This is a genomic window from Bradyrhizobium sp. AT1 (assembly GCF_001590795.1).
Lineage (GTDB): Bacteria > Pseudomonadota > Alphaproteobacteria > Rhizobiales > Xanthobacteraceae > Bradyrhizobium.
The window spans coordinates 2,280,561-2,393,107 of the sequence record NZ_JXDL01000001.1 but is presented as its reverse complement, the minus strand read 5'-3'; the positions used below and the strand labels follow the sequence as shown (position 1 = coordinate 2,393,107).

At 64.1% G+C, this 112,547-nt stretch carries 109 protein-coding genes and 1 pseudogene; 81 read left to right on the top strand and 29 right to left on the bottom strand.

Going from position 1 to position 112,547, the window contains the following annotated elements; translation table 11 throughout:
* Positions 1-29 precede the first annotated feature (29 nt).
* The 3 genes from SE92_RS11555 to SE92_RS11545 all read left to right on the top strand — a co-directional run bounded on the left by SE92_RS11555 (position 30) and on the right by SE92_RS11545 (position 3,600).
* On the top strand, positions 30-1,553 hold the full coding sequence (locus SE92_RS11555; RefSeq protein WP_063195813.1) for a sugar ABC transporter ATP-binding protein: 1,524 nt from the start codon (positions 30-32) through the stop codon (positions 1,551-1,553).
* A complete protein-coding gene (locus tag SE92_RS11550) occupies positions 1,546-2,589 on the top strand; it encodes an ABC transporter permease subunit (RefSeq protein WP_063195812.1) in 1,044 nt (347 codons plus the stop codon). Before SE92_RS11555 ends, SE92_RS11550 begins: the two co-directional genes overlap by 8 nt.
* 63 nt (positions 2,590-2,652) lie before the next feature.
* A complete protein-coding gene (locus SE92_RS11545) occupies positions 2,653-3,600 on the top strand; it encodes an ABC transporter substrate-binding protein (protein WP_063195811.1) in 948 nt (315 codons plus the stop codon).
* A 101-nt stretch (positions 3,601-3,701) separates the two neighbouring features.
* On the opposite strand, the gene SE92_RS11540 is transcribed toward SE92_RS11545, so the two are convergent.
* The 3 genes from SE92_RS11540 to SE92_RS11530 form a co-directional block, all read right to left on the bottom strand.
* On the bottom strand, positions 3,702-5,234 hold the full coding sequence (locus SE92_RS11540) for a glucosamine inositolphosphorylceramide transferase family protein (RefSeq protein ID WP_063195810.1): 1,533 nt from the start codon (positions 5,232-5,234) through the stop codon (positions 3,702-3,704).
* 29 nt (positions 5,235-5,263) lie between these two features.
* Positions 5,264-6,439 carry a glycosyltransferase family 4 protein gene (locus SE92_RS11535; RefSeq protein WP_063195809.1) on the bottom strand — a complete coding sequence of 392 codons (1,176 nt, stop codon included), beginning with the start codon at positions 6,437-6,439 and terminating at the stop codon, positions 5,264-5,266.
* Between the two features lie 203 nt (positions 6,440-6,642).
* Positions 6,643-7,989, bottom strand: coding sequence for a lipopolysaccharide biosynthesis protein (locus SE92_RS11530; protein ID WP_063195808.1), 1,347 nt, complete (start codon positions 7,987-7,989; stop codon positions 6,643-6,645).
* 83 nt (positions 7,990-8,072) lie between these two features.
* Here SE92_RS11530 and SE92_RS37360 point away from each other — a divergent pair, with 83 nt between their 5' ends.
* Both SE92_RS37360 and SE92_RS11525 read left to right on the top strand, forming a co-directional pair.
* Complete coding sequence (locus tag SE92_RS37360; RefSeq protein ID WP_283806766.1) at positions 8,073-8,201, top strand: hypothetical protein; 129 nt, start codon at positions 8,073-8,075, stop codon at positions 8,199-8,201.
* 245 nt (positions 8,202-8,446) lie between these two features.
* Positions 8,447-9,670, top strand: a complete 1,224-nt coding sequence (locus tag SE92_RS11525; RefSeq protein ID WP_063203471.1) for an FAD-dependent oxidoreductase — start codon at positions 8,447-8,449, stop codon at positions 9,668-9,670.
* A 27-nt stretch (positions 9,671-9,697) separates the two neighbouring features.
* Here SE92_RS11525 and SE92_RS11520 read toward each other — a convergent pair whose 3' ends face one another.
* Positions 9,698-10,834 (bottom strand): GNAT family N-acetyltransferase, encoded by a 1,137-nt coding sequence (locus SE92_RS11520; RefSeq protein WP_063195807.1) that lies wholly within the window; start codon positions 10,832-10,834, stop codon positions 9,698-9,700.
* Between the two features lie 193 nt (positions 10,835-11,027).
* On the opposite strand from SE92_RS11520, the gene SE92_RS11515 reads away from it, so the two are divergent.
* On the top strand, positions 11,028-12,023 hold the full coding sequence (locus SE92_RS11515) for a Bug family tripartite tricarboxylate transporter substrate binding protein (RefSeq protein ID WP_063203470.1): 996 nt from the start codon (positions 11,028-11,030) through the stop codon (positions 12,021-12,023).
* A 27-nt stretch (positions 12,024-12,050) separates the two neighbouring features.
* Here SE92_RS11515 and SE92_RS11510 read toward each other — a convergent pair whose 3' ends face one another.
* From SE92_RS11510 to SE92_RS11500, 3 genes are read right to left on the bottom strand one after another with little or no spacing between them, the layout of a single operon-like run.
* Positions 12,051-12,350 carry a hypothetical protein gene (locus SE92_RS11510; protein WP_063195806.1) on the bottom strand — a complete coding sequence of 100 codons (300 nt, stop codon included), beginning with the start codon at positions 12,348-12,350 and terminating at the stop codon, positions 12,051-12,053.
* Complete coding sequence (locus tag SE92_RS11505) at positions 12,347-12,877, bottom strand: flavin reductase family protein (protein ID WP_063195805.1); 531 nt, start codon at positions 12,875-12,877, stop codon at positions 12,347-12,349. Before SE92_RS11505 ends, SE92_RS11510 begins: the two co-directional genes overlap by 4 nt.
* A 53-nt stretch (positions 12,878-12,930) precedes the next feature.
* Positions 12,931-14,022, bottom strand: a complete 1,092-nt coding sequence (locus tag SE92_RS11500) for an LLM class flavin-dependent oxidoreductase (RefSeq protein WP_063195804.1) — start codon at positions 14,020-14,022, stop codon at positions 12,931-12,933.
* Positions 14,023-14,145: 123 nt separating this feature from the next.
* Here SE92_RS11500 and SE92_RS11495 point away from each other — a divergent pair, with 123 nt between their 5' ends.
* On the top strand, positions 14,146-15,063 hold the full coding sequence (locus SE92_RS11495; RefSeq protein WP_063195803.1) for a LysR family transcriptional regulator: 918 nt from the start codon (positions 14,146-14,148) through the stop codon (positions 15,061-15,063).
* A gap of 12 nt (positions 15,064-15,075) precedes the next feature.
* Here SE92_RS11495 and SE92_RS11490 read toward each other — a convergent pair whose 3' ends face one another.
* Positions 15,076-15,960, bottom strand: a complete 885-nt coding sequence (locus SE92_RS11490; protein ID WP_063195802.1) for an SMP-30/gluconolactonase/LRE family protein — start codon at positions 15,958-15,960, stop codon at positions 15,076-15,078.
* Between the two features lie 110 nt (positions 15,961-16,070).
* Between SE92_RS11490 and SE92_RS11485 the strand changes: the two genes are divergently transcribed.
* Positions 16,071-16,745, top strand: a complete 675-nt coding sequence (locus SE92_RS11485; RefSeq protein WP_157095330.1) for a TetR/AcrR family transcriptional regulator — start codon at positions 16,071-16,073, stop codon at positions 16,743-16,745.
* A gap of 21 nt (positions 16,746-16,766) precedes the next feature.
* On the opposite strand, the gene SE92_RS11480 is transcribed toward SE92_RS11485, so the two are convergent.
* Positions 16,767-17,747, bottom strand: a complete 981-nt coding sequence (locus tag SE92_RS11480) for a tripartite tricarboxylate transporter substrate binding protein (protein WP_063195801.1) — start codon at positions 17,745-17,747, stop codon at positions 16,767-16,769.
* Between the two features lie 193 nt (positions 17,748-17,940).
* Between SE92_RS11480 and SE92_RS11475 the strand changes: the two genes are divergently transcribed.
* The 13 genes from SE92_RS11475 (at position 17,941) to SE92_RS11415 (ending at position 35,311) form a co-directional block, all read left to right on the top strand.
* On the top strand, positions 17,941-18,711 hold the full coding sequence (locus SE92_RS11475; protein WP_063195800.1) for an enoyl-CoA hydratase/isomerase family protein: 771 nt from the start codon (positions 17,941-17,943) through the stop codon (positions 18,709-18,711).
* A gap of 1 nt (position 18,712) precedes the next feature.
* A complete protein-coding gene (locus SE92_RS11470; protein WP_063195799.1) occupies positions 18,713-20,845 on the top strand; it encodes an acetate--CoA ligase family protein in 2,133 nt (710 codons plus the stop codon).
* 69 nt (positions 20,846-20,914) lie between these two features.
* Positions 20,915-22,132, top strand: coding sequence for an ABC transporter substrate-binding protein (locus tag SE92_RS11465; protein WP_157095328.1), 1,218 nt, complete (start codon positions 20,915-20,917; stop codon positions 22,130-22,132).
* A gap of 57 nt (positions 22,133-22,189) precedes the next feature.
* Positions 22,190-23,401 carry an acyl-CoA dehydrogenase gene (locus SE92_RS11460; RefSeq protein WP_063195797.1) on the top strand — a complete coding sequence of 404 codons (1,212 nt, stop codon included), beginning with the start codon at positions 22,190-22,192 and terminating at the stop codon, positions 23,399-23,401.
* Positions 23,401-24,426 (top strand): acyl-CoA dehydrogenase family protein, encoded by a 1,026-nt coding sequence (locus tag SE92_RS11455; RefSeq protein ID WP_245324552.1) that lies wholly within the window; start codon positions 23,401-23,403, stop codon positions 24,424-24,426. Before SE92_RS11460 ends, SE92_RS11455 begins: the two co-directional genes overlap by 1 nt.
* Before the next feature lie 11 nt (positions 24,427-24,437).
* Positions 24,438-25,211, top strand: a complete 774-nt coding sequence (locus SE92_RS11450; protein WP_063195795.1) for an SDR family NAD(P)-dependent oxidoreductase — start codon at positions 24,438-24,440, stop codon at positions 25,209-25,211.
* A 13-nt stretch (positions 25,212-25,224) separates the two neighbouring features.
* Entirely contained in the window at positions 25,225-26,037 is an 813-nt protein-coding gene (locus tag SE92_RS11445; RefSeq protein WP_063195794.1) for a carboxymuconolactone decarboxylase family protein, read from the top strand.
* Positions 26,034-26,501: a tripartite tricarboxylate transporter TctB family protein gene (locus SE92_RS11440; protein WP_084251796.1), complete on the top strand. Its 468-nt coding sequence runs from the start codon at positions 26,034-26,036 to the stop codon at positions 26,499-26,501. Before SE92_RS11445 ends, SE92_RS11440 begins: the two co-directional genes overlap by 4 nt.
* A 12-nt stretch (positions 26,502-26,513) precedes the next feature.
* Positions 26,514-28,013 (top strand): tripartite tricarboxylate transporter permease, encoded by a 1,500-nt coding sequence (locus tag SE92_RS11435; protein WP_063195793.1) that lies wholly within the window; start codon positions 26,514-26,516, stop codon positions 28,011-28,013.
* A gap of 22 nt (positions 28,014-28,035) precedes the next feature.
* Positions 28,036-29,187, top strand: coding sequence for an acyl-CoA dehydrogenase family protein (locus SE92_RS11430; RefSeq protein WP_063195792.1), 1,152 nt, complete (start codon positions 28,036-28,038; stop codon positions 29,185-29,187).
* 215 nt (positions 29,188-29,402) lie between these two features.
* Positions 29,403-31,682, top strand: a complete 2,280-nt coding sequence (locus SE92_RS11425) for a TonB-dependent siderophore receptor (RefSeq protein ID WP_198172611.1) — start codon at positions 29,403-29,405, stop codon at positions 31,680-31,682.
* 256 nt (positions 31,683-31,938) lie between these two features.
* Positions 31,939-33,018, top strand: a complete 1,080-nt coding sequence (locus tag SE92_RS11420) for a HoxN/HupN/NixA family nickel/cobalt transporter (RefSeq protein WP_063195790.1) — start codon at positions 31,939-31,941, stop codon at positions 33,016-33,018.
* Positions 32,999-35,311 carry a TonB-dependent receptor gene (locus SE92_RS11415; RefSeq protein WP_063195789.1) on the top strand — a complete coding sequence of 771 codons (2,313 nt, stop codon included), beginning with the start codon at positions 32,999-33,001 and terminating at the stop codon, positions 35,309-35,311. Before SE92_RS11420 ends, SE92_RS11415 begins: the two co-directional genes overlap by 20 nt.
* A gap of 26 nt (positions 35,312-35,337) precedes the next feature.
* Here the strand turns inward: SE92_RS11415 and SE92_RS11410 are convergent, their stop codons facing one another.
* The 3 genes from SE92_RS11410 to SE92_RS11400 all read right to left on the bottom strand — a co-directional run bounded on the left by SE92_RS11410 (position 35,338) and on the right by SE92_RS11400 (position 37,250).
* Positions 35,338-36,417 carry a YeeE/YedE family protein gene (locus tag SE92_RS11410; protein ID WP_063195788.1) on the bottom strand — a complete coding sequence of 360 codons (1,080 nt, stop codon included), beginning with the start codon at positions 36,415-36,417 and terminating at the stop codon, positions 35,338-35,340.
* Positions 36,418-36,492: 75 nt separating this feature from the next.
* Positions 36,493-36,843: an ArsR/SmtB family transcription factor gene (locus tag SE92_RS11405; protein ID WP_028137430.1), complete on the bottom strand. Its 351-nt coding sequence runs from the start codon at positions 36,841-36,843 to the stop codon at positions 36,493-36,495.
* 35 nt (positions 36,844-36,878) lie between these two features.
* Positions 36,879-37,250, bottom strand: a complete 372-nt coding sequence (locus SE92_RS11400) for a thioredoxin domain-containing protein (protein ID WP_063195787.1) — start codon at positions 37,248-37,250, stop codon at positions 36,879-36,881.
* Positions 37,251-37,353: 103 nt separating this feature from the next.
* Between SE92_RS11400 and SE92_RS11395 the strand changes: the two genes are divergently transcribed.
* Complete coding sequence (locus SE92_RS11395; RefSeq protein ID WP_063195786.1) at positions 37,354-38,085, top strand: cytochrome c biogenesis CcdA family protein; 732 nt, start codon at positions 37,354-37,356, stop codon at positions 38,083-38,085.
* A gap of 2 nt (positions 38,086-38,087) precedes the next feature.
* Here the strand turns inward: SE92_RS11395 and SE92_RS11390 are convergent, their stop codons facing one another.
* The gene (locus SE92_RS11390; RefSeq protein ID WP_063195785.1) at positions 38,088-38,801 is read right to left on the bottom strand and encodes a hypothetical protein; all 714 of its coding nucleotides are present in this window, start codon (positions 38,799-38,801) and stop codon (positions 38,088-38,090) included.
* Positions 38,802-38,887: 86 nt separating this feature from the next.
* On the opposite strand from SE92_RS11390, the gene SE92_RS11385 reads away from it, so the two are divergent.
* The 14 genes from SE92_RS11385 to SE92_RS11320 all read left to right on the top strand — a co-directional run bounded on the left by SE92_RS11385 (position 38,888) and on the right by SE92_RS11320 (position 49,612).
* Positions 38,888-39,466 (top strand): SoxW family protein, encoded by a 579-nt coding sequence (locus tag SE92_RS11385; protein WP_157095326.1) that lies wholly within the window; start codon positions 38,888-38,890, stop codon positions 39,464-39,466.
* Positions 39,467-39,594: 128 nt separating this feature from the next.
* A complete protein-coding gene (gene soxX / locus SE92_RS11380; RefSeq protein WP_063195784.1) occupies positions 39,595-40,050 on the top strand; it encodes a sulfur oxidation c-type cytochrome SoxX in 456 nt (151 codons plus the stop codon).
* An 18-nt stretch (positions 40,051-40,068) separates the two neighbouring features.
* A complete protein-coding gene (gene soxY / locus SE92_RS11375; RefSeq protein ID WP_063195783.1) occupies positions 40,069-40,521 on the top strand; it encodes a thiosulfate oxidation carrier protein SoxY in 453 nt (150 codons plus the stop codon).
* A gap of 19 nt (positions 40,522-40,540) precedes the next feature.
* Positions 40,541-40,867 carry a thiosulfate oxidation carrier complex protein SoxZ gene (soxZ, locus tag SE92_RS11370; protein WP_063195782.1) on the top strand — a complete coding sequence of 109 codons (327 nt, stop codon included), beginning with the start codon at positions 40,541-40,543 and terminating at the stop codon, positions 40,865-40,867.
* A gap of 28 nt (positions 40,868-40,895) precedes the next feature.
* Positions 40,896-41,717 carry a sulfur oxidation c-type cytochrome SoxA gene (gene soxA / locus SE92_RS11365; protein WP_063195781.1) on the top strand — a complete coding sequence of 274 codons (822 nt, stop codon included), beginning with the start codon at positions 40,896-40,898 and terminating at the stop codon, positions 41,715-41,717.
* Positions 41,718-41,744: 27 nt separating this feature from the next.
* Complete coding sequence (soxB, locus tag SE92_RS11360; protein ID WP_063195780.1) at positions 41,745-43,436, top strand: thiosulfohydrolase SoxB; 1,692 nt, start codon at positions 41,745-41,747, stop codon at positions 43,434-43,436.
* 6 nt (positions 43,437-43,442) lie between these two features.
* Positions 43,443-44,717, top strand: coding sequence for a sulfite dehydrogenase (gene soxC, locus SE92_RS11355; protein WP_063195779.1), 1,275 nt, complete (start codon positions 43,443-43,445; stop codon positions 44,715-44,717).
* The gene (locus tag SE92_RS11350; protein ID WP_084251794.1) at positions 44,656-45,390 is read left to right on the top strand and encodes a c-type cytochrome; all 735 of its coding nucleotides are present in this window, start codon (positions 44,656-44,658) and stop codon (positions 45,388-45,390) included. Before soxC ends, SE92_RS11350 begins: the two co-directional genes overlap by 62 nt.
* Entirely contained in the window at positions 45,387-45,845 is a 459-nt protein-coding gene (locus SE92_RS11345) for a DsrE family protein (RefSeq protein WP_157095322.1), read from the top strand. The genes SE92_RS11350 and SE92_RS11345 overlap by 4 nt, the downstream gene beginning before the upstream one ends.
* Positions 45,846-45,860: 15 nt before the next feature.
* Positions 45,861-46,766 carry an alpha/beta hydrolase gene (locus SE92_RS11340; protein ID WP_063195777.1) on the top strand — a complete coding sequence of 302 codons (906 nt, stop codon included), beginning with the start codon at positions 45,861-45,863 and terminating at the stop codon, positions 46,764-46,766.
* A 10-nt stretch (positions 46,767-46,776) separates the two neighbouring features.
* On the top strand, positions 46,777-47,220 hold the full coding sequence (locus SE92_RS11335) for a DsrE family protein (protein ID WP_063195776.1): 444 nt from the start codon (positions 46,777-46,779) through the stop codon (positions 47,218-47,220).
* 107 nt (positions 47,221-47,327) lie between these two features.
* Positions 47,328-48,413, top strand: a complete 1,086-nt coding sequence (locus SE92_RS11330; protein ID WP_063195775.1) for a YeeE/YedE family protein — start codon at positions 47,328-47,330, stop codon at positions 48,411-48,413.
* Positions 48,414-48,496: 83 nt separating this feature from the next.
* On the top strand, positions 48,497-49,048 hold the full coding sequence (locus tag SE92_RS11325; RefSeq protein WP_157095319.1) for a YeeE/YedE thiosulfate transporter family protein: 552 nt from the start codon (positions 48,497-48,499) through the stop codon (positions 49,046-49,048).
* Positions 49,049-49,060: 12 nt separating this feature from the next.
* Positions 49,061-49,612, top strand: coding sequence for a YeeE/YedE thiosulfate transporter family protein (locus tag SE92_RS11320; RefSeq protein WP_063203464.1), 552 nt, complete (start codon positions 49,061-49,063; stop codon positions 49,610-49,612).
* A 34-nt stretch (positions 49,613-49,646) separates the two neighbouring features.
* On the opposite strand, the gene SE92_RS11315 is transcribed toward SE92_RS11320, so the two are convergent.
* On the bottom strand, positions 49,647-49,964 hold the full coding sequence (locus SE92_RS11315; protein WP_063195774.1) for an ArsR/SmtB family transcription factor: 318 nt from the start codon (positions 49,962-49,964) through the stop codon (positions 49,647-49,649).
* 251 nt (positions 49,965-50,215) lie between these two features.
* Here SE92_RS11315 and SE92_RS34950 point away from each other — a divergent pair.
* A pseudogene (locus SE92_RS34950) lies at positions 50,216-50,500 on the top strand (YeeE/YedE thiosulfate transporter family protein); the annotation flags it as partial.
* A 945-nt stretch (positions 50,501-51,445) separates the two neighbouring features.
* On the opposite strand, the gene SE92_RS11305 reads toward SE92_RS34950, so the two are convergent.
* The gene (locus tag SE92_RS11305) at positions 51,446-52,342 is read right to left on the bottom strand and encodes a LysR substrate-binding domain-containing protein (protein ID WP_063195772.1); all 897 of its coding nucleotides are present in this window, start codon (positions 52,340-52,342) and stop codon (positions 51,446-51,448) included.
* A gap of 194 nt (positions 52,343-52,536) precedes the next feature.
* Between SE92_RS11305 and dctA the strand changes: the two genes are divergently transcribed.
* The 3 genes from dctA to SE92_RS11290 are packed head-to-tail and all read left to right on the top strand — an operon-like array spanning position 52,537 to position 55,257.
* A complete protein-coding gene (gene dctA, locus SE92_RS11300) occupies positions 52,537-53,871 on the top strand; it encodes a C4-dicarboxylate transporter DctA (RefSeq protein ID WP_063195771.1) in 1,335 nt (444 codons plus the stop codon).
* A gap of 24 nt (positions 53,872-53,895) precedes the next feature.
* Positions 53,896-54,402: an ureidoglycolate lyase gene (locus SE92_RS11295; RefSeq protein WP_063195770.1), complete on the top strand. Its 507-nt coding sequence runs from the start codon at positions 53,896-53,898 to the stop codon at positions 54,400-54,402.
* Between the two features lie 15 nt (positions 54,403-54,417).
* Positions 54,418-55,257, top strand: coding sequence for a bifunctional allantoicase/(S)-ureidoglycine aminohydrolase (locus tag SE92_RS11290; protein ID WP_063195769.1), 840 nt, complete (start codon positions 54,418-54,420; stop codon positions 55,255-55,257).
* 75 nt (positions 55,258-55,332) lie between these two features.
* On the opposite strand, the gene SE92_RS11285 is transcribed toward SE92_RS11290, so the two are convergent.
* Together SE92_RS11285 and SE92_RS11280 are read right to left on the bottom strand one after the other, a co-directional pair.
* A complete protein-coding gene (locus SE92_RS11285) occupies positions 55,333-56,067 on the bottom strand; it encodes an SDR family NAD(P)-dependent oxidoreductase (protein ID WP_063195768.1) in 735 nt (244 codons plus the stop codon).
* Between the two features lie 9 nt (positions 56,068-56,076).
* Positions 56,077-57,117: a LacI family DNA-binding transcriptional regulator gene (locus SE92_RS11280; protein WP_063195767.1), complete on the bottom strand. Its 1,041-nt coding sequence runs from the start codon at positions 57,115-57,117 to the stop codon at positions 56,077-56,079.
* A gap of 194 nt (positions 57,118-57,311) precedes the next feature.
* Here SE92_RS11280 and SE92_RS11275 point away from each other — a divergent pair, with 194 nt between their 5' ends.
* The 13 genes from SE92_RS11275 (at position 57,312) to fabI (ending at position 72,100) form a co-directional block, all read left to right on the top strand.
* A complete protein-coding gene (locus SE92_RS11275; protein ID WP_063195766.1) occupies positions 57,312-58,613 on the top strand; it encodes an ABC transporter substrate-binding protein in 1,302 nt (433 codons plus the stop codon).
* Between the two features lie 60 nt (positions 58,614-58,673).
* A complete protein-coding gene (locus SE92_RS11270) occupies positions 58,674-59,561 on the top strand; it encodes a carbohydrate ABC transporter permease (protein WP_063195765.1) in 888 nt (295 codons plus the stop codon).
* Between the two features lie 4 nt (positions 59,562-59,565).
* Positions 59,566-60,393 (top strand): carbohydrate ABC transporter permease, encoded by an 828-nt coding sequence (locus tag SE92_RS11265; protein WP_063195764.1) that lies wholly within the window; start codon positions 59,566-59,568, stop codon positions 60,391-60,393.
* A gap of 4 nt (positions 60,394-60,397) precedes the next feature.
* The gene (locus SE92_RS11260) at positions 60,398-61,402 is read left to right on the top strand and encodes a zinc-dependent alcohol dehydrogenase family protein (protein WP_063195763.1); all 1,005 of its coding nucleotides are present in this window, start codon (positions 60,398-60,400) and stop codon (positions 61,400-61,402) included.
* Between the two features lie 6 nt (positions 61,403-61,408).
* A complete protein-coding gene (locus SE92_RS11255) occupies positions 61,409-62,482 on the top strand; it encodes an ABC transporter ATP-binding protein (protein WP_063195762.1) in 1,074 nt (357 codons plus the stop codon).
* Positions 62,483-62,544: 62 nt separating this feature from the next.
* Entirely contained in the window at positions 62,545-63,438 is an 894-nt protein-coding gene (locus tag SE92_RS11250) for a sugar kinase (RefSeq protein ID WP_245324549.1), read from the top strand.
* A complete protein-coding gene (locus tag SE92_RS11245; RefSeq protein ID WP_063195760.1) occupies positions 63,435-64,472 on the top strand; it encodes a tagatose 1,6-diphosphate aldolase in 1,038 nt (345 codons plus the stop codon). Before SE92_RS11250 ends, SE92_RS11245 begins: the two co-directional genes overlap by 4 nt.
* 47 nt (positions 64,473-64,519) lie before the next feature.
* Positions 64,520-65,644: a mandelate racemase/muconate lactonizing enzyme family protein gene (locus tag SE92_RS11240; RefSeq protein WP_063195759.1), complete on the top strand. Its 1,125-nt coding sequence runs from the start codon at positions 64,520-64,522 to the stop codon at positions 65,642-65,644.
* Positions 65,645-65,728: 84 nt separating this feature from the next.
* Positions 65,729-66,874, top strand: a complete 1,146-nt coding sequence (locus SE92_RS11235) for an AI-2E family transporter (RefSeq protein WP_084251792.1) — start codon at positions 65,729-65,731, stop codon at positions 66,872-66,874.
* Positions 66,875-66,883: 9 nt separating this feature from the next.
* Positions 66,884-69,103, top strand: a complete 2,220-nt coding sequence (locus tag SE92_RS11230; RefSeq protein ID WP_063195758.1) for a DUF3141 domain-containing protein — start codon at positions 66,884-66,886, stop codon at positions 69,101-69,103.
* A gap of 29 nt (positions 69,104-69,132) precedes the next feature.
* The gene (locus tag SE92_RS11225) at positions 69,133-70,095 is read left to right on the top strand and encodes a phosphate acetyltransferase (RefSeq protein ID WP_063203462.1); all 963 of its coding nucleotides are present in this window, start codon (positions 69,133-69,135) and stop codon (positions 70,093-70,095) included.
* Between the two features lie 5 nt (positions 70,096-70,100).
* Positions 70,101-71,315: an acetate/propionate family kinase gene (locus SE92_RS11220; protein WP_063195757.1), complete on the top strand. Its 1,215-nt coding sequence runs from the start codon at positions 70,101-70,103 to the stop codon at positions 71,313-71,315.
* On the top strand, positions 71,312-72,100 hold the full coding sequence (gene fabI / locus SE92_RS11215) for an enoyl-ACP reductase FabI (protein ID WP_063195756.1): 789 nt from the start codon (positions 71,312-71,314) through the stop codon (positions 72,098-72,100). Before SE92_RS11220 ends, fabI begins: the two co-directional genes overlap by 4 nt.
* Positions 72,101-72,106: 6 nt before the next feature.
* Here fabI and SE92_RS11210 read toward each other — a convergent pair whose 3' ends face one another.
* The 5 genes from SE92_RS11210 to SE92_RS11190 all read right to left on the bottom strand — a co-directional run bounded on the left by SE92_RS11210 (position 72,107) and on the right by SE92_RS11190 (position 75,503).
* The gene (locus tag SE92_RS11210) at positions 72,107-72,565 is read right to left on the bottom strand and encodes a MaoC family dehydratase (RefSeq protein WP_063195755.1); all 459 of its coding nucleotides are present in this window, start codon (positions 72,563-72,565) and stop codon (positions 72,107-72,109) included.
* A 13-nt stretch (positions 72,566-72,578) separates the two neighbouring features.
* Complete coding sequence (locus SE92_RS11205; RefSeq protein ID WP_063195754.1) at positions 72,579-73,229, bottom strand: 3-oxoacid CoA-transferase subunit B; 651 nt, start codon at positions 73,227-73,229, stop codon at positions 72,579-72,581.
* Between the two features lie 4 nt (positions 73,230-73,233).
* Positions 73,234-73,881 carry a CoA transferase subunit A gene (locus SE92_RS11200; protein WP_063195753.1) on the bottom strand — a complete coding sequence of 216 codons (648 nt, stop codon included), beginning with the start codon at positions 73,879-73,881 and terminating at the stop codon, positions 73,234-73,236.
* Positions 73,882-73,977: 96 nt separating this feature from the next.
* Entirely contained in the window at positions 73,978-74,466 is a 489-nt protein-coding gene (locus SE92_RS11195) for a hypothetical protein (protein ID WP_349510034.1), read from the bottom strand.
* Between the two features lie 110 nt (positions 74,467-74,576).
* Entirely contained in the window at positions 74,577-75,503 is a 927-nt protein-coding gene (locus tag SE92_RS11190) for an alpha/beta fold hydrolase (RefSeq protein ID WP_063195751.1), read from the bottom strand.
* Positions 75,504-75,635: 132 nt separating this feature from the next.
* Between SE92_RS11190 and SE92_RS11185 the strand changes: the two genes are divergently transcribed.
* Genes SE92_RS11185 through SE92_RS11175 form a run of 3 tightly spaced genes read left to right on the top strand, consistent with a single transcriptional unit; the run spans position 75,636 to position 79,511 of the window.
* Positions 75,636-78,143, top strand: a complete 2,508-nt coding sequence (locus SE92_RS11185; protein ID WP_063203461.1) for an alpha/beta hydrolase — start codon at positions 75,636-75,638, stop codon at positions 78,141-78,143.
* Between the two features lie 9 nt (positions 78,144-78,152).
* A complete protein-coding gene (locus tag SE92_RS11180) occupies positions 78,153-79,016 on the top strand; it encodes an alpha/beta fold hydrolase (protein WP_063195750.1) in 864 nt (287 codons plus the stop codon).
* A 51-nt stretch (positions 79,017-79,067) separates the two neighbouring features.
* Positions 79,068-79,511 (top strand): potassium channel family protein, encoded by a 444-nt coding sequence (locus SE92_RS11175; protein WP_063195749.1) that lies wholly within the window; start codon positions 79,068-79,070, stop codon positions 79,509-79,511.
* Positions 79,512-79,525: 14 nt separating this feature from the next.
* Here the strand turns inward: SE92_RS11175 and SE92_RS11170 are convergent, their stop codons facing one another.
* Positions 79,526-80,209 (bottom strand): helix-turn-helix domain-containing protein, encoded by a 684-nt coding sequence (locus SE92_RS11170; RefSeq protein ID WP_063195748.1) that lies wholly within the window; start codon positions 80,207-80,209, stop codon positions 79,526-79,528.
* Positions 80,210-80,551: 342 nt separating this feature from the next.
* Here SE92_RS11170 and SE92_RS11165 point away from each other — a divergent pair, with 342 nt between their 5' ends.
* Both SE92_RS11165 and SE92_RS11160 read left to right on the top strand, forming a co-directional pair.
* On the top strand, positions 80,552-81,184 hold the full coding sequence (locus SE92_RS11165; RefSeq protein ID WP_063203460.1) for a response regulator transcription factor: 633 nt from the start codon (positions 80,552-80,554) through the stop codon (positions 81,182-81,184).
* A gap of 197 nt (positions 81,185-81,381) precedes the next feature.
* Positions 81,382-81,756, top strand: a complete 375-nt coding sequence (locus SE92_RS11160) for a response regulator transcription factor (protein WP_063195747.1) — start codon at positions 81,382-81,384, stop codon at positions 81,754-81,756.
* Between the two features lie 14 nt (positions 81,757-81,770).
* On the opposite strand, the gene SE92_RS35790 is transcribed toward SE92_RS11160, so the two are convergent.
* Genes SE92_RS35790 through SE92_RS11145 form a run of 3 tightly spaced genes read right to left on the bottom strand, consistent with a single transcriptional unit; the run spans position 81,771 to position 84,961 of the window.
* Positions 81,771-82,355, bottom strand: a complete 585-nt coding sequence (locus tag SE92_RS35790; protein WP_063195746.1) for an invasion associated locus B family protein — start codon at positions 82,353-82,355, stop codon at positions 81,771-81,773.
* Positions 82,356-82,373: 18 nt separating this feature from the next.
* On the bottom strand, positions 82,374-83,261 hold the full coding sequence (locus tag SE92_RS35785; protein ID WP_063195745.1) for an alpha/beta hydrolase family protein: 888 nt from the start codon (positions 83,259-83,261) through the stop codon (positions 82,374-82,376).
* Between the two features lie 11 nt (positions 83,262-83,272).
* Positions 83,273-84,961 carry an aspartate:alanine exchanger family transporter gene (locus SE92_RS11145; RefSeq protein ID WP_063195744.1) on the bottom strand — a complete coding sequence of 563 codons (1,689 nt, stop codon included), beginning with the start codon at positions 84,959-84,961 and terminating at the stop codon, positions 83,273-83,275.
* A gap of 133 nt (positions 84,962-85,094) precedes the next feature.
* Between SE92_RS11145 and SE92_RS11140 the strand changes: the two genes are divergently transcribed.
* The 4 genes from SE92_RS11140 (at position 85,095) to SE92_RS11125 (ending at position 90,850) form a co-directional block, all read left to right on the top strand.
* Entirely contained in the window at positions 85,095-85,775 is a 681-nt protein-coding gene (locus tag SE92_RS11140; RefSeq protein ID WP_063195743.1) for a YoaK family protein, read from the top strand.
* A gap of 147 nt (positions 85,776-85,922) precedes the next feature.
* Positions 85,923-88,676 (top strand): decarboxylase, encoded by a 2,754-nt coding sequence (locus SE92_RS11135; RefSeq protein WP_063195742.1) that lies wholly within the window; start codon positions 85,923-85,925, stop codon positions 88,674-88,676.
* A gap of 19 nt (positions 88,677-88,695) precedes the next feature.
* Complete coding sequence (locus tag SE92_RS11130; protein WP_063195741.1) at positions 88,696-90,396, top strand: aspartate:alanine exchanger family transporter; 1,701 nt, start codon at positions 88,696-88,698, stop codon at positions 90,394-90,396.
* Positions 90,397-90,415: 19 nt separating this feature from the next.
* Positions 90,416-90,850 carry a hypothetical protein gene (locus SE92_RS11125; RefSeq protein ID WP_063195740.1) on the top strand — a complete coding sequence of 145 codons (435 nt, stop codon included), beginning with the start codon at positions 90,416-90,418 and terminating at the stop codon, positions 90,848-90,850.
* A gap of 69 nt (positions 90,851-90,919) precedes the next feature.
* On the opposite strand, the gene ppk2 is transcribed toward SE92_RS11125, so the two are convergent.
* Positions 90,920-91,720, bottom strand: a complete 801-nt coding sequence (gene ppk2, locus SE92_RS11120) for a polyphosphate kinase 2 (RefSeq protein ID WP_063195739.1) — start codon at positions 91,718-91,720, stop codon at positions 90,920-90,922.
* Between the two features lie 26 nt (positions 91,721-91,746).
* Complete coding sequence (locus SE92_RS11115) at positions 91,747-92,202, bottom strand: hypothetical protein (RefSeq protein ID WP_063195738.1); 456 nt, start codon at positions 92,200-92,202, stop codon at positions 91,747-91,749.
* A gap of 165 nt (positions 92,203-92,367) precedes the next feature.
* Here SE92_RS11115 and SE92_RS11110 point away from each other — a divergent pair, with 165 nt between their 5' ends.
* The 3 genes from SE92_RS11110 to SE92_RS11100 all read left to right on the top strand — a co-directional run bounded on the left by SE92_RS11110 (position 92,368) and on the right by SE92_RS11100 (position 96,006).
* On the top strand, positions 92,368-92,793 hold the full coding sequence (locus SE92_RS11110; protein WP_063195737.1) for a hypothetical protein: 426 nt from the start codon (positions 92,368-92,370) through the stop codon (positions 92,791-92,793).
* Positions 92,786-94,018 (top strand): HlyD family secretion protein, encoded by a 1,233-nt coding sequence (locus tag SE92_RS11105; RefSeq protein WP_063195736.1) that lies wholly within the window; start codon positions 92,786-92,788, stop codon positions 94,016-94,018. Before SE92_RS11110 ends, SE92_RS11105 begins: the two co-directional genes overlap by 8 nt.
* A gap of 86 nt (positions 94,019-94,104) precedes the next feature.
* Positions 94,105-96,006, top strand: a complete 1,902-nt coding sequence (locus SE92_RS11100) for a sensor histidine kinase (protein WP_063195735.1) — start codon at positions 94,105-94,107, stop codon at positions 96,004-96,006.
* Here SE92_RS11100 and SE92_RS37530 read toward each other — a convergent pair.
* Complete coding sequence (locus SE92_RS37530; protein ID WP_502686757.1) at positions 95,931-96,440, bottom strand: hypothetical protein; 510 nt, start codon at positions 96,438-96,440, stop codon at positions 95,931-95,933. The two genes, SE92_RS11100 and SE92_RS37530, sit on opposite strands and share 76 nt — an antisense overlap.
* On the opposite strand from SE92_RS37530, the gene SE92_RS11095 reads away from it, so the two are divergent.
* The 16 genes from SE92_RS11095 to hybE all read left to right on the top strand — a co-directional run bounded on the left by SE92_RS11095 (position 96,400) and on the right by hybE (position 112,374).
* Complete coding sequence (locus SE92_RS11095; protein WP_063195734.1) at positions 96,400-98,085, top strand: DUF3300 domain-containing protein; 1,686 nt, start codon at positions 96,400-96,402, stop codon at positions 98,083-98,085. The two genes, SE92_RS37530 and SE92_RS11095, sit on opposite strands and share 41 nt — an antisense overlap.
* Positions 98,082-98,999 (top strand): DUF2950 domain-containing protein, encoded by a 918-nt coding sequence (locus tag SE92_RS11090; RefSeq protein WP_063195733.1) that lies wholly within the window; start codon positions 98,082-98,084, stop codon positions 98,997-98,999. Before SE92_RS11095 ends, SE92_RS11090 begins: the two co-directional genes overlap by 4 nt.
* Before the next feature lie 43 nt (positions 99,000-99,042).
* Entirely contained in the window at positions 99,043-99,450 is a 408-nt protein-coding gene (locus SE92_RS11085) for a hypothetical protein (protein ID WP_502686795.1), read from the top strand.
* A gap of 55 nt (positions 99,451-99,505) precedes the next feature.
* On the top strand, positions 99,506-101,107 hold the full coding sequence (locus SE92_RS11080) for a sensor histidine kinase (RefSeq protein WP_063195731.1): 1,602 nt from the start codon (positions 99,506-99,508) through the stop codon (positions 101,105-101,107).
* Positions 101,108-101,474: 367 nt separating this feature from the next.
* Complete coding sequence (locus tag SE92_RS11075; RefSeq protein WP_063195730.1) at positions 101,475-102,794, top strand: DUF3422 domain-containing protein; 1,320 nt, start codon at positions 101,475-101,477, stop codon at positions 102,792-102,794.
* Between the two features lie 67 nt (positions 102,795-102,861).
* Positions 102,862-103,878, top strand: a complete 1,017-nt coding sequence (locus tag SE92_RS11070; RefSeq protein WP_063195729.1) for an NADH-quinone oxidoreductase subunit B family protein — start codon at positions 102,862-102,864, stop codon at positions 103,876-103,878.
* Entirely contained in the window at positions 103,875-105,314 is a 1,440-nt protein-coding gene (locus tag SE92_RS11065; protein WP_063195728.1) for a nickel-dependent hydrogenase large subunit, read from the top strand. The genes SE92_RS11070 and SE92_RS11065 overlap by 4 nt, the downstream gene beginning before the upstream one ends.
* 197 nt (positions 105,315-105,511) lie before the next feature.
* Positions 105,512-106,603 carry a hydrogenase small subunit gene (locus tag SE92_RS11060; RefSeq protein ID WP_063195727.1) on the top strand — a complete coding sequence of 364 codons (1,092 nt, stop codon included), beginning with the start codon at positions 105,512-105,514 and terminating at the stop codon, positions 106,601-106,603.
* Between the two features lie 29 nt (positions 106,604-106,632).
* Entirely contained in the window at positions 106,633-108,423 is a 1,791-nt protein-coding gene (locus SE92_RS11055) for a nickel-dependent hydrogenase large subunit (protein WP_063195726.1), read from the top strand.
* A gap of 9 nt (positions 108,424-108,432) precedes the next feature.
* Complete coding sequence (cybH, locus tag SE92_RS11050; protein ID WP_063195725.1) at positions 108,433-109,176, top strand: Ni/Fe-hydrogenase, b-type cytochrome subunit; 744 nt, start codon at positions 108,433-108,435, stop codon at positions 109,174-109,176.
* Between the two features lie 17 nt (positions 109,177-109,193).
* Entirely contained in the window at positions 109,194-109,769 is a 576-nt protein-coding gene (locus tag SE92_RS11045) for a HyaD/HybD family hydrogenase maturation endopeptidase (protein ID WP_063195724.1), read from the top strand.
* A gap of 26 nt (positions 109,770-109,795) precedes the next feature.
* Positions 109,796-110,092, top strand: coding sequence for a HypC/HybG/HupF family hydrogenase formation chaperone (locus tag SE92_RS11040; protein ID WP_063195723.1), 297 nt, complete (start codon positions 109,796-109,798; stop codon positions 110,090-110,092).
* Between the two features lie 266 nt (positions 110,093-110,358).
* Positions 110,359-110,805 carry a thioredoxin domain-containing protein gene (locus SE92_RS11035; RefSeq protein WP_063195722.1) on the top strand — a complete coding sequence of 149 codons (447 nt, stop codon included), beginning with the start codon at positions 110,359-110,361 and terminating at the stop codon, positions 110,803-110,805.
* Positions 110,802-111,665: a hydrogenase expression/formation protein gene (locus SE92_RS11030; RefSeq protein ID WP_063195721.1), complete on the top strand. Its 864-nt coding sequence runs from the start codon at positions 110,802-110,804 to the stop codon at positions 111,663-111,665. The genes SE92_RS11035 and SE92_RS11030 overlap by 4 nt, the downstream gene beginning before the upstream one ends.
* Complete coding sequence (locus SE92_RS11025; protein ID WP_063195720.1) at positions 111,662-111,871, top strand: rubredoxin; 210 nt, start codon at positions 111,662-111,664, stop codon at positions 111,869-111,871. The genes SE92_RS11030 and SE92_RS11025 overlap by 4 nt, the downstream gene beginning before the upstream one ends.
* Positions 111,868-112,374 (top strand): [NiFe]-hydrogenase assembly chaperone HybE, encoded by a 507-nt coding sequence (gene hybE / locus SE92_RS11020; protein ID WP_063195719.1) that lies wholly within the window; start codon positions 111,868-111,870, stop codon positions 112,372-112,374. Before SE92_RS11025 ends, hybE begins: the two co-directional genes overlap by 4 nt.
* The last annotated feature ends 173 nt before the right edge of the window (positions 112,375-112,547 follow it).

Sequence of the window (112,547 nt, the reverse complement as noted above, 5' to 3'; positions counted from 1 at the left end):
GGGAAACGCATTGTGCGCCGGGAGGCACGATGAACGATCCGATCCTCGAGATGCGTGGGGTCTCAAAGTCCTTCTTTGGCATCAAGGCGCTGCGTGCCGTCGATCTCACCGTCTATGCCGGCGAGGTCCACGCCCTGATGGGCGAGAACGGCGCGGGCAAGTCGACGCTGATGAAGATCCTGTCCGGCGCCTACAGGCCTGATCCCGGCGGAGAGATCCGTATCGAAGGACACCCGGTCCGGATCGAAGGTCCGCTCGGCGGCCGCAACGCGGGCATCTCCATCATCTATCAGGAGCTGTCGCTCGCCCCCAATCTCCGTGTTGCCGAGAATATCTATCTCGGGCGCGAGATCTCGCATTCCGGGATGCTGGCGCGCGGCGAGATGCGCGACGGCGTCGGTCCGATTCTGAAGCGGCTGGGCGCGGACTTCCTGCCATCGACGCTGGTGGCGCATCTATCCATGGGCCAGCGGCAGCTGGTCGAGATCGCGCGTGCGCTGCATGCGAGATCCAAGATTCTGATCATGGACGAGCCGACGACCGCGTTGTCGGCGGGCGAGAGCGCGCGCCTGTTCGCGCTGATCCGCCAGCTTCGCGCCGAGGGCCTCGCGATCATTTACATCTCGCATCGCATGGACGAGGTCTACGCGCTCGGCGACCGCGTGACCGTGCTGCGCGACGGCCGCCTGGTGGGCTCGCTCGACAAGCCCGAAATCCGCGCCGACACCATCGTGCGGCTGATGGTCGGGCGCGACGTTTCCTCGTTCTACAAGAAGGACCACGATCCCGACGCGGGGCGGGGACATCCCGTGCTCGCGGCGATCGATATGGCCGACGGCCACCGCGTCAAGGGTTGCTCGCTCACGGTGCATGCAAGCGAGGTGGTCGGGCTTGCCGGCCTGATCGGCGCCGGCCGCACCGAGCTTGCGCATCTCATCATCGGCGCAGCGCCAAAAACCTCCGGGCGGCTCGAGCTGGAAGGACAGCCGGTCGAGATCCGCAGCCCTGGTGAGGCGCTCGAGGCCGGGATCGCCTATCTGACCGAAGACCGCAAGGCGCTCGGCCTGTTCCTGGACATGTCGTGTCTGGACAACATCAACCTCGCGGTGCTCGGCCGCGATGCCAAGCTCGGCTGGTTCCTGGATCGCGACAAGGCGCGTGAGCGCGCCGACAGGGCCTTCGCTGGCCTCAGCATCCGCGCCGCCAATGTCGGCGTCCCCGCGGGCGGCCTGTCCGGCGGCAATCAGCAGAAGCTGCTGCTGTCGCGGCTTCTGGCGATCGCGCCAAGGGTGCTGATCCTCGACGAGCCGACGCGTGGCGTCGACGTCGGTGCCAAGTCAGAGATCTATTCGATCATCGACAATCTGGCCAAGGCCGGCACCGCGATCCTGGTCATCTCGTCCGATCTGCCTGAAATCATCGGCATCTGCGACCGCGTCGTGGTCATGCGTGCCGGGCGCATTGCCGGCGAGGTGACGCGCGGTGCCAATTCGCCGCTGACACAGGAAGACATCATGGCGCTTGCCACGGGGATGGAGCATCTCGATGCCTGACAATGGCGCTTCGCAGGCCCAGCCCGCCGCGACCGCGACGACCAACGGCGCCGCCGCAGAGACCAGGCGCCAGCGGGTGAGGGTGCTGATCAGCGCGCTCGGCATGCTGCCGGTGCTGCTGATCCTCTGCATCGGCTTTCATTTTCTGTCCGAGGGACGCTTCTTCACCGGACAAAATCTCGGAATCGTGTTGCAACAGGCCGCGGTGAACACCGTGCTTGCGGCGGGGATGACGTTCGTCATCCTCACCGGCGGCATCGACCTCTCGGTCGGCTCGATCCTGGCGGCCTCCGCGATGGCCGGGCTGACGCTCTCCAAGCTGCCGGAGCTCGGGATGCTGTGGCTGCCGGCCTCGCTTCTCACGGGCCTTGGCTTCGGCATCGTCAACGGCGCGCTGATCGCGCTGCTGCGCCTGCCGCCCTTCATCGTCACGCTCGGCTCGCTCACCGCGGTGCGTGGCCTCGCGCGACTGCTCGGCGCCGATACCACCGTGTTCAATCCCTCCATTCCCTACGCCTTCATCGGCAACGGCTCGCTGACGCTCGTGCCCGGCGTCGCATCGATCCCGTGGCTGTCGGTGATTGCCTTGCTCGTCATCCTGGTCTCGTGGCTGGTGTTGCGCCGGACCGTGCTCGGCGTGCACATCTATGCGGTGGGCGGCAATGAGAGCGCGGCGCGGCTTGCGGGCATCAAGGTCTGGGCCGTGCTGATCTTCGTCTACGGCATCTCAGGGCTTTTCGCCGGGCTCGGCGGCGCCATGCAGGCGGCGCGGCTCTATGCCGCCAACGGCTTGCAACTCGGCCAGTCCTATGAGCTCGACGCGATCACCGCCGTGATCCTCGGCGGCACGTCGTTCGTCGGCGGCATCGGCTCGATCTGGGGCACGCTGGTCGGCGCGCTGATCATCGCCGTGCTGTCGAACGGCCTCATTCTCGTCGGTGTCTCCGACATCTGGCAGTACGTGATCAAGGGCCTCGTCATCATCGGCGCCGTGGCGCTGGATCGCTACCGGCTGCAGGGGTCTGCCAGGACATGAAAGCTTCCGCTGCGGCAACTGGTCTGCCGCGCCGGGGACGAAGACAGACCAGGGAGGAAGTCCATGTTGAAGACGATCATGCTCGCCGGCGCCGCGACGGCGCTTGTTCTTAGCACCGTGCCGTCCTCGGCGAAGGAGCTCAAGTCGATCGGCGTCTCGCTGGGGTCGATGGGCAACCCGTTCTTTGTCGCGCTGGCGAAGGGTGCCGAGTTCGAGGCCAAGAAGACCAATCCCAATGTGAAGATCACGGCGGTCGGCTTCGAATACGATCTCGGCAAGCAGGTCACCCAGATCGACAATTTCATCGCCGCCGGCGTCGACCTGATCCTGCTCAACCCCGGCGATCCCAAGGCGATCGGGCCGGCGATCAAGAAGGCGCAAGCCGCGGGCATCGTCGTCGTCGCGGTCGATACCGCGGCCGAAGGCGCCGACGCCACCGTCACTACGAACAACATCCAGGCCGGCGAGATCTCCTGCCAGTACATCGTCGACAAGCTGGGCGGCAAGGGCGAGGTCATCATCGAGAACGGGCCGCAAGTCTCCGCCGTGATCGACCGCGTCGCCGGCTGCAAGAACGTGTTCTCGAAGAATCCCGGCATCAAGGTGTTGTCCAACGACCAGGATGGCAAGGGCTCGCGCGAAGGCGGTCTCACGGTCGCGCAGGGCTATCTGACCCGCTTTCCCAAGATCGACGCCATCTTCGCCATCAACGATCCCCAGGCGATCGGCACCGACCTTGCGGCGCGCCAGCAGAACCGCACCGGCATCGTCATCACCGCCGTCGACGGTGCGCCCGATATCGAGGCCGCGCTGAAGGATCCGCAGTCGCCGCAGATCCAGGCCTCGGCCTCGCAAGACCCGTTCTTCATGGCGCGGCGGGCCGTGCAGGTCGGTGTCGGCATTCTCAACGGTCAGAAGCCGGCCTCGACGGTCGAGCTGCTGCCGTCCAAGCTCGTGACCCGGGACAACGTCGCCGAGTACAAGGGCTGGACCTCGGATCGCTCGCAGTAGGGCGTACGTCTCGAGGCCGGACCACGAGATAGTCGCGATATCATCGCCGCTGTGCTGGCAAGGCGCAGCGACGATCTCGGCAGAGGCAAAGCGCCTATCGCTCAGGCGGTGTGCGGACTCGTTCGCGCAGACAAGGCGCTCGACGGAAATCGGCTCGTGAAGGCGCGGGTCTTGGGCTGGACGCGCGATCCGTCGATCACCTCGAGCCGGCCGCAGCGGTTCAAGGTGTGGAGCTTCCTGCCGGGCCATAGCGGTCCGGGTTTCAGAGAATGGCGCACGACCTGCTTGAAGGCGGTCGGCGACAGTTCGACCACTTCCGCCAGCGCGAGCCCTGCGCCGTATCCGTCGGTGCAGTTCTGAATCGGGCGCCACAGTCTGCCATTGAGCGTGACGAAATTACCGGCCGGCCGCGTGCTGGCGCGGTCGATCAGGACCGGATTGCTGGCGTGCGGCAGCCAGGGCCCGTGGAAGTGCTCGGCGTAGTAGATCGCCAGCGCATCCGAATAGCCGCCCGTTCCGTCGCGCCAGGCTCCGAACAGATAATGCAGGCCGTTGTGCCGCGTGATCGTGACGTCGGCGAGCTCGAGGCCTGACAGCAGCGTCGCGTGTCGCTCCCATCTGTCCGGAAACCGGACGCATTTGTAGAGGGCGACGTCCCCGTTGGTCGAACTCTCCGGGATCATCCACAACGCGTCGCCGTCCTCGATCAGAAACGGATAGGAGAGGTGCCACGGCTCTTCCAGCACCGGCATGACTTCGCCGACCGGTCCATTGTCGCCGAACTCGATCGCCGAAATGATGCCTTTGCCGACGCGGTGATCGAGGTCCTCGAAGAAGACGAATGTTCGCCCCTGCCATGTGACCGGAAAGGGATCGGCGTAAAAGCGATGGCCGGGATCAGCAAGAATGTTCCATTCCGGTCCGGACAGATCTCCGGTCTGCCAGACGCCTGCACCCTCATTGAAGCGCCATCCGACATGCCAATGCGGAGCGTAGCAGCAGAGGCGATAAATCTCCTTGGCGATCGAGACGGCGAGGCCGCGCGTGACGTAGCCGACGGGGCCACGGCGCGGGGCATCTCCGGCCGGCCGCGCCAGTTGCGGCAGAATTCGCGGTCGCCCCGACAGGATCGCCGCCACCATCGTGAGCGTCCGCGCCATGACGGTCTCGAGCGCGCCGCTGAGGCCTGCGGCAATTTCTCCGGAGGGATGGCCGCGATCGAGGAGGGAGCCGTCGACCTCGTTGACGATGTCGATCACCGGCAGGTCGCCGGCGAGAATGGCGGCAAGGGCGGCATTTTCGCCGGCAACGCCGTTGAACAGCGGACGGAGATAGAGCGATGCGGCGCTGTTCGGATCGCGCGCGCCGCCGGTGAAGTCGACGATCACGTCGGCCGTCTGGTCGTGAGCCTGCGTCTGTTCCGGGATAATGTTGAGCTTGTTGGCGCCGCTGGGCTTGCCCTTGTGCAACACCATGCGCTCGAGCTCGAACAGGGCGTCGAGACCTGCAGGCCGTGGCTCGGCCGCTATCGCCCACGCGATTTGAACCGGAACATCCCGGCCGTCGATCATCAGCGTCTCGCGCCTCATCCAGCGCCGCGCGTACTCTCGTTCACAGCGAAACTCGATGATCATGTCGAGCCCATCACTTCCAACGTATCAGATCAGGTGACCTGGCCGAGAATTCGAACGTATTCCTCCACCATGGCATCTACCGAATAGCGCAACCTCAGGCCTTTGGCATTTTGTCGCAGTTCATCGCTCAGATGCTGGTCCGTCAGCAACCTGGAGACGGCTGCCGCGAGCTTGATATGATCGGAGGCGTCGACGAAGAGTGCGGTCGGTTTTCCTTCGTACGACAACACTTCGCGCAGGACGGGAAGATCGGTGACGACGGAGGGAACTCCGGCGTTGGCAGCTTCGACCGCAGCAAGACCGAAGGTTTCCGCCTGCGTCGGGAATACAAATACGTCCAGACAAGCGAGAAAATCCGCCATTCGACTGGGGGGAATCTCGCCGAGCAAATGCAGCCTGTCCGACACCTTCAAGTCGCTGGCCAACTGCCGCAGCCGGGCCTCGTCGGCGCCCTGGCCGGCGAGCGCGAGGTGCCAGGACGGTTGATCCGGCAACAGACGTATCGCCATGTCGAGCCGCTTGTGCGGATGCAGCCTTGCCGCGCAGCCGAGCAGGACACGATCCGGCGGCAGGCTGAACTTCTGTCGCGCGGCCTCCTTCGACAGGGTGAGCGCCTTGTCGTCGAAACCGTGCGGCACATGCACCATGCGCGAACGATAAGCCGCAGGGTAGCGCGAATACTCGCGTTCCATGTCCTTCGAATTGAGCGTGATGCGGTCGAAGAATCCGACGCTGCCCATGACGATGTCGGCGGTGCGCACCGGCCGGCTCATCGCCAGCGCCGACGAAACCTGGTTGGCGACGACAGGTGCGCGGCTGACGAGGCGCGTCACGCCGGCGCCGATGACGTTACCGAAATGCTGGAACGTCAGCACGGCGTCGGGCCTGGTCGTCCTGATGTGACGGCCGAGCGTCCACAACATCCGAAGCAGCGCCACCGGATTGCCCGGCCGGCTCGACGCGCAGTAGAGCGTGTCGGGCGGCTCGTCGAAGGACTCCGACTTGCGGAAGAAGAACAGATTGGTGACGCGGTAACCGCGCGCGGTCAGCCCGGCGCCGAGTAGCCTGGTGATCTCCTGTGCACCGGCGTTCTCGGCCTGGGTTTGCGCGAGGAGCACGTGCAACTTCGGTCCGCTGCCGTCTGGCTGCGCGGGTGCCGTCGCGGTCATCCCGCCCAGTTCCTTGTTCGGCTGATAGTGCAGCACGGATCCCGACCCGCTAGAGAAACGAAATCTTCACCTTCTTAGCTCCGTACCTACCATGCGGGTATCGCGCGGACACCGACTAGCAACAAACGGAGTTAATGCGAGGCCCGTCTGCCGACATTCTTCGCGCGATCATTTCGCTGGTTCCCATAGGGCACGCAAAACGCGCGTTAACCAATCGATCTCGCGCCGACGCGTGATGCCTAGTCGCCGGACTCGGCACCGCGGACTGCATAGTTGCGGCGTTTCACGGCGTTGAAGCGCAAGAGCACGAGGATTGAAGGATCCACCCCCGTGCGCCGGCGGCAGAGCACGTTCAGGGCAATGGTCGCGAGCGCCAGCGACACCGTGGCCGAGACCGCCGCGCCCAGCAGGCCGAACCAGGGGATGAGAATGAGAAATCCCGCCAGACGCAGCGCGACGTTGGCCGCCACGACCGGAACATAGATCCGCTCATGGCCGGTCAATTGGAGGATCGCGGCGGACGGGCCACCCGCGGCCTGGATGGCGGTTCCGATTGCAAGCACGATCAGGACCAAATGCTGCTCAGTGAAATGAGGCCCGAACAGGCTGAGCAGGTAGGGCCCCCCGATCCAGACCGTGGCGAGGCCCGCGGCCACGCAAAGCGCAGTCACTTCCGCCATCAACCGCAGAGTTCGCTCGAACTCCGGTTGGTTCTTGCTGAAATACAGCGACGGAAGCCTGCGCGCGCCGAACGTGTACAGCGCGGCGGACACCATGGCGAAGATGTTGGCGAGGCGCGAGGCGGCGAAATAGATGCCGGCCGTGACCGGATCCAGCATCCAGTAGACCAGGATGACGTCGAAATACTGGTTTGCGACCTCGAGGATGGATGCAAGCCAGAAGTGAAGGGCGCTCGACCGCCAGCGCGATGTTTCGGAGCTTGCCGCCGTGCCGCGCAGATTCGGCAGCACGCGCGCGATCGAGATGATCTGCGTGGCCAGGCTGACCGACATGGCAATGGTCATCACCGCGAACAATTCGGCGGGATCGAGTTGCCGGTGGGTCAGCAGCATGCCGATCAGGAACAGAACGACGATGACCCGCCAGAAGAATTCGCGATTTCCTTCGCCCATCAGGATGCTGACCAGCGAGCGTGCCACCTGGCTGCCGAGCATCACGCCGGCGTTCACGGCCGTATAGGCCGAGACCGCAAGGATCAGCAGCCACCAGTCGCCGCGCATGTTCGCCGCGATGGCGATGCCCGCGATCACGATCAGCATCGCGATCGAGGCGATCTTCAGGCTCGACAGCAGGACACCCTTGGTCAGGTCCGGCCTGTCGCCGACCTGGTACTCGTTCAGGAAGCGCACCAGCAGGGATTCCTGGCCGACCAGCCCCACGACGGCGGCGATCTGGGCAACCGAAAGCCAGGTCGCGAAGATGCCGAAGCCATCGGGCGACATCGTTCGCGCCGCCAGCGAGAACAACGCGAACGCAAGCGCGCCGCTACCAACCTTGAGCAGGATGGTCCCGACGACACCGCGCGTGACGTCACGCCGCAGGAACTGGAGGATGGATCTGATCATGGAAGTTTAGGGAGCTGCTCTCTCCTGAAGAGACATGTTCCGATATCGCGGCAACCTAGCATGCCGAAAAATCGCGAGTGTTAATGAGCGCCGTGCTGGAACTTGCCGGCGGCGGCGACATTGCGCGCATGCCGGTTGCTTCACTGTGGAACATCGTCGTCCTCATTGTCTCAAATCAAGCAAGGCCCGGCTCCGCCCGCATGAAGGCATAGCGCCGCAGCGACAGGCGAGATCAGCCGTTTGAATGCAGGTCTGCTCACCGGATCACCGGCCGAGCAGCCCAAAATCGGAATTTCGCGGTGAATCCAGAGCAAGAGCCGTGCCGGCTATCGTCATGACGACCGGCCCTTCGCCCCGTTAACCTCGATATCGAGAAATGATCGCGTTCGATCCGGCGATGCGACATCAGGCCGGAGAATTGCACGTGCGACTTTAGTTGACCGTGGGAGCCCAGATCATGACGGCGGATAGAACTGTGACCGAGCCGATCGCCACAGCTGGTATTTCGGAAACCGCTGTGGACATCGCGATCGTCGGCGGCGGCCTCGCCGGATCGCTTGCGGCGGCCGTGCTGGCGCGGGCAGGGCACCGCATCGCCCTGATCGACAAGCGGGCGGTCCATCCGGACGAGTTCCGGGTCGAGAAGATCGGCGGGCATCAGCTGGCGATGCTCCGCAAGCTCGGCTTCCTCAGCGCGCTCGAGACGATCGCCTGTCGATATGATCAGGTGCTCAATATCCGGGAGGGCAAGGTGGTCGATGTCAGCGTCGGCCAGGCTTACGGATTTTCTTATGCCGATCTCGTCGCGATGGCGCGCAGCCAGCTTCCCGATCCGTCCGACCTGATCGTCGACGAGGTCGCTGCGATCAGCTGCAGCGACGACATCCAACATCTCGAATTGGCCTCCGGGCGGCGCGTGAGTGCGCGCCTCGTGGTTCTGGCCACGGGCATGGCGGCAGCTCTTGCTTACAAGCTTGGCATCAAGCGGCGCGTGCTGGCCGAGCGCCACTCGGTCTCATTCGGCTTCACGATTGCCCGCCACGACGGCAGCTCGTTCGATTTCGAGGCGCTGACCTGCTATGGCGAGCGCACCGCGGACGGCATCGATTATCTCAGCCTGTTCCCCGTCCATGCCGGCATGCGGGCCAATCTCTTCATGTTCCGCGACCCGACCGATCCGATCATGCGCGAGCTGCGCCGCGAACCGGAAGCGACACTCTTGCGTCTGCTGCCGGGACTGCGGCCCTATCTCGGCGATTTCCGCGTCACCGACCGGGTCCAGAACTGGGTGATGGATCTGACCGTCGTCGAGGGGCATCTCCAGCCCGGCATCGTGCTCATCGGCGATGCGTTCCAGACCAATTGCCCCGCCGCCGGCACGGGCGTTGCGCGCCTGCTGGTGGACGTCGATCGTCTTTGCACCGAATATGCGCCGCGATGGCTCACGACATCAGGCATGAACCAGGAGAAGATTGCGCAATTCTATTTCGATCGCGACAAGATCGCGGCGGACCAGCAGTCCCTGAAGATGGCGCGCTTCCGCCAGGCCCTGACGTCCCGCAACGATATCGGCTGGGATGTCCGGCGCCGCTTGCACTTCCTGCGGCGCAGCCTGGCACACCGGGTCGATCAAATGCATCCGGGCTGGCTTGGACGTGTTCGCGGCGCGCTGCGCGCCTGAGCCCAGTGCCTCCTTGCCTGACGTCCGTCAGCGCGTCGGCGTCGGAGTGCGGGCGGGCAGCAGCCGCAGATCCGAGAGCCGCTTGGCCGCCAGCTTGAGCCAGGGCGCCTGCTTCAGCGCGAACAGGGCGATGGCGCCTGCGGTGCTGCCGGCTTTCGTGACTGCCCACATTGGCGAAGGCTGTCCGCCGAACAGTTTCTTGTAGGGTTCGTCACCAATGGTGAAATCGAGCATCTGGTCTCCGCGCCCGATACAGTCCCGTGCGACCTGCTCGAACATCAGCGCGCCCAGAGACTGGCTCTTGTATCCGGCAATGTCGAAGGCGCTCATGATGATGAGGAAGCTGTCCCGATGGCACAGCCCGAGCACGGCGGCGATCACTTCGCCGTCCATCTTCATGGCATAGAGACGCACGAAGCTGCCGAGGCCGCGAAGAGCCACGTCGGAATAAAAGCCGAAATATTCGGGGCGCTGGAGCAGGTCGCCGTCGCCTTGTGCCTGGAAGCGCGGACCGCGAAATTTCTTCATCACCTCCATCGCTTCGAGCACGGAGGCGCTGTCGCTGCAGCATGAAAAGCTCAGCGCGCCCTTCTTCTGGAGCTGGCGATATTTCTTTGCGAGCTCCTTTTGATAGGAGCGGTCGATCGCGCTGGCCCGCCATTGCTCGAACGGCGCGACGAGAACCGTGGCATAGGCATTGGTGTCCATCGAGACGCGTCGGGACGTAGCCAGGAGATTTTCGACCGGAAGCCGCCCGTCGGGCAGCTTGGTCATGCGCAACAGATCGAAAGGACGGATGAGTCGCTGAATCTCCGCGCAGGCCGCGGCGTCGTCGAGCAGTTGCGAAAACAATTCCGGGCTGCAGACCGGCGCCAGATAGTCGGAGACGCGCAAATCGGCGAACTCGACGGTTCGGATCGGGCCGCGCCGGATCCGGAGCAGGGGCAGCACCATCACAAGCGCCGCGGTCCCGCGGTGGCGAACCACGACGACCAGAGGTGTTGCACCGGCATTCGCGGCAAGCCGGGTGTAGAGGCTGTGCAGCCAGATCGGATGCTGGAATGCGGTCGCGGCCGAGCGACCGAACAACTCGGCATATTCCGAAGACAGAAAGTCGAACGACTGCTCGATGCCGATGTCGAAATTGTTGCTGGACTTGTTCATGCGCAATCTGAGAAACCGGACAATTCGCGAAGATCGATCGAGCCGTAGCTGCGCTTTATAGCAGGGTCGTTACGGGCTAGACACCGGCGGCGTGCGATTTGCATTAATGTGTTCAACCGCGATCATATCGTTACCAAACTCTTAAGATCCTCATTCTTGTAACATGGCCAGCATGGTCTCGAGTGCGCAGAAGATGTCTCTCGTCTCACGGCGAAAACTGCTCGATATGGCGGCGGGACTCTCGGCGCTGGCTGCCTGGCCCGGCGGCGCGGCCGCTGACGATTACCCCGCCCGGCCCATCAGGCTGGTCATTCCCTATACCGCCGGTGCCGCTGGCGATCAGATCGGCCGTCCCTGGGCCGACAGGGTGGCCTCGCTGCTGGGGCCGATCTATGTCGAGAACATCGGCGGGGCGGGCGGTGCGATCGGCTCCGCCGCGGTGGCGCAGAGCGCGCCTGACGGCTATTCGCTTCTGCTCGGCAATGGCAGCACCCAGGTGATGATTCCGCTATCCTCGGCGCAGCCGGCCTATGACGGGGTTCGCGATTTCCGCGCCGTCTATCGGCTGATCACCAGCACGCTGGCATTCGCGGTTCATCCGTCCTTGCCGGTCAAGGACCTGCGGGAGCTGATCGCTTTTGCCAGGGCCAATCCGGGCAAGCTTTCCTACGGCACTCCGGGCGTCGGGACCGGCAATCATCTCGTCGGCGAGATGTTCAGACAGCAATCGGGCCTTGCAGCGGATGTTGTTCACGTCCCCTATCGCGGCATGGGGCCCGCGACCAACGACCTCGTCAGCGGGCAGATCTCCTCGGTCATTGCCGTGGTCTCGAGCCAGATCCTGCAACTGCACCATGCGGGCAAGCTGCGGCTGATCGCCGTGACGAGCGATCGGCGGTTGAGCGGCGCGCCGGACATTCCGACAGTCACCGAATCCGGCATGCCTGGCCTCGGCTATGCCGGCTGGTTCGGCTTGTTTGCGCCGAGAGCGACACCGGATGCGATCGTGGAGCGGATCGCCGCCGCGACCCGTACGGCGATGGCTGATCCGCAGTTGCAGGAAAGCTATCGTTCGCAAGGTCTGGAGCCTGACGTCGATTCAGGTCCGGACAAGTTCCAGCGTCTGGTCGAGGACGAGCTGGCTCGCCTCGCTCCCATCGTCAAGTCGATCGGGCTCAAGCGCGACTGAGACGTTGCCGGCGTCATCGTGATGGCGCTAGGGCGCTCGCTCGACATGAGCTCGGATCGCCTGTTGCTCGGTGTCGATCCAGCCATGCTGGCGGGCCTTGGCCACCATCTCCGCATAGCGCTGATCCCAGCCTGCATCATCCGGGCGGCCGGCCAAGGTGGGGACCAGATCGATGGCGACGAGCGCATCACGATCGTCGAGAAGCGTGATCCCTTTCCAGCCCTGCATTGCAGCTCCGGCATCGGCATGCAGCAACAGCTTGAATTTGCCGAATTCGAACGGCTCGGTGAGACGGACGATGCCGCCGTCGAAGCATTCGATGATCACGGTTTGCTCCTGCCTATCGGCGATGATTCCGGCGGCGCCTGCGGCAAGGCGCGCAGCTCGCCCTGGAAATTGACGAGTGGATCGCCATTCCCGCCGTGCGTCGCCACGATCCTGCCGATGAAGAGACCGTGCGTGCCGACCAATTGGTGATGATGCAGCACGCACTCCAATACGCCGAGCGCCGGCTCGAGCAGCGGCACGTCGAGGACGCCTTGCTGCCATGGCGCCGTTGCGAAGCGGTCGATGCCCTTGGCGCCGCCGGCGAAGCGCAGCGCCAGATCTTCCTGACCTCTGCTGAGCAGGCTCACTCCGAAACGGCCGCTGGCGAGAATTGCGGCATGCGTTTCGGAGCTCGAGTTGACGCCGACGAGCAGGCAGGGCGGATCCATGCACAGCGAGGTGACGGAGCTGACCGTCAATCCACGCCGCGCAGTTCCGGCTCCCGTCGCCACGATCGCGACGCCGCCCGCGAGATTGCGCATCGCCAGGCGGAATTCGGCGGCTTCGACAGAGCGGAAACCGGTCATTTGAGCGATTTGACATCCCATGACGTACCTCCGGGCTTGCGCTGGTGCGACGGCTATGCGGAGACCGCCTCGCCCGCCGACTTGCCGCGCGCGGCATGGCCCGACTTCAGCTCCTTGCGGATCGCGGGGATGATCCTGCTGCCCCACAATTCGATCTGGCGCAGCATCGTGCGCTGATCGAAATCGCCGAGCTGGGTCTGGAGCGCGATGTGGGTCGGTTTGAGGATGCTGATCTCCTCGAGCATGCGGTCGATCACCTGATTGACGCTGCCGACCGGCAGGTTGGCCCGCATCGTCTCCAGGCTCATGTCGTTCGGCCCGGCTTCTTCCTTGATCAGATAGCCGTCATCGCTCTGGGCGCGGCGGAACTTCAGGCTTTCGGAGAGGCGCCGCTGGAAGCGCGCATTGTCGAGGTAGGAAGTGATCTCGCTGTCGTTGTCGCTGGCATAGGCGCAGCGCAGGAAGCCGAAATGTGTGTCGTCGATTGAGCGGCCTTCCTTGGCAGCGATGCCTTCGAGGCGTTCGCGCAGCGCCTTGATGGCGTCGAGGCCGTTCAGCAGCGCGGTGACGAATAGATTGTGGTTGTCGCGGATCGCGCGGCCGAGCGTCTCGCCGTGGCCTGAGGTGACCCAGATCGGCGGCATCGGCTTCTGCACCGTGCGCACGGCGATCGCGGTCGGCGGCATCTTCAGGTGCTCGCCCGAATAGGAGAAGATGTGCTCCCGCATGCCGGCCTGGAGCACGTCGTAGAATTCGGCGAACAGCGCATGCGAATGATCGAGCTCGACGCCAAAGCGGTCGAACTCGAACTTCTGGTATCCCGAGCCGATGCCAAGATCGAGGCGGCCGTTCGAGACCGTGTCGGCAAAGCCGATCTCGCCGAGCAGGCGCGCCGGATGATACAGCGGCAGCACGCAAACGGCCGTGCCGAGCCGGATGCGCCTGGTCAGGCCGGCGCAATGGGCGACCATCATCAGCGGCGACGGACACAGGCTGTAATTGTTGAAATGGTGCTCGGCGTACCAGGCCGTATCGAAGCCGGCCTGCTCGGCGGCGACGGTCTGCTCGACCGCGTTGTTGATGACCTGCTGCGAACTCTGATGATAGCCGCGCTGCTGCGCCAGAATGAATACGCCGAACTCCATCGGTTGCTTCCTTCCCGTTTGATCGCTCGCTCTTGCGACGCGTTCTCATGAAGTTAGGGCCTTGAGCTTTTTCGAACAATTGACGTAATCTGAGCATGTCCTTTGCAGAATCTGAAAAGATCGATGAATCGCCTCCAGGCCATGGAATTGTTCGTCAGCGCGGTCCGGGAGGGCAGCTTTTCGGCCGCCGGGCGCCGCGTCGGGCTCTCGCCGGCGTCGGTGTCGCGCTATATCGGCGAGCTCGAGGCGCAGCTCGGCGTGCAGCTTTTGAACCGCAGCACGCGCCATCTCGGATTGACCGACGCCGGCAAGATCTTCTTCCAGCGCACCGAGCAGGTGCTGCACGGCATCGAGGATGCCGAAGCGGCGGCGCTCTCGCTCCAGACCGCGCCGCGCGGAACGCTGCGGGTGCATTCGCGGACGCTGTTCGGCATCAAGGTGCTCTCGCTGCTGATCCCGGGCTTTCAGAAGCTCTATCCGGAGCTCAAGGTGGAGTTGCGCCTGTCCGAGCGGCACGCCCTGCTTCGGGAGGATGAGTTCGACGTCGATTTCCAGATCCAGGCGCCGAAGGATCCCGGCTTGATGCAGCGAAGGCTGCTGCGGAGCGAGCGGATTCTGGTGGCCTCACCGGACTATGTCCGGCGCATGCCGAAACTGCGCGAGCCCGAGGACATCACTCGCCACAACTGCCTGACCTATTGGATGGGGCCCGACGACGTAGTCTGGAAGTTCATGCGCAGGAACAGGCTGCGCGAGATCGTCGTGCCGTCATCCTTCAGCAGCAACAACGGCGTGGTGCTGAGCGATCTCGCCGCCGCCGGGCACGGCATCGCGCTGCTCGACGACTACACCGTGGCGGAGGAGGTGAAGAGCGGACGCCTGATACGTCTGTTGCCGGGCTTCCGGGTGACGAATTCCAGCTTCGACGAAGGGATCTATGCGGCGTTTCTCCAGAGCAGCTATCTGCCGGAGAAGATCAGGGTCTTCTTGGACTACATGGCGGAGAACGTGCCGAAGCAGATCAAGCGATCGGCGCAATAGCGCGGCGGTCGGTCAATCCGCGCCAAACCTGTGCGCCGGCAGTCCGCGAACGCCAAGGCCCTCGACGGCGAACAGGCCGCCGGCATCGGGATGATCGTCCCTGAGAGCATGGCTGCGCGAGATCGATGTCACGAAGAGAACATCCAGACCAGAGCCTCCGAATGTCACGCTGGTGGGATGACGGATCGGCATGTCGATCATGCCCGCGATCGTCCCATCGGGCGCGAACCGCGCGATCTTGCCGATGCGCACGAGGACGGACCAAAGGTAACCTTCCGAATCGACGGTCGCGCCGTCGCAGCCGGACCCCTGCGCGTCCGTGCCAACGAAGACACGCTTGTTCGCGAGCGGGGCGTTCGGCCTGTAATCATAGGCCCAGATGACGCGCCTCGCGCTGTCCGCGAGATAGAACGTCCGGCCGTCCGGACTGAAGCACGGTCCGTTGCTCACGGCGAGATCCGTCTCGAGCAGCTCCAGCGCGCCTGTTGCGTCCAGGCGATAGAGACCGCCGACCGGCGTCTCATCCTGAGCGCGGTCGCCATGCATCGTGCCTGCCAGGAAGCACCCGTAGGGATCGGCCTTGCCGTCGTTCAGCCGCACCCTGGGATGATCGAGCCCTATCGACGGGCCCGCCGTCAGCAGGCGCTTGTCAAAATCGTAGTGCGCAAATTCATGGCGGAGCGCCAGCACCGCACCGCTGTCGTGCTGCAATGCCATCGAGCCGATCGGCGCCGGCACGCTGAACTGCTCCACTGTGCCGGTGAAGGGATCGAACGTGCGGATCAATCCGGCCAGCGCGTCGATCCAATGGAGGCGCTGCCGGCGTTCGTCCCACACCGGACTCTCGCCGAGCTGGTCCTTTGTCGCGCCGATGCGCGTGATCCGGGCCGCGCTCATGGCTGTTCGCGCCGGGATCGCCGGGCTTGACCGATCGGTCGGTGAAAATCTAGGTTCATTCTAAAGGCCCTGGGGTTGGTGCTCAACCGGCGGATGGAATTGCGGACTTAATGACTGAATTGTCGACGATGAAGGATGGCGTTGCGAACCAGGCCGAGGCCTCGGACCGGGTGCTTCAGATCCTCGCCGAGGCCGGACGGCTGTTCGCCAGCAAGGGATTCGAGGGCACCTCGATGCGCGACATCGCGCTCGCCTGCGGCATCTCCAAATCGCTGCTCTACCATCATTTCTCCAACAAGGACGAGATCTACGCCCGCGTGGCCGTCGGCTCGACGCTCGAGCTCTATCTGTTCGTCCGAGACCGCATCCCCGACGGGCCGCCGTCGCAGAAGATCCGCGCCTTCATGGTCGCCACGGCGGAATATTTCCGGCGTTACCGCTGGGCCTGGATCGCCTCGACCACTGCGTTCTGGAACGATCCCGACCGAAGCAGGCACAAGGAGCGGCTGACGCGCCGCGACCGCTTCGAGAATTTTCTGCGGGGCCTGATCCAGGAGGCCATCGATGCCGGTGAAATCCGCAAGGTCGACGTTCCCATGACGGGGCGGCTGATCCTGTCCTCGCTCAACTGGATGCATCGCTGGTACAATCCCAACAAATCCGCAACGCCCGAGCAGATCGCGGAGATCTTCTTCGACATGATCTTCAACGGGCTGCGCAGCGGCGAGCTCGTCGAGCTTCCCGGCGCGGAGCCGCCCAAGGCCGGCCGGCGCAAGCCGCGCTGACCCGCGCACGGCAAGCCGCGCTCATTCCAGAACGATGTTCTGCGCCTTGATCACCGGTCCCCAGAGCGCGGCGTCCTTGGTCAGCTGGGCGTCGAGCCGCTCCGGCGCGCCGGTATCGGCCATCAGGCCGTCGATCTCGAGTTGCTTGGCGATCTCGGGCTTCTGCATCGCGGCGTTGGCCGCCGCATTCAGCCGCGCGATGGCCTCGCGTGGCGTGCCCGCGGGCGCGTGCAGCGCGGTCCAGAACGAAGCTGTCAGCTCGGGATAGCCGGATTCGGCCAGCGTCGGGATGTCGGGGAAGCTCGCCATGCGCTTGTCCGAGGAGACCGCGAGAATGCGAAGCTGGCCGCCGCGCGCGTGCTCGATGACGGCGGCGGGCGTTGCGAAGTTGAGATCGCATTCGCCCGACAGCGTCTCCATGATCGAGGCCGGATTGTTGCGATAGGCGACCTCGGTGACGGCAAATCCCATCGACTTGCCCATCATGATGCCGAACAGATGCGTGACGCTGCCCGGGCCGAGCGTGGCGTAGAACAGCGGCTTGTCGCGGCCCTTGGCGTAGGTGACGAAGCTCTTCACGTCGGCCGCCGGCGTCTTCGCGTTGACGGTCAGCGACAGCGGCCCGTTGCAGAGCATGGCGACGGAGGCGAAGTCCTCGAGCTTGTAAGGCAGGGCCTTGCGCAACAGGACGTTCAGCGAGATCGGGCCGGTGCCGCCGGCGAGCAGGACCGATCCATCCTTGGGCGCGCGCGCCACGTACTGAGATCCGACGATGCCGTTGGCGCCGGGCTTGTTGTCGACCAGGACCGGCTGGTCGAGGGTTTCCGCCATCGCCTTCGCGATCGAGCGCATCAGGCTGTCGATCGAGCCGCCCGGCGCATAGGGCACGATGATGAAGACGGTCTGCGATGAGCGTGCGCTCACGATGGCGGGCGCGCCAAGCGGAGCGGCGAGGGCGCCGGCGATCAGACTTGTCGCTTGGCGTCGGCTGATCCTGGGCATGCGAGTTCCTCCTCAAGGTCGCTTCTTTGATTGGCGACAAATCTATCGACTGACCGATCGGTCGGTCAAGAGATGATAAGCAGGATATTGCAAGCGATCCAACTCGGTGGTATCAGAACTCAAAGCTGACCGATCGGTCAGGGGCAAGCAAAGCCAACACAAGCAAGACGAACAGAAGTCCAGGAGGAAGCCAATGTCCGCAGATATCGTCACCCTCGAAGTATCGGATCACATCGCGCTGGTGACGCTGAACCGTCCTCCCGTGAACGCGCTCGACCGCGCCATGCGCGACCGCATCGTCGCCGTGTTCGACGAGATTTCCGAGCGCAGCGACGTGAGGGTCGCGATCCTGACCGGCGCCGGAAAGGTGTTCTGCAGCGGTGCTGACCTGAAGGATCGTCCGGATCCCGCGAAAATCGGCGCGTTCCACAGTCACAACCGGATCACGCGCGAGACCGGCAATTGCATCCGCGAATGTTCGAAACCGGTCATCGCGGCGATCAACGGCGTCGCGCTCGGCGCCGGCGTCGGCCTGATGGCGTCCTGCGACATCTTCTACGCCTGCGAGGAGGCCGTGTTCGGCATGCCCGAGATCAATGTCGGGCTCGCCGGTGGTGCAGCGATGCTGAACACGTTGTTCGGCCGTTCGCTGATGCGCCGCATGTTCTTCACCGGCTATCGCGTGCCGGCCGCCGAGCTCTATCGCCTCGGCATCATCGAGGCCTGCACGACCAAGGAAAACCTGATTCCCGAAGCGATGAAGATCGCCAGGGAAATCGCGTCGAAGAGCCCGATCGCGATGGAATACGCCAAGAACGCGGCGAACATGGTCGAGCTGATGCCGCCACGCGATGCCTATCGCTTCGAGCAGAACATCACCATGGCACTGTCCAAGACCGAGGACGCCAAGGAGGCGCGGATGGCGTTCCTGGAGAAGCGCGCGCCGGTGTTCAAGGGGCGCTGAGATGCGGCCGGGAGAAGGTCTCGACGCGCTGATGTCGCCGCGCTCGATCGCGATCATCGGCGCTTCGCAGGAGGCGACCAAGATCGGCGGCCGACCGGTCGACCTGCTGCGCCGGCACGGCTATGCGGGCCGCATCTATCCGGTCAACCCGAAGGCGACGACGGTGCAAGGGCTGCAGGCCTACGCGTCCGTCGCCGACGTGCCGGAAGCGCCGGATCTCGCCATCATTGCCGTTGACGCCGAACGTGCGGGGGAGGCGGTGGAGCAGTGCGCCGCCCGCGGCGTCCGCAGCGTCGTCGTGTTCTCGTCGGGCTTTGCCGAGCTCGGCGAGCAGGGGCGCGCCATGCAGGAACGGCTGCGCGTTGCCGCGCGTAACGGCGGCATGCGCCTGCTCGGGCCGAACTGCCTCGGCGCCGTCAGCATCGCCGAGAAGAGCATCGCGACGTTCTCGATCGTGCTCGAGCACAGCATGCCGGCGGCCGGCTCGCTCGGCATCGTGTCGCAGAGCGGCAATCTCGGCAGCTACACCATGCGCCTCGCCAGCGAGCGCGGCGTCGGTGTCAGTCGCTTCATCACCACGGGCAACGAGTGCGACGTCGATATCGCCGACGGGATCGCCTGGATGGCACGCGATCCCGTCACGAAGGTCATCTTGTGCTGCCTCGAAGCCTGCCGCGACGCAGGGCGCTTGATCGCAGCGCTCGAAGAGGCACGCGATGCCGGCAAGCCCGTCATTGCCATGAAGATCGGGACATCGGCGGCTGGCCAGACCGCCGCAGCCTCGCACACCGGCGCCATGGCGGGATCGGACGCCGTGTTCGACGCGCTGTTTGACCGCTGCGGCGCTGTGCGCGTGCGCAGCATCGACGAGCTGATCGATCTCGGTCACGCGGCATCGATCCTGCTGCCGGACCGGCTGCCGAAGGGACCAGGTGTGGCCATCCTGACTGCGTCGGGCGGCTTCGGTGTGCTGCTTGCGGATGCTGCGCAATCGGTCGGATTGACGCTGCCGGAGCTCGGGCAGGAGACGCAACGCCAGATTCTGGATCTGGTACCCTTCGCGTCGGCCCGCAACCCGGTCGACGCGACGGCGCAGATGTCGAGTCGCCCCGATTTGTTGGCGAAGATCATGTCCGCTGTCGTCGCGGACGAGCGTGCCGATACGGTGATCCTGCCGCTGCCGTTCTCATTGCATCTGCCGCGCCTGCGCTCGATCTACATGGACACCCTGCGCAACATCCGGGCGCAATTCCCCCATCGTCCGATCATCCTGTGCGTCGACGGTCCGGAGGACGCGCTGGCCGAGCTGCACGCGCTGGGCTTTCCCACTGTGGAGCGCTTCGACGGGTGTTGCGCCACCATCGCTGCATTGGTGCGGTTGCGGGCAGCATCGACGGGTCCGCAGGACAGGCCTGCGACAGTTGAGCGAGCGCAGCCGCCGGCAGCCGAAGCCTTCCGCCACGAGCTCGGGGCCAAGCGCGCGCTTGCCGACGCCGGCGTTCCGGTCCTGGCCGAACGTCTCGTGCAGGATGCCGACGCGGCGGCGCGTGCCGCCACCGAGATCGGCTTTCCCGTGGTGCTGAAGATCGCCTCGCCCGATCTGCCGCACAAGACGGAGGCGGGCGGCGTGGTCGTGGGCGTCGGCTCGGAAGCCGAGGTTCGGCGCGCCTATGCCCAGATGCGCGATCGCGTCGCCACCAGGGCGCCGAATGCTGCGATCGACGGCGTGATCGTGGCTCCGATGGCCAAGGGCGTCGCCGAGCTCATCCTCGGCAGCCGCATCGACCCGGTGTTCGGACCGGTGGTGATGGTCGGCCTCGGCGGCATCTTCGCGGAGATCCTCCAGGACTCCGCCGTGCAGATGGCGCCGGTCAGCGAGACGCAAGCCATGGCGATGCTGAAATCGCTCAAGGCGTTTGCGGTGCTCGACGGTGCGCGCGGCCGGCCGCGGGCCGATCTCGCCGCCGCGGCGCGGGCCGTCGCGGCGCTGTCGCGCTTTGCCGCCGCGCATGCCGATACGGTCGCGGAGATCGACGTCAACCCGCTTCTGCTGCGTGCGGAGGGGGAGGGCGCCGTGGCGCTCGACGCGTTGCTGATCCCGCATGGCAAATCTCCCATCCAGGGGCATCACTGAATTCAAATCACAAGAGGCCGCAGAAAGCCGGCCCAGAGGAAACGCGAAAAGCAAAAGCAGGAGGAAACGGTGAAGAGATCGACGATTGCTACGCTCAGCATGATTGCCGTGCTGCTGACGAATGCGCCGCTGTCCGCGCAGGGCATCTCCGGCGACGTCGTCAGGATCGGCATCATGAACGACCAGAACGGCCCCTATGCCGACAATTGCGGCCTCGGCTCGGTCGCGGCTGCCAAGCTTGCGGTCGCCGATCTCGGCGGAACGGTTGCCGGCAAGAAGATCGAGCTTGTGATCGCCGACGACCAGAACAAGCCCGATGTCGGCGTCGCCATCGCACTCCGCTGGGTCGACAATGAGGGCGTCGACGCCATCGTCGGCTGCTCGGCCTCGTCGATCGCGCTCGCGGTGCAGGACATCATGAAGAACCGTAAGAAGCCGTACATGCTGGCCGGCACCGCGGGCTCGTTCTTCACCAACGACAAATGCTCGCCGATGACGACACAATGGGTGGTCGACACCTATGCCCAGCCGAAAGCCACGGTGAAGGCGCTGCTCGCCCAGGGCATCGACAGCTGGTTCTTCCTCACGGTCGACTACGCCTTCGGCAAGGCCTGGCAGGCGGATGCGACGAAGTTCATCGAGGCGGGCGGCGGCAAAGTGGTAGGCTCGGTGCTGCATCCGCTCAATTCGTCGGATCTCTCCTCGTTCCTGCTGACCGCACAGGCCAGCGGCGCCAAGGCGATTGCGCTCGCCAATTCCGGCGCGGATTTCGCCAACGCGATCAAACAGGCGCAGGAGTTCGGGCTGACCAAGAAGCAATTGCTCGTCCCGCTCGGCCTCATGATCAGCCAGACGCATGGCATCGGCCTCAAGGATCTCCAGAACGTGCGTTTGACCACGCCGTTCTACTGGGACATGACGCCGGAGAGCCGGGCCTTCGCCAAACGCTATGCCGAGGCGACGAATGGCCAGCTTCTCAACGAGGGCAAGGCGGCCACCTACAGTGCCCTCGCGCATTATCTGAAGGCGGTTGCCGCCACCGGCTCCGACGATGGCGCTGCCGTGATGCGGCAAATGAAGAACACGCCGATCGACGATTTCGAGATGAAGAAGGTCAGCATCCGGGCCGATGGCCAGGTCATGCGGCCGCTCTATGTCGCGCGGATCAAGACGCCGGCGGAATCCAAATACGCCTACGACTATTACGACATCACCGGGACGATCGCGCCCGAGGATGCGTGGCGGCCGGCATCGGAGAGCGCCTGCGACCTTCTCAAGTCGCAGTAGGGAACAGGAAGCCGGGCCAGCCATGCTGGCCCGCACGGCGAAGACGGGAAACGGGCGATGAGTGTGGTTGAAGCTGTGTCGACGCAAGCCCTCGCGGGTGAGAACCTGACGGGCGGTGCCTATCGCGATGCGATGCATCGCTGGCTGCATGCCAATCTGCCTGCCGGCTTTCGCAGCGACAGCGCCGCATTCGCGCCGCCGACGCTGCAGCAGTCCGTGGCTTGGGAGGCGGCGATGTACCACGCCGGTCTGACGGGTATCACCTGGCCGCAGGCCTATGGCGGGCATGGCCGCTCCTTGCGCGAACATCTCATCGCCAATCAGGAGATCGGTCGGCTTGCCATGCCGGAGAGCGTCAACTCGATCGGCAAGGAGCTCGCCGGTCCGATCATTCTGGCGGTCGGCACCGAGGAGCAGAAGCGGCGCTTCCTGCCGGCGATCCTCGAGATGCGCAACATCTGGTGCCAGGGATTTTCCGAGCCTGAAGCCGGCTCCGATCTTGCGGGTCTCCGCACGCGCGCGACGCGCAGCGGTGACGGTTGGCGGATCACCGGCCAGAAGATATGGACCAGCGGCGCATATCGCTCGCAGCGCTGCCTGGTGCTCGCCCGTACCGGACCGCTGGAGGACCGCCATCGCGGCCTTGCCATGTTCGCGGTGCCGCTCGATGCGAAGGGCGTGCGCGTGCGCACGATCAAGTCGATCGACGGCCGCGAGAGTTTTTGCGAGGTGTTCTTCGACGAGGTCGAGGTCGTGCAGGCGGATGCGATCGGTGCGCCCGACGAGGGCTGGGCCGCGGCGATCCGCGTGCTGGAGATCGAGCGAGCGACCAACCGCATGTACCGCGCCTGGCGGTTCGAGAACGAGCTGCGCCATCTGATCTCGGCCTGCAAGGCCGATCCGGCGCTGTCGCAGATGGTGGGGGATCGCCACTACGCGGTCAGGCTCGGCGAGGTCGCGGTCGAGATCGAGGTGCTCAAGGCCCATGTCGAGACGGCCGTCGAGGCGCTCGTCAATGGCGACAAGATCGGTGCGCGCGGCAGCCTCGCAAAACTCTATTGGAGCGAGTCCCATCAGCGCTTTGCCGCGCTTGCCCTCGAGCTGCTCCAGCAGGCTTCCCTGCCGCAGCTTGCGGCGATCAAGGTGGCGCGCCGCCGCTTCGAGGCGATCTATCTGCAGGCGCGCGCCGAGACGATCTACGCCGGCACGACCGAGATCCAGCTCGGCATCATCGCCGATCGGATCCTCCAGCTCTCGCGAGGCAAGTGATGACCATGGCCGAAGCACTCCAGCCCGCCGAATTCGCGGCAACCGCGGCACGCGCAGTGACGGCATGCGCGGATCTGGACGTGCGCGAACAGGCGCGACATCTCGCCGGTGACGGTCTGCTCGGCGTCATCGCGAACGAAGAGGTTGGGGGACTTGCCCTGCCGCTGGGTTTCGCGGTGCCGGTGATCGCGGCCGCTCACGCGGGATTGCTCGGATTTCCGCTGCTGGAGACCGTTCTCGCCGGCCGCCTGCTCCAGGCTTCGCTGACGCGTCTGGCGGGCGCGATCGTTTCCGGCGAAACGCTGGCAACGATCGCATGGCAGGGCGAAGCGGCCGCCGAGCGGGATGGCGGAGCCCTGGTGCTGAGCGGCACCGTGGCGCGTGCGCCATGCGCTGCGAAGGTCGATTACGTCGTGGTGCGGATGGACGCGGGTGCGGCGGCATTGATCCCCACCGATGCCGAAGGCGTCGTGGTGGAGGAAGCTGCAGGGCTCGACCTGACGGTGCCGGAGCACGTGGTGCGACTGGAGAAGGTCGAAATTCCAGTCGGCTCGATGTTGCCGGCGGGCACATGGGATATGCTCAGCTCGGACGCCAACGTGCTTCGCGCCGCCGCGATCCTGGGATCTGCCGAAGCATGCCTGGCGCTGGCGCAGGAGCACGCCTCGACACGTCGCCAGTTCGGCCACGCGCTGTCCTACAACCAGGCCATCCGTCACGCCTTGGCGCGGCAGAAGCTGGGGCTCGAGAGCATTCGCCATGCGATCACGCGGAGCCTGACCGGCGATGGCGGTCCGCTGCAGCGCGATGCCGCGTTCCTGGCCGCCGCGACCTATGGCAGCTCGATCAGTGAAGGAGCGCTGCAGATCCATGGCGGCATGGGTTTTACCTGGGACGTCCCGGTACATCGCCATCTGCGTCGTATCCGCACGCTGCAGGCGCAGGGTGATGCCAGCGGCCTGATCAGCGCGTTCGGCCGCCGTTACGTATCGGAAGTTGCTCCGTTCGCAGAGACGGGAGCGTGAGGGAGATAGCCATGACCGAGACCAGGGATCAGACGCTCGCAGGCCGCGTCGCACTCGTCACCGGCGCCGGGAACGGCATCGGGCGCGCAACGGCGCTCAAGCTCGCCGCCCGTGGGGCGATTGTCGGCGTCAATGATCTGAAGCCGGAATTCGTCGACGGCACGGTGGCGGCGATCAAGGCGTCGGGCGGCGAGGCGCATGCCGTCGCGCAGGACGTGTCCAGCCGCGACGGCATGCGGCACGCAGTGCTTGGATTGGCCGAGCGCCAGGGGCGCTTCGACATTCTCGTCAACAACGCGGCCTGGGTCCGCTATCAGTCGGTCGCCGACATTGCGCCGGAAACGGTCGAGCGCATGCTCAACATCGGCTTCAAGGCGGTGATGTGGGGCATCCAGGCCGCCGCGGAGGTCATGGATGCAGAGCGTGGCGGCGCCATCGTCAATGTCGCCTCGGTGGCCGGGCTGCTTTCGGCCAAGAACAGCATGGTCTACAGCGGCATCAAGGCCGGCGTCATGGGCATCACACGCGCGGCCGCGGCAGAGCTCGGCGCGCGCAACATCCGTGTCAACGCGGTGGCGCCCTCGGCGATTCCGACCGAAGGAACCATGCGCAACCGCAACGCCGAGCTCGATGCGCGCCGGATCGCGCGCACGCCGCTGGGGCGTCTCGGCACCGTCGACGATATCGCCAAGGCGATCTGCTTCCTCGCCGGCGACGAGGCCGGCTTCATCTCGGCGCAGGTGCTCACCGTCGACGGCGGCATCACCCTGACCAACATTGCGTGAAGGTGCACGCGCGATGTCCGATCTGACGCGGGAGCAACAGACGCTGAAAGAGGCCTATGTCAAGGCGCGCGGCTATTGGCGGCCCTGGACGGAAGGCCTGCTGCGGCTCGATCCCGGGTTTCTCCAGACCTATGGCAAATATGCGGGCTATGCCGCGGAGAACGGACCGTTGTCTCGCAAGATGTGCGAGCTGATCTACGTCGCCCTCGACGGCTCGGCGACGCATCTGTTCCGCTCCGGCCTCGCCCTGCATCTGCGGCTTGCGCTCGACGCGGGGGCCACGGCGCGTGAGATCGTCGACGTCTTCCGTCTCGCGACGACGCAGGGGCTGGAGGGCTGTCATGTCGGCATCGGCATCCTCGCCGAGGAATTGGCAGAGGCTGGCCTTCAGGTCGATCATTCCGAATTGACGAAAGAGCAGCAGAAATTGCGCGATGCCTACATCGCGCAATTCGCCGATTGGCCCGACTTCTGCGAGCTGTGGCTGCGCCGCGATCCCGGCTATTTCGCAGCCTTGCTGGATCTCCTCGCAGGCGGACGGGGCGGGGACGGGCTCGACGGGCGCTCGCAATGCCTGATCTCGATCGCACTGAACGCCTGCTTCACGGCGCTCAACCCGCAGGGGCTGCGGATGTACATCAAGCGGGCCCTGCGGCTCGGCATCGACCAGCGCGAGATCCTTCAGGTTCTGCAGATGACCGCCCATCTCGGCGTCCATGCCTGCGCTGTCGGCGTGCCGGTCCTGATGGAGGCGCTCGATGAGCGCGCCGCAAACGCCAAGGCCGCTGCAGAGAGCATGGGATCCGGCGAGGGAGGACGGCAATGAAGGGATTGGCGATCCGCAATCAGAGGGCGTTCGCCGCGGGCGTCCTGTTCCTCGCCTTTGCGGTCTTCTTCTTCGTGACGGCGCTGAACTATCCGGCGGGCACGGCCGCGCGAATGGGACCGGGCTATTTCCCGCGCCTGCTCGCGATCGTGCTCGCCGTCATCGGTCTCGTCGTGACGCTCGGTGCCATGACATCGACCGCGGAGCGGCAGGTGCTGCGAAGATGGGATTTCAAGGGGCTCGCCTGGATCACCGGATCCGTGGTCCTGTTCGGCGCCTTGCTGTTTCCGCTCGGCCTCGTCGGCGCGCTGTTCGTTCTGATCATGGTGTCGAGCCGGGCCAGCCACGAGTTCACCTGGAGCGGCGCACTGGCGAATGCAGCGGTGCTCATCGCGTTGTGCCTCGCCGTCTTCGTCTACGGCCTCGGACTGCAGCTGCCGGTCTGGCCGTCGCTTCTCAACTGAACGGGCCGATCGATGGATCTCTTTCACAATCTGGCGATTGGCTTTGCCACCGCAGTCCAACCCGCCAATCTCCTTTACGCCTTCTTCGGTTGTCTGCTCGGGACCCTGATCGGTGTGCTTCCCGGCCTCGGCCCGCTCGCAACCATCGCGATGCTGCTGCCGATCACCTATGCGCTGCCGCCGGATGCTGCGCTGATCATGCTCGCCGGGATCTATTACGGTGCGCAATATGGCGGCTCGACCACGGCCATCGTCGTCAACCTGCCGGGCGAGTCCTCGTCCGTCGTGACCACGATCGACGGCTACCAGATGGCCAAGCAAGGCCGCGCCGGCGTCGCGCTCGCAACCGCCGCCATCGGCTCGTTCTTCGCCGGATGCGTGGCGACGCTGGCGCTGGCCGCCCTTGCCGGCCCGCTGACGGCGACGGCCTTGCTGTTCGGCCCCAAGGAATTCTTCGCGCTGATGATCCTCGGCCTGATCCTGGCCTCGGTGCTGTCGAGCGGTCCATTCATCGAAGGCATCGGCATGGTCGTGCTCGGCATGCTCCTGAGCCTCGTCGGCACCGATTTGAACAGCGGCAGCCAGCGTTTTGCCTTCGGCGTTCCCCAGCTGTTCGACGGCCTCGATTTCGTGCCGCTGGCGATGGGTATTTTCGGCTTCGCCGAGATCGTTCGGAATCTCGAGCAGGACGACAAGCTGTCGCTGGTCACGCAGAAGATCACCAATCTGTTTCCGACCCGCGACGACTTCCGTCGCATGGTGCCGGCGATGCTGCGCGGCACGGCGCTCGGCACGCTGCTGGGCGTTCTGCCCGGCGGTGGTGCGGTGCTGTCGTCCTTTGCGTCCTATACGCTGGAGAAGAAGCTGTCTCGGCATCCAGAACAGTTCGGCAAGGGCGCCATCGAGGGCGTTGCCGGTCCGGAATCGGCGAACAACGCCGGCGCCCAGACCTCGTTCATCCCGTTGCTGACGTTAGGGGTTCCCTCCAACGTCGTGATGGCGCTGATGGTCGGCGCCATGAACATCCACAACATCCACCCGGGACCGGAGGTGATGACGAAGAATCCGACCCTGTTCTGGGGCCTGATCGCTTCGATGTGGGTCGGCAATCTGATGCTGCTGATCCTCAATCTTCCGCTGGTCGGGCTGTGGGTGAAGCTGCTCACCATTCCCTATCGCTATCTGTTCCCGGCGATCATGGTGTTCTGCTCGATCGGCGTCTACTCCATCAACAGCGGGACGTTCGAGGTCTACGAGGCCGCAATATTCTGCGTGTTCGGCTACGTCCTGATCAAGCTGCAACTGCCGGCGGCGCCGCTGTTGCTGGGTCTGGTTCTAGGCCCGGCCATCGAGGAGAACTTCCGCCGCGCCATGGTGCTGTCGCGCGGCGACGCCACCGTGCTGCTGACCTCGCCGCTCTCGGCGGGCCTGCTCGCCGCAGCCGCCATCGCGATCCTCCTGATCATGCTGCCGACGATTCGCGCGCGTCGGGAGGAAGCGCTCCAGGAATGAGCCGCACCGGAAGGCCAATGTCATGATCCGCGACCCCGCTGCTTTCGAAGCGCTGCTCGACCGTGTCCGCCGCTTTGTCCGCGACGTCGCCATTGCCGCCGAGGCGCGCGTCGAGGAGGCCGACGAGATCCCGGCGGAGATCGTCGCCACCATGCGCGAAGAGGGCTTCTTCGGCTGGAGCATTCCGGAGGCCTATGGCGGCGCCGGCCTCACCACGGAGGAGCTCGTGCTGGCGGCGTTCGAGCTGTCGCAATGCTCGGTCGCCTTTCGCGCTCGCGTCGGCACCAACACCGGCATCGGCTCGGAGGGGATCGTCGCCGACGGTACCGAGCAGCAGAAGCAGGCCTATCTGCCGCGCCTAGCCAGCGGCGAGTGGACCGGCTGCCTCGCCGTGACCGAGCCCGACGCCGGCTCGGAAGCCTCGAACGTGATGACCACCGCCCGCCGCGACGGCGATCAGTACATTCTCGACGGCGAGAAGTGCTTCATCACCAACGCGCCACTTGCGGACGTCTTCACCGTCACGGCGCGCACCGATCCGCATTCGAAGGGCGCGGCGGGCGTCTCGGCCTTCATCGTCGAGCGCGGCAGCGCCGGCCTCTCGACCGGCACGCCGTATCGCAAGATGGGACAGGCGGGCTCGCCCGTCAGCGCGGTCTATTTCAACCAGTGCCGGGTGCCCGCGGTCAATCTGATCGGCGGCCGCGAAGGCGCGGGCTTCAAGACCATCATGAAGGTGCTGAACAAGCAGCGCATTCATCTGGCCGCGCTGTCGACCGGACCGGCGATGCGGATGCTCGACATGGCGATCCGCCACACCAAGAGCCGCGTTCAGTTCGGCGAGCCGGTTGCGAGCTACCAGCTGGTTCAGGCGATGATCGCCGACTGCCGCACGGAGATCTTCGCGGCACAATCGATGATCCTCGAAACAGCCCGCAAGCGCGACCGAGGCGAAGACATCGCGCTCGAAGCGTCGATGTGCAAATATTTCGCGACGGAGATGTGCGGCCGCGTGGCCGATCGCTGCGTGCAGATGTTCGGCGGCGCCGGCTACATCGCCGATCACTCCTCGATCGAGCGTTGGTACAGAGACGTGCGGCTGTTCCGCCTCTATGAGGGCACCAGCCAGATTCACCAGCTCAACATCGCTCGTCTCGCGACGAGAGATACGTAACATCGATCGCTTCGCATTTTGCAAGTGACGTGCTGTCGCAGATCCAGCCGCGTTACGTCATTTCTGAGCGAACCCACGGCCGCCTTGAATCGTTCCAGATGTTCTTCCACTGCACGCGTCGATGATCGAGACATTCTAAACCGCGGCGGTCGCATTTTCGTTGCCGTCATCATGACGCCTTTCTAGAGAGGGCCATCGATGAGGGCGTTCTGGAAATGCGACGTACGGGTGGAGTTGAGACGGTGGCGCGCTTTGGCGCGACGCTGCTGAGCGGAGTGGCATTGCTCGCGTGGTTTGAATCACCTGCTCGATCGCAAACGGTACAAGGCAGCAGTTCCATTCCCCCCGTGACCGTCGAGGCTCCGCCGCAACAAGCGGCGCGCCGCGCACCGGCTCAGCGAAAAGATGTCCGGGCCCGATCGAGTTCGCGGCGCGCGCCCGTGCGTGGCGCTCCGCAAGTCGAAACCGTCGCAGCGCGAGCGCAATCGGGCGTGGCTCCCGCCTTTGCAGGCGGCGAGGTCGCGCAAGGCGCGCGGCTGGGATTGCTCGGCAATACCAGCACGATGAAGTCACCGTTCAACGTGACGAGCTACACGGATAAATTCATCCGGGATCGGCAGGCGGCAACGGGTGCGGATGCGCTGATTCTCGATCCGTCCGTGCGAAGCTCCCACCCGACGGGCGGTATCGTGGATTCCTTCACCATTCGCGGATTCCCGATCAACGAAGGCAACAACGGTGAATTCGCCTTCGAGGGACTTTACGGAATCGCGCCGACCTATCGCATCTTCACCGACTACGTCGAGCGCCTCGAAGTGCTCAAAGGCCCCTCGGCCGCGCTCTCCGGCATGGTGCCCAATGGCGGCGTCGGCGGCGTCATCAATGTCGTGCCCAAGCGCGCGGAAGAGGATTTGACCCGGCTGACCGCAAGCTACGGCTCGGCCGCGCGCTTCGGCGGTCACTGGGATGTCGCGCGGCGTTACGGCAACGGCAAGGAGTGGGGCGTCCGCGCCAGCGGGAGCCTCCGCGACGGCGACACGCCGATCGATCGCCAATCCGAAACGACCGGCGTCGGATCGCTGGCGCTCGACTATCAAGGCGAGCGATTCAGGTCCTGGCTCTACCTCATCGCGCAAACCGATCGGTTCGATGCTCCGTCGCGTCCGTTTCTCATGGCTCCCGGCCTGCAGGTGCCAAAGGCGCCGGACGGCCGGTTGAACGTGACCCAGCCCTGGGAATGGTCGCACATCACCGACAAATCGGCGTTGCTGCGCACCGAATACGATCTCAGCGACCAGGTCACGCTGTTCGCGGACGTCGGCGGCTCCAAGACCAATGTCGAGCGCTTCTTCGGTCTTCCGACCATCGTCAACACGAATGGCGACACGACCTCGACGCCGCAGTTCTTCGGGCTGACCATTGACCGAACCACATATGACGGCGGCCTCCGCGCCCGCTTCGATACCGGCTTCGTCCACCATGCCCTTGCCTTCCAGGCCTCGGTCTATCATGACGCGCTGTACCGGCGGCTCACCAATGGAAGTCCGGTCGCCTCGAACATCTACAATCCATCCATCGCGCCAACCCAGTTCGCCAACGAGATCAGCGATCGGCCCCGGCTCTCGGACAGTCAGCTCACCGGGCTTTCGATTGCCGACACCATGTCCGTGCTCGACGAGCGGGTCCTGCTGACCCTGGGTGTCCGGCACCAGGGCATCGAGGCGAACAACTATGCCTCCAATGTTGGCACGCTGACGACGTCCTATGACAAGACCGCCGTCACGCCGGTGGTCGGCCTCGTGGTCCGCCCCCTGGAGCATGTCTCGCTGTACGCGAACTATGTCGAAGGTCTAAGCAAGGGCGATATCGCGCCGACGCAGCCGGGTGTTTCCAATCCCGGCGAAATACTTGCTCCCTACGTTGCGAAACAGTACGAGGCCGGTGTCAAGGTGGAGTTCGGTCGGATCGCAACCACCTTCAGCGCCTTCGAGATATCGAAGGCGAGCGGCGAGCTGTCCGTCGGGCGCTTCGCGGCGACCGCCGAGCAACGAGTCCGCGGGCTCGAGTTCAACGTCTACGGCGAGCTCATGCCGGATGTTCGTCTCCTCGGAGGCATCTCGCTGCTGGATGGCACTCTGACCAAGACCGCCGTCGCGGCCAATGTGGGCAACACGCCGATCGGCGTTCCGAACATCCAGGCCAATATCGGGGCGGAGTGGGATCTGCCGTGGATGAGAGATCTCACCTTGAATGCGGCCGTCATCTACACCGGAAAGCAGTTCGTCGACTCCGCGAACAAGCAGCCGATTCCGGAGTGGACCCGGCTGGACCTCGGCGCCCGCTACACCACGGCGATCAACGGCAGGAAGACGGTTTTCCGCGCGAACATCCAGAACGTGACCGGCAAGAGCTACTGGTCCAGCGTGGCCTCGTTCGGAACGTTCTTCCTGGGAGCGCCACGTACCTATCTGCTGTCGATGAGCGTGGACATGTAATCGCGGCCCTTGCGGCCTGCAGGTCCAAAACCGGCCCGCGCGGACCGGTCAAATGGTCGTCGAAGTGGATAGTTGCTTGCCAATCGAAGCCGCGCATTCCACCCCGGCGCCGTGCGAGGGCCTCAAAAAATCGTCCATTGAATCAATGAGGTGGCTTCCGTTTCGGGCTGCCTTTCGGCCCTGAGGCGAAACTGGCGCGGCTCTTGCTCTTGCCAGTATGAGGGTTCTTGATAAACCTCATACTGCGGATTGAGTGATGGAGCTGGCGGTGAGGCGGACATTAGGAGCGATCGAGCCCGGAACGATGATGCTGTTCGGGGGGCTCATCGCCGCCAATATCGCCGCATGGACCTGGGCCTTCGCGCTGTTCGGCGACCGGCCGACGGTGCTGGCGACCGCGCTGCTGGCGTGGGTGTTCGGCCTGCGCCACGCCGTCGATGCCGACCACATCGCCGCCATCGACAACGTCGTGCGCAAGCTGATGCAGACGGGCGGCGCGCCGCACAGCGTCGGCCTCTATTTTGCGCTCGGCCATTCCACCGTCGTCATGGTCGCGACCATCTTGCTCGCGCTCGGCGTGGTCAGCCTTGGCGGTGACAGCCTGCTCAAGGAGATCGGCGGCCTCATCGGCACGTCGGTGTCGGCGCTGTTCCTGCTGGTGATCGCGGCCATCAACCTCGTCATCTTCGTCGGCCTGTGGCGGACGTTTCGTACCGCCCGGGAGCAGGGCGTTCACGACGCCGAGGGCCTCGAGAGGTTGCTCGCCAATCGCGGCGTGCTCGCGCGACTGCTCGGGCCGCTGTTTCGTCTGGTCACGAAGCCCTGGCACATGTATCCGCTCGGCTTCCTGTTCGGGCTCGGCTTCGACACGGCAACCGAGATCGGCCTGCTCAGCATCTCCGCAACCGAAGCCGCGCGCGGCGCGTCGGTGGCCGATATCCTGGTTTTCCCAGCGCTGTTCGCCGCCGGCATGGCGCTGGTCGACACCGCCGATTCCGCGCTGATGGTGAGCGCCTATCGATGGGCGTTCGTCGATCCCCTGCGAAAGCTCTGGTACAACCTCACGATCACCGGCGCCTCAGTGGCCGTCGCGTTGTTGATCGGCGGCATCGAGGCGCTCGGCTTGGCCGCCGACCGGCTCGGCCTGTCCGGCGGCGTGTGGACGCTGGTCGACGGTCTCAACGAGTCGCTCGCCAATGTCGGGTTCGCCGTGATCGGGCTGTTCGCGATCGCCTGGCTCGCCTCGGTCGTGCTTTATCGCCGCATGTTCCAAGGTGATCGGCGGCGGGCTACGTCGAAAGCTCTGGAATGCGTCGATGCGACCGAGGCGGCGTGAGCCTTGCCGTGGCGGCGGCGCGCTGACGGCACTGTCGGTTCTGGTGCTGCTCGGGGATGATGGCCGCGCGTTGGCGCAGAGCAGCGACGCCTCACGCGAGTTGCCGCCGATTCAGGTCGGTGGCGGCGAGACAACGGGACGCAAGAAGCCGGTCGCATCGCGCCGCTCCGGCAAGCCCCAAGCAGCCGGCCGCCGCCTTCTCGTCTATCCGGCGGCGACGCAAGGCTCGGATGGGCGCAGCGTTGCCTCCGGTGCAAAGAGCCGGCCCGGCATGGCCAGCGAGATCACCATCGCCGGCGAAGAGCTCAACGCGCGCCCGTTCACGCGACCGGGCGAGGCGCTCGAAGCCGTGCCCGGTCTCATCGTGACGCAGCATTCCGGCGAGGGCAAAGCCAACCAATATTTCCTGCGCGGCTACAATCTCGACCATGGCACCGACCTTGCGATCACTGTCGACGGCGTTCCCGTCAACATGCGCACCCACGCGCACGGCCAGGGCTATGCCGATCTCAACTGGCTGATTCCGGAAACCATCGCCTCGGTGGATGTGCGCAAAGGCCCGTACTTCGCCGACGAAGGCGATTTCGCCTCGGTTGGAAGCGTTCATGTCGGCTTGATCGACCGTACCAAGGGACTGGCGCAAGTGGGCGTAGGCAGCTTCGGCTACCGCCGCCTGCTCGGCATGGATTCCGCGAAGGTCGGTGACGGCGCGCTGCTGGTGGCCGGCGAGATCGGCACCTATAACGGTCCGTGGGACAATCCGGACAATGTGCGCAAGCTCAACGGCCTCGTGCGCTACAGCCAGGGCACCGCGACCGACGGCGTGTCCGTCACCGGCATGGCCTATGCCAACACATGGAATTCGACCGACCAGGTGCCGCAGCGCGCGATCACGGGCGGCTTTCTCAGCCGCTTCGGCTCGGAAGACCCGAGCGACGGCGGTAACACCAACCGCTTTGCGCTCTCGGGCCGGATCGCGCAGAGCGACGAACTCGGCTCGTGGAAAGCCAACGCCTATGTCGTGAAGAGCCAGCTCGACCTCTTCAACAATTTCACCTATTTCCTCAGCGATCCCGTTCTCGGCGACCAGTTCCACCAGCACGACGACCGATTGATGGCGGGCGCCAACATCTCGCGCACGCTGAACGGCTCGCTGGCGGGCTTGCCGATGCAGACCACCTTCGGCCTGCAGTCGCGCTATGATGCGATCGATCTCGCGCTGACCAACACCTTCCAACGCGGCTTCCTCTCCAACGTCCGCAGCGACAAGGTCGGGGAGGGCAGCGTCGGCCTCTATGCCGAGAACACCGTGCGCTGGACGGACTGGCTCAGGACGACGGTGGGGTGGCGCGGCGACTATTACGCGGCGGACGTGACGTCGCGGTTCAACGCCAACAATTCCGGCCGCGCGGACGCCGCGCTCGGCAGCCCGAAATTCAGGATGGTGCTCGGTCCGTTCAATCAGACCGAGTTCTTCCTCGGCGCCGGCTACGGCATGCACTCCAACGACGCGCGTGGCGCGACCACGACGGAGGACCCCGGCGATCCCGCAACGAGGCTGACGCCGTCGCCGCTGTTGGTGCGGACCAAGGGGGCTGAGGTCGGTGTGCGCAGCAGGATCGTTCCCGGCCTCGACACCTCGCTCAGCCTTTTCATCCTCGACCAGGATTCCGAGATCCTGTTCTCCGGCGATGCCGGCGACACCTCGGCGACCCGCGCCAGCCGCCGCTACGGTTTTGAGTGGACCAACCACTACCGGCCGAGGTCCTGGATCGACATCGACGCCGATCTCGCCATGACCCATGCGCGCTTCCGCGGCTATGACAGCGAGCAGGCCGAGGTCTACGCCTCGCTCGCCGGCTATCCGGAGGCGCAGATAGGCAACGCGCCCGGCAATTACATTCCGAACGCGCCGGCGATGGTGGCGTCGGCCGGCATCACGCTGGGCGAAAAGACCGGCTGGTTCGGAACGTTACGCTGGCGCTATCTGGCGTCGAGCCCGTTGACGGAGGACAACGCATTCCGCTCCTCTGCGACCAGCATCTTCAACGGCCGCCTCGGCTATCGCACCGACAATGGCTGGCGCCTTCAGCTCGACGTGCTGAACCTCTTCAACACGCGAGCGAACCAGATCAGTTATGCCTATGGGTCGATGCTCAAGACCGACACGCTCTACAACCTCTGCGCATCGGGCACCGCGCCCGCTTCAGTCTGTCAGAATGGCGTGATGGACTACGTGCTGCACCCCGTGGAGCCGTTGACGTTCCGGCTGACTGTCGCCGGAACGTTCTAGGTTTTGTCTCGGCGACAGCGACTTCGTCAGGTCGAGGCCCCGAATAGCCTGCGCACGGCCGGCATCCACTCGCCGGTCATGGTGAACTCGAGCCCGAGGCGTGCGCCGCAGGCGATGGCTACCATCGTGATGGGTGCAGAAACCGCCAGCGTCGAGAACGCGCTCAGGCCCTGGCCGATGGTGCAGCCCATCGACATGATGCCGCCGATGCCCATCAGCAGTGCGCCGGACATGTGACGTTTCAACTCGCGCGCGTCGTCGCACGCCTCCCAGCGGAAGCCGCGCGCGAGCATCGCGGCGGCAAACGAGCCTGCGACGACGCCGGCGACCGAGCCGATGCCGAAATTGAGTCGCGCTCCGGAGAAGGTGGCGATGTAGAGAATGGCGTCACCAGGTGGCGCCACAAAGGTGAGCGAGGAGACCCGCACGGGATCGAACTCGTCGTCGGCAAGCCATCCGGTCGCAAACCAGCCGAATGCGACGGCGGCGCCGACGGCAAGACCGGAGGCCAGCAGCCGCGGCGACCGGATCAGCTTGCCGTCCGCGAGGGCCCAGAACGCGAGCGCGGCGGAAATCGCGACGACGAGGATCGCGCGCATCGTGCCGCCCGCGCCGAGCAGCGATGTCAGGGTCTGGGTGCTGCCCTCGGGCAGCCGCACCGACAACGGCTCGATCAGCGTCAGCCGCAGCATGCCGGTGATGCCGCGCATGGTCGCGAGCGCCGACAGGCCGAGCACGAGGAAGACCACGATGGCCCGCAGATCGCCGCCGCCGACGCGCACCAGCGTGCCGAAGCCGCACGTGCCGACCAGCGCCATGCCGACGCCGAACATCAGCCCGCCGATGATCGCACCGCCAAGGCCGATCGATGCCGTGAGGTAGATCGACCGCGAGAGATCGACGATGCCGAACGCCGCGAGGGCCTGGGTCGCGAGCAGGGCGACCGAAGCGGCCAGCGCAAAGGATTTCAGCCGGCGATAATCCGATCCGAAGAATGCGTCCTCGAGCATCGCCAGCGTGCAGAAACGCCCCGCGCGGCCGGCAACCCCAAGCACGGCTCCGGCGGCGAGCCCGCATGCGAACGCGATGGTCGAAGGGCTCAGCATTCCTCCCGCTTCTTTTCTTGTTCGGCCCGCGGGTAATCTGCGCCGTCAGGGCGCGAAAAGCCAGCGCGGAAGAAACTACCGGCGGCGCCGGCGCACCGGCTCGCAGAACACGTCGTAAACGGCAGTGAGGATCTTGCGGACGTCCTCGCTGGCGAGACTGTAGTAGATCGTCTTGCCGTCGCGGCGGGTCGTCACCAGCCGGTCGAGCCGGAGCCGCGCCAGCTGCTGCGAGACGGTCGATTGCCGTTCGCCCAGGAACTGCTCGAGCTCGGTCACGGATTTCTCGCCCTCGGCGAGGATGCAAAGCAGCAGCAATCGGGACTCGTGAGACAGCGCCTTGAGCATGTCGCTGGCTTCGCGCGCCTTCTCGATCATCTGCTCGAGTTCGGCGGAGCCCTCGATCTCCTTCAGCTTCGGCAACGGCATCGCGTCAAGTTCCTCTCAGCAAATCGCAAGACCAGTCACGACCTCTCGGGTTCCGATCCCGCCTTGGACAGGATTCGGTCCAAGAGGCCAAAGAAGAAGGCATCCCCCGGATAGCCGCGAATGCGCCCGATCTCGCGACCCTCTTGTACCACGACGAAGGTCGGCGTGAAGGGACCGGGGTCGATTCCGGTGAGATCGGCGGGACGGGGGCCGTTCAGGTCGACCCGGCGGAGCGGTGCGGCCCGGCTCTCCTCGGTCTTGTCGTAGAGCGGCGCGATCTCGGCGTTGAAGCGCGCGCACCAGGCGCAGCCGGGCCGCTCGAACATGACGAGCTCGGCGGCGCGCGAGGCCGAGGCGGGCAGCGCGAGGGAGATCGCGAGGGCGAGCAGAGCGATGATTCTGGTCATGCTGCGTAACCGGCCCTTTTGGTTTGCCTCGCGGGCTTGCTTTGTGAACGTCCTTGGCGCTTTATATCATTAAATTCGTATATGTGCTAGGGATGGGGCGGAAATGACCTTGGACGTCACGCTGGGGGCGGCTTTTGTCGCGGGGCTGTTGTCGTTTCTGTCGCCCTGCATCCTGCCTCTGGTCCCGCCCTTCCTGTGCTACATGGCCGGCGTCTCGGTCACGGATCTGTCCGGCGACAGGCCGGATCTGCGACCGCGCATCCTGCTCTCGGCGCTTGCCTTCGTGGCGGGCTTTTCACTGGTCTTCGTCGCGCTCGGCTCGACCGCCTCGATTGCGGGGCGCTTCGTCTCCGCGCATCTGTCGACGCTCGGCATCGTCGCGGGCGGGCTGATCATCGTGATGGGCCTGCATTTTCTCGGGCTGCTCAGGATTCCGCTGCTCTATCGCAGCGCGACCGTGCAGGTCGACAATCGCCCGGCCGGCGTGGCGGGGGCCTTCGTCATGGGCCTCGCCTTTGCTTTTGGCTGGACGCCCTGCGCGGGCCCGATCCTCGCCGCCGTGCTCTTGATGGCGGGCTCGGAGGACACGACCGGGCGAGGGGCGCTGCTGCTGCTCGCCTATTCGGTCGGGACCGGCATTCCCTTCCTGATCGCAGCGGCCTTCACCGGCCGCTTCATCACAGCGCTGGGCCGCATGCGCCGGCATCTCGGCCTGATCGAGAAGACGATGGGCGTCTTCCTGGTTGCGACCGGTCTGATGTTCCTGACCGGATTGATGCCTGCGGTCTCGGAATGGCTGCTCGAGCATTTCCCTGCTTTGACCCGCATCGGCTGAGGCTAGCCGTAGCGGAAGTCGAGCAACTGGGCGAAGGACTGCAGCTCGATGAGGTAGCGATGCACGAGGGGGCCGTCGCCGGCCTTCGCGGCCTGGGCGATCTCGCCGCTGCTGGCGATGGCGCCATCGATCAGGCGGCGGAATTCGCCCTGAGCGGCGATCTCGCCATTTGCCCGTTCGTTGCAGCGCTGCAGCCGATCGCGGAACGCGCTTGCGGCCGCGACCGTCTCCTCGGCGTTCGCTGGCGCCGGCTGCTCGCCGAATCTGACGGCTGCGACCCGCAACCTCTCCATGGCGGGCGCGATCTCGAAGATGCAATCGCCGAGATCGTACAGGCTAGCCTGACGCCGGAGCGCGTGAAACGCTTGCCGAAGCGCCAGCAGCTCGCGGCCGGCGGCGGCATTGTCGCCGCGATCGAGCGCACCCGCGATCATCGCGAGCCGCTCGTGACCTCGCGCGAGAAATCCCGCCAACTCGGGCGGCGCGTCAGCGGGCAGGGCGGTGTTTTGTGCGAGGCGCTTCCACTGGGCGACCGCCTCGTCGGTCTCGACCTGCGCCAGCGCGACGTTTCCGGTGCGGGCATAGCTCGCGGCCGTGCGCAGATTGGCCATGATCGGGGCCATCGCCGACGTGAAGTCCGCAAGTTTGCCCGTCTCCGCGCTGAACGCGAACGCGTTCGAGGCCAGCCACATCAGCAGCACGATGGTGCAGCGCAAGATCGGAATTCCTTGTCACATTCGTGTATTCGAATATCATAATAAAAATGAGCAACGCGCAAGATCTTCCAACGCACCAGGCCCCGATGTCACTGCGCGCACCGACGCGGCGCGGCCTGCTCGCACTAGCAGCAGGCGCGGCCTTGGCCGGCCGCGGCGCGGCGGCGGCGGAGCCCGCCGTCGGCGAAGACGGGCTCTATCACGAGCCCTGGTTTCTGCAGAGCTTCCTCGATCTGCGGGAGGACCTCGAGAGCGCGGCTGCCGGCGGCAAGCGCCTCGCGATCATGTGGGAGCTGCGCGGCTGTCCCTATTGCCGCGAGACGCATCTGGTGAACTTCGCCGAAGCCGGCATCGCGAGCTATATCCGCGACAATTTCGAGGTGTTGCAGCTCAATCTGGTCGGCTCGCGCAAGGTGATCGATTTCGACCGCGAGGAATTGGCGGAGAAGGACCTCGCTCGCAAATACGGCATCAGGTTCACGCCGACCTTTCAGTTCTTTCCGCCGTCTGCGGAAGGCCTCCAAACCAAAGAGGCGATGGCGCGCGAGGTGGCGCGGGCCCCCGGTTATCTCAAGCCGCCGCATTTTCTGGCGATGTTTCGCTTCGTGCGCGATCGCGCCTATGAGCGCGGCTCGTTCCGGGATTTTTTGGCCGCCAACGGCTGAGTGCAGGCGCCGCTCGAATTCCGCTTGACGCCGCCAATCATATGAACATATCATAATAACTGAATTTGATGGATCGTGAGTCCATCGTGACCAAGAGCGGGCGTCACCCCGCGATAAGGGTAGGAAACATGCGGCGCTCGCTTGCGGCTGCGTTTGCACTTTGTCTGTCGGTCGGCGGCGCTCTCGCCCAAGAGTCCGTCAAGGAGCCGATCAAGCTCGACATCGTCAACGACTCCCTGCCGAAATCCCTGACCGGCGCGCCCGGCGATGCCGCCGCCGGCAAGAAGGTGTTCTTGACGCGCACGCTCGGCAATTGCCTGGCCTGCCACCAGGTCACCAGCCTGAAATCCGAGGAATTCCACGGCGAGTTCGGCCCGTCGCTCGACGGTGTCGCCGGCCGCTACAGCGAAGCGCAATTGCGCCTCATCGTCGCCGACCCCAAGCGCATCTTCACCAACACGGTGATGCCCGCGTTCTTCAGGAACGAGGGCCTCAGCCGGGTGCGACCGGAATTCGTCGGCAAATCCATTCTGACGGCCGCGCAGGTCGAGGACGTCATCGCTTTTCTCAAGACGCTGAACTGACGGCGAGGAGGATCAGGAATGAAAGCCATCAATCGACGGCAGGCATTTGCGCTCGGAGGCGGCTTCGTCATGCTGACGCTGATGCCGATGGCGGCCGATGCCGAAGTGACGAACGACGCGGCGAAGTGGATCGAGAAGTTCACCGGCGGCAAGCAGCCGGCCAAGGGCAAGATCTCGCTCGACCTGCCGGAGATCGCGGAGAACGGCAACACGGTGCCGCTGTCGATCAACATCGAAAGCCCGATGACCGCGGAGTCCCATGTCACGGACGTCCTGATCATCGCCGACGGCAACCCGAACGCGGGCGTGGCGACGCTGTCGTTCACGCCGCTGTCGGGCAAGGCGGAAGCCTCGATCCGGATCCGGCTCGCGACCACGCAGAACGTGGTCGCGGTCGCGAAGATGAGCGACGGCTCGCTGTTCACGGAGCAGAAGACCGTCAAGGTCACCATCGGCGGCTGCGGCGGCTAAGGGCTTAAGGAGAAGACAGATGGCAGACAAACCGCGCATCAAGCTTCCCAAGGAAGCGGCCAAGGGCGAGGTGATCCAGATCAAGACCCTGGTCTCGCATGTCATGGAATCGGGCCAGCGCAAGGACGCGCAGGGCAAGACCATTCCGCGCAAGATCATCAACAAGTTCGCCTGCGAGTTCAACGGCAAGCCGGTGTTCTCCTGCGCGCTCGAACCGGCGATCTCGGCCAATCCCTACGTCCAGTTCGACGCCAGGGTCGACGAAGCCGGCACGTTCAAGTTCTCCTGGACCGACGACGACGGCACCGTGATCACGGCCGAAGAGAAGATTGCGCTCAAGGCATGATGCGCACCGCGCATTAAGGGAGGCATCGATGGCGCGACGATATCTGGGGTTGGCCGCTGTGATCGCGGCCGCCGCGTCGGCTGCGACGCTCGCGGTCGCGGACGAAGTCGAGCGCAAGGGCATCGCCGCGCCGCCCGGCCACGTCTTCAAGACCATCATCTCCGGCTACGAATTCCGCAGCAAGGAGACCCGTGCGCTGCAGGACGACGACCTCGAGAATCCGGGCTTCCTCGCCGTGGAGCGCGCGGCGGATGGCTGGAAGAAGGTCGAGGGCAGCGAGGGCAAGTCCTGCATGAGCTGCCACGGCGATGCCGAGACCAGCATGAAGGGCGTCGGCGCCGCCATGCCGAAATGGGACGAGAAGCTCAAGAGGCCGGTCAATCTCGAGCAGCGCATCAACATCTGCCGCAGCGAGCAGATGAAGGCCGAGCCATGGAAGTTCAAGTCCCGCGAGCTCACCGACATGACCACCTTCGTGCGCTACCAGTCGCACGGCATGCCCGTGGCGGTGAAGACCGACGGGCCGATGTCGTCCTGGTTCGAGCGCGGCAAGCAGATCTACTACACCCGCTACGGCCAGCTCGATCTCGCCTGCGAATCCTGCCACGAGCGCAACAACGGCAAGTTCATGCGCGCCGATTTCCTCAGCCAGGGCCAGACCAACGGCTTTCCGACCTATCGGCTGCGCGACCAGCGCCTGGTGCCGCTGCACGAGCGCTTCGAAGGCTGCATGTTCGACGTGCGTGCCGAGCCGTTCAAGCCGCTCTCGGACGAATTCCTCGCGCTCGAGCTCTATGTCGCCTGGCGCGGCATCGGTCTGCCGGTCGAGACGCCGTCGGTGCGCAACTGAAACGATGAGCTTGCAGGAGTTTTGCGCATGATCTCTCGCCGCGAGTTCATTCAGGTTGCCGCGGCAACGGCGGCGCTGTCGAGCGGTGTCGGCTCCGGCCTGACCCGGGCGGTTGCCCAGCAGCGCCTGACCGAAAAGGAGCTGCTCGCGTTCGAGCCGCTCGGCAACGTCACGCTGGTGCATGTGACCGATATCCACGGCCAGCTGATGCCGCTGTATTTCCGCGAACCCTCGACCAATCTCGGGGTGGGCGAGGCCAAGGGCCTTCCGCCGCACGTCACCGGCAAGGAGTTCCTCGCCCGCTTCGGCATCGCGCCCGGCTCGTCGGCGGCTTATGCGCTGACCTCGGAGGATTTCGAAGCGCTCGCCAAGAGCTATGGCCGGATCGGCGGCCTCGACCGCGCCGCGACCGTGATCAAGGCGATCCGTGCCGAGCGCGGCGACAAGGTCGCGCTGCTCGACGGCGGCGACACCTGGCAGGGATCGTGGACGTCGCTGAAGACGCGCGGCCAGGACATGATCGACTGCATGGCCCTGCTCAAGCCCGACGCCATGACCGGACATTGGGAATTCACCTACGGCGCCGATCGGGTCAAGCAGGCCATCGAAGGCCTCGGCTTCCCGTTCCTCGGCCTCAACATCCGCGATACCGAATGGAACGAGGCGGCGTTCGAGGCCTCGACCATGATCGAGCGCGGCGGCGTCAAGATCGCGGTGCTGGGCCAGGCCTTCCCCTATACGCCTGTCGCCAATCCGCGCTGGATGATTCCGAACTGGTCGTTCGGCGTGCGCGAGGAGGACGTGCAGGCGCAGGTCGACAAGGCGCGCAAGGGCGGCGCGCAGCTCGTCGTGCTGCTCTCGCACAACGGCTTCGACGTCGACCGCAAGCTGGCGGGCCGCGTGAGGGGGCTCGACGTCATCCTGACCGGACATACCCATGACGCACTGCCTGAAGCCGTCAAGGTCGGCAAGACGCTGCTGATCGCGTCGGGCTCCTCCGGCAAGTTCGTCTCGCGGCTCGATCTCGACGTCCGCGACGGTGAGGTCAAGGCTTTCAGGTACAAGCTGATCCCGCTATTCTCCGACGTGATCACAGCGGACGCCGAGATGGCCGCGAAGATCGCCGAGGTCCGAAAACCCTTCGCATCCGATCTCGCCAAGGTGCTCGGCAAGACTGACTCGCTGCTGTACCGGCGCGGCAATTTCAACGGCACCTTCGACGACCTGATCTGCCAGGCATTGATGCAGGAGCGCGACGCCGAGATCGCGCTGTCGCCCGGCTTCCGCTGGGGCACCAGCGTGCTGCCGGGGCAGGACATCACCTTCGAGGACGTCACCAACGCCACCGCGATCACCTATCCCGCGGTCTACCGCATGGGCATGACCGGCGCGCGGCTGAAGGAGATCATCGAGGACGTCGCCGACAACCTGTTCAATGTCGATCCCTACTACCAGCAGGGCGGCGACATGGTCCGGATCGGCGGACTGTCCTACGCGATCGACGTCGCCAAGCCGCAAGGCCAGCGCATCTCCGACATGCAGCTGGCTAAGACCGGCGCGCCGATCGACCCCGCCAGGGAGTATCAGGTCGCCGGCTGGGCCAGCGTCAACGAAGGCACCGAAGGGCCGCCGATCTGGGACGTCGTCGCGAATTATCTGACGCGACAGAAAACCGTTCGGCTCGAGCCCAACCGGGCCGTCAAAGTTACCGGAGCGTAAGAAGCGATGTCGAAGATGGACAGTTCCCGGCAATCCCGACGCAGTTTCCTGGCCGCTGGTGCCGGTGTGGCGGCGTCCGTGCTCGCCAAGCCCGCTGCGGCCGCCGCCGGCGGCAATCCCGCCAACCAGCCGCCCAACGTGCCGGAATGGACCAAGTCGCTCGGCGAGGGCGTTGCCGTGCGCCCCTACGGCAAGCCGTCGAAATTCGAGAAGGACGTGATCCGCCGCGACGTCGAATGGCTGACCGCCTCGCGCGAATCCTCGGTGAGCTTCACGCCGCTGCATGAGCTCGAAGGCATCATCACCCCGAACGGTCTTTGCTTCGAGCGGCATCACGGCGGCATCGCCGAGGTCGATCCCGCCGATCACCGCCTGATGATTCATGGCCTGGTCGAGCGTCCGCTCATCCTGACGCTGGAGGAGCTGAAGCGCTATCCGCGGGTCAACCGCATCCACTTCATGGAATGCGCGGCGAATTCGGGCATGGAATGGCGCGGCGCCCAGCTCAACGGCTGCCAGTTTACCCACGGTATGATCCACTGCGTGCAATATACCGGCGTCTCGCTGCGTACGCTGCTGGAAGAGGCCGGCGTCAAGACCAATGGCAAGTGGCTGCTGGTCGAGGGCGCCGATGCCGCCGCGATGGACCGCAGCCTGCCGATCGAGAAGGCGCTCGACGATTGCATCATCGCCTACAAGATGAACGGCGAGGCGCTCTATCCCGAGCAGGGCTATCCGATGCGGCTCGTGGTGCCGGGCTGGCAGGGCAATCTCTGGGTCAAATGGCTGCGCCGCATCAAGGTCGGCGACCAGCCCTGGCACACCCGCGAGGAGACCTCGAAATACACGGACCTCATGCCGAACGGCAAGGCGCGCCGCTTCACCTGGTCAATGGACGCCAAGTCCGTGATCACGAGTCCGAGCCCGCAGGCGCCGATCAGGCACGGCAAGGGCTTTACCGTCGTCTCGGGTCTGGCCTGGAGCGGCAACGGCAAGGTCAAGCGCGTCGACGTCTCGCTCGACGGCGGCCGCAATTGGTGGCCGGCGCGGCTCGACGGTCCCGTTCTCGACAAGGCGCTGACGCGCTTCTACTACGAGTTCGACTGGAACGGCGAGCCACTGCTGCTGCAATCGCGCGTGCAGGACGAGACCGGATACGTGCAGCCGAGCAAGGCCGAGCTGCGCAAGATCCGCGGCGTCAACTCCATCTATCACAACAATGGCATCCAGACCTGGCATGTGCAGGCCAATGGTGAGGTCGAGAATGTCGAAGTCGCTTAAGTTCGCTGTCGCCACGCTGCTCGCCTGCGCGCTGGGCGCGCCAGTGCTTGCGCAGCAGAAGGACGCCAAGGCCGGCCCGCGCTATCACATTGGCCGTGCGCCGACGGCGGAGGAGATCCGCGGCTGGGATATCGACGTGCGCCCCGACGGCCAGGGCCTGCCGGAAGGCAAGGGCACGGCCGCGCAGGGCGAAAAGCTGTTCATGGACAATTGCGCGACCTGCCACGGCGAGTTCGGCGAGGGCAACGGCCGCTGGCCGGTTCTGGCCGGCGGCAAAGGCTCGCTGACATCGGACAACCCGGTCAAGACCGTGGGCTCGTACTGGCCCTACGCGTCCACCGTGTTCGACTATGTGCGTCACGCCATGCCCTACGGCAACACGGGCTCCTTGTCGGTCGACGAATATTACGCGCTGGTTGCCTACGTCCTCTATCTCAACGACGTCGTCACCGACCAGAATTTCGAGCTGAACAAGGAGACCCTCGCCACGATCAAGATGCCGAACGAGCAGGGTTTTGTGATGGACGACCGCGCCACCAGCGAGAAGTCGTTCTGGCAGAAAGACCCCTGCATGAAGGATTGCATCGCTCCGGTGAAGATCACCGGGCGCGCGGCCGCCATCGACGTGACGCCCGAGGACGGCAAGGAGAAGAAGTCGCGGGGCGTGGAGTGAGATCCGGCCGGGCGAGCCGCCGCGCGCTGCTGCATGCGGCTCTCGCGGCCGGCCTGCTCATGACGTTCCATCCGGCCCAGGCGGCCGAGCCGCACAGGCTCGCGCTGCAGATCAGCGACGATGACCCCGTCAAGATGCGTGCCGTCCTCGATGTCGCCGCCAACGTCTCGCGGCATTATTCTGGGCAGGGCGAGGACGTCGAGATCGTGGTGGTCGCGTTCAACGGCGGTCTCGACATGCTGCTCGACGACCGCTCGCCGGTGAGGGAGCGGTTGGTCAATTTCCTGAAATCGATGCCAAATGTCAGCTTCATCGCCTGCGGCAACACGCTTGAGACCCTGGCGGCGAAAGAAGACAAACGGCCGCCGCTGATCGAGGGCGTCGGCGTCACGCAGGTCGGGGTTGCCGCGCTGATGGATTTGGCGGAGAAGAACTGGACGATTGTCCGGCCCTAAAGGAGATTGCCGCCGATGCGATGGTTCGTGGGACTGACGGTCTTGCTCGCGCTCGCGGTGCCTGTGAGCGCAGCCGAGCAGGAACTCGAACTGTCGGTCGCCGGCCGCACGACGTTCGCGACCTTGCGCACACCCGCCGCGATGACGCCGGATACACCGCTCGTGGTGATGACCCACGGCACGCTCGCACACAAGGACATGGAGGTCATCCAGGGCGTTGCCAAGGCGCTGGAGCAGCGCGGAATCGCCTCGCTCGCGCATACGCTGTCGCTGGGGGTCGATCGCCGCAAGGGCATGTATGACTGCGCGGTGCGGCATGACTATGTCGTCGAGGATGCGATTGCGGAGATCGGCGCCTGGGTCGGCCGGGCGAAGGGCGTGTCCCGGCTCGTCTTCGCGTTCGGCCACTCGCGCGGCGGCAACCAGGTTGCACGCTATCTCGCGGCCAGCGACACCCTGCCGGTCGCGGGCGCGGTGCTGCTGGCGCCGGTGACCGCAAGAGCCGAAGCCGATCTGCGCGCCGCCTACGCCAAGACCTATGGCAAGCCGCTCGAGCCGATTCTGGAGCTGGCAACGAAGGCGGTTGCAGCCGGCCGTGGCGGGGAGTGGATGGACGTGCCCGGCTTCATCTATTGTCGCAATGCCGTGGTGACGGCACGGGCCTTTGCGTCATTTTACGCTGCCGACGCCGGCCAGGATACCGCCGCGCTCGTGGCGCGCATGAAGCCGCCGGTGCTGGTGCTCGCCGCGACCAAGGATAGTGTCGTGCCCGATGTCGCCGCGTCCTTCGCGCCGGTGGCCGGTTCGAGCGGGGGCAGGGTGCAGCTCGACACAATCGAGGATGCCGATCATTTCTTCCGCGACCTGTTCGCCGAAGACGTCGCCGACCGCATCGCCGAGTTCATCAAGCAGACACGATAGGAGGGGGACCATGCAGCGTCGATCCATGCTACGCGCGAGCCTTGCCGGGCTATTCGGCGCTTTCACGGTGCGCCAGGCGTCCGCGGCGACGGAAACGCCGGCGCGGCAGCGCGTCGTCTATCATCTCGCCGATGCCGATCGCGTCGTCTTCGTTCTCGGCAACCTCCAGAACCATATCGACGGCGTCGGCGGACCCGGGAAGGCCGACATCAGGCTGGTCGTGCACGGACCGGCGCTGCGGGCTTTCCACGCGCTCGCGGCCCAGGACCATACCATTGCGATGATGACCAAGCTCGTCGAGGCCGGCGTCGGCTTCGATGCCTGCGCCAACACGATGAAGGCGCAGGGCGTCAAGCTCGACGACCTCACGCCCGGCTTCGTGGTGGCCGAGAAGGGCGGCGTGGTGCGGCTCGCCGAGCTGCAGCAGCAGGGATTTGCCTATTTGCGGCCCTGAGGACGATTCGTTCCGGCGTCTTGCGGCGATGGAGCCTTGATCTGCCTCATGGGATGCGACGCCGAGGTCGCTAGACTACCATGCGCGCAGGGACAGCCGGAGCGGACGTGCTGACGTCGATCATCGATCTCTTGGGTGAAGACCGGCTGTCATGGCTCGGCGGCCTCGTGGTCGGCGGCCTGTTCGGGTTTTTCGCGCAGCGCAGCCGCTTCTGCCTGCGCGCCGCGGCGGTCGAGTTCTCCCGTGGCGAGGGCGGGCCGCGCCTTGCGGTCTGGCTGCTGACCTTTGCCGCGGCGCTGGTGGGAACCCAGGGTTTTGTCGCGCTCGGCTGGCTCGACGTATCCGAGGCGCGCCAGCTCGCGCAGCAGGGCAGCATCTCCGGCGCGCTGCTTGGTGGCGTGATGTTCGGCTGCGGCATGATATTGGCGCGGGGCTGTGCCAGCCGGCTCCTGGTGCTTTCGGCCAACGGCAATCTCCGGGCCTTGCTGTCGGGGCTGGTGTTCGCTGTGACCGCGCAGGCTTCCTATCGCGGCCTGCTGTCGCCCGCCCGCGAATGGGTGACCAATCTGTGGCTGGTCGACGGCGGCCCGTCGCGCGACATCATGGCGATGTTCGGCGCCGGCACGCCCGAGAAGCTCGCCTTCGGAAGCGTGTGGCTGATCGCGGGGCTGTCCTTTGCCTTCCGCAGCCACCTGCCGCGCCGGCTGATCCTGGCCGCGCTTGCAGCGGGGGCGGCCGTCGTCGCCGGCTGGCTCTTCACCTACCAGCTGTCGCAGGCCTCTTTCGCGCCGGTGACGTTGAAGAGCCTCACCTTCAGCGGACCGTCGGCCGAGCTGCTGATGCTGGTGCTCAACAGCGCGCAGCCTCGGCTCGGCTTCGACCTCGGCATCATCCCCGGCGTGTTCCTCGGCTCGTTCCTTGCCGCGGCGCGTAGCCATGAGCTGAAGCTCGAGGGATTCTCGGACGGGCTCGGCATGCGGCGCTATCTGCTCGGGGCGGTGCTGATGGGCTTCGGCGCGATGCTCGCCGGCGGCTGCGCGGTCGGCGCCGGCGTGACCGGCGCCTCGGTGTTCGCGCTCACCGCCTGGCTCGTGCTCGGCGGCATGTGGCTGGGGGCGGGGCTCACGGATCTGCTCGTCGACCGCGCCGGCATGCCGCGGCCGCGGCAAGCGGTGGGATCGCGGCGCGTCTGATATTTTAGAGTTTGCTAAATTCATTTTGTTGAATATGATTCCCCGACGCGGCTCGATCGCGCCGCTGCCCAGGGGAAACGCACATGACCACCATCACGGAAAGCTACGTTCGCGAAACGCCGCGCACGGCGCGGATTGACTGGTCGCCTTATCTCGTCGGCGCCGGGATAGGCCTGCTGAGCTGGATCGCCTTTGCGGTGTTCGGCGATCCGCTCGGCGTTACCACCGCCTATTCGCGCATCGCCTCCCTGTTTGCCGTTCCCGTCATTGGCCCCGAGGCGGTGGCGCAGAACGCTTACTGGAAGAGCATGCCGCTGAAGTGGGACTACGGTGTCTGGTTCCTCGTCGGCATTCCCGCAGGCGCGTTCATCTCCGCGGTGATGTCGGGCACGTGGCGGCTCGAACTCGTGCCCGATGTTTGGAAGGAGCGCTTCGGCCCGTCGATCGCAAAGCGTTTCATCGCCGCGTTCCTCGGCGGCGCCGTGATCATGTACGGCGCCCGGCTTGCCGGCGGCTGTACCAGCGGACACGGCATCTCCGGCGGGTTGCAGCTCGCGGTGTCGAGCTGGCTATTCCTCGCGGTGATGTTCGCCACCGGGCTCGGCATTTCCGCGCTCATGTTCCGCAAGCGCTAAAGGGAGATGGAGATGACCGCGATGATGACGATCCTTGGTCCGCTCGTGATGGGCGCAGCCTTCGGCTTCCTGCTGCAGCGGGGAAAGGTGACCAGCTGCAACGTGATCGAGAACCAGTTCCGCCTGCGCGACTTCACCGTGCTGAAGGTGATGGGCACGGCAATCGTGGTCGGCGGCATCGGCGTGCTGCTGCTCGTCGATACCGGCAACACGAAATACTACGTGAAGGATGCCAACATGCTGGCGGTCGCGCTCGGCGCCGCATTGTTCGGCGTCGGCATGGTGGTCTACGGCTATTGTCCGGGAACGGCGCTCGGCGCCATCGCCACCGGCAGCGTTCATGCGCTGGTCGGTGCGCTCGGCATGGTGACCGGCGCCATCCTCTACGCACTGAGCTTCGACTGGCTGAAGACCCACGTGCTCAACGTCTGGACACTAGGCAAGGTTCGCCTTCCCGACGTGACGAACATTCCCGATGTCGCCTGGTTCGCCGCACTGGCAATCGGTGCCGGGCTGTTCTTCTGGTGGGTCGAATCCACTGAAGCCCGGCAGCGGAGGGGCTAGGGGGTCCCCGTTTCCTGAGGCATGGGAGGCAAGCTCATCGTTTGCGGGGACGACAGAAGAGCCGGTGCAAGCTCGAAAACAGCTCTTCGACGCGCCGGTCTGCGATGCGATACCACATCGTTTGCCCGTCGCGTCGGGCAGCGACGACGCCCTCTGCCTTCAGCTTCGCGAGGTGTTGGGACAGTGCCGAGGCGGAAAGGCCGACGTCTTCGGCCAGAGCACTGGCGGCAACCTCGCCATATTCCACCAGCCTGCAAAGGATGAGCAGGCGGTGCTCATTTGCGAACATGCGCATGAGCGCAGCCACCTCCTTGGCCTGCCGCTCCAGTTCGGTCGTGTTCAAGTGGCGCATGACAGTGATTTCAATAGCATCTGCATTAGCGCAGTCAAACCGCTCCGGGACCGAGTTGCCACGCAGCGAAACACTCCCGGTGTTCGATCTGAGACGGTCGGCCCTGCGCCCAGCCTGATCGTGTTCGAGGCCGGAGACCAGACCGATTGCCCGATGCCAGAGAACCTGATTGGGCGCTGTGTGAGAAACGCCTGAGCTTCCTCACGGCCGTTCGAACGGAGATATCCAGAAGCTGGCTTGATGGATCTGATGCGGCGCGTGCGCACAAGCTGAAGCTCGAGGGATTCTCGGACGGGCTCGGCATGCGGCGCTATCTGCTCGGGGCGGTGCTGATGGGCTTCGGCGCGATGCTCGCCGGCGGCTGCGCGGTCGGCGCCGGCGTGACCGGCGCCTCGGTGTTCGCGCTCACCGCCTGGCTCGTGCTCGGCGGCATGTGGCTGGGGGCGGGGCTCACGGATCTGCTCGTCGATCGCGCCGGCGCGCCGCGGCAGGCGGCCGACGGAATCCCCCCGCATTCCGGACGCCGCGTGGCGTAACCCCTACGTCCGTCGCGGCGGGGTTGAGGTTGCTGTGGTCGCCATCCTGTCAATCCCTCTACGCAAAAATATTCCACTTTACCGAAATTCGGAATTGCGGCATAGATCGACACAGCCCGGCCCGACGAAGAGGGGCGGTTCGCGAGTCGTTCGAAACGCGGGCCGGGTTGCGGTGGACGCGGCAGCGTCGGCACGAGAGGTACGGGCAGGGCGGGTAGTCCCTGTGAGCCCGAAACCACGTGCGGACGACGGCGCTGCTAGGTTCGTCTCGTCTGTAAGTTTCCGGCCTTGTCGACGGGGCTGGGAATACTGCGGGTGAAATGGCGGGCCGTGCGTACGGCAAAACCGTGTGGTCCTGGCCGTCGTTGCTACGGTCAAGCCGGATCGAAGATGTGCGCGAGCCCAACCGGGTAGACGGCATCATCCAATTCGAACGGCGAGGGAGGCCAAAGGAAAGTTCGGCTCCCGGGAGAGCACGGCATAAGCCGTCCGACCATCGCGCAGGGAAGGCCGAGTGATCGGCACCACCTGTATGCTGCTGTGCGGTTCTTCCTGCGTGTGCATTTCGCGCAGCGGACCGCGGGTGCCTGTCGGCACCCGGCCTTCCCTGCGCCCTCTTTCCTTGGGGGCGAGGAATGAAAGCAAAACTCGGGCGAAACGCGCCGCGAGAACGAGAAGGCGCGTCTGCAAGCGCGATGCTCGCGGGAAGAGCGATGCCGTTACGTCATACTCCGTCATTGCGAGCGCAGCGACTTGTCCGCCGAAGCCTTGGCGAAGGCGGAAGCAATCCAGAATCTCTCCACGGAGGGATTCTGAATTGCTTCGTCGCATCCGCGCAAAATTGCTACGCAATTTTGTCGCTGAGCTCCTCGCAATGACGTGGAGGGAGCGTGCGCCGAACTCCGCTTGACCCATCCTACCTATTTATACTCCGCCGTTGCGATCCTAGCCCACACCCTTGCGCTGATTCAGATACCGGAGCGCGAGCTTGACGAAATTGTGCACCACCATCGACGTCTCGTCCGCTCTGAACACCAGGAACACGTCGGCCGTGGGCGGCGAGGGCCTGATCGGGCGGAAGACGATGTCGGCTGTCGTGAAGCGCGCGATCGCCTGCGGCACGAGCGCCACGCCGAAACCGGCGGCAATCAAGCTCGGGATCGACTGGGCGTCGACGACCTGCTGGGACACTCTTGGCAGGAAGCCGGCATCGACGCAGCATGTCTGCACGTACCGCGCGAAGTCGGAGCTGTTGGGATCGAGGACGACGTGATCCTCCGATGCCAGGTCACCGAGGGCGATGCGCTTGCGGCGCGCCAGCCGATGCGTGCGGGGCATCGCGAGAACGACCTCTTCCCGCCATGCGAGCTTGCTGGTCAGGTCGCGCTCGGCTGGAATGCCGCGAATGAGGCAGATGTTGGTGGTGCGGCCGAGAAGCGCCGCGATCTGCAGCGCGGGCGCCTGCTCATGCACCGTCATCTTGACCCGAGGAGCGACCTCCCGGTACGCGGCGAGCAGCTCTGCGAGACGGCCGCGCAGAATGGAGCCGGTCGCCCCGACATCCAGCGTTCCGATCAGGCCGGCGCCGATCGAGCGAACCTCGTCCTCCGCGGCCTTGGCTTGTTGCAGGATGGCGCGTCCCCGCGCCAGCATGGCTTCGCCGGCCTGGGTTAGCTCGACCCTGCGGCTGGTCCGGTAGAGCAGTTGGGTCCCGAGCTCGGCCTCGAGGGTCTGGATGTGCTGACTGAGCGGCGGCTGCGACAGGTTCAGCCGCCGGGCGGCGAGCGTGAAGCTGCGCTCCTCGGCAACCGCGATGAAGTACCGGAGCTGGCGGAGATCCATAGCGAAAACCTATCAATCGTGTCGCTCTATATATTGGACTTGATGTCGCACCTGGTCAACGAATGGCCGATGGAGCCTTCCTGCGTCCGCCGCGACCAATGGCTCCGTACGCGGCGACCTCGCCGCCAACGACAACAATGGCGAAAGGCTCCGGCCGACCAAGCCAGATGGAAGCCCAGCGAGCGAGGAAAGCCATGCCCAAAATCTTCAAATCACTTTTCTTCCAGGTCGTCGTCGCACTCGCCGCCGGCATTGCGCTCGGCGTCGCCAATCCGGACATCGCGTTGCAGATGAAGCCGCTGGGTGACGGCTTCATCAAGCTCATCAAGATGCTGGTGCCCGTGATCGTGTTCTGCGTCGTGGTGCACGGGATTGCAGCGGCCGGCGACCTGACGAAGGTCGGAAGGGTCGGCATTCGATCGCTGCTCTATTTCGAGATCGTCACCACCATCGCCTTGGTGTTCGGCGTCGCGCTCGCCTACTATTTCCAGCCGGGCGCCGGAATGAACATCGACCCCAGCACGCTGGACGCCAAGGCCCTCAGCGGGTTCAACCAGACGGCGGCCCAGGTCTCCGGCGGCGGCGTCTCCGAATTCCTGATGAAGCTCATTCCGACTACGCTCGTCGGCGCTTTCAGCTCCGGCGACGTTCTGCAGGTCCTGATCGTCTCGATCATGTTCGGCTGTGCCGTGTCGCTGTGCGGCGAGCGTGCGAGGCCGGTCGTCGATTTCGTCGAGCGGGTGAATGAGATCATCTTCAAAATGATGAACTTCGTCGTCCGGCTCGCGCCGATCGGCGTGTTCGGCGCGATCGCCTTCACGGTGGGGAAATACGGCATCGGTTCGCTCAAGCAGCTTGGCGGCCTCGTTGCCCTGTTCTATCTGGCGGTGGTGCTGTTCGTGGTCGTCGTTCTCGGCGCGATCATGCGACTCTCCGGCTTCAGCCTGTTCAAGTTGCTGGCCTATCTGCGCGAAGAGCTGTTGATCGTGCTCGGGACGGCCGCCGGCGACAGCGTGCTGCCGCAGACCATGCGAAAGCTCGAACTGCTCGGGATCAAGCGATCGACCGTCGGCCTGGTGATCCCGACCGGGTACTCGTTCAATCTGGATGCGTTCTCGATCTACCTGACCCTGGCGGCCGTCTTCATTGCACAGGCGACGAACACGCCGCTTGCCATGGGCGATCTCCTGGCTATCCTCGGCGTTGCGTTGTTGACCTCCAAAGGTGCCCATGGCGTTCCGGGCTCGGCCATCGTCGTCCTTGCTGCGACCCTGGCCGCCATTCCCGCCATCCCGGCGATCGGACTGGTGCTCATCTTGTCGGTGGACTGGTTCATCGGCATTGCCCGCGCGCTCGGCAACTATGTGGGTAACTGCGTTGCGGCGGTGGTCGTCGCCTCCTGGGAGGGAGACCTCGACCACGCCAAGGCGCACCGTATCCTGAACGGCGAGATCGATCCCTCAGGCGATAATCTGCGGGCCGATCCAGCCGGTGCGGAGGCTCCCGTCGCCGGTCTGCAGACCCTTTGAACGCGGAGGCATTTGAGGTTGACGATGGTGACACTCTCGATCGAACCGTTGACGAAGCAGGCATTCGCTCCGTTCGGAGACGTGGTCGAAACGGAGGGGATGACACCGCTGTCGATCAACCAGGGATTTGCCGAGCGCTACAATGGGCTCGCCAAGATCGATGTCGCCGCGGAAGGTGGACGGGTCAACATCAGCTGGTTCGTCGCCTCGGTGCGGCCGGCGCCGATCGCCATCCGCCTGATGGAGCGCCATCCGCTCGGAAGCCAGCTGTTCATGCCCTTGAACGGAGCGGACTGGCTGGTCGTCGTTTGCGCCGACCCGCTGGTGCGCACGAGCTATCGGGCGTTCGCGGCAAATGGCCGCCAGGGGGTGAACTATGCCCGGAACTGCTGGCACCATCCGCTGCTGGTTCGCGAGGACGCCAGCCCGTTCCTCGTTGTCGACCGGAGCGGGGACGGCGATAATCTCGAAGAATATTGGCTGAGCCAGGAGATGCAGCTCGACCTCGGGTCGATCGCATCGCACCGGTAACTTTCACGAGGCTTGATGATGTCGCAGACCTATCACATCCCGCGGGGCGGCCTTCCGCCGCAGACCGACCTCCTGAGTGGCCGGGCGGTCTTCACGAACGCATACGCGGTCATCCCCAGCGGCGTGCAACGCGATATCGTCGTCAGCCACTTGCCGCATTGGAATGACACGCGCGTCTGGGTGTTGGCGCGACCGCTGTCCGGCTTCGCCGAGACGTTCTCCCATTATCTCATGGAGATCGCGCCGGGTGGAGGCAGCGACATGCCGGAGCCGGACGACGATGCCGAAGGAGCGCTGTTCGTCGTGGGCGGCAAGCTGAGTCTCAATCTGGCAGATCGAGAAAGTGAGCTGAGGCCCGGCAGCTTCGCCTATGTGCCGCCCGGCTGCGCCTGGCGCATTCGCAACCGCGGCGAGGGCCCTGCGCAGGTTCACTGGATTCGCAAGCTGTACCAGCGCGTGCCCGGGTTGGCCGCGCCAGAGGCGTTCACGACCAACGAGGACGCGATCGACCGCGTGGCGATGCCGGGCACGGAGGGGAAATGGGCAACTACACGCTTCATCGATCCGGCCGACATGCGTCATGACATGCACCTGAACATCGTGACGTTCGAGCCGGGCGCCACGATCCCGTTCGCGGAGACGCATGTCATGGAGCACGGGTTGTACGTGCTCGAGGGCAAGGCGGTTTATCGTCTCAATCGGGACTGGGTGGAGGTCGAGGCCGGAGACTACATGTGGCTCCGGGCCTTCTGCCCGCAAGCGTGCTACGCGGGAGGCCCCGGCCGCTTCCGCTATCTGCTTTACAAGGATGTTAACCGCCACATGAATCTGCGGCAGGGACCTCCGTTGATTTAGTGTGGAGCGCGGTGCGAGCTTCGGGGGGCGGGACGACGCAAAGATGCTCTGCAGTGTCGTGCGCACAGCCGAGGTTCATCCTGCGAGGAATCCTCCGTCCACCGCGACGACCGTCCCGGTCGCGTATCGCGACGCCGGCATGCAAAGGAAGGCGACCGCGCCGGCGATGTCGTCAGGCTGTCCCCACCGCTTGAATGCGGTGCGGTCGGCGATGCGCTGATAGTGGGCGCGATCGGCACGGCCCGCGGCATTGATGGCCGTCTCGATGTAACCGGGCGCAACGGCATTGACGCGGATGTCGTCCTCCGCCCAGGCGAGGGCCAGCGCCTTGGTCAGCATCACGACGCCGCCCTTGCTGGCGCAATAAGCCGGAATTCGCGGGAGCGCCAGCGTGGCATTCATGGAGGCAATGTTGACGACGGAGCCCGCTGTTGCGGCTAGCAAGGGGCGGAATGCCATGCAGGTACGGAACGTGCCGGTGAGATTGACGTCAAGAACCTTCATGAAGGTCTCGATCTCGAACTCCTTGTCGCGCGCCAGGATCCCAGCGCAATTGACGAGTGCATCGACGCGTTGGTGCCGGCGGGCGAAGGCCGTGACGGCCGCGTCGTCGGTGACATCAAGCGTCGCGAGCGTCAGTCCGGCACGCGCCTTCAGCAGCGTGCGGGCCAGATCCGTCTCGTTTGCGCCCGTTGCGGTGACTGTCGCGCCGAGATCGCAAAACTGATTGCTGATGGCGGCACCAATGTCCCCCGCGCCGCCGATCACGACGGCGTGAAAGCCTGGTGCAAGGGAGAAGTTCGAACTCATCGCAAGACCTCACGTCAGAGATTTTGGAGGCGGTGCCGTCGATTCGCGAACCACCAGCGAGAAGTCGATCTCGCGATGCATGATGGTCTGTTCGCCGGCAAGACTGCGCACCAGATATTCGCCGGCACGCTGCCAGGTCTCACCGGTTGGAACGTGGATGGTGGTGAGGCTGGGGCGCAAATGGCGGCTCCAGTCGAGGTCGTCGAAGCCGACCACCGACAGGTCCCGCGGCACGGAAAACCCGTCGCGCTCCGCCTCGAGCAGCACGCCGTAGGCGATGACGTCGTTGCCGCACACCACGGCCGTTGGGCGATCCTTGAGATTGAGGAGATATCGTGCCGCCTCGCGCGCATCGTCCAGCGTATAGGGCACTTCGACGTGCCATTGCGGCGGCAGCTCAAGGCCGTTCTCCGCCAGCGCTCGGCGAAAGCCGGCGACGCGGGCGCTCGCGCGATCATTGTTGCGCTGGAGTGCCGAGACGATGCCGATGCGGCGGTGACCGAGCTCAATGACGTGCGCGGCGGCGCGGTGGGCTGCGGCTTCGTTGTCGGTTCCGACGCAAGGGTAGGGTCTGTCAGGCTGGTAGATGCCGACATTGATGAAGGGTACCGCGTTGTCGGCGAGAAGCTTGCGCAAGGCCTCGTGGTGGCAATCGCCGCGCAGTACCAGGCCGTCGACGCCGCGGCTGATCAGATTGCGCGCCTGCTGCAATTCGACATCGAGATCATATCCGCTCGTGGTGAGGAACAGCATGTATCCAACGGAGGACAGATATTGCTGGAGCGAGGCGATGCCGCGCGCAAACATCGTGTTGTCGATCGTCGGCACGATCGCGCCGAGGGTGCGCGAACGGCGCGACGACAGCATGCGCGCAGGCGCATGCGGGATGTAGCCGAGCGCGTCAATGGCCTGTTCGATCCGCGCACGCAGGGACGGGCTTACCGCATCGGGATTGTTGAGGGCGCGCGATACCGATGCGGTTGAAACACCAGCGCGAGCCGCGACGGCGCGGATGCCCTGCTTGACGGACTTGGCGTTGGTCAATCTCATTGATGTAACGTTACATCCCGCGGTTGTTCCGCGAATGGTGGCCGATCAAACGCTAATTTGTAGGAAAATGCGTGATCTGTCCATCGCTTGACACGGCTGCCCGGAGGTCTATTTTGTAACCGTTTTCAGAATGTGCTCGACGATGCTTAAAAATGGTCTGCCAGCTTAAGGCGACTAGCCGGGAGGAGAGTTCGATGAAGGCCAGGATGCTCGCGACGCATGTCGCGTTACCAGTTCTCGCGATTGTCGCCGCCAGCGCGCACGCGCGTGCGGCCGATTTTGACTGGATGAAGTTCAAGGGAAAGACCGTCACTTTCCTCGCCAACAACAATCCGGTCTCGCAGGCGCTGCTGACCTACAAGGCGGACTTTGAGAAGCTGACCGGCATGACCCTGAAGGTCGACGGCTATCAGGAGCAGCAGATGCGCCAGCGCCTGGTCACGGTCATGAATGCGAACAGCGACGAGGTCGATGTCTACATGACGCTGCCGTCGCGCGAAGGCGAGCAGTTCGCCGCTGCCGGCTGGTATGCCGATCTCACCGCGATGGCCAAGAACGACGTCGCCAAGGATTACGAATCGGCCGGCCTGAGCCAGGCGCTACTGAAGGCGGCGACTTTCGGCGGCAAGCTGACCAGCATGCCGATGAACCTCGAAGGTCCGATCTTCTACTACCGCACCGATATCTTCAAGAAGTGCGGCCTCGATGCGCCGAAGACGATCAAGGACGTCGAGGCTGCGGCCGAGAAGATCAAGGCCTGCGACAGTTCCGTGACGCCGTTCGTCTCGCGCGGCCTAAAGCCCGCGGTCGCCTACACCTTCAGCAACATGCTGCACAACATCGGCGGCAGCTATATCGCCAATGGCAAGTCGAACCTCTGCTCGGCCAAGGGCAAGGAAGCGCTCGACACCTATAGCCGTTTGCTGCGCGATTTCGGTCCGCCCGGCGTCGTCAATTACAGCTTCCAACAGATTTCCGCGCTATACCGCGGCGGTCGCGCCGCGATGGCGTTCGAATCGTCGAATGAATTGCGCACCGTGATGGAGGGCGGCGCGCGCCTGAAGGATACCGGCCTGCTGCCGTTCCCGGCAGGCGAGGCCGGCCAGGTGCCGACCACGATCGGGTGGGGCATGGCGGTGTCCTCTCACAGCAAGCAGCCGGATGCGGCCTGGTACTTCGTACAGTGGGCGACCAGTCCCGAGGTGCAGAAGAAGATGGCGCTTCAGGGTATTGCTCCGCCGCGTCCGTCGGTCGCGAACGATCCCGAATATCGCAAGTGGATCGATGAGGAGCCGGTGCGCAAGGAGTGGCAGGCCGCGCTCGACGTGCTCGCCACCAAGGGTTCCTCCGAGGTCGGCTATCCCATCGTCGCCAATCCGCAGTCGCGCGAGTTCATCGGCCAGGCCGTACAGGACCTGATCTTGAAGCAGAAGCCGATCGACCAAGCCTGCGCGGATGCCGACAAGGCGTTGGATGCGCTGATCGCGCTGAACTGAGCGCCCGGTGCCGGGCGGCTCGCGCCACCCGGCATCTCACTTGATCGAGGACAGGAACGCATGTCTGATACGGCTGCGCCACTCACGCAGGACCGGCAGAAGCTGGAGATGGCGGCGCTCTCGGCGCCGGCCGTGGTCTTCACGGTCGCGATGATCGCGTTTCCGGTCGCCTATACGATCTGGCTCGGCTTTCAAACGTTTTCCCAGACCGGCAAGCAGTCCTTTGCCGGTCTCGCGAATTATTCAAAGCTGATCTCGGACTATGAGTTCTGGCACGGATTGTGGGTCACCATTGCCCTGTTCGTGCTGTCGCTGGTGCTGCAGCTCATCTTCGGCGTCTGGTTGGCGCTGGTTCTGTTCCATGCGAAGCGGCTGCCGGGGATCGTGCGCTCGCTGTTCATTTCCCCCTTCATGATGCCGCCTGTGGTGGCCGGCATGATGTGGCTGGTTATCCTCGATCCGTCGCTTGGCGCCGCCAACTATATCCTGCAGTCGTTCGGCCTGCCGCCGTCGGATTGGCTGGCTTCGCCGAGCTGGGTCATTCCGACCGTGGCGCTGATCGACAGCTGGCAGTGGACGCCCTACGTCGCCCTGATCGTGCTGGGCGGGCTGCAATCGCTGCCGCCGAGCGTCTACGAGGCGGCGCAGATCGACGGCGCATCCCCGTTCAAGACCTTCCAGCGCATCACACTGCCGCTGTTGCTGCCGACCATCGTTACCGCTGCAATCCTGCGTAGCGTCGATCTGCTGCGCTTCTTCGACATCATCTACATCACGACACAGGGCGGCCCGGGCAACGCGTCGAACACACTCAACATCTACGGCTTCCGGGTCGGCTTCGAATTCTTCAACATCGGCTATGCCAGCGCCCTGATGCTGACCCTGACCGCCATCGTGTTCGGGGCCGTGCTCGCCTTCAACCGCCTTCGCGGCGCAGTAGCGTGGTGATCGGATGACCGATGCCGCCAACACCGATCGCTGGATCCGCTGGCTCAACACGCTGCAGCTTGTGATTGCCGGCGCGCTTATCATGGCGCCGACGGTCTGGATGGTGCTCTCCTCGTTCAAGCCCTCCTTCGAGGTCACCGCCTATCCGCCGACCTTGATGTTCTCGCCGACCCTGGAGAACTACGTCGAACTGACCAAGACCACGCCGTTCCTGAGTTACGCGCTCAACAGCCTTGTTGTCACCGTCGGCTCGACTGCGCTCGGGCTGGTGTTCGGAATCCCCGCCGCCTTCGCCGTCTCGTGGACGCGGATTTCGTGGCCGGCGATCCTGACGCTAGCCGCGCGCATGGCGCCCGGAACCCTGTTCCTGTTGCCTTGGTACGTCATGTTCCGGCAGATCGGAATGATCGGCTCCTACACTGCACTGATCCTCAGCCACGCTGTCATCACACTGCCGATCGTGATCTGGGTACTGCTGCCGTCCTTCGACGCGATTCCGCGCAGCGTCTTCGAAGCTGCGCAGGTCGATGGATGCAGCGTCACGCGCATCCTTTGGCGCATCGCGATGCCGCTCGTGGCATCGGGCATTGCGGTCTCGGCGATCCTCGCCTTCGTGTTCTCGTGGAACTACTTCCTGTTTGCGCTGGTGCTCTCCAATGGCGACACCAAGACGCTGATCGCGGCGGCCTTCAACTTCATTGGCGAAGGCTCGACGCAATGGGGAGCCCTCATGGCCGCGGCGACGCTGATCGCATTGCCGCCGCTGGTGCTGGCGGCCCTGGTTCAGCGCTGGCTTGTGTCCGGACTGACGCTCGGCGCGGTGAAAGGCTAATGCGATGAACGTATCCCCCCGACCGAATTCGATCATGCAGGCGGCGGTCTTCCACGGCAACGACCGCATCACCATCGAGCGTGTACCGATGCCCGAAATCGCCGCCGGCGAGGTGTTGGTGCGCGTCTCCCGCACCGCGCTGTGCGGCTCGGACTTCAAGCTCTGGCACAAGGGCGCCGAGTTCACAGCAGGCCACGAGATCTTCGGCGTGGTCGAGCAGCCCGGCCATCGCCTGCATGGCCGCCGCTGCGCTGTCTATATCCCCTTGCACTGCGGTCGCTGCGCGGCCTGCAAGCGCGGCGATACCCAGATGTGCCTGGAAGTTTCCAGCCTGATCGGCTGGAACAGGCCAGGCGGCTATGCCGAATATGTGCCGGTGCCGGAAAATTGCCTGCTGCCGGTGCCTGACGACATCGAGGACAGTCTCGCGCCGCTGCTGCTCGACACTATCGGCACTTCGGGCCATGCCGTGCGCTTCGTCAGCCGCGTGGTGCCAGCAAGCGAGGCCGGACCGGTCCTCGTGATGGGGGCGGGGCCTGTCGGCCTCGGGGTCGTGCTGGCGCTCCGCGCGCTCGGCTATGACGACGTCCACGTCGCCGACCCCAACGCGACGCGGCTCAAGATCGCGCAATCTTTCGGCGCCAAGGCGCATCCGGTGGGCGATACCTCGAAGCGCTTCGCCCTGATCATGGAATGCTCCGGCGCCCATGCGGCGCGCAACCTCGGCATTGAGCTCGTGCTGCCGCGCGGCGCGCTGGTGCTGGTCGGCGAAAACGCCGCGCCGTGGATCATCGAGGAAGGTAAGGTGTTCCGTCGCAAGGATTTCTACATGATCCGAACTTTCTATTTTCCGGTTTCCGATTTCGAGCCGAATGTCGAGCTGCTGCGCAAATACAGGGACGAATATCGCGTCCTCGTCGACGGCGAGTTCGGGCTGTCGGCTCTGCCCGAAAATTTCGCTCGCTTCGCCAAGGGCGAGCTCATCAAGCCCGTGCTGGCGCTAGACTGAGCGATCATGGCCTCGATCTCAATCCGCAACCTCGTCAAGCGCTACGGCAATCTGACCGTGATCCCCGATCTCAATCTGGAGATAGCGGATCATGAGTTCGTCGTGTTCGTCGGCCCGTCCGGCTGCGGCAAGTCGACCTTATTGCGCATCATCGCCGGCCTCGAGCCGATTTCGTCCGGAGAGATCTATATCGGCGACAAGCGCGTCAACGGCGTGCAGGCCGCCCATCGCGATATCGCAATGGTGTTCCAGGACTACGCGCTTTATCCGCACATGAAAGTCTACGACAACATGTCCTTTGCTTTGGAGCTGCGCGGCGTGTCGAGGGCCGAGATCGATGCGCGTGTGAAGCGCGCCGCAGCGCTCTTGCACATTGAACCCTATCTCGACCGCAAGCCGAAGGAGCTCTCCGGAGGCCAGCGCCAGCGCGTCGCCATGGGTCGCGCCATCGTGCGCAATCCCAAGGCATTCCTGTTCGACGAGCCGCTGTCCAATCTCGACGCAAAACTGCGCGGACAGGTGCGGGCCGAGATCAAGGCGCTGTCGCAAGAGCTCAAGACCACCATGGTTTTCGTGACCCACGACCAGATCGAGGCCATGACCATGGCCGACCGGATCGTGGTGCTTCAGAGCGGCACGATCCAGCAATACGACACGCCCGAAACCGTTTACGAACGACCAGCCAATCAATTCGTCGCCGGATTCATCGGCTCGCCCGCCATGAACTTCTTTCCGGTCGAGTGGCGGCAGGGACAGGCGATCCTCTCGCTAGGCGGCATCGTGATGCCGTTGGAAGGCGAGAGCGCAGGCCGCCTCAGGGTGGCGGGTAATGCCGTGCTCGGAATTCGCCCTGAGCATTTCGTGGTGACCACGGAGGCCGCCGACAGCGTTGCCATCAACGTCAAGCTCGTCGAGCCGCTCGGATCGGATACGCTGATCCATTTCGATCTTGCCGGCGTTTCCGCGATCGCAAGGGTCGATCCGTCGCTGCGGCCGAAGGTCGGCGATCGCATCGGCTTGCGGCCGCAGCCGGGCAAGACGCATTTGTTTGATGCCGCCAACGGGCAGGTTTTGCGGTGAACGCGTCCACGAATATCGGTGATGTGTCGGCCCTGGCGGACGTCGCGTCGCGGGAAAGGCCCGTGCACGTGATCTGTCTTGGCCTGTCGGCACTCGACCAGGTCTGGCGTGTCGATCGCCCATTTTCCGGTGGAAGCGAGAAGATCAAGGCGACAGGCTACGGCACGCTCGGCGGCGGCATGGCCGCCAATGCGAGCATCGCGGTGGCCAAGCTCGGTGCGTCCGCGTCGTTCTGGGGACGGGCAGGGGATGACGCTGCGGGCCATGAGATGAAATCGGGCTTCATTGCCGCAGGCGTCGACGTCGAGAACTTCCGGCTGTTTCCCGAGGGCCGCTCGTCCGTCTCCGGCGTCATCGTCGATAGGTCCGGCGAGCGGCAGATCGTCAATTTCCGCGGCCATTATCCGGAAGCGGCGGACTGGCTTCCGCTCGAGGCGATCGCGCGCGCATCATCCGTGCTGGCAGATCCGCGTTGGGTCGAGGGCGCCGCGACACTGTTCCGCGAAGCGCGAGCGCGCGGCATTCCGACGGTGCTCGACGGCGACATGGCTGATGCCGAAGTGTTCGAGCGGTTGCTGCCCTTGACCGATCATGCGGTCTTCTCCGAACCTGCTCTCACCGCGTTTGTCGGATCGGCTGAAGATAGATCTCTCGCGGCGCTCGCGCGCTTCGGTTGTGGCGTCATCGCGGTCACGCGCGGTCAGAGCGGCGTGAGCTGGTATGAGAACGGCGGTATGCACCGTCAGTCGGCCTACGCCGTCGACGTCGTCGACACCACGGGCGCGGGGGACGTCTTCCATGGCGCCTATGCGCTGTCGATCGGTGCCGGTCTCGAGGTGCGCGCCGCCATGACGTTTTCCGCGGCCGCGGCCGCCATGAAATGCCGCCACCCCGGTGGCCGCAACGGAATCCCCGATATCAACGAGTGTCTTGCATTCATAAGGACGACGCCATGAGAACGATTGGAAAGAACCGCGGCTTGGCACGGCTTGCTGACGCGGAGGGCCACTTTCGCATGGTCGCGTTGGATCAGCGACCTCCACTATTCGACGCCATCGCGAAAGCAAAGGGCATCGCCCGGGAGCAGGTCGAGTATTCCGACGTCACGGCGGCCAAGCGTCTCCTGGTCGAAAATCTCGCGCCGCACTGCAGCTCGATGCTGTTCGATCCAAATTTCGCCGTACCCGCGGCGATTGACCTGTTGCCGCCGCGCTGTGGCTTGATCATGACTCTGGAAGAGCACCGCGTCGAGGAAACCTCGGGCGGCCGCAAGTCCCGCGTGATCACCAATTGGAGCGTGGAAAAGATTCGCGCGATGGGCGGCGACGCCGTCAAGGTGCTGGCCTGGTACCGACCGGATGCCGATGCCGCGGTCAACGAGCACCAGAAGCGTTTCGTCCGCGAGATCGGCGAGGACTGCGCCCGCCACGACATTCCTTATGTCCTCGAGCTACTGGTCTATCCGTTCCTCGGCAGTGCCAATCACACCGCGGACTATGTGGAATCACCGGGCAAGCTGCCCGGCCTCGTCATCGACAGCGTGCGCGAGTTTGCCAAGCCGGAATACTGCGTCGATCTGCTCAAGCTGGAGAGTCCGCTTGCGGCGGCCGGCCTGCCGGCCCGTGACGGCAGCGCGGAAGCTAAGGCTGCACAGAAGGAGTTCGACGCCATCGGCGACATTTGCCGCGAACGCAGCATCCCCTGGGTGCTGCTGTCGGGCGGCGCTGCCCCTGAAAAATTCGAGCTCGTTCTCGACTATTCTTATGCCGCGGGTGCAAGCGGCTTCCTCGCCGGCCGCACCATTTGGCTCGACGCTGTTCTGAAGAATTTCCCGGATCGTGCGGCCGTGGCGGCGAGCCTGCGCAAGGACGGCCTCGGCGTGCTGCAGCGGCTCGGCAAGCTCACGACGGCGAAGGGTACGCGGTGGAAGCCGCGCTTTCCGGTATTCGCCGATATCAAGCAGGAAGGTGACTTCGCGCGCGCCTACTGAGATCGTGGTTTTCCGCGTGGTTTCATCCCGATCGCAGGATCCTCAACATGACTGACCGTCTCACGATCCGATCGATCGAGGCGTTCTGCTTTCGCTATCCGCTGGCGACGCCGGTGGTGACGTCGTTCGGCAAGATGCTCAACCGTCCCGCCGTCATCGTTCGCGCGGTCGACGAGGACGGCGTCGAGGGATGGGGTGAGGCTTGGTCCAACTTCCCGGCGCCAGGCGCGGAGCATCGCGCCCGGCTCGTCAATGAGGTGCTGGCACCCGGTCTCGTGGGACGCAAATTCGACGGTCCTGCTCAGGCGTTCGACGTGCTGACGGCGGGCACCGAGGTGCTGGCGCTTCAATGCGGCGAACCCGGTCCGTTCGCGCAGGCGATTTCGGGCATCGATCTCGCGCTGTGGGACCTCTCGGCGCGCCGCCAGCGGTTGCCGCTGTGGCGCCTCCTCGGCGGCCGGTCGAACAAGGTCAAGGTCTATGCGAGCGGCATCAATCCCGGCAGCGCGGCGCGCACGGCGGAAGCCGCGCTCGAACGGGGCCATCGCGCGCTGAAGCTGAAGGTCGGCTTTGGCGCCGAGACCGATCTCGCCAATCTGGCCGCGCTGCGCGGCATCGTCGGCGCCGGCATGCTTGCCAGCGATGCCAATCAGGGTTGGTCGGTCGCCCAGGCGATGGAGATGCTGCCGCGGCTTGCCGAATTCGATCTGCGCTGGCTGGAGGAGCCGATCCGCGCCGATCGCCCGCGCGAGGAATGGCGCAGGCTGCGTGCCGCAGCGAAGATGCCGATTGCGGCCGGCGAAAACATTGCGAGCCTCGATGCCTTCAAGGAGGTTCTGGCCGAGGACGTGCTCGGCGTGGTTCAGCCCGATATCGCAAAGTGGGGCGGCCTCAGCCTCTGTGCGGGGCTGGCTCGTGACATCCTGAAGGCGGGCAAGACGTTCTGCCCGCATTATCTCGGCGGAGGCATTGGCTTGCTCGCGTCCGCGCATCTCCTTGCCGGCGTCGGCGGCGATGGCTGGCTGGAAGTCGATGCCAACGACAACCCGCTGCGCGATCTGCTCTGCGGCCCGATCATCCATGTGAGAGATGGCGCTGTCGAATTGGACCACGAGCCGGGGCTCGGCATCGCGCCCGATATTGCCGGCATCGCGTGCTATCGCAGCGTTTAGTCTTGGGCATTGTTTGATCCAGATCAAGATCGCCTCGCCAGGGCGCCAGCTACGCTTGCCGCTGGTCTAGTCCTGGGCGCCGCCTTGAAGACACTTCGCCAGCTTCTCACCGGAGAGGACGTGATCCAGCTCGTGATCCGGCTCGGATTGCTCGCTCTGCTGATCGCTTGGACATTCTACCTGATCCGTCCCTTCGTCACGATCCTGGTCTGGGCCGTCGTGCTCGCGGTCGCGTTCAATCCGGCCTTTGTGTTGCTCGCAAGAATCCTGGGCGGTCGGACGAAGCTCGCCGCGGTCATCCTCACGGTCATCAATCTCGCGATCGTCATCGGGCCGGCGGCTTGGCTCGGCATCGGTGCGGTCGACGGGATCAGGGATTTTGCCGGCGAGCTGGCGGCGGGCGATCTGGCCATTCCGTCGCCGCCCGCGACGATCAAGACCTGGCCGCTGATTGGAACGCAGCTCTACGATTTCTGGGATCAGGCCTCGACCAATCTCCGTTCGGTTCTGCAGCGGATCGTGCCGTATCTAAAGCCCTTCGCCGGGACGCTGCTTGGCGTCGCGGGCGATGCCGGCGTCGGCACCGTCAAGTTCCTGTTCTCGGTCGCGGTCGCCGGCGTCCTCTTTCCCTATGCGCCGCAGCTCGTGACGGCGGGCAGGGGGGTTCTGTCGCGGATCGTGCCCGAGCAGAGCGAGCACTTCCTGGACCTGGCCGGTGCGACCATCCGTGCGGTATCCCAGGGCGTGATCGGTATCGCAGTCATCCAGGCGCTGCTCGCCGGCATCGGCTTCAAGCTGGCAGGCATTCCGATTGCCGGGCTGCTTGCCTTCCTCGTGCTGCTGCTCTCCGTCGTGCAGATCGGCGCAGCCATCATCATGCTGCCCGTGATCATCTGGATCTGGACCGACAAGGATCTTACCACGGCGCTGCTGCTGACGCTTTTCCTCGGAATCGTCAGCATTCTCGACAACATATTGAAGCCGCTCGTGATGGGGCGCGGCCTGACGACGCCGACGCTCGTCATCCTCATCGGCGTGATCGGGGGCACGCTGGGGCACGGAATCGTCGGTCTCTTCATCGGACCGATCATCCTGTCGGTGGCTTGGGAGCTCACGGTGGCCTGGATCAGAACCGACCGCAGCGTTCCGCAGCCGCAAGCGTTGTCGACCGTTGACCTAAATCAACATCGGCCAGCGCTGAGCGCCTTGGATGAGACCGCGCGACGATGAGGTCGGAACATGTCGATGGAAACAATGAAAGTGCCGGGCGGCCCGTTGTCCGGGCTTGTCGCCTCGGCCGTCGAATACATGGTCGACGCCGGTCAGCGGAGCGTCCTGTTCCTCGACATCATGCGCCGGCGCGGCGACCAGTACCGGGAGCATGTCGCGCAGACCGCGCCGCATGTCCTGCAATATGCCGCCGAATTGATCATCGACGGACGCAAGCTGGACGAGCCCGTCAACTACGCGCTGGTCCGGATCATTCCGCCAAAAGGCGTGGAGATTGATCCGGAGCGGCGGCCGTTCGTCGTCATCGATCCGCGCGCCGGCCACGGGCCGGGGATCGGCGGCTTCAAGGCCGACAGCGAGATCGGCGTTGCGATGAAAGCCGGGCATCCCTGCTACTTCGTCGGCTTCCTGCCCGAACCGATGCCCGGACAAACCATCGAGCGCATCGCGCGGGCCGAAGCGTTGTTCATCGAGAAGGTCATCAGCCACCACCCCGAGGCCGACGGCAAGCCATGCGTGATCGGAAACTGCCAGGCCGGTTGGGCTGTCATGATCCTGGCGTCGCTGCGGCCCGAATTGTTCGGGCCGCTCATCATTGCCGGGGCGCCGCTGGCCTATTGGGCCGGCGTGCACGGCAAATATCCGATGCGCTATTCCGGCGGTCTTTTGGGCGGAAGCTGGCTGACCGCGATGGCTTCCGATCTCGGCGCCGGGAAGTTCGACGGCGCCTGGCTGGTGCAGAATTTCGAGAACCAGAATCCGTCCAATACGCTCTGGACCAAGCAATACAACGTCTATTCCAAGGTCGACACCGAGGCTGACCGCTATCTGGAATTCGAGCGGTGGTGGGGCGGGCACGTCAGCCTCAACGCGGAAGAAATCCAGTTCATCGTCGACGAGCTTTTCATCGGCAACAATCTCGCCGCGGGCAGGATCGAGATGTCCGATGGTCAGAAGGTCGATCTGCGCAACATCCGATCGCCTATCCTGGTATTCTGTTCCGAAGGGGACAATGTCACGCCGCCGCAGCAGGCGCTGGACTGGATCCTCGATTGCTATGCCGACGTCGACGAGATCCGGGCTTATGGGCAGACCATCGTCTATACCGTTCACAAGAGCATCGGCCATCTCGGCATCTTCGTCTCCGGCGGCGTCGCCAAGAAGGAGCACGCCGAGTTCTCCAGCAATATCGACCTGATCGACGTGCTGCCGCCGGGACTCTACGAAGCGACGTTCGAGGCCAAGGGCGAGGAAACCACGAGCTCCGATCTCGTCGTCGGCCAGTGGGTCATGCGCTGCGAGGCGCGGACGCTCGACAACATCCGCGCCATGGGCGGCAACTCCCCCGAGGACGAGCGGCGCTTCGCCGCCGCCAAGCGCGTCTCGGAGCTCAACCTCGCCGCCTACCAGAAGTTCGTGCGGCCCTGGATCAAGACCATGGTGACGCCGCAGATGGCCGAGACGATGCGCAATCTGCATCCGCTTCGGCTGCAATATGAGGTCGCGAGCAGCAAGAATCCATGGATGACGGCGGTGAAGTCGGCCGCCGAGGAGATCGAGGACAATCGCAAGCCTGCGTCCTCGGATAATCCCTTCGTCGCGTTCCAGGAGCAGATGTCCAAGCAGATCGTGCATGTCCTGGATAGCTGGCGCGACGCGCAGGAAGCGCTGAGCGAGACGATATTCCTCAACGTCTACGGCTCGCCAGCGCTGCAGGCGGCCGTCGGAATCGATCCGAAGTCCGAACCATCCCGGCGGCGCGAGATGTCGTCCGAGCACCGTGCGATGCTGGAGACGCGGATCGCGGAGCTGAAATCAAGGATCGGCGAGGGAGGTTTGCGCGAGGCAGCCATCCGCAGTCTCCTCTATATCGGCTCAGCGCGGGGAATGGTCGACGAGCGCAGCATCGAGGCCTTGCGCCAGATCCGCCGGGACTACAGTGGACCGCGGATGACGCTTCCCGAGTTCAAGAGGCTGGTTCGAGAGCAGTTCTTCATGTTGCTGATCGATCGGGAAGGCGCCGTTGAAGCCATCCGGACGTTGTTGCCGGAGGATGTGAGTCAGCGGCGCGCAGCCTTTGCGGCGATCAGCGAGGTGCTCTCTGCCAGCGGCGACATCACGGGCGAGCGTGAAAGAAGGTTGCTGCGTGTCGCCGCGTTGTTTGGCGTCGATGCCGGGGAGGGTGGGTCGAACGTTGCCCCTTTCGATCCAAAGGCGAAGGCGTCGTAAGACTGTCTGGAATGACCGGGAGCGAGATCATGTCAACCGAGGCAAGGCAAACTCAGTCTCCCAGCAAGTACGACCGATTGATCGTCGCCGCCAAGGCCGTTCCGCCGCTCCCGACAATCGTGGTGCATCCCTGCGACGAAACTTCGCTGCGCGGCGCCGTCGACAGCGCGCAAGCAGGCATCATCCGGCCCCTTCTGGTCGGGCCCGAGAGCAGGATCAGGGATATCGCGGGAAAGCACGGCCTCGACATCGGAGGCTTCGAGGTGGTCAACGTCGCGCACAGCGACGAAGCGGCCGCCAGAAGCGTCGAGCTGATTCACGCGGCCAAGGGTGAAATGCTGATGAAGGGCAGCCTGCATACCGATGAGCTGATGCGGGCCGTGACCGCGAAAGCGGGCGGCCTGCGCACCGATCGTCGCATCAGCCATGTCTTCGTGATGGACGTGCCGGCCTATGCCGAAACCCTGTTCGTGACGGATGCGGCCATCAACATCTTTCCCGATCTCGATGCCAAGCGGGACATCATCCAGAACGCGATCGATCTTTACGTTCAGGCCGGCTTCGGCACATCGCCGCGGGTGGCGATCCTCTCGGCGGTGGAGACCGTGACCTCCAAGATACCGTCGACGCTCGAAGCCGCGGCGCTGTGCAAGATGGCAGATCGCGGCCAGATCACCGGCGGCGTGCTCGACGGACCGCTGGCCTTCGACAATGCGATCGACATCGAGGCCGCACGCATCAAGGGGATCAAATCGGAAGTGGCCGGCCGGGCGCAGATCCTTGTCGTGCCCGATCTCGAAGCCGGTAACATGCTGGCAAAAAATCTGGCCTATTTCGCCAAGGCGGATGGTGCGGGTCTCGTGCTTGGGGCCCGCGTTCCGATCGTCCTGACCTCGCGCGCGGACTCGCCGCGCGCCCGCATGGCGTCATGCGCGGTGGCTTCACTCTATGCCAACGCCAGGCGCCAACGTTCGCCTACAGTCGCGGCGTGACCGCCATGGACACGATCCTCGTCGTCAATGCGGGCTCTTCCAGCGTCAAGTTTCAGGTCTATTCCGTCGAAGGAGAGGGCGCGCTTCGGCGCCAGATCAAGGGCCAGATCGACGGCATCGGCAGTCGTCCACGATTGCGGGCGAGCGGCGCGAACGGCAATCCGATGGCCGATCGCGCCTATCCGATCGAGGCGGTGCCGGACGTTCCTGCGGCCATGGGGACCGCCGGCGAATGGTTGCGGGATGAACTTCGCATCCATCCGATCGCTGTCGGGCATCGTGTCGTGCATGGCGGCCCGGAATATGATCGTCCCGTGCTGATCGACTACGGCGTGGTCGCCCGCCTCGAGCGCTTCGTGACGCTGGCGCCACTGCATCAGCCGCACAACCTGGCACCGATCCGCTCCATTCTTGCCGGTTTCCCGTCGCTTCCGCAGGTGGCCTGCTTCGACACCGCGTTTCATCGTACGCACGGCCCGCTCGCCGATCATTACGCAATCCCGCATCGGCTCCATGCGGAAGGCGTGCGGCGCTATGGTTTCCACGGCTTGTCCTACGAGTATATCGCAAATGCCTTGCCGCAAATCGCGCCGGATATCGCCAAGGGCCGCGTGATCGTGGCCCATCTCGGCAGCGGCGCCTCGATGTGTGCGATGAGCCGGGGACAGAGCGTCGAGAGCACCATGGGCTTTACCGCGCTTGATGGCTTGCCGATGGGAACGCGCCCTGGTCAGCTCGACCCCGGTGTCGTGCTCTATCTGATCTCCGAGAAGGGGATGTCTGCCTCGAACGTGCAGGACTTCCTGTATCGCGACTGCGGATTGAAGGGGCTCTCGGGCGTCAGCAATGACATGCGCGAACTCGAAGCCAGCTCGGACGCCAATGCGAAGTTGGCGATCGATTATTTCGCCTACCGGATCGGTCTCAATGCCGGGATGCTCGCAGCCGCCTTGCAGGGCCTCGACGCCTTCGTCTTCACGGCCGGCATCGGCGAGAACTCAGCAACCATTCGCGCGCGCGTGGCGGAGCAGCTCGGATGGCTCGGGGTCACGCTCGATCCGGCTGAGAACGCCAGAAATTCCACGCAGATATCACGCTCCGACAGCCGCATTCCCGTCTACGTCGTGCCGACCGACGAGGAATTGATGATCGCAAAGCACACGCTGTCACTGTTGCTGGCCAAGCCGTCCACCAGCCCGAGACAAGAGAGGGTGTCATGATTCCCGTGTTCCCGGATACCAAGGTTGCCTTGAAGGGAAAGAAGGGCCTTGTCGTGGGTATCGCCAACGACCAGTCCATCGCCTGGGGTTGCGCTAAGGCGTTTCGCGCGCTTGGCGCCGATCTAGCCGTCACCTATCTCAATGATCGCGCCAAGAAGCACGTCGAGCCGCTGGCCCAGGCGCTGGAGGCGCCGATCTTCATGCCGCTGGACGTGATGGCCGAGGGGCAGATCGAACAGGTGTTCGAGCGGATCGCGAATGAATGGGGACAGCTCGATTTCGTGCTGCATTCGATCGCGTTCTCGCCGAAAGAGGCGCTGCACGGTCGCGTCGTGGACGTTGGCCGCGACGGCTTCCTCAAGACGATGGATGTCTCCTGCTGGTCGTTCCTGCGGATGGCGCATCTCGCCGAACCGCTGATGAAGAATGGCGGCACGTTGTTCACGATGACCTATTACGGCAGTCAGATGGTGGTGGAGAATTACAACATCATGGGCGTGGCGAAAGCGGCGCTTGAAGCCGCCGTTCGCTATGCCGCGGCCGAGCTGGGGCCGAAAGGAATCCGCGTGCACGCGATCTCGCCCGGACCTCTGGCGACGCGCGCAGCGTCCGGAATCCCCGAGTTCGACGAACTCATGGACAAGGCGCAGTCGAAGGCCCCAGCGCGCAGCCTCGTCAGCATCGACGATGTCGGCAATGCGACGGCGTTCCTGGCACTCGACGGCGCCAAGCTGATCACAGGAGGCGTCCTCTACATCGACGGCGGCTATCACATCATCGACTGAGCGCGCTCAGCGATAGTGCAGGGCGATCAGCTCGGCCACGCATGCGGGCTTCTTGCCGCCTTCGATCTCGATCACGAGATGGTAGTTGACGCGAAGCCCGTCCGGCGGCACGTCCTCCGCCTCGGCAACCGTGATCCGGCCGCGCAGCTTCGAACCCGCGGGCACCGGCGCCAGATAACGTATCCGGTCTGCGCCGTAGTTCAGCGTGTTGCGCAGTCCCTTCAGCCCGATGACGGACCGGATGAACATCGGCGCCAGCGCGAGCGAGAGCAGGCCGTGAGCGATCGTGGTTCCGCCCGGAAGCTCTTTCCTCGCGCGCTCCTGGTCGACATGGATCCATTGCTCGTCGCAGGTCGCTTCCGCAAACCGGTTGATGCGATCCTGCGTCACCTCGACCCAGTCGCTGACGCCGATCTCGGTGCCGACCGCGGATTTGATCTCATTGAAGTCGCTGAAGATGCGCATGTGCTGACCCCGCTCAGATCCTCATTTCGGGAACGTTGTCGGGAACGACCAGCTCAGCCTCGGTCACCGCCATCACCTCGCCGATGCCGATGCCGGGTGCGGTTTCGAGCAGAGTGGCCCTGCCGTCCGGGAAGCCGATGACCGCCATGTCGGTCACCACCAGGTTCACCGGCCGCACAGACGTCAGCGGCAGAGAGCATCTGGGGACGATCTTCGACTTCCCCTTCGCCGCATGCTGCATGGCGACGATCACCCGCTTGGCCCCGGTCACGAGATCCATTGCGCCGCCCATTCCCGGCACCATCTTGCCGGGGATCATCCAGTTGGCGAGATGTCCCTCCGCGTCGACCTGAAGCCCGCCGAGGACGGTCACATCGACATGACCGCCGCGGATCAATCCGAACGACATGGCGCTGTCGAAAGTGCTGGCGCCGGGCAGGGCACTGATCGGGCGGCCGCCGGCGTCCGTCAGGGTCGGATGAGCCATGCCTTGCTCCGGAATTGGCCCTGTACCGATCAAACCGTTTTCCGACTGAAAGAAGACCTTGAGATCGGCAGGAACGTAGTTCGCGACCAGCGTGGGAATCCCAATACCGAGGTTGACGAGGTCGCCGCTCCTGAGCTCCTTGGCGACGCGCCGGGCAATGATGGTCTGTGCGTCCATGGACTCACCCGTTCGTAATGAGGTAGTCGACGAGTGGCGCCGGCGTCACGACATGGTCGGGCGCGATGACGCCGACGGGGACGATGTGCTCCGCCGTGACGATCACGGTATCGGCGGCCATCGCCATGATTGGATTGAAATTGCGGGAGGTCAGTGCGTAGCTGAGATTGCCGAGGTAGTCGGCGAGGAAGGCGTGAACGAGAGCGAACTGTGCGCGCAATGCCGTCTCGAGCAGGAAAGGCCTGCCGTCGACTTCGATCTGGCGCTTGCCTTCAGCGACCAGCGTGCCGACGCCGGTCGGCGTGAGAACGCCGCCCAGTCCGCATCCTCCCGCACGAATCCGCTCGACGAAAGTCCCCTGAGGGACGAGGTCGACGTCGATCTGGTTTGCCAGCATCTGCTGCTGCGCTTTCGGATTGAGCCCGATATGCGTCGCTGTCAGGCGCGCCACCAGGGCAGCGTCGAACAATTTTCCGACGCCCTTCCCTGGGGTGGCAGCGTCGTTGCAGATCAACGACAGGCCGGATTTGCGCTGCCGCGTCACTTCGTCAAGCAGGCGCTCCGGTGTTCCGACCCCCATGAAGCCGCCGACCATCACGCTCGCGCCGGCCGGGATCATCGCGACTGCTTCTTCGACAGAAACGGCCTTCATGATTGGAACTCCAGTCAGCAGGCGATCAAAGGAAGGCGACTGAGAGACGACGTTGGCGGACGGTCGGCCGGCTCCATTGATCTGCGTCAAGGGTTCTCATCGGTCCTGCCGGACAGTGATGCCGACGCTCTCCAGCGTGTCTGCCCACAATTTGCGAATCTCGGCGTGGCGCCGTTCCAGCTCCGTGCTGACGGCGTCTCGAAACGGCACGAGACTGTCACCCTTCAGGAAGAGAATTTGTGCCTGCAACAATCGGCCACTCTCGAATTCGATGCGGCGCAAGGCCGATACGAAGGGATCGTTGACATTTGCGTCGACCGGTAGCAGAGCCGCGGGCCGGATGCCGGCATGAATGGCATGTGCCCGTGTCGCGAGATCAATCGGAAGCGCGAGCGGCTGACCAACCAGTCCCTCAACCGGCTTCGGAAACCAGGCCGTCTCCCACGAGGCCGCCATGTAAGGCAAGGCCATGTCGGGCACCCAGGAGGTTGCGCGCTGCAACAGCGAGATAATCTCGGACTCCCGATAGAATTGAGCGTTCAATTCGGTCTGCCATGCGGCCTCGATCCGCATCGGCAGGGACATTGCGTATTGCCGTGCCAATGCGCCATGCGCCGAGATCAGGAACGCGGCGATGCGTGTCTGCTGGTGCGATGGTACGCGGCCTTCCGAATCCAGCGGTCCGAGAAACCGGCTCATGGCGGCGCCGCCCGAATGGGAATGGCACGCAAATGATCATAGCCGGCGGGAAATGGCGCGAGTTCGCCACCAGGCTCCTCCGGCGCGATCCAGACGGCCTTGTTGCCCTGCCAGCGCCCGGCGAGCACGTCATCGGCAAAGCGGGCCAGGAGGTCTGCCGTGAGGGCACTCTTCTCGAGCGTGAAGGCGTGATAGGCCTTCGGAATGATCACGAGCGAGCTGTCGGCAATCTCGACGCGCAGGGTCTCGTGCAGCGCACGCGGCGTCAGGAAGTCGAATTCACCGTTCAGGATCATGGTCGGAACGGCGATCGCGGCCAAGCGCGGCGTCAATGGCTCAAAATCGAGGAATGATTCCATCAGATTCTGGAGGGCATAGAGGTCGTTGACCAGCCAACCTTGCCGCTTGACGCTGTCGAGCTTGTCGAGCAACGGCTTCAGCCACTGGTCGGAGAGGTTCATCGGCAGCAATAGATCCTGGAGATAGCTCGTGCCGCCGAGGATCAGGCCGGTCCGCAATGCATTGCCGAGCAAAAGGAGCTGCGGCGTAAGCTCGGCGAAGCAGCTCATCGGAACCAGGCCTGAGATGCGCTCGCCGTGCTCGATGGCGTAGCGCAGCGCGATCAGCCCGCCGAAGCTGATGCCACTGAGGAATATCGGGCCATCGCCGAGTTCGCCGATCAACAGGTGGAGCGCGGTCACCTGGTCGTCCTGGTTGATGAAGAGTGCCGGCTTGTCCGACTCGCCCTGGCCAAGCAAATCGAATGTCGCGACGCGGAAGCCCCGCCCGAGCAGCGCCTCGCGATAGGCGGACCAGAGCTCGGAGTATTGCGTGAGCCCGTTGACCAGCACATAGGCCGGCGCGTCAGCGGGCCCGTCGAGTTCATAACGGATCCGATATGAGCCATGAACGAGGCGGGGCATGCGTGAAACCGGCGGCTGTTTCGACGCTGCGATCTTGGTCGGCAGCTAATCCATTCCCTTGCGTTAGATCAAAGCTTCCGAGGCGGTGCTGCCTAGCGTTTCGAAAAACACCGCCAGGAGGATTGTGCCATGATGACCGGGAGAGGCGCCTCGAAGCGTTGCTTCGTCAGTTTGGTCGTGTTGTTGATCGGTACGGCGCTCGCAGTTGCGCAACCGTTGACGCGGCGCTCGTCGCAGGTGCAACACGATGGCCTGAAAAAGACGTTCGAGATTGCCAACTTCCGCTTGGGCGGCAAATACGATTTATCCACGCCTGGCAAATGGGAGAATGGAGGCGAGGGCGGCGTCACGCTCGAATCCCTCGGCGGCGGCAAGCTCCGCACCGCCTACATCGCGATCGGCAATGCCCGGCGCAATGCCGCCGGCGAGATCACCAACGCCATCGTCGTCAATTCCTACTATTCCGGCGATTCCACCGACATGTACGAACAGTGGGTCAAGGGCGCGGCGCTGTCCGGCGGCGTGCCGATCATCGGTCCGGGCCGGCCGATCGACACCGACCGCTACTACGTCATCATGGTCGACCCGCTCGGAACATGGGGCGCCAGCAAGCCGTCCGATGGCCTCGGCATCAAGTTTCCGCAGTATAGCTACTACGACATGGTGCAGGCCAATTACCGGTTGCTGCGGGACGAGCTGAAAGTTGCCCGCGTTGCGCTGGTAACCGGCGTCTCCATGGGCGGAACGCAGACCTATGTCTGGGGCGTGATGCATCCGGAATATATCGGCGCGCTCATGCCTATCGGCGGAACCACGCAGTCCGACGGCGAAGATCCCGTCGGCAACTGGACGTTCCAGATGATGACGGCGGCCATCGAGTCCGATCCGGTCTGGCAGGCCACCAAGGGCGACTATTACAAGCAGCCCAAGGAAAAGCATCCCATGCTGGGCGTTGCGTTCGGCTGGTCGATCCTGGGAATGACGGGCTATGATTTCGGCTTCCGTACCACCCAGAACTGGACGGCAGTCCAGCCTGAAATCTTCTACTGGACCCCGCCGAACGAGAAGGCGGCGCTGAATGTCATCAATCGCGCCAAGCTTTATGACGCTGTCGATCTCGTCTGGCGCAACCGGGTCGGCGAGACCCACAACATAAATCCCTATCTCGGCCGCATCCAGGCACGAACGCTGGTGATGCACATCACCAACGATTTGTGGCTGAACTTCAAACTGGCTCAGCAGGCCGTCGATCGCGTGCCGGGTGCTGATCTGATCGCGCAGGAGAGCCCAGTTGCTCATTACGGCGTGTTTCCGATCATCAACCAGCGCAAGAACGATCCGAAATTCGTCGCCTTCATGGACGACGTGGCGGCCCTCGATCGTGCGCAGAAGTTCGTCGACAAGAACTATCGGGTGCCTGGTGTCGCAGATGATATCGACCCGAAGAAGTCGTTCTGGAAGGATTATGTGACCTATCCCTACCCGGTCAAATTCGTCAACGCCAAGGACAAGAGCGGCAATTCCTGGGAAATCGGATATATGGACGAGTATGTCGGGACCGACAAGGACCCGAAGGTGCTCGTCATCATCCACGGCAAGGGGGCGTTCGGCGGGCACTACGGCAACATCATGCAATACGCGCTGCGTAGCGGCCTGCGCGTGATCGTGCCGGACCTGCCGCATTACGGCATGTCGGGTCCCGGCAATCTCGACAAGAGCCCGGCCCGCACCATGCAGGATATGCGCGAGGTCATCTATGACCTCGTCGTCAACCAGCTCGGCGTCAAGAAGGCAACCTATCTCGGCCATTCCCTGGGCGGCCAGTTCGTGATGGGCTACGCCCTGACCTGGCCGGACGCGGTGCAAGGCCTTGCGCTCGAAGCGCCGTCGGGTCTCGAGGAATATCCACGCGAGATCACCATTGCCAAGGGCAAGAAGGCGCGTCTGTTCGACGAGGCTTTCGGGCATGATTTCGACAAGTGGAGGCAGACATGGGATCAGACCGGCATCCTGGCCGCCGAGAAAGCCCGCGATGAGCAGAACATTCGGGACTTTTTCTACTTCAAGAAGCGCGATCCGGACACCGGCGTAGTGTCGGCGGCGAAGAGCGGTTATTTCTTCAGCGACAGCGAATATGCCCGCCTGCACACCGAGCAGCGCGTCGGGCTGACCAAGGGCAACCCCAAGGAGATGGAGCAGTGGTGCAACGTCTTCATCTACGACATCTACACCATCGGAGCGGAGCTGCAGCAGGACGACCCGAAGAACCTCTACGAGCGGTTGCCTCAGATCAAGGCGCCGATCTTCATCTCGTTCGGTGACAAGGAGCCGTTCATTCCGACCCCCGCTTTCAACGGTCTGACCGACCTCGGTCGCGACGTCATCACGCCCTTCATGACGCGGATGACGAATGCCGGTAACCGGCCGACACTCAAGATCTATCCGGAGACCGGTCACTTCATCCACACGGACAACCCGGTGGAATTCTCCGCCGACGTGGTTGATTTCGTCACCAAGGGGACGGTCGACACCTCCTCGCCACTGGGCACCGACCGCATGATCAAGGGTTCGGTGGTCTCGGCCCTGCCGGTCGCGCCGACGCCGCCCGGTGCGGCGCCGACGGCTGGCCTCAACAAATAGGATGGGTCCATGCCGAAGGTGCAGGCGGGCGAAATCCAGTTGGGCTGGCGGGAGTGGGGACGAGGCGACGTCACCGTCGTCTTTATCCATGGCAATCTCGCCAGCAAGGACTGGATCGAGCTTGCCGCGCCGATGTTTCCGAGCGGTCTGCGCGTCGTCGGGATCGACTGGCGCGGCTGCGGCGAAAGCGACCGGCCAAAGCCCGCTGCGGATTATGCCAATTATTCGATGCAGCAGCATGCGCAGGATATGCTGGCGGCGCTTGATACGCTCGGTGTTGGATACTGCCACCTCGCCACCCATTCGACCGGGGGCATCATCGCAGCCCGCATGCTGCTGATGCAGCCCCGGCGCTTTGGTCGCGTGTTCGCACTCGATCCGGTCACGCCGCTGGGGATGTCCTTCAATGCCGACCAGATCGGCCTTTTCCGGGCGATGATGGCAAGCAAGGAACTGACGAGGACCGTAATGGCAACCGCCGCGACCTCGCTGTTCGTGCCGGATAGCATGACCCCGAACGCGATCCCCCGCTTTCGCGAAGGGCTCGGCGAAATCCAGGCTCTGTTCGACCGGATCATCGAACAGACCTTCAGCGTTTCGGAGGGAATCTGGATCGGAACGCCGGTCAACCTCACGCGCGAAAGGGAGAGCCGCGAGCTCGAACGGCGTATGCCCGATATCGGGCATTCGCACCTCGTGCTGTGGGGCGAGTGGGACGGTTGGATTTTGCCGGCGGATCTTCGTGCCATGGCGGAAGCCATGCCGGACTGCCGGCTCGTGATCGTACCCGGCGTCGGGCATTCGATGAACCTCGAGCGGCCGGCGCTTTACGCCGGCTATTTTGGCGCCTGGTTTGGGGGCCTTGCGGCATGAGGGCGCTTGCATCGCGTCCAGGCCAAGCCGAAACCACGATGTGGGAGCACAATGGCGGTCCAATTTCTTGTCGGTGCGATCGTCACCGCGATCAACATCATGGCGCACGCGTTGGTGACGGTTGGGTCCATCGGCATGGCCCGCGCCGCGTGGTTACGATATCCAGCGCGACCGAGGCTGCAGTTGATGGCCGTGATGGTCGCGACAGCGGCCGTGCTGATCGTGGCGCACACAATCGAAGTCCTGGCTTGGGTCCTCGCCTATGCCTTGGTTGGCGCGGCGCCGGTCGGCAGCGACCTGCTTTATTTCGCCTTCGTGAACTACACCACCCTCGGCTATGGCGATATCACGCCGGTGCAGGAATGGCGATTGATGGGGCCAATGACCGCGATGAACGGCATCCTGATGTTCGGTTGGTCGACCGCCGTCCTGTTCGAGGTTTTGCGGAAGACTCTCGACGATCTCGGAGTGACCAAGCTGCCGGCCGGCAGGTGACGAGACGCCGGCTCTTATTGCTGCAGATCGAAACTGGCGAGCTCCTGCCGATCCAACAGCACGATCTGCCGCTGGGTATTGCCGATGAAGCCGAGAACGCCGAGATCGTGCAGGTGCGATATCGCACGCGAGACGGTCTCCAACGTCAGGCCGAGATAATCGGCAATGTCGCGCCGGGACATCGGCAGGGCGATCACTTCGGATCCGGCCAGCCGTTTGTCCATTTCGAGCAGGAAGGCGGCCACCCGCTCCAGCGACGTCTTGCGGCCGAGCAGGAGCATGTGGTCTTCCGCGTGCTGCAGATTGATTGTCGTCATGCTGAGCAGGTTACGCGCCACCATGGCGTCGCTTTCGGCTACCATTTCAAGGCTTTGCCGTTTGACGAGCCGTACTGTGGTGTCTACGATCGCCTCGGCCGTAAACCGATGCTCGTTCCCGTTCTCCAGACCGAAAATGTCACCGACCAGATGGAATGCGCCGATCTGGCGGCGCCCGTCTGACAGCAGCTTGTAGCTTCGTACGGCACCGGATTTGACCTGATAGACATAGTCGGCAGGCTCCTTTTCCCCGTAGACCTCCATTCCCTTTTTGTATCTAAATTCGTTTAAACAGATAATCGGGTTTGAATCGCTTCTCATTCCGAAGTCTTGGAGCGAATTGGGGTGGGGCAGGGGAGCGGTCTTTGTGCGCACAAGCATGGGCCAACTCCTCAACGTTGAACGCTGAATTGGTCTCAACCGAATATTATCATCGCAAGGAATGCGCGCTGTCCCACTCCCGCCGAAGTTGATTTACGACGAAGGAGGTATTTCCAACCATTGTCTCTAAGGGCATTGTACCAAAGGACAGTAGGGGTGAAGGCGTGCGCGCGATGAGAATAGCCTTCGAGCCGCGAGCACCGAAGCAATGCCCTTGCCCATTTCGCACATGTTTCGGTATGTCTGATATCGTTCGTAACCGTTCACTACATCGACGTCTGTTTCCGCCGACTTGGGCTCCCCCGAAGCCAGGCCGGAGGTCATTGCGGCTAAGAGGTGAAGTTGCCCGGCCTCATTCTCGTGGTAGATGATGACGTTTCATTCCGAACGGCGATGGAACGCCGTCTCAAGCTTGCAGGTTATGACGTCGTCACCTATGCGTCGGCGCAGGACTTGCTCGATCGCCTGCCGAGCGAGGAGAGGTCGGCATGCCTCCTGCTCGACGTGCAGATCCCGGGGCTGAGTGGGCCGGAGTTGCAAGCGCGCCTGCTCGAACTCGGTTCGGCGCTCCCAATCGTCTTCCTCACCGGGCACGCCGATACGCAGACGACCGTGCGGGCCATCAAGGCCGGTGCGGAAGATTTCCTGACCAAGCCCGTGTCGTCGGAGGAATTGATCAACGCAGTCGAGCGGGCCATGTCGCGCCATGAGGCGGGGCGCGCGCAGCACGGCAAGCTCGTTACGCTTCGTGCGCTGGTCGCGTCGCTGACGCCGCGAGAGCGTCAAGTGTTCGACCTCATGGTGCGTGGCAAGATCAACAAGCAGATTGCCTACCAGCTCGGAACCACCGAGCGCACCGTGAAGGCTCACCGTCATCAGGTGATGGAAAAGATGCAGGTGAATTCATTCGCGGAACTCGTTTCGGTCGCAGAGCGACTTGGAATGCTCGATCCGAACGGCGCTGCGGGCAAATAGCAAGGATGCAAGATCGCGTCAGATCTCGGAAGGCTGAACCTGCACGTTGGTACAATAACATCGATTGTTGACAGGACGCCGCTGAAGGCGCGCAATGATGCGCAGACGTCGGTTCTCCAAGTAGAACCTGGCTCGCGAATAAGCCGCTGGTTTGACGATCTCCCAGCATATTTTTCGTACTGAAAAGGCCGATTGCGTTGTCTAGCCGAAAATCCGTCTTCGTCTTGGATGACGATTCATCGATGCGCATGAGCATCAAGCGGCTGCTCCGAGAACACGGCTTTGGCGCGCTGCTGTTCCCCTCGGCGGAGGCACTCTTCGACCACGGTGATTTCGAAGACGTCGCCTGCATCATCATCGACGTCAATTTGAAAGATCAATCCGGCATTGCGGTGCGCAAGCGTCTTGCGAACGAAGGTGTGACGGTTCCCGTCGTTTACATTACCGGCAATGACAGCGCGGCGAACCGCGCGGCCGCGATCGATTCCGGGTGCATTGCCTATCTGACCAAGCCTTTCGCAGCGCGCGCGCTTATCGCGCCAATTGAACGGGCCTGCGGCCGGATCGCCTAGCGCGGCCGATACGCTCATTCATCGACATACTGCTCGAATGTCTGCGTCGGTGCGCCCCTGTGCACGACGGAAAATTGCGCCAGCGGCAGAGACGTCGTCAGCGACAGAAGGTTGGAATCGACGACTTCCAGAACCAGAGCCTTTCCCGATTCCAGTTCCTTGACGATTTTGGGATCGGCGACATCGGCGGCGATGCAGGCATTGGTGACGCACCAGCTATAGGGCAGGCGGTAAGGACGCCCCTGATCCACCGTCAGCTTGACGGGGTGCTGCAGATACATGCCGACAGGGACAAACAATTGTAGTCGGGCAGCGGGCTCGCCTTCGCGCTCGATCAGGTCCACGCGCACGGCGGTTTGACCGGTTGGGAAGGTGCCCGTGATCGAGGTCCGGCACAAGAGCTTGGCGCCGCCTGCTCTGAAGCAGAGCTTGCGCCAATCCCCATAGGTGATGTCCTTTGCCTCGCGTTGACCCCGGGTCGTCACCTCGGCGGGCTTACTGGCTTGCGAATTGTGCCGTGTCGCGGCAATCGCTGTGGACGCCACGCCGGCAGCGACGACGACCAGCAAGCCCGACAAGCAGAGATGCGCATAGGCCATGGCGGCAACTCCTTGCGGTTAGTGCGGCGCGTCGAGGAATTTCGTCACCAGCGGCGACCAGATCGGGACGGCATCCGGAGAGCCGATGAAGAAATGCCCTTCATTGCCGAACGGCGGCACCAGATGGTACTCGGCCTTGCCGCCGGCGGCGGTGAAGGCGTCGTGCATGCGCTTCGACAGCTCGGGGCCGAAGAACGTGTCATTCTCGATATAGATCCACAGCATCGGCACGCGAGAAGTGCGGCCGAAATTTGCGGTCGCCTCGACCAGCTTGTCCGGCGCGCAATTGTTGTTGGGCTTGCCACCGACACGTCCGCCGCGACCGGCCGCGAAGGTGATGATCGCCTTGACCTGAGGCGGGTTGACGCTGGATAGCGCGATGGAAGCCCAGCCGCCGGCAGATTGCCCGACGACAATGACATCCTTGGGCACGATGCGCTTCTCGGCAGCCAGATAGTCGATAATCCAGAGATCGACCTGCGCCACCGCCAGGCCGGCGTCGCGGAAATTCGGGTTGGTGCACTTGCCGATCTTGGAAAAGAACGGGCCATAAATGCCGCGCTCGGGGACGTCGATGGCCGAGGCGCCATACCCCGTTCCTACCGGCGCCACCACCAGGTGGCCTCGCTTCGCGAACCATTTCGCGGCATCGCGAAATTCCACCAGCGGAAAGAAGCTGCGGTCGGTTGGATTGAGTGAGACCCCGTGGTTCATAATGACGAGCGGGAAGGGCCCGTCGCCGACCGGACGTACCAGATAGGCGAACATCGGGAGCGGCAGCGGCAGCGCCCAGATCTCTTCCTGGATGCGGACGTCTTCCTCCGCGCGTGCGGTCGTTGCGAAGGCTGCCAGCACAAGCGAGATGGCCGCGAACCACCCCAGCGCCGGGCTGACCGGTTGCCGCATGGCAGGTCTCCTCATCCGGTGTAGGTAGCGGCCACGATGATCGGGCCGAGCACGGTCAGCACCACGTTTCCGACCGCGTAGGGGACCGCGACGCCGAGCACCGGCGTCTGGCTCTCCGCGACGTCGCAGGCCCCGGTCACTGCGGCATCGACGGTCATGGCGCCGGCCAGCGCGCCACAGATGATGACGGGGTTCATGCGCAGCACGTGGTGCGCAAACAGCGTCGCCACAATCAGCGGTACGATCGTGATGACGAGGCCCGTGCCGACCAGAAGCAATCCGTGGGCCTGGATCGCAGCCCAGGCGGCGGCGCCGTTGCCTAGCCCGATCGCCGCGATGAAGCCCCCGAGGCCGAGATCGCTCAGGGTTTGCTGCGCAGCCTGCGGCATTGCTCCCAAGGTCGGCTTGCGCGACCGCAGCCAGCCGCAGACAAGGCCGGCGATCAGCGCGCCGCCGCCGCCGCCAAGCGTGAGCGCGACGCCGCCGATCCTGAAGCTGACGAGCCCGGCAAGCAGGCCGGCCGCGATGCCGGCGGCAAGAAACGCGATGTCGGTGCGATCGTCGGAACGCAGGATCTGGCCGACCGCGGTTGCCGCACGTTCGATGTTGCGCGTGCTGCCGACCAAGGTCATGACGTCGCCGACATAGATCCGCGTGTCCGCGCTCAGGGGCACCTCGCGGCCCATACGGGTGAGAGCACGCAGAAAAACACCCCGGGCGTCGGCCCCGACGCGTGAGGCGACCTCCTGGATGGAGCGACCGTGAAGATGACGATTGTCGACGAGGACTTCGAGCACGTTGCCTGGCATCGTCTTCAGGATCTCATCGGCGTCGATCTCGGTGCCGATGACCGGTCTCGCCGCGACGATGACGGCCGTGCGACCGGCGAGCACGATGTCGTCGCCGGCCTCGAGCACAGTATCGAGATGCGGTTTGATGTCCGCGCCGCCGCGGACGATACGCTCGACGACCGTGCGGCTTCCGATCTCTTCCTCGATTGACTGAACCGTGCGGCCGGCGGCTGTGGTCACGCGGTAGGCGCGTGCCTGGAACTTGCGGTAGGAGAGATTTTCGCTTTTGGGCGGATCGCCGCCGGCAAGCTCCGCCTCGAGTTTCTTGGCCTCCGCCTTCAGATCGATCCCCATCAGCTTAGGGGCGACGAAGGGGACGAACAGCAGGGTCAGGATATAGCCGAGGACGTAGGTGACGGCATAACCCGCCGCGATGTTCGCCTCCTGCTGACTGAGCACATCCTTGGGCAGGCCGAGCTGCGCCAGGGCGCCCGACGCGGTACCGATGACCGAGGATTGCGTCAGTGCTCCGGCCGCGATTCCCGAAGCGGTGCCGGGATCGAGCTGGAAGCCGTGCGCAAACAGCAAGACGATCGCAAGGCCCGTGCCCCCCAGCACCAGCGCCAGCGCGACCTGGGCAAGGGTGCGGACGCTCAAGGAGGCGAAGAACTCCGGTCCCGACCGGTAGCCGATCGTGAACACGAACAGGCTGAACAGGATGATGCGCAACAGCGACGGAAACGTGAACGTTCCGAGTTGCCCGATCAGCACCGCGACGACCAGGATGCATGCGGTGGTCCCGATCGAGAAGCCGCGAACCTTGATGCGGCCGAGGATCGTGCCGATGGCGACCGCCAGCAGCAGGAATATCTCCGGAGCGGCGGTGATGATCCACCTGACAGTATCCATGTGGCAATCCCCCGGCGTTTTCGGCTGATATGATGTGCGGCGCGGCGCGATTGCTTGATCCAGATCAAGCCCTGTTGGCGTTGGGACGGCGCTATGGGTTCATGCAGTCATTGCGACAGCCGTCATTGCCGACATGAGCACGCTGGACGTTGCAGCCGGTTTGGTGCGCCGCGAGGAAACCGTCGAAGTGGTGCTGCTGCTGGCCTTTGCCGGCGGCTATATCGACGCCTATACCTGGATCATCCACGGCGTATTGGCGAACGCCCAGACCGCCAATCTGATATTTCTCTGGGGCTACGCGGCTGCCGGCAATTGGGCGAAGGCGGTTCACTTCGTGCCGCCGATCCTCGCCTTCGCGCTGGGCATCGTCATCGCGGCGTGGCTCCGTCGCGCCACCGGCGAACGGGCCGGTGCGATCAGCACCTTGATCGAGATCCTGCTGTTGATCTCGATCGGAATTCTGCACAACCGGATGCCCGATCTTGCGGGTACGCTCGGCATTTCGCTCGTCGCCGCGATGCAGGCCGCCATCTTCACCAAAGTCGAAGGCGTCCTTTGCAGCACCGTGATGATCACGGGCAATATGCGCCAGGCGGTCGAGCACATGTTCGCAATGACATCCGCTGATGCGCCGGCCGGGACACTGCGCCGCTCGGGCATCTTCGCCGCCTTGTGCGCCGTGTTCGGTTTTGGCGCTGCGGTCGGCGCCTTGGCCACCAAGAGCATCCCCAATCTCGCGCTCGGCGTTCCCGTGGTTGCGTTGCTCGCGGTATTGCTGCGCTGCGAGGCGATGCCGCGCGAGGCGGCGTCGTGAACGCGCCAGGGGGCCTTGGCTATCGATCTCGCTGGCGTGCGGGGGCCTGACCAGAATGCGCGCGACCGTTGACTTGGATCAATGGAGCGACTGCCACCGCACTCACGATCCCGCATCAGGTTTGCTTCAGGGGATCGGGAGAGGCGCATGTCCAAGGACACCAAACTCGCGCAAAAGCGCATCGACCAGTTCTTTTCGGGTCCCGGTGCACGGGCCGATGACTGGCGCGATCTGGTCGAGGCCGCCAAGGCCTGGGTTCGAACCGGCAATCGCGGGGCTTACGACGCGGCGCTTGGCAATTTGTCCGTCACCGAAGAGTTTCACGGCTATCCCGGCATGCAATTGATGGCAATGCTGCGGGAAGCCGCGGCCACCGGCGACAGCGCGGCCTCGTTTGCTCTCGCAACGAGAATTGCCCAGGCGCTGGCGACGCGGTCCTTCCGCCAGCATGCCGGCGATTGGAGCGCGAAAGATGACGGCAACGGCGAAGCGCCCGAGCTGGTACCGCCGAGCTTCGGTGCGCATACGGCGCGCAGGCCGTATTTCGAGACCTTGATCGTCACCGGCGTGTCGCCGAGCCAATGGCCAGCTCTTGCCGTCGAATGGCGCAAGCTGCGGCGTCCGGTCGATGCCTTCATCTATGAACCGGTCATCGTCGGCAACCTGGAGGACGCCTTCTGCGCGACGATGCTCAATCCCGACCTCGGCGCTGTCATCATCAATGAGGGCTTCGGGCTTCGCTCAAGGCACGATGCGCCAGTCCTGCGTTCGATCATGGCTGGGGCCGGTCTCAACGAGGAAACCGATGCATCGGCGCTGCGGCTTGCCCAGATCATCAAGCGCGTCAGGCCCGAGCTCGATCTCTACATGATCTCGAATCGCGACGTCGAGGAACTGGCAGGCAATCCCGAGGCGGACGTGGTTCGCCGCATCTTCTATTCGGTGGAAGAGCTCTTGGAGCTACACTTGTCGATCCTCGAGGGCATTCAGGATCGCTACGATACGCCATTCTTCGACAATCTGAAGAAATACGCGCAACGACCGATCGGCACGTTCCATGCGCTGCCGATCGCGCGCGGCAAGTCGATATTCAAGTCCGACTGGATCCGCGACATGGGCGAGTTCTACGGTCCGAACCTGTTTTTGGCCGAGAGCAGCGCGACCACGGGCGGTCTCGACAGCATGCTCGAGCCGACCGGCAACATCAAGAAGGCGCAGGAGAAAGCGGCGAGGGCGCTCGGCGCGGATCGCGTCTTCTTCGTCACCAACGGGACCTCTACCTCCAACAAGATGGCGGTGCAGGCGCTGCTCGCGCCCGGCGACATAGCGATCGTCGACCGCAACTGCCACAAGTCGCATCATTACGGCATGGTGCTGGCCGGGGCACAGCCGCTCTATGTCGAAGCCTTCCCGATGACGGAATATTCGATGTACGGCGCGGTGCCTCTGAAGACGATCAAGCAAGCCTTGCTGGGCGCGAGGGCCGACGGCCGGCTCGACCGCGTCAAGATGGTGGATCTCACCAACTGCACCTTCGACGGCCACATCTACAACACACGCAGGGTGATGGAGGAATGCCTCGCCATCAAGCCCGACCTGATCTTCCTGTGGGACGAGGCCTGGTTCGGCTTTGCGCGCTTCTCGCCGTTCCTGCGGCGACGCACCGCCATGGGGGCGGCCAACGAGATCGAGGCTTGGATGCGCGATCCGAAGTCGGTTGCCGCCTTCGAGAAGCAGCAGGCCGAACTCGGCAAGAGTCCGTCGGATGAAGTGCTGCTCAAGACCAGGCTGATTCCAGATCCACGCCAGATCCGTTTGCGCGTCTATCAGACCAACTCGACGCACAAATCGATGTCGGCGATCCGGCAGGGCTCCATGCTCTCGGTCAAGGACGTCGAATTCCACACCGTCGAGCAGCAGTTCAAGGAGGCGGTGTTCACCCACGCCTCGACCAGCCCGAACCAGCAGCTTATCGCCAGCCTCGACATCTCCAGGCGGCAGATGGAGCTGGAAGGCTATGGCCTCGTTGCCAATGCGATCGAGATCGCGTTCGCGATCCGCCAGGCGGTCAATAACAACCCGCTGATTTCGAAGTATTTCCGCATCCTCGGTGCCGACGCCATGGTGCCCGCGCAATACCGCCAGAGCGGCTTCACCGACTTTCTCGCTCCCGGCGTCAACTGGGCGAATACGCTCAAGAGTCTGGACGAGGACGAGTTCTGCCTCGATCCGACCCGGATGACGCTGGTGTGCGGCACGGCCGGCTATGACGGCACGCAGTTCAAGGGCATTCTTGCCAACGAGTACAACATCCAAGTCAACAAGACTTCGCGCAACTCGGTCCTGGTCCAGTCCAATATCAACAACACCCGCAGTGACGTCGCGCATCTCATCCGGGTGCTCGCCGAGATCGCGGGCGAGATCGACCGCGGTCTAGCTCAGGGCGGCGCGAATGCCAAGAAGACCTTCGAGGCCAGGGTCACGAGCCTGATGAAGGATGTGCCGGATCTGCCGAACTTCTCGCATTTCCATCCGAGCTTCCGCGGCGATGCCGGCACCAAGACCAACGAGGGGGATATCCGCACCGGCTTCTATGCTGCCTATGACGTCGCCGGCTGTGAGCACATCCGCCTCAACGATCCCGAGATCGATCGTCGCCTGAAGGCCGGCCCCGAGCTCGTCTCCGCTAATTTCGTGATCCCGTATCCGCCGGGCTTTCCGATCATGGTGCCCGGCCAAGTCATCACCCAGGAGACCATCGACTTCATGCGCAAGCTCGATGTGAAGGAAATTCATGGCTACGACGCCAACGAAGGCCTGAAGCTCGTGCGTACGGAAGCCTTGGCGAAACTCGGCAAGCCGAAGCCCGGCACGCAGCCCAAGCTCAAGGCCGCGTCATAAGTCGAAAAAGGGGACGAACATGCAGGGTCTCTTCTCTTTTCTGCAGCACAATCCGTTTCTGCTGCTGTTCCTCGTGGTCGGGCTCGCCGTCTGGATCGGCCGGGCGAGCATCAAGGGTTATGGCCTCGGCATGGTCGCCGGCGCCATCGTGGTGGGCGCGGGGCTCTCGGTCTGGGCCTCGACCTACGGCGTCAAGCTCGAGCTGAACAATTTCGCGAAGAGCCTGTTCTACTATCTCTTCATGTACGGCGTCGGCCTGCGCGTCGGCCCGTCCTTCATCAACAGCTTGAGGGGCGACGGACTTAAGTTTGTCGTCCTGGCGACGGTATCAAGCGTAATTGGTCTGGCGCTTGTCGTTATCTTCGCAAAGCTCTTCGCGTTGCCGCCGGGAGCGGCCGGCGGCATGCTGGCGGGCTCGCAGACCATGTCAGCCGCGATCGGTTCGGCCGAGCAGGCGGTGACATCCGGCGTCGTCAGGCTGCCGGAGGGCATGAAGCCGGAGGACGCGTCGGGCATGATCGCGCTGTCCTACGGCATCACCTACATCTGGGGCACCGTCGGCATCATCCTGATCTGCAAATATCTGCCGCGCTGGTGGGGTGTCGACGCGAAAGCCGCCGCGAAGCAATATGAGACGGAGTTCGGCGTCAAGGATCTCGAAGGCGGCGGTCTGACCGGCTATCGCCAATTCGGGCTGCGTGCCTACCGGCTGGAGAATCCGGCGCAGGTCGGCATGAGCATCGCAAAATTCCGCGCGGTGAATCCTGAATACCGCATCGTCAATGTGGGACGTAACGGTGAGCCGCAAGGGGCCGATCCCGATCTCGTTCTCCAAAAGGGCGACGTTGTCGCGCTGGGCGGCTCGACCGAGCATCTCACCGACAAAATGGGATTGATCGGCCCGGAGGTCGCGGATGCCAAGACTCTGGGTATTCCCATGGACCAGGCCGACATTCTCGTCACCAACAAGGAAATGGTGGGACGCACCTTCGAGTCCTTCCGCGAAACGGCAATCGCCGGCCAATTGCAGGTCACCAAGGTCGAGCGCGGCGGCGTGCAGATTCCCGCCGGTCTCAAGACTGAGTTGCAACGGATGGACATCGTCTCCGTGGTCGGCCTGAAGTCCGCCGTCAACGAGCTCGGTGACATGTGGGGCCGCATCGCGCGCACCAACACCTCCACCGACCTGCTGACGCTGGCTACGGGAATGATCCTCGGCTTCCTGATCGGGATGGTCGAATTCCCGGCCTTCGGCGCCAAGATCGGCCTCGGCAATGCCGGCGGCCTGCTCCTATCTGGCGTCATCGTGTCCTCGGCCGTGTCGCGGCTGCGCTTCTTCGGCAACACCCCCAATGCCGCGCGCAACGTGCTGGAGGACCTCGGTCTCGTGGTCTTCGTCGCCATCGTCGGCATCAACGCCGGCGCGGGATTGCTCTCGCAGCTCACGGGCGCCGTGGCCTTGAAGATCTTCATCGCGGGCTTCATCGCCTGCACCGTCCCGCCCTTCATCGTCTGGGCGATCGGCTATCACGTCTTCAAGATCAATCCTGCGGTGCTGATGGGCGGGGTGGCCGGGGCGCGGTCGCATTCCGGTCCGTGCCGCGAGGCCGCGGTCGAGATCCAGAGCTCGGTGCCCTGGATCGGATTCCCGGTCGGCTACGCCGTCTCGGGTATCCTGCTCACCATCTTCGGGTACTTCGCAATGATCCTGGCGCAATGATCACAAGGGGAAAACAGTCATGAGAAAGTCTGCCATCGGTGCCGTTCTGGTTGCGTCGCTTGCGGCCACCGCTGGTTTCAGCACGCCGTCGCGTGCCGAGACCGGCGAGGTCGCCGTCGTCTTCACCAAGGGCGGCTTCATCGTCGGCATCGGTGGCGGTGAGGGCGTCCTGCTCCTCAGGGGCAAGAAATATCCCTTCACTGTTTCCGGCATGAGCGTCGGTTTCACGATCGGGGCTTCGACCACGAAGTTCGTCGGCCGCGCTCTCAATCTGAGGGGACCGGCGTCGATCGAAGGTTCCTATGTGGTGGGCGGAGCGGGCGGTGCGGTTGCCGCAGGCGCCGGTGCCGTTCAGCTTCAGAACGGCAATGGCGTCATCCTCCAGCTCACCGGTCCAAGGGTCGGAGCGGAAGTGTCGGCGGCGGTGGGTGGTGTGACCATCCGTTTGAAATAGACGCGAAGCGCGGTCGGACCGCTCAAAGCGCGTCACGCGATCGGGCCGCTTCACCGGGCGGCCTGATCGTCAATATCGCTCCGCGACGAAATTCATCCCGCGCAAGCCCACCTGGTCGTTGTAGCGCCCCTTGTCGGATCGCTTCGGCAGTCTGACCCTGTCCTTCTTGATGCGCTTGTGCGGAATCGACTTCAGCAGATGCGCAATGCAATTCAGCCGCGCCCGGCGCTTGTCGTCGGAGCGGATGATGTACCACGGCGCGGCTTTCGTGCTGGTCTTCCGGAGCATCAGGTCGCGGGCGCGCGAATAATCGTACCAGCGCCGATAGGATTCCAGATCCATCGGGCTCAGCTTCCATTGCCGGACCGGGTCGTCGATGCGCGCCTTGAAGCGGCGTTCCTGCTCGTCCATCCCGACCTCCAGCCAGAACTTGATCAGGATGATGCCGCCGTCAATGACGTATTTCTCCATCTGCGGACACAGCGACAGGAAACGATCATGATCGGCAGGCGTGCAGAAGCCCATCACGTATTCGACGCCGGCGCGGTTGTACCAGCTTCGGTCGAAGATCACGATCTCGCCGCCGGCGGGAAACTGCTCCATGTAGCGTTGGAAGAACAGCTGCGTCTTTTCGCGGTCTGACGGCGCCGGCAATGCCACGACGCGAAACACGCGCGGACTGACCTTCTCGGTGATCGCCTTGATCGTGCCGCCCTTACCGGCGGCGTCGCGGCCTTCGAACAGGACGATGACACGGAGCTTGTTCTGCCTCACATAATCCTGGAGCTGACACAGCTCGACCTGGAGTTTTTCCAGCTCCTTCTCGTAGTCCTTGCGCTTCATCCGCTCCGCGGAGCCGTCCTTGGCCATGTCCGCTCCTTTGGCTGCCTTGCGCGCTAGTCATCGCCCCAGGAGATGGTCACGCCGATATCGCCCGGCATGCCGCCCGGGAAGTCGATGATCTGATAGGCAATGCGATAGCCGCGGGGCTTCAAATAATCGGTCCAGAGCTGGAAAATTTCCTTCGGAATGCCGGTCAGGGTGTTCTCCCAACCCTTTTCCTGCTGATTGATGGCGCGGCCCTTGTCCGTGCACAGTGTGTTGGGGAAACGATAGACCTGAACCTCGGTCAAACCGTTCCGCACCGCACGCTGGATAATGGTCGAAGCGAGCTTGATCTTCTCCTCCTCGGTCTTTCCCGAAGGCTTGGTCAGTCGCTCGATCAGGGCCCGCTTCTCTGCCTCGGCCGCGGCGGCAAGGCGGGCATATTCCTCAGCCTTCTCGGCTTCCTTGAGGGCCGCTTCCTTTCGAATCTGGGCGGCGTTAGGGATGAGATCGTCGAGATCCGGCATGGCTGGCGGCTCCTGATGATTATCCAATCAGCATCGGTACGACGCTAGGTCGGGCGAAAGGCGTTCCCTTGATTCAAATCAAGCAAACAGCGAGACTACCCGAACAGGGTGCCGCAAGTGCACTTCACTGACCGGGAGAGACTTTTGAGCGACCAGCTTCATCCCATGGCTCCGCACCATTTGCCGTTTTATCTTGCGCCGGGAAGCGGGATCGACACGCTCATGGTCGTCATGGGAGTTTTCCTGCTCGGTACCGTGCTCTGGGTCGGTACGCTCTATTGGAAGCTGCACAGCCTGCCGGAGCGGATGGCGCACAAATCGCAAAAGCTGCAATTCGAGTTCGTCGCGGTGCTCGGCCTGATCTCGCTGTTCACGCATATGCACATCTTCTGGATTGCAGGACTGCTGCTCGCAATGATCGATCTGCCAGATTTCGGCACGCCGCTGCGCAGCATTGCCGGCTCTGTCGAGAGGATCGCGGAGGCGACGCCGGCCGGTGAGGACGTTGAGCCGGAGAGGGAGGCGGTGACCACACCGCCTCCGGCAGACAAGCCGGTACCGGCCAAGGCGAAGGAGCCCGGCCATGCTTGAGCTCCTGATCTGCTCCCTGGTCACGATCCTGCCGGACTACCTCTACCGCCGCTATGCCCAGGGCAAGCGCTTCGGCAAGGAGATCACCTTCTTCTCCATCTGGTACGAGCTGCGCTGGGGCATCACAGGCTGCCTGATGCTGACGGTGTCGCTGATCACCATGATCTTCTATTTCCATCCGGCGACGTCGTCGGCGACGTTGTATTTCCGCACGGTTCCAATCCTGCCTGAAGGCTCCGGCCGCGTGGCCGAGGTCAAGGTCGGCTTCAGCGCGCCGGTCAAGAAGGGGGACGTGCTGTTCACCCTGGACAGCTCGAAGCAGCAGGCCGCGCTCGAAACCGCCAAACGGAAGGTTGCGGAGGTCGATGCGACCATGCAGACGGCGCAAGCCGATGTGGCCAAGGCCGAGGCGCAGGTCGGGGAGGCGAGAGCCAATTATCAGCAGGCCAAGGACGAGTTGGAGACCAAGAGCGAGCTCCAGCGCCGCAATCCCGGAATCGTTCCGCAGCGCGACATCGACAAGCTCCAGGTCCTGGTCGACCAGCGTCAGTCCGGCATCGATGCCGCGACGGCCGCAAAGCAATCGGCGTCGCTGCAGATCTCGATTCTGCTGCCGGCTCAGAAGGCGAGTGCGGAGGCTGCACTGGCCCAGGCTCAGGTCGATCTCGACAAGACGCTCGTCCGCGCTGGCGTAGATGGGCGCGTCGAGCAGTTCCTGGTTCGATCGGGCGATGTCGTCAACCAGCTGATGCGGCCGGCCGGCGTGCTCGTTCCGGAAGGCGCCGGCCGGAAGTCTCTGCAAGCGGGCTTCGGCCAGATCGAGGCTCAGGTGATGAAGGAAGGTATGGTGGCGGAGGCAACCTGCATTTCGAAGCCATGGGTGATCATTCCTATGGTGATCACGACGGTGCAGGACTACATCGCGGCCGGGCAGTTTCGATCCGGCGAACAGCTCATCGACCCGCAGAACGCCGTTCGTCCCGGCACCATCCTGGTGTTCCTCGAGCCGCTCTACAAAGGGGGCCTGGACGGTGTCACACCGGGCTCGAGCTGCATCGTCAATGCCTATACCAGCAATCACGAGGAAATCTCCGCCAAGGGCACGTCGACCAGTCGGAAGATTGCGCTGCACGTCGTCGACGGCGTCGGCCTCGTCCATGCGCTGCTGCTGCGCATCCAGGCGCTGCTGCTGCCGATCCAGACATTGGTGCTGAGCGGTCATTGAACGGGACGCATCGCACTTTCGTGCCTGTCCGCGCGCCGCAATTCTCGCTAGAATTGCCTGGAAAGCAGCCGTCGGAAGCGGCGGTAATGGAGCTGAGCAGGCGTATGAGCGGTGTTTCGGTCAGGCCGTGGCCAGCTACGGCCGCACTGCTATACCTCGGCCTGTTCGTCGCCGCGAGCCTGCCGTCCGCGCGCGCCGAAGCCGTCGAGCGAAGCCGGCGCGGCGAGCTCAAACGCGTGCTGGTGTTGCACTCTTTCGGCCGCGAATTCCGGCCGTGGAGCGAATATGCCCGCGATATCAAGAGCGAACTCGAGCGACAGTCGCGCTGGCCGCTCGACATCCAGGAGCATGCGCTGCTCACGGCGCGCTTCAACATTCCTGGCCCCGAGGCGCCCTTTGTCGAATATCTGCACTCGCTGTACCAGGGCGTGACGCCCGACGTGGTGCTGAGCATCGGTGCACCGGCCGCTCGGTTTGCGCAGAGATACCGTGCAAAGCTGTTCCCGGATACGCCGCTCATTCTCACCGCGGTCGAGGATCGGCTGATTCATCGCGCAGGTCTCGGCTCCAACGATGTGGTCGTGGCAATTCGCAACGATTTTATGGCCGCATTCGAGAACATCCTGCAGGTTTTGCCGGACACCAAGTCCGTTGCAGTCGTAATTGGAGCCTCGCCACTCGAGAGGTTCTGGGTCGAGGAGGTCAAGCGAGAGCTGAAACCGCTCGACGGGCGAGTCGAGCTGGTCTGGTATTCGGATCTGTCATTCGAGGAGATCCTGAAGCGTGCATCGAAGCTCCCGCCGGGGACCGCCTTGTTCTGGGGGCTGATGTCGGTCGATGCAGCCGGCGTCGTCCACGAGAGCGACATTGCCCTGCGCAGCCTTCATGCAGTCGCAAATGCTCCGATCTTCTCCTACCAGGAGCCCTTTTTCGGTGACGGTCCCGTCGGAGGACCGATGCATTTGATCGCGGAAACGAGTGCAAGGACTGTTCGCGCCGCGATCGGCATCCTCGGCGGCGCGAAGCCCGCGAGCATCAACTCCGAGACGATCGGCTTCTCCGCACCCAGATATGACTGGCGGGAATTGCGGCGCTGGGGCATCAGCGAGAGTCGTTTGCCTCCTGACAGTCAGATCCTGTTTCGCGAGCCGAACATCTGGGAGCGTTATCGCTGGCAGATGCTGATGGTCGCGGCTGCGTTCCTCGTGCAGGGCGGTCTCATCAGTGGGCTGCTGCACGAACGGCGGCGACGGATGGTTGCCGAGGTCGAATCGCGCCAGCGTCTCGCCGAACTCGCTCACGCCAATCGCTATTCCGCCGTCGGCGAGTTGACCACGTCCATCGCCCACGAACTGAACCAGCCGCTCGGCTCCATCCTGACGAATGCCGAGACGGCCGAGCTCATGCTGAGCGCCAACACGCCCGACATCAACGAGGTTCGTCAGATCCTCGCCGACATCAGGCGCGATGACCAACGGGCCAGCGAGGTGATCCGCAGACTGCGCTCCGTCCTGAAAAAGACGCCGTTTGAAATCAGGGACATCGCGCTCAACGGTACCGTTCGCGAAGCGCTCGGCCTTGCGAAGGCCGTCGCCGACGGACGCCGCATCGCCTTGACCTACACGCCTCTGACGACTGATCTTCACGTCAGGGGAGATCCAGTCCAGCTTCAGCAGGTCATCCTCAACCTGATCATCAACGCGATGGATGCCGTGACGGATGCTGACGCCGGAAGGCGCGAGATCAGCGTCTCGACCCTCCGGGCCGGCAATCAGGCCGAGGTCAGGATCACCGATACCGGACCCGGAATAGCCCCGGCCGACCTCGCCAAGGTTTTCGACCCGTTTTTCACGACCAAGCCGCAAGGCATGGGAATGGGACTGGCGATCGTCAAAACCATCATCGAGGCTCATCACGGCGAAATTGTCGCGGCGAACCACGCCGCGGGCGGCGCCCAGTTCACGATGCGGCTTCCGATCGCGGGCTGAGGAGGCGATACCTCGATCTTGGTCAAGCCTCCGGGGCGCCGCAGCCGTTTTTCTTCCGCCGTCGCAGATGAGGGCAGGCGATCTCCCATGGGGCAGATCTCACCCAGCAGTTTCGGGACGGGGCCGGCTATGTTGGCCGCCTCCTGCGCGGCGCCGAGATCGGCACCCTGCCGGTGCAATTCGCCACCAGGTTCGAGCTCGTCATCAACATGAAGGCGGCCAATGCTCTCGGACTCACGGTGCCGAGCCGGCTGCTGATGGACGCCGAACGGATCGAATGAGAGTTTGTCTTGCGCCGCAGCACGCTTGAGGATCTCGTTTGTTTGATCTCGATCAACGAACGCCTCCGATCCGGCTTGATCTTCCCAAGTTGGAAGTACGAAGGAGGATGTGATGTTTCGCTGCGGCAAGATCGTGATGGCGCTTGCGTTCACAATGGCGACCTCGTTCGCTGCATCGGCACAGACTCCCACGACGCCCGCGGCCCCGGCTCCGCAGGCGCAGCCGGCTAGCCCCGCCGCGCCGTCGGCCGAGATTCTCAAACCCGAACAGCTCGAGGCTCTGGTTGCGCCGATTGCGCTCTATCCGGATGAACTCCTTGCCAACGTCCTGGCCGCCTCGACCTATCCACTCGAGGTCGTGCAGGCCGATCGTTGGCTGAAGGAGCGCAAGTCGCTGAAGGGCGATGCGCTGAGGGTCGAGGTCGAGAAGCAAGCATGGGATGACAGCATCAAGGCGCTGGTGAGCACCGCGGAGGTGCTGACCATGATGAGCGACAAGCTCGACTGGACCAAGAATCTCGGGGACGCTTTTCTTGCCCAGCAGGCAGATGTGATGGATGCGATCCAGCGGTTGCGCACGAAGGCCTATGACAACAAGAAGCTCGTTACGACCAAGCAACAGAAGGTCAGCGTCAAGACGCAGGAAAGCAAGCAGGTGGTCGTCATCGAACCGGCCGAGCCGGGGACGATGTACGTACCGTATTACGAGCCGGCCACCGTTTACGGGGCGTGGCCTTACGCGGCGTACCCGCCCTATTATTTCGGCTATCCCTCCCATATCGGCGCAGGCGTTGTCGCGGCTGGTCTTGCCTTCGGTACCGCCTGGGCCATCGGGCGCTGGGGCAACTACTGGGGCGGCGGTTGCAACTGGGGCAACCGCAACGTCTACGTCAACCATCGCAACACCAACATCAACACCGGCTGGCAGCACAATGCGGCGCACCGCCAGGGCGTGCGTTACAACAACACCAATGTTCAGCAGCGCTTCGGCAACAACAATCTGAAGGCCGGCGCTGCCGACCGGATGGATTTCCGCGGCCGTGACGGCAACCAGGTGCTGCGTCCGGACCAGGGAGCGCGCGATCGCGCGGGCGACCGTGCTGGTGATCGCGGTGGAGCGGGGGACCGCGCTGGCGACCGGGCCGGAGATCGCGCGGGTGACCGTGCCGGCAATCGTGGCGATCGGTCGGGCGACCGCGCCGGTGCTGCAGATCGTGCCAAGGGCGGCGGTGACCGCGCCAAGAATGCCAGCAAAGGCGGCGGCGATCGCGCCAAGGCTGCCAACCGCGCAGGTGGCGCTGCGGCCAACCGCGGCGGGGGCGGCAATCGTGGAGGCGCGATGAACGTTTCCTCGGGCCGGTCGGCGGCTGCGGCATCCGCACGTGGGCGCTCCAGCATGGCCAGCATGCCGCGCGGTGGCGGCGGCGGGCCGAGCATGGCCGGTCGTGGCGGCGGCGGCGGGATGTCGATGGGTGGCGGCGGCTTTCGTGGTGGAGGCGGAGGAGGTGGGCGCGGCGGCGGAGGTGGCCGGCGTTCCGATATCGCACTGAAGCACGACATCGTCCTGCTCGGTCATCTCGGTAACGGCCTCGGCTATTACCGCTTCAGCTATCTCGGCAGCGACAAGGCCTATGTGGGTGTCATGGCGCAGGAGGTCGAGCAGGTGATGCCGAACGCCGTAACGCGCGGAAGCGACGGATATCTGCGCGTGTACTACGAGAAGCTCGGATTGACATTCCGCACCTACCGCGACTGGCTCGCCAGCGGCGGGAACATCCCTGCGGAGGTGACGCCATGACCGGTCTGAAATCGTTACGTCGCGCGATTCTACCGGGCCTCATGGCGCTGGCGCTGCTTGGTTCTGCGTCACAGGCTCAGCAATCGTACAAGACGCCGGAAGATGCGGCCGCGGCGCTTGCGGCTGCAGTCAAGAGCGGGCCGGGCGACATCCTGAAAGTGCTCGGCAAGGCCGCGCAGGACATCGTCTTCTCCGGTGACGAGGTCGCCGACAACGACATACGCCAGCGCTTCACGTCGACGTATGACGCCAAGCACGGCATCAAGGCGGAGGGCAACAAGACCGCGACCCTGATGCTGGGCTCGGACGATTTTCCGTTCCCGATCCCGTTGGTCAACACCAAGTCCGGCTGGGAGTTCGACACCGACGAGGGGCGGATCGAAGTGCTCCGCCGCCGCATCGGCCGAAATGAGCTCGACGCGATCCAGACCGCGCTCGCCTATGTCGACGCCCAGAACGAATATGCCGGCAAGGATCGCGGTGAGGGCGTGGGCGTCTATGCGCAACGCATCGTCAGCAATCCCGGCAAGAAGGACGGGCTGTTCTGGCGCGACGACAGCGACCCGAGCCCGCTCGGTCCACTTGCGGCGGAGGCGTCAGCCGAAGGCTACAAGGCGGCCGGCGTAGGGCCGAGCCCATATCACGGATACTACTTTCGGATCTTGAAGGGGCAGGGGCCGGATGCGCCGGGCGGCCCGCTCAACTACGTCGTCAAAGGCAAGATGATTGGCGGCTTCGGGTTGATTGCCTGGCCTGCCGAATATGGCAATTCCGGCGTGATGACCTTCCTCGTCAATCATAACGGCACCGTCTACCAGAAGGACCTCGGCCAGCGCACGGACTTCGTCGCGAGACGGACCTCCTTGTTCGATCCCGACCAGACCTGGAAGAAAGTCGATGCCGAGAAGCCTTGAGCGCTGCGTTGCCTTGCTGAAGAATTCGGTCGTCTACCTCGGTATGATCGCGCTGCTTGCGTGCATCGTTCCGGCAACGCCGTCCTTCGCGCAGGCCTCAGGCCATGTCCGCGTCAAGATCGTAAAGGCGGGCCTGCTCGTCGGCGCCGGCGTGGGCAACGGGGTGCTCTATCGCGGCCATAACTATCCGTTCCAGGTATCCGGCATCAGCCTCGGTATCACGGCCGGCGCGACCATCGGACGGCTCGATGGCTGGGCGTCGGGCATCCGCGAGATCTCCGACTTTGCGGGGTCTTACAGCTCGGTTGGCGGCGGCGCGGCGCTCGTCGGAGGAGTGAACGGCGTTCACTTGCGCAACGACAAGGGCGTCGTGATCGTCCTGCGAGGGCCGAAGGCCGGTCTGGAGTTTGCCGCCAACCTCAGCGGGATCACGATATCGCTTGCCAAATAAGGGTGCAGGCAATTGACACTTCGTATCAACAACCGCCGGAGCGCAGGCGGGCGCCATGCTGAACGTCGAAACAAAGGGTTACGCCGCCGCATCGGATCGGGATCTTCCCGTCGTCGTCGCATTGATGCCCGCGACGTCGAAGCAGCGAGCAGTCGCGGCGGGCATTGCCGTCGTAATTATCGCCTTTGCCGTGCTGGTCGCTCCTTTTGCGCATCTCCAGATCGGCAAGATCGACAGCTTTGTTCCCGTTCTTCAAACCGTCCTGAGCGCAGCCGACCTGCTTACCGCAATTCTATTGCTGGCCCAGTATTCGGTCCAACCGCACCGATCGCTGCTTGCCATCGCCAGCGCATACCTCTTCAGCGCCTCGTTCGCCTTCTTGCAGACATTGAGTTTCCCGGGAGGCTACGCACCTGGCGGCCTCATCGGTGACGGCTTCAACACGCCGGCCTGGTTCTTCGTGCTGTGGCACACAGCGTTTTTCTTGTGCGTCCTGTCGTACGCCTCGCTGAAGGAGATCAATGCGCCAATTGCCAGGTCGCCCGCTGCCAGCATCGCGCTCACGCTTGGGTTTGTGTGCGGGGCGGTGGCGCTATCGGCGACGCTTGTCACCGTTGGGGTTGAGCATCTGCCCAGCTTCTACACAGCAAGTGTCACGCTGCAAACGCGGCTCGGTAATCAGATCAATATCGCGTTGTTCGTCTTCGGCGCGTTCCTGCTTTTGCTGCTCTTTGCACGCAGTCGAACGGTGCTTGACCTTTGGTTGATGGTCACCTTGCTGGCGTGGCTGCCCAACTTCCTCGTGGCAGCCGTCGCTAGCTCGGTTCGTTTTTCTGCTGGTTGGTATGCGGCTCGCGGCTTTGCGCTGGTCGCTAGTTGCATGCTGCTGTCGGTCCTGCTGACCGAAATGACCGTGCTCTACTCCCGGCTCGCCAGCGCCCTGACGATGCAGCGGCGTGAGCGAGCCAACCGCCTGGTGAGCATTGACGCCGCCACCGCGGCGATCGCGCATGAAGTCAGGTCGCCACTGGGCTCGATCACTTTGAATGCGAGTACGGCTCTGCAGATGCTTCAGGCACAGCCTCCTCGGCTGGAGGAGATGAACGTCATTCTGAGGGATATGGAAGAAGCCAGTTTAAGGGTGAATGATACGATCAGGAGCGTTCGCGGGCTCTTCAAGGACGCCGCTGATCAACCAGCGGCAATAGACATCGAAGAAGTCACGCGCCAGGTATTGCGGCTGCTGCAGCACGAATTGCAGTTGAACGAAGTCTCTGTCGTGACCGAGTTTCATGTCGATGGCGCCTTGGTGCGTGCGGATCCAGTGCAACTGCAGCAAGTGATCTTGAACCTGCTCAAGAACGCCCTCGAAGCGATGAACTCCACGTCGGCCGGCGGGCGCAGATTGTTCGTTGGTACACGGCTCGACCGAGACGCCGTTGTCCTCTTCGTTCGGGACAATGGCGCGGGAGTGTGTCCGCGCGACCAGGGCCGAATTTTTGAGCCGTTCTTCACAACGAAGCAGGCAGGGATGGGGCTGGGCCTGCCGATCTGCCGCATGATCGTCGAAAGGTATGACGGCAGTCTGGTGCTTGCAGAATCCGGTCGCCATGGTTCGACCTTTGAGGTGGCTTTGCCGGCCATCCATCTGGCCTGAGCTCCACCGCGTGACGTCCGCGCCGTTGGTCGAGGCCGCGGTTGTGCTGATGCCCGACTCGCGCTTGGAACGAGAGCGCAAGATTTTCAACGCATTAAGAGGCGATATGAGTCGCGTGAGATCAAGAAAGGTCTCACTACAGCGGACATGCGCATGCTTTCCGTATGTCGAGCTTCCGGGCACGCAGGGCCGCTGCCAGTGACGCCAGCCCGTTGCCGCCCAGTGGATAGTTACTTTCTGCACGATGCGGCAGGGAAGGTGGAGATGTCATGCCAACGGGTGATTGCATCGGCATGGGTGTGTTGTGGTAGTGAACGGGAAGTCGCGGGACAACGCGCGGGCTGAAAGCGCTACCAAAGGACATCAGATGAACCGTGACCTCGATCTCGCCGGCTTTGAGCTGCATCCGCAGCGTGGTGCGGTGCTGGGCGAGGTGCACGCGCGTCCATTCACGCGGCTCACGGCGCCGCTCACGGTGCTGCGCTTTGCCTTTCTCAGCCAGGGCGATGTCGCCGCAGCCGATCGGCAGAAGTTCGTGGCCTTCTGTGCATCGCACGGGCAGGCGCCGCCGGATGACGGGACCAAGCATCATCAAGTCGCCATCGGCGCGGTCCAGCTCCGCTGGGAGCAGCACTCGGAATTTTCGACCTTCACCTGGATCCTCACCAATACGGATGGGTCGGCCGGGGCTTTCGGCGGGATCGGTGGCGAATCCGCCGCACTGATCCGGTCTCTGCCGCAGTCCGGCCAATTGCTGGTCTCGGTCAAGCTCGAGGTCGAGCAGACCTCGGCGGCGCTGGAGCGCGCCCAACAGCTTTTCGAGCGCGCGAGCCTCGCGGTCGCCGCGGTCCGCAGCGGACCTGCGGTGGTGGCGTCGGACTTTCGCGTGGATGGCGACGGCTTCGTTCGGATCCTCGTCTGCAATGACGGCCTGTCGCCGGGCCGGTTGGGCGCGCTGGTGCAGCGGGTGCTGGAGATCGAGACCTATCGCACGCTGGCGCTGCTCGGTCTTCCCGCCGCGCTCGAGCTTGCGCCTTCGGTCGATCATATCGGCCGTCGGCTCGTCGAAGTCCTCGAGGAGATGCAGGGGGCCGAGGATCTCAAGCTCAACAATCATTTGCTGACGGAGCTGACCGCCTTGGCCGCGTCCTTGGAAAGGGGCGCTGCCGGCAGCCTGTTCCGCTTCGGCGCCAGCCGTGCCTATTACGACATCGTGCAGTCCCGCCTGAACGTGATCGAGGGCGGCGAGATCGCGGGCTATCCGACCTGGTCCTCCTTCCTCGCCCGGCGCATGGCACCGGCGATGCGCACCTGCGCCACGATGGAAGACCGGCAGGCCAATCTGTCGATCAAGCTCGCCCGTGCGGCAGATCTGCTGCGCACGCGCGTCGACGTCGAGCTCGAGGAGCAAAACCGCGATCTCCTGCGCTCGATGGACGAGCGGACCAAGCTGCAATTGCGGCTGCAGAGCACGGTCGAGGGCCTATCAGTGGCGGCGATCGGCTATTATGTCGTCAGCCTGTTCGGTTACCTGGCCAAGGGGGCCCATGACGGCGGCCTGCATGTCGAGCCGTCGCTTGCGACCGCATTGTTCGTGCCGATTGCGGTGGGGCTGGTCTGGATCATCACCCGCAATATCCGCAGGCGGCATCTGAAGCACGAAGAAATGGCGGGTTCCCACGATTGAGCGTGCAAACGAGCCCCTTGCGCTTCGGAAATCGGCAGTTGAAGCTGGGGCGACCGGGAGATGTCACATGAGCCGATCCGACGGAACGACCAATGTGCTCTGGCTGCAGGGCGCAAGCTGCGGCGGCTGCACCATGTCGATCCTCGAAAGCGGCGCCTCCGGCTGGTTCGACGAGCTCAGGCAGTTCGGCATCAATCTGTTGTGGCATCCCTCGGTCAGTGAGGAGACCGGCGAGGAAGCGGTCGAGGTGCTGCAATCGGTGCTGGATGGCAAGGTGCCGCTGGACTTGCTGCTTCTGGAAGGCTCCGTCGCGCGCGGTCCTAACGACAGCGGCCGCTTCAACATGCTCGCGGGCACCGGCCGCTCGGTCTATCGCTGGATGCTCGATCTCGCACCCCGCGCGGACTATGTGGTTGCGGTCGGAAGCTGCGCAGCCTATGGCGGCGTGCCGGCGGCGGGCATCAACCCGACCGACGCGGTCGGCCTGCAATATGAGGGCGCGGAATCGGGCGGCGCGCTTGGCGCCGGCTTCCGTTCCCGGCGCGGTCTGCCCGTGATCAACGTTGCCGGCTGCGCGCCGCACCCGGGCTGGATGATGGAAACCATCTTGGCATTGACGACCAGGGATATTGCAGCGGCCGATCTGGACGGTTACGGGCGGCCGAAATTCGTCGCCAACCATCTCGCCCATCACGGCTGCTCGCGAAACGAATTCTACGAGTTCAAGGCCAGCGCCGAGACCATGTCGGAGCGCGGCTGCCTGATGGAGCATCTCGGCTGCAAGGCGACGCAAGCGGTCGGCGACTGCAACCAGCGCTCGTGGAACGGCGGCGGCTCCTGCACCAAGGGCGGCTATGCCTGCATCGCCTGCACCTCGCCAGGCTTCGAAGGGGCGCAGAACTTCCTGGAGACTGCGAAACTCGCCGGCATTCCGGTCGGCCTGCCGACAGACATGCCGAAGGCCTGGTTCGTCGCGCTGGCGGCGCTGTCGAAATCGGCAACGCCGCGGCGTGTGCGGCTGAACGCGACCTCCGACCATGTCGTCGTGCCTCCCGGGCGTTCCACGGACAAGCGAACCCCATGACGAGGATCACGATCGGCCCGTTCAACCGCGTCGAGGGCGATCTCGAGGTGCGGCTCGACGTCGAGGGCGGCCGCGTCGCGCGCGCGGAAGTCACGGCGCCGCTCTATCGTGGCTTCGAGCAGATCCTGGAAGGACGTCCCCCGCTCGATGCGCTGGCGCTGGCCCCAAGGATTTGTGGCATCTGCTCGGTCTCGCAATCGGTGGCGGCCGCGGCCGCGCTTCGCCGTGCCATGGGAATCGAAGCGGCGCCGAACGGGTTGCTCGCCACCAACATCGCGCACGCTGCCGAAAATGCCGCCGATCATCTCACGCACTTTTACATTTTTTTCATGCCGGACTTCGCCCGCGAGGCCTACGCCCCGCATCCCTGGCACGAGGCGACGCGCGAACGTTTCGCAGCGACGCGCGGCAGCGCGGCGCGTGACGCCTTGCCGGCGCGAGCGCGGCTGCTCGAGACCATGGGCATCATCGCCGGCAAATGGCCGCACAGCCTGGCGTTCCAGCCCGGCGGCACGACACGGGCGATCGATCTCGGCGAGCGTGTGCGGCTGCTCTCGATCGTAGCAGGATTCCGCGCGTTCCTGGAACGTGTGGTCTTCGCGGATACGCTGGAGAGCGTCCTGTCGATCCCGAATGCCAGTGAGCTCGATCGCTGGCGGGACGGGCGCGGCGGCGATTTCGCGCACTTCCTCCGGCTTGCGGACGCACTGTCCCTGAACGAGCTCGGCCGGGGACCGGGATTGCTGATGAGTTATGGCGCCTATCACGGTGCCGACAGTGAGCTGTTTCCTCGCGGCCTGTTCGGGCCACGGGCCATGATCGAGCCCTTGCCGCTGACGCAGATTACCGAGGATGTCTCGCACGCCTGGATGCGAGATACGTCCGCCGATCCGGCGCACAGCAGCACCGTGCCGGATCCCGATAAGGCGAGCGCCTATAGCTGGTGCAAGGCGCCGCGGCTATCCGGCCAGCCGATCGAAGTCGGCGCGGTCGCGCGCCAGACGGTGGCTGGGCAGCCCTTGGTCGACGATCTCGTCAGGGCCGGCGGCACCAACGTCCGCAATCGCGTGATCGCGCGGTTGATCGAACTCGCGCGCATCGCGCTTGCCATGGAGCAATGGACGCGCGCGCTCAGACTCTCGGAGCCTTTCTGCCACCCCTCGCAGGAGATTCCCGACGGCGCCAGCGTCGGTCTGGTCGAGGCCGCGCGCGGCAGTCTCGGGCACTGGATGGCGGTGCGCGCGGGCCGGATCGAACGTTACCAGATCATCGCGCCCACCACCTGGAATTTCTCGCCACGCGATTCCTTCGACATCGGCGGTCCGCTGGAGCAGGCGCTGGTCGGCACCGATGTCGGCGATGCCGGGCCCCGCTCAGTTGCGATCCAGCACATCGTGCGGTCCTTCGATCCCTGCATGGTGTGCACGGCGCACTAAGGCGGAAACTTCGTTGCCTACTGCAAATCGAGTTGTTTCCGCTTCCCGTCTTTTGACGTGCTCGTCCGCCCTCCATAAGAGCCGTTCAAATGCCTAACGGTTTGGAATCTCTCTACATTTGAATCGCTCCAGGCTTTTGGCCTGCTTCTTGCTGCCTTTGGCGTCATCGAAAAGTCAAAGCCGATAGCGGAGGACACATGGGCGCGGCGACGGAAACGTTTTACAGCGTGATCAGGCGGCAAGGCATCACGCGTCGGAGCTTTCATAAATTCTGCAGCCTGACGGCGACGAGCCTCGGGCTCGGTCCGCTGGCGGCAAGCCGTATCGCCAATGCGCTGGAGACCAAGCCGCGCGTGCCCGTGATCTGGATGCACGGGCTCGAATGCACCTGTTGCTCGGAGAGCTTCATCCGGTCCGCACACCCGCTCGTGAAGGATGCCGTGCTGTCGATGATCTCGCTCGACTATGACGACACCATCATGGCCGCCGCCGGCCACCAGGCCGAAGCGATCCTCGATGAGACCCGCGCCAAGCACAAGGGCCAGTACATCCTCGCGGTGGAAGGCAATCCGCCGCTGAACGAGGGCGGCATGTTCTGCATCGACGGCGGCAAGCCGTTCGTCGAGAAGCTGAAGATGATGGCCGAGGATGCCATGGCGATCATCGCCTGGGGCGCCTGCGCGTCCTGGGGCTGCGTGCAGGCTGCAAAGCCCAATCCGACGCAGGCCACGCCGATCGACAAGGTGATCACCAACAAGCCGATCATCAAGGTGCCGGGATGCCCCCCGATCGCCGAGGTGATGACCGGCGTCGTCACCTTCATCACCACCTTCGGCAAGCTGCCTGAGCTCGACCGCCAGGGCCGGCCGAAGATGTTCTACTCGCAACGCATCCACGACAAATGCTACCGGCGCCCGCATTTCGACGCCGGACAGTTCGTCGAGGAGTGGGACGACGAGGCCGCGCGCAAGGGCTACTGCCTCTACAAGATGGGCTGCAAGGGCCCGACCACCTACAACGCCTGCTCGACCGTGCGATGGAACGGCGGCGTCTCGTTCCCGATCCAGTCGGGCCACGGCTGCATCGGCTGCTCGGAAGACGGCTTCTGGGACAAGGGCTCGTTCTATGACCGCCTTACCAACATCAAGCAGTTCGGCATCGAGAAGAACGCCGATCAGATCGGCATGGTGGCCGCCGGCGCCGTCGGCGCCGCGGTGGCCGCGCATGCGGCCGTCACCGCGGTGAAGCGGCTCGCGACCAAGCGCGAAGACATCGACCACAACAGCTGATCAAAGCGACAGATTAGGGTAGGGCATCCATGGGCATCCAGACTCCCAACGGCTTCAATCTCGACAATTCCGGCAAACGCATCGTCGTCGATCCCGTGACCCGTATCGAAGGTCACATGCGGGTCGAGGTCAATGTCGACGCCGACAACGTCATCCGCAATGCGGTCTCCACCGGCACGATGTGGCGCGGCATCGAGGTGATCTTGAAGAACCGCGATCCACGCGACGCCTGGGCGTTCACCGAGCGGATCTGCGGCGTCTGCACCGGCACGCACGCGCTGACGTCGGTGCGCGCGGTCGAGAATGCGCTCGGCATCACCATTCCCGAGAATGCCAACTCGATCCGCAATCTGATGCAGCTGGCCTTGCAGGTGCACGACCACGTCGTCCATTTCTATCATCTCCATGCGCTGGACTGGGTCGATGTCGTCTCCGCGCTTTCGGCCGATCCCCGCGCAACCTCGGCGCTGGCGCAGTCGATATCGAGCTGGCCACTGTCCTCGCCCGGCTACTTCAAGGATCTGCAGACGCGCCTGAAGAAGTTCGTCGAGTCTGGACAATTGGGTCCGTTCAAGAACGGCTATTGGGGCAGCAAGGCCTATAAGCTGCCGCCCGAAGCCAACCTGATGGCTGTGGCGCATTATCTCGAAGCGCTCGATTTCCAGAAGGAGATCGTCAAGATCCACACCATCTTCGGCGGCAAGAATCCGCATCCGAACTGGCTGGTCGGCGGCGTGCCCTGTCCGATCAATGTCGACGGCACCGGCGCCGTCGGCGCCATCAACATGGAGCGGTTGAACCTGATCTCGTCGATCATCGATCAGCTGATCCAGTTCAACGAGCAGGTCTACCTGCCCGACGTCGCCGCGATCGGGTCGTTCTACAAGGACTGGCTCTATGGCGGCGGCCTTTCGGGCCAGAGCGTGCTTGCCTATGGCGACGTTCCCGAACATGCCAACGACTATTCCGAGAAGAGCCTGAAGCTGCCGCGCGGCGCCATTATCAACGGCAATCTGTCCGAAGTGTTTCCGGTCGATCACACCAATCCCGACGAGATCCAGGAGTTCGTGGTGCACTCCTGGTACAAATATCCCGATGAGACCAAGGGCCTGCATCCCTGGGACGGCATCACCGAGCCGAACTACGTGCTGGGCCCCAAGGCGAAGGGCACCAAGACTGCGATCGAGGAGCTCGACGAGGGCGGCAAATATTCGTGGATCAAGGCGCCGCGCTGGAAAGGGCACGCGATGGAGGTCGGCCCGCTGGCGCGCTGGGTCGTCGGCTATGCGCAGAACAAGGCCGAGTTCAAGGATCCCGTCGACAAGTTCTTGAAAGATCTGAATCTGCCGACGTCGGCGCTGTTCTCGACTCTCGGCCGCACCGCGGCGCGCGCGCTCGAGTCGGTCTGGGCCGGCCGCCAGATGCGCTATTTCCAGGACAAGCTCATCGCCAACATCAAGGCTGGCGACAGTTCGACCGCCAATGTCGACAAGTGGAAGCCGGAGAGCTGGCCGAAGGAGGCCAAGGGCGTCGGCTTCACCGAGGCGCCGCGTGGCGCGCTGGCCCACTGGATCAAGATCAAGGACACCAAGATCGACAATTACCAGTGCGTGGTGCCGACCACCTGGAACGGCTCGCCGAGGGATCCCAAGGGCAACATCGGCGCCTTCGAGGCCTCGCTGATGAACACGCCGATGGTCAATCCCGAGCAGCCCCTGGAGATCCTGCGCACGATCCATTCTTTCGATCCGTGCTTGGCCTGTTCGACTCACGTCATGAGCCCGGACGGCCAGGAGCTCGCCAAGGTCAAGGTCAGGTAGGAGGCGGTCATGATGGATGCTGTTGCTCCCGGCGCGGACGCAAGGCCGGACCTCGCGGCGATCGCAGCCGACGCGTCCGGGGAACGGGCGGTGGGCCGACCCACCGTCTATGTCTACGAAGCGCCGGTGCGGATCTGCCATTGGGTGAACGCGTTTTCCATCATCGTGCTGATGGTGACGGGCTATCTGATCGGAACGCCGCTGCCGACGGTCGCGGGTGAGGCGTCCGATAATTTCGTGATGGGTTACATCCGCTTCGCCCATTTCGCGGCGGGGCAGGTGCTCGCGGTATTTTTCCTCACGCGGATCCTGTGGGCCTTCGTCGGCAACCACCACTCCCGGCAGATCTTCTACATTCCCGTGCATCGCAAGCAGTTCTGGAAGGAAGTGCTGCACGAGATCCGCTGGTACGCGTTCCTGGAGCGCGAGCCGAAGATGTATGTCGGCCATAATCCGCTGGCGCAGACCGCGATGTTCACCGGCTTTACGCTGTTCGTGGCCTTCATGATCGTCACCGGCTTTGCGCTCTATTCGGAAGGCCAGGGCATCGACAGCTGGCAGCACAAGCTGTTCGGCTGGGTGTTTGCGATTTGGCCGAACAGCCAGGACGTTCACACCTGGCATCATCTCGGCATGTGGGCGCTGGTGACGTTCGTGATGGTGCACATCTACGCGGCGATCCGCGAAGACATCATGTCGCGCCAGAGCATCATCTCCTCGATGGTGTCCGGCGAGCGGCAATTCCGCGACTGAAAATGGGAACGTGACCGATGCCGACATCTTCGCAAGACCGCATCCTGGTGCTCGGCATCGGTAACATCTTGTGGGCTGACGAAGGCTTCGGCGTGCGCGTGGTGGAAGAGTTCCACCGCCGCTACGCCGTGCCTGACAACGTCACCATCCTCGACGGCGGCACGCAGGGACTCTACCTCGTCAACTATCTGGAAGAAGCCGACCGCCTGATCGTGTTCGACGCCATCGACTACGGCCTCGAGCCCGGCGAGTTGAAGCTGGTGCGCGACGACGAGGTGCCGCGTTTCACCGGCGCCAAGAAGATGAGCCTGCATCAGACCGGCTTCCAGGAAGTGATCAGCGCGGCCGATTTGCTCGGCAGATGCCCGAAGCATTTGGTGCTGATCGGCTGCCAGCCGCTGGATCTCGAAGACTGGGGCGGGCCGCTGACGGCGCCGGTGCGCGACCAGATCGCGTCCGCGATCGATGTCGCCTGCCGGATCTTGGCCGAGTGGGGCGTCGCGGTGAGCCGCCGCAGCGTGCCCCTGGCGGGCACCGAGCGGTTGCTCGCCAATGACATCGACCACGCCAATTACGAGATGCGGCCGGCCTGAGCGGCCGGCCTTTTGGAGCAAATGCGATGTGCCTCGGCCTGCCGATGACGATCGTCGACACTGACGGAATATCGGCGCTGTGCGAGTTTCGCGGCGAGCAGCGTCGCGTCTCCATGCTGCTGCTCTCCAACCCGCCGGTCGGTGCGCATGTGCTGGTCTATATCGATACCGCGATCCGGCTTTTGGACGAGGACGAGGCGCGCCTGATCGGTGCTGCGATCGACGGGCTCGGTGCTGCCCTCGACGGCGAGGATTGCGACCGCTTCTTCGCCGATCTGATCGGCCGCGAGCCGCAGCTTCCCCCACACCTCCGGTCTGAATAAGCGAGCACCCTGCCGCCTTGATCTCCGCGGGGCGCCGGATCCTCGGCACGCAGCCGGGTGCGGCCTGGAAGCCATCTTTCTATCTGCAAATATAGATTCCATTGAAGCTGGAAAGTATCTTGGCACTGAGGCATGCGACGCGCCGGGTCTCAGAAAAGAAATGATATAGATCAATTAGATAGCTGAAGAAATCTGCTGGAATATCCTGGCATGTGCCTTGCTAACCCTATGCCGAGCAAAATCATAAGCTTGTCAGGGGAGGTCTGATGGAATTCCAGGTGGGGAAGCAGGATTTGACGCGGTACGGCCTGCCCGAGGTCGATGCCACGACGGTCGATCATTTTCTCGGCGCGGCCGACGAGGCCGGTGCGGTTGCGGTGCTGCTGTCGGCGGGCGATCCCAATCGTTTCCCGGAGGCAATCGATGTCGCCGTGGTGCTGCCGGAGTTGATCACCGCGTTCAACGGCCGGCTGCGCGGCGCGATCATCGCCCGCGACGACCAGCGCGCGCTCGGCGAGCGCTTTGGCGTGCGCGTGCAGCCGACGCTGATCCTCGTTGCCAAGGGCGAGACGCTGGGTCTGATCGCCAAGATCCAGGACTGGTCGGTCTATATCGAACGCATCAAAACCCTGATCGACCGCCCGCGCGGGCAAACGGCCGCGGTCGCCGTCACCATCGTTCCCCAGCATCGCGCGCAAGGTGTCGAGCTATGAAGGTCGGATTCTGGGATGCGCCTGAGGGCGCCGAGCAACCGGTCAGCGTGTTTCCGATCGGCGAGGAGAGTCTCAATGCGTCGAAGGGCAGTCTGACGGCGGCCGGCGCGCTGGCAAAGCTTGCAGCGCTGGACAGCGCCGAATTGGCCAAGAGCTGCCCGAATGCGGTCGCGCTGCTCTCGAAGATCGCTGAGGCCATCGCCGGCCAGAAGGCGGATGCGCCGACGCAGCTGTTCCGGCTCGCCAATCTCAACGAGCTCGAGAGTAAGCTCATCGCCGACGTGCTCGGCGAAGGCGAGGTCGGCGGCGTCGTTGCGTTGCCCGACGGATCGCTGGCCCAGATCCAGGAGTCGGTCCTGGCCGGGATCTGGCGCGTGCGGCTCGAGACTGATGCGGCTTCCGAATATCTCGAGATCGGCTCCGTCCCGGAGATCGTCAGGCGCGCGGCGGCCGACCTGACAGCCGCCGATTTCGAGATCGGGCAGGTGCCGGAGGGCGCGATGAACGTGCTGCCCGTGCTCGCCGAGATCCGCGAGCGGGCCTTGGCCTGGCGGCCCGGCCTCCGCTCGCAGATCATCAACTTCACGCTGCTGCCGATGAGCCCGGTGGACATGAGCTTCCTGCAGGACACGATCCGCAACGGGCCGATCCAGCTGGTGTCGCGCGGCTACGGCACCTGTCGCGTGCTGTCGACGGGTATCCGCAATGTCTGGTCGGTGCAGTTCTTCAACGCCATGGACACGATCATCCTCGATACGCTCGAAGTCGGAGGCGTGCCGACCGTTGCGCTGGCCGCGGACGAGGATTTCGAGGACTCCGCCGAGCGGCTGCAGGAAATCATCGAGGCCTATTTCAAATGAGTGCCTTCGAGAATTTTGGCGTACGCCAGGACGTCACCGAAGCGACGCGGCTGGAATGCGGTATCTGTTGGACGGTGTACGATCCCGCCGACGGCGACGACGTCGCGCAGATCGCGCCCGGCACGCCGTTCGCGGCGTTGCCGGAAGAGTGGCACTGCCCGAACTGCGACGCGCCGAAATCCAAATTCATGGCGATCGAAGCATGACCGGTGGTGCGCCAGCGCCCGAGGCCGACGCCGTGGCTTGGGGCGAGCTTCTGGCCGAAGGCTACCGGGAGATCGGCGATCGCGCGATGCGCGATCTGCCGATCTACAACGATGCGCTCGGCGTCGAGGCGGTTGGGTTCCGCCGGTTCAATGGCTCGTTCGTCGGCATCATGGTCACGCCGTGGTTCATGAACGTGGTGATGCCGACGAGCGCTATGCGGGAGAGGTCGGGCACGAGCTTACGATTCCGCTTTCCCGCGGGCGACATCGAGTTCAGCGTCAGTGAGATCGGGCAGATGGGTCGGATCGCAAGCTGCTCGCTGTTCTCGCCCATGTTCGAATTTGCCGACATGGCGGCCGCGCGGGCGACGGCCGAGGCGGCGCTTGCCGAGTTGATGCTGCCCGAGGACAGCGAGGAGGCGGCTCGCCGTCGCGAACCCGCGACAACCCCGATCGATCGGCGTAACTTCCTGCGCGGTGCCCTGACGGAGCGGCGCGAATGAGCCTGGCCTTTCGCAACGAGATCGACATTACGGTCTGGCTCGCCGGCGGCGTGATCGCCGACGTCGCGATCCAGCCGCGCAGCCGGCCGCCGTTGACGCGGCTGTTCGCCGGGAAGCCCGCAGCGTCGCTGCTTCCGGTGCTGCCACGGCTGTTCTCGCTCTGCTCGGTGGCC

What these genes read in the sequence shown, in the direction of transcription:
- SE92_RS11045 (WP_063195724.1), top strand. Translation starts at nt 109,194, where the DNA reads ATGCCGACATCTTCGCAAGACCGCATCCTGGTGCTCGGCATCGGTAAC.
- SE92_RS11180 (WP_063195750.1), top strand. Translation starts at nt 78,153, where the DNA reads ATGCCGAAGGTGCAGGCGGGCGAAATCCAGTTGGGCTGGCGGGAGTGG.
- SE92_RS11075 (WP_063195730.1), top strand. Translation starts at nt 101,475, where the DNA reads ATGAACCGTGACCTCGATCTCGCCGGCTTTGAGCTGCATCCGCAGCGT.
- SE92_RS11450 (WP_063195795.1), top strand. Translation starts at nt 24,438, where the DNA reads ATGACCGAGACCAGGGATCAGACGCTCGCAGGCCGCGTCGCACTCGTC.
- SE92_RS11415 (WP_063195789.1), top strand. Translation starts at nt 32,999, where the DNA reads ATGCGACCGAGGCGGCGTGAGCCTTGCCGTGGCGGCGGCGCGCTGACG.
- SE92_RS11245 (WP_063195760.1), top strand. Translation starts at nt 63,435, where the DNA reads ATGAGAACGATTGGAAAGAACCGCGGCTTGGCACGGCTTGCTGACGCG.
- SE92_RS35790 (WP_063195746.1), bottom strand. Translation starts at nt 82,355, where the DNA reads ATGGCCTATGCGCATCTCTGCTTGTCGGGCTTGCTGGTCGTCGTCGCT.
- SE92_RS11240 (WP_063195759.1), top strand. Translation starts at nt 64,520, where the DNA reads ATGACTGACCGTCTCACGATCCGATCGATCGAGGCGTTCTGCTTTCGC.
- SE92_RS11475 (WP_063195800.1), top strand. Translation starts at nt 17,941, where the DNA reads ATGTCCGCAGATATCGTCACCCTCGAAGTATCGGATCACATCGCGCTG.
- SE92_RS11530 (WP_063195808.1), bottom strand. Translation starts at nt 7,989, where the DNA reads ATGATCAGATCCATCCTCCAGTTCCTGCGGCGTGACGTCACGCGCGGT.
- soxC (WP_063195779.1), top strand. Translation starts at nt 43,443, where the DNA reads ATGTCGAAGATGGACAGTTCCCGGCAATCCCGACGCAGTTTCCTGGCC.
- SE92_RS11515 (WP_063203470.1), top strand. Translation starts at nt 11,028, where the DNA reads ATGTCTCTCGTCTCACGGCGAAAACTGCTCGATATGGCGGCGGGACTC.
- SE92_RS11070 (WP_063195729.1), top strand. Translation starts at nt 102,862, where the DNA reads ATGAGCCGATCCGACGGAACGACCAATGTGCTCTGGCTGCAGGGCGCA.
- SE92_RS11030 (WP_063195721.1), top strand. Translation starts at nt 110,802, where the DNA reads ATGAAGGTCGGATTCTGGGATGCGCCTGAGGGCGCCGAGCAACCGGTC.
- SE92_RS11400 (WP_063195787.1), bottom strand. Translation starts at nt 37,250, where the DNA reads ATGACCAGAATCATCGCTCTGCTCGCCCTCGCGATCTCCCTCGCGCTG.
- SE92_RS11440 (WP_084251796.1), top strand. Translation starts at nt 26,034, where the DNA reads ATGAAGGGATTGGCGATCCGCAATCAGAGGGCGTTCGCCGCGGGCGTC.
- SE92_RS11190 (WP_063195751.1), bottom strand. Translation starts at nt 75,503, where the DNA reads ATGCCCCGCCTCGTTCATGGCTCATATCGGATCCGTTATGAACTCGAC.
- SE92_RS11025 (WP_063195720.1), top strand. Translation starts at nt 111,662, where the DNA reads ATGAGTGCCTTCGAGAATTTTGGCGTACGCCAGGACGTCACCGAAGCG.
- SE92_RS11225 (WP_063203462.1), top strand. Translation starts at nt 69,133, where the DNA reads ATGTCAACCGAGGCAAGGCAAACTCAGTCTCCCAGCAAGTACGACCGA.
- SE92_RS11340 (WP_063195777.1), top strand. Translation starts at nt 45,861, where the DNA reads ATGCGATGGTTCGTGGGACTGACGGTCTTGCTCGCGCTCGCGGTGCCT.
- SE92_RS11285 (WP_063195768.1), bottom strand. Translation starts at nt 56,067, where the DNA reads ATGAGTTCGAACTTCTCCCTTGCACCAGGCTTTCACGCCGTCGTGATC.
- SE92_RS11085 (WP_502686795.1), top strand. Translation starts at nt 99,043, where the DNA reads ATGATCGCGCTGCTTGCGTGCATCGTTCCGGCAACGCCGTCCTTCGCG.
- SE92_RS11185 (WP_063203461.1), top strand. Translation starts at nt 75,636, where the DNA reads ATGACCGGGAGAGGCGCCTCGAAGCGTTGCTTCGTCAGTTTGGTCGTG.
- SE92_RS11200 (WP_063195753.1), bottom strand. Translation starts at nt 73,881, where the DNA reads ATGAAGGCCGTTTCTGTCGAAGAAGCAGTCGCGATGATCCCGGCCGGC.
- soxZ (WP_063195782.1), top strand. Translation starts at nt 40,541, where the DNA reads ATGGCAGACAAACCGCGCATCAAGCTTCCCAAGGAAGCGGCCAAGGGC.
- SE92_RS11275 (WP_063195766.1), top strand. Translation starts at nt 57,312, where the DNA reads ATGAAGGCCAGGATGCTCGCGACGCATGTCGCGTTACCAGTTCTCGCG.
- SE92_RS11420 (WP_063195790.1), top strand. Translation starts at nt 31,939, where the DNA reads ATGGAGCTGGCGGTGAGGCGGACATTAGGAGCGATCGAGCCCGGAACG.
- SE92_RS11095 (WP_063195734.1), top strand. Translation starts at nt 96,400, where the DNA reads ATGTTTCGCTGCGGCAAGATCGTGATGGCGCTTGCGTTCACAATGGCG.
- SE92_RS11195 (WP_349510034.1), bottom strand. Translation starts at nt 74,466, where the DNA reads ATGTCCCTGCCGATGCGGATCGAGGCCGCATGGCAGACCGAATTGAAC.
- SE92_RS11090 (WP_063195733.1), top strand. Translation starts at nt 98,082, where the DNA reads ATGACCGGTCTGAAATCGTTACGTCGCGCGATTCTACCGGGCCTCATG.
- SE92_RS11545 (WP_063195811.1), top strand. Translation starts at nt 2,653, where the DNA reads ATGTTGAAGACGATCATGCTCGCCGGCGCCGCGACGGCGCTTGTTCTT.
- SE92_RS11350 (WP_084251794.1), top strand. Translation starts at nt 44,656, where the DNA reads ATGGCATCCAGACCTGGCATGTGCAGGCCAATGGTGAGGTCGAGAATG.
- SE92_RS11540 (WP_063195810.1), bottom strand. Translation starts at nt 5,234, where the DNA reads ATGATCATCGAGTTTCGCTGTGAACGAGAGTACGCGCGGCGCTGGATG.
- SE92_RS11115 (WP_063195738.1), bottom strand. Translation starts at nt 92,202, where the DNA reads ATGCCGGATCTCGACGATCTCATCCCTAACGCCGCCCAGATTCGAAAG.
- SE92_RS11230 (WP_063195758.1), top strand. Translation starts at nt 66,884, where the DNA reads ATGTCGATGGAAACAATGAAAGTGCCGGGCGGCCCGTTGTCCGGGCTT.
- SE92_RS11255 (WP_063195762.1), top strand. Translation starts at nt 61,409, where the DNA reads ATGGCCTCGATCTCAATCCGCAACCTCGTCAAGCGCTACGGCAATCTG.
- SE92_RS11490 (WP_063195802.1), bottom strand. Translation starts at nt 15,960, where the DNA reads ATGAGCGCGGCCCGGATCACGCGCATCGGCGCGACAAAGGACCAGCTC.
- SE92_RS11220 (WP_063195757.1), top strand. Translation starts at nt 70,101, where the DNA reads ATGGACACGATCCTCGTCGTCAATGCGGGCTCTTCCAGCGTCAAGTTT.
- soxA (WP_063195781.1), top strand. Translation starts at nt 40,896, where the DNA reads ATGGCGCGACGATATCTGGGGTTGGCCGCTGTGATCGCGGCCGCCGCG.
- SE92_RS11295 (WP_063195770.1), top strand. Translation starts at nt 53,896, where the DNA reads ATGGTGACACTCTCGATCGAACCGTTGACGAAGCAGGCATTCGCTCCG.
- SE92_RS11495 (WP_063195803.1), top strand. Translation starts at nt 14,146, where the DNA reads ATGAATCGCCTCCAGGCCATGGAATTGTTCGTCAGCGCGGTCCGGGAG.
- SE92_RS37360 (WP_283806766.1), top strand. Translation starts at nt 8,073, where the DNA reads ATGAGCGCCGTGCTGGAACTTGCCGGCGGCGGCGACATTGCGCGCATG.
- SE92_RS11385 (WP_157095326.1), top strand. Translation starts at nt 38,888, where the DNA reads ATGTCACTGCGCGCACCGACGCGGCGCGGCCTGCTCGCACTAGCAGCA.
- SE92_RS11210 (WP_063195755.1), bottom strand. Translation starts at nt 72,565, where the DNA reads ATGCGCATCTTCAGCGACTTCAATGAGATCAAATCCGCGGTCGGCACC.
- SE92_RS11175 (WP_063195749.1), top strand. Translation starts at nt 79,068, where the DNA reads ATGGCGGTCCAATTTCTTGTCGGTGCGATCGTCACCGCGATCAACATC.
- SE92_RS11170 (WP_063195748.1), bottom strand. Translation starts at nt 80,209, where the DNA reads ATGCTTGTGCGCACAAAGACCGCTCCCCTGCCCCACCCCAATTCGCTC.
- SE92_RS11425 (WP_198172611.1), top strand. Translation starts at nt 29,403, where the DNA reads ATGCGACGTACGGGTGGAGTTGAGACGGTGGCGCGCTTTGGCGCGACG.
- SE92_RS11060 (WP_063195727.1), top strand. Translation starts at nt 105,512, where the DNA reads ATGGGCGCGGCGACGGAAACGTTTTACAGCGTGATCAGGCGGCAAGGC.
- cybH (WP_063195725.1), top strand. Translation starts at nt 108,433, where the DNA reads ATGATGGATGCTGTTGCTCCCGGCGCGGACGCAAGGCCGGACCTCGCG.
- SE92_RS11205 (WP_063195754.1), bottom strand. Translation starts at nt 73,229, where the DNA reads ATGGACGCACAGACCATCATTGCCCGGCGCGTCGCCAAGGAGCTCAGG.
- SE92_RS11395 (WP_063195786.1), top strand. Translation starts at nt 37,354, where the DNA reads ATGACCTTGGACGTCACGCTGGGGGCGGCTTTTGTCGCGGGGCTGTTG.
- SE92_RS11140 (WP_063195743.1), top strand. Translation starts at nt 85,095, where the DNA reads ATGAGCACGCTGGACGTTGCAGCCGGTTTGGTGCGCCGCGAGGAAACC.
- SE92_RS11135 (WP_063195742.1), top strand. Translation starts at nt 85,923, where the DNA reads ATGTCCAAGGACACCAAACTCGCGCAAAAGCGCATCGACCAGTTCTTT.
- SE92_RS11055 (WP_063195726.1), top strand. Translation starts at nt 106,633, where the DNA reads ATGGGCATCCAGACTCCCAACGGCTTCAATCTCGACAATTCCGGCAAA.
- SE92_RS11410 (WP_063195788.1), bottom strand. Translation starts at nt 36,417, where the DNA reads ATGCTGAGCCCTTCGACCATCGCGTTCGCATGCGGGCTCGCCGCCGGA.
- SE92_RS11325 (WP_157095319.1), top strand. Translation starts at nt 48,497, where the DNA reads ATGACCACCATCACGGAAAGCTACGTTCGCGAAACGCCGCGCACGGCG.
- SE92_RS11315 (WP_063195774.1), bottom strand. Translation starts at nt 49,964, where the DNA reads ATGCGCCACTTGAACACGACCGAACTGGAGCGGCAGGCCAAGGAGGTG.
- SE92_RS11430 (WP_063195792.1), top strand. Translation starts at nt 28,036, where the DNA reads ATGATCCGCGACCCCGCTGCTTTCGAAGCGCTGCTCGACCGTGTCCGC.
- SE92_RS11460 (WP_063195797.1), top strand. Translation starts at nt 22,190, where the DNA reads ATGAGTGTGGTTGAAGCTGTGTCGACGCAAGCCCTCGCGGGTGAGAAC.
- SE92_RS11040 (WP_063195723.1), top strand. Translation starts at nt 109,796, where the DNA reads ATGTGCCTCGGCCTGCCGATGACGATCGTCGACACTGACGGAATATCG.
- SE92_RS11145 (WP_063195744.1), bottom strand. Translation starts at nt 84,961, where the DNA reads ATGGATACTGTCAGGTGGATCATCACCGCCGCTCCGGAGATATTCCTG.
- SE92_RS11320 (WP_063203464.1), top strand. Translation starts at nt 49,061, where the DNA reads ATGACCGCGATGATGACGATCCTTGGTCCGCTCGTGATGGGCGCAGCC.
- SE92_RS11485 (WP_157095330.1), top strand. Translation starts at nt 16,071, where the DNA reads ATGACTGAATTGTCGACGATGAAGGATGGCGTTGCGAACCAGGCCGAG.
- fabI (WP_063195756.1), top strand. Translation starts at nt 71,312, where the DNA reads ATGATTCCCGTGTTCCCGGATACCAAGGTTGCCTTGAAGGGAAAGAAG.
- SE92_RS11405 (WP_028137430.1), bottom strand. Translation starts at nt 36,843, where the DNA reads ATGCCGTTGCCGAAGCTGAAGGAGATCGAGGGCTCCGCCGAACTCGAG.
- ppk2 (WP_063195739.1), bottom strand. Translation starts at nt 91,720, where the DNA reads ATGGCCAAGGACGGCTCCGCGGAGCGGATGAAGCGCAAGGACTACGAG.
- SE92_RS11270 (WP_063195765.1), top strand. Translation starts at nt 58,674, where the DNA reads ATGTCTGATACGGCTGCGCCACTCACGCAGGACCGGCAGAAGCTGGAG.
- SE92_RS11280 (WP_063195767.1), bottom strand. Translation starts at nt 57,117, where the DNA reads ATGAGATTGACCAACGCCAAGTCCGTCAAGCAGGGCATCCGCGCCGTC.
- SE92_RS11455 (WP_245324552.1), top strand. Translation starts at nt 23,401, where the DNA reads ATGACCATGGCCGAAGCACTCCAGCCCGCCGAATTCGCGGCAACCGCG.
- dctA (WP_063195771.1), top strand. Translation starts at nt 52,537, where the DNA reads ATGCCCAAAATCTTCAAATCACTTTTCTTCCAGGTCGTCGTCGCACTC.
- soxX (WP_063195784.1), top strand. Translation starts at nt 39,595, where the DNA reads ATGCGGCGCTCGCTTGCGGCTGCGTTTGCACTTTGTCTGTCGGTCGGC.
- SE92_RS11435 (WP_063195793.1), top strand. Translation starts at nt 26,514, where the DNA reads ATGGATCTCTTTCACAATCTGGCGATTGGCTTTGCCACCGCAGTCCAA.
- SE92_RS11555 (WP_063195813.1), top strand. Translation starts at nt 30, where the DNA reads ATGAACGATCCGATCCTCGAGATGCGTGGGGTCTCAAAGTCCTTCTTT.
- SE92_RS11080 (WP_063195731.1), top strand. Translation starts at nt 99,506, where the DNA reads ATGCTGAACGTCGAAACAAAGGGTTACGCCGCCGCATCGGATCGGGAT.
- SE92_RS11100 (WP_063195735.1), top strand. Translation starts at nt 94,105, where the DNA reads ATGGAGCTGAGCAGGCGTATGAGCGGTGTTTCGGTCAGGCCGTGGCCA.
- SE92_RS11035 (WP_063195722.1), top strand. Translation starts at nt 110,359, where the DNA reads ATGGAATTCCAGGTGGGGAAGCAGGATTTGACGCGGTACGGCCTGCCC.
- SE92_RS11290 (WP_063195769.1), top strand. Translation starts at nt 54,418, where the DNA reads ATGATGTCGCAGACCTATCACATCCCGCGGGGCGGCCTTCCGCCGCAG.
- SE92_RS11305 (WP_063195772.1), bottom strand. Translation starts at nt 52,342, where the DNA reads ATGGATCTCCGCCAGCTCCGGTACTTCATCGCGGTTGCCGAGGAGCGC.
- SE92_RS11105 (WP_063195736.1), top strand. Translation starts at nt 92,786, where the DNA reads ATGCTTGAGCTCCTGATCTGCTCCCTGGTCACGATCCTGCCGGACTAC.
- SE92_RS11260 (WP_063195763.1), top strand. Translation starts at nt 60,398, where the DNA reads ATGAACGTATCCCCCCGACCGAATTCGATCATGCAGGCGGCGGTCTTC.
- SE92_RS11130 (WP_063195741.1), top strand. Translation starts at nt 88,696, where the DNA reads ATGCAGGGTCTCTTCTCTTTTCTGCAGCACAATCCGTTTCTGCTGCTG.
- SE92_RS11470 (WP_063195799.1), top strand. Translation starts at nt 18,713, where the DNA reads ATGCGGCCGGGAGAAGGTCTCGACGCGCTGATGTCGCCGCGCTCGATC.
- SE92_RS11480 (WP_063195801.1), bottom strand. Translation starts at nt 17,747, where the DNA reads ATGCCCAGGATCAGCCGACGCCAAGCGACAAGTCTGATCGCCGGCGCC.
- SE92_RS11125 (WP_063195740.1), top strand. Translation starts at nt 90,416, where the DNA reads ATGAGAAAGTCTGCCATCGGTGCCGTTCTGGTTGCGTCGCTTGCGGCC.
- SE92_RS11505 (WP_063195805.1), bottom strand. Translation starts at nt 12,877, where the DNA reads ATGACCGGTTTCCGCTCTGTCGAAGCCGCCGAATTCCGCCTGGCGATG.
- SE92_RS11265 (WP_063195764.1), top strand. Translation starts at nt 59,566, where the DNA reads ATGACCGATGCCGCCAACACCGATCGCTGGATCCGCTGGCTCAACACG.
- SE92_RS11550 (WP_063195812.1), top strand. Translation starts at nt 1,546, where the DNA reads ATGCCTGACAATGGCGCTTCGCAGGCCCAGCCCGCCGCGACCGCGACG.
- hybE (WP_063195719.1), top strand. Translation starts at nt 111,868, where the DNA reads ATGACCGGTGGTGCGCCAGCGCCCGAGGCCGACGCCGTGGCTTGGGGC.
- SE92_RS11335 (WP_063195776.1), top strand. Translation starts at nt 46,777, where the DNA reads ATGCAGCGTCGATCCATGCTACGCGCGAGCCTTGCCGGGCTATTCGGC.
- SE92_RS11520 (WP_063195807.1), bottom strand. Translation starts at nt 10,834, where the DNA reads ATGAACAAGTCCAGCAACAATTTCGACATCGGCATCGAGCAGTCGTTC.
- SE92_RS11445 (WP_063195794.1), top strand. Translation starts at nt 25,225, where the DNA reads ATGTCCGATCTGACGCGGGAGCAACAGACGCTGAAAGAGGCCTATGTC.
- soxY (WP_063195783.1), top strand. Translation starts at nt 40,069, where the DNA reads ATGAAAGCCATCAATCGACGGCAGGCATTTGCGCTCGGAGGCGGCTTC.
- SE92_RS11500 (WP_063195804.1), bottom strand. Translation starts at nt 14,022, where the DNA reads ATGGAGTTCGGCGTATTCATTCTGGCGCAGCAGCGCGGCTATCATCAG.
- soxB (WP_063195780.1), top strand. Translation starts at nt 41,745, where the DNA reads ATGATCTCTCGCCGCGAGTTCATTCAGGTTGCCGCGGCAACGGCGGCG.
- SE92_RS35785 (WP_063195745.1), bottom strand. Translation starts at nt 83,261, where the DNA reads ATGCGGCAACCGGTCAGCCCGGCGCTGGGGTGGTTCGCGGCCATCTCG.
- SE92_RS11065 (WP_063195728.1), top strand. Translation starts at nt 103,875, where the DNA reads ATGACGAGGATCACGATCGGCCCGTTCAACCGCGTCGAGGGCGATCTC.
- SE92_RS11110 (WP_063195737.1), top strand. Translation starts at nt 92,368, where the DNA reads ATGGCTCCGCACCATTTGCCGTTTTATCTTGCGCCGGGAAGCGGGATC.
- SE92_RS11525 (WP_063203471.1), top strand. Translation starts at nt 8,447, where the DNA reads ATGACGGCGGATAGAACTGTGACCGAGCCGATCGCCACAGCTGGTATT.